Annotated in this window: 100 protein-coding genes (2 of these 100 only partly in view); 47 read left to right on the forward strand and 53 right to left on the reverse strand. The window is 69.9% G+C overall.

Annotated features, from left to right (window positions below; genetic code table 11):
• The 6 genes from JMO03_RS09605 to JMO03_RS09630 all read right to left on the reverse strand — a co-directional run.
• Positions 1-1,042: the 5' portion of a sugar ABC transporter ATP-binding protein gene (locus JMO03_RS09605; RefSeq protein ID WP_337926398.1), read on the reverse strand. 449 nt of this gene lie to the left of the window's left edge; the window shows 1,042 of its 1,491 coding nt (coding positions 1-1,042); its start codon is at positions 1,040-1,042; the stop codon falls past the left edge of the window.
• Between the two features lie 326 nt (positions 1,043-1,368).
• Positions 1,369-2,349, reverse strand: a complete 981-nt coding sequence (locus JMO03_RS09610) for an ABC transporter substrate-binding protein (RefSeq protein ID WP_202842815.1) — start codon at positions 2,347-2,349, stop codon at positions 1,369-1,371.
• 91 nt (positions 2,350-2,440) lie between these two features.
• Positions 2,441-3,880 carry an aldehyde dehydrogenase family protein gene (locus JMO03_RS09615; RefSeq protein ID WP_202842817.1) on the reverse strand — a complete coding sequence of 480 codons (1,440 nt, stop codon included), beginning with the start codon at positions 3,878-3,880 and terminating at the stop codon, positions 2,441-2,443.
• 53 nt (positions 3,881-3,933) lie between these two features.
• Positions 3,934-4,941, reverse strand: coding sequence for an AraD1 family protein (araD1, locus tag JMO03_RS09620; protein ID WP_202842819.1), 1,008 nt, complete (start codon positions 4,939-4,941; stop codon positions 3,934-3,936).
• A gap of 111 nt (positions 4,942-5,052) precedes the next feature.
• Entirely contained in the window at positions 5,053-5,979 is a 927-nt protein-coding gene (locus tag JMO03_RS09625) for a Gfo/Idh/MocA family protein (protein ID WP_425491819.1), read from the reverse strand.
• Positions 5,980-6,214: 235 nt separating this feature from the next.
• On the reverse strand, positions 6,215-7,273 hold the full coding sequence (locus JMO03_RS09630) for an aldose epimerase family protein (RefSeq protein WP_202842823.1): 1,059 nt from the start codon (positions 7,271-7,273) through the stop codon (positions 6,215-6,217).
• A gap of 542 nt (positions 7,274-7,815) precedes the next feature.
• Here JMO03_RS09630 and JMO03_RS09635 point away from each other — a divergent pair.
• From JMO03_RS09635 to JMO03_RS09660, 6 genes are all read left to right on the forward strand, one after another.
• A complete protein-coding gene (locus tag JMO03_RS09635) occupies positions 7,816-10,680 on the forward strand; it encodes a TonB-dependent receptor (RefSeq protein WP_202842825.1) in 2,865 nt (954 codons plus the stop codon).
• An 82-nt stretch (positions 10,681-10,762) separates the two neighbouring features.
• Positions 10,763-12,316: an alpha-N-arabinofuranosidase gene (locus tag JMO03_RS09640; protein WP_202842827.1), complete on the forward strand. Its 1,554-nt coding sequence runs from the start codon at positions 10,763-10,765 to the stop codon at positions 12,314-12,316.
• Between the two features lie 55 nt (positions 12,317-12,371).
• The gene (locus JMO03_RS09645; protein ID WP_202842829.1) at positions 12,372-14,807 is read left to right on the forward strand and encodes a family 43 glycosylhydrolase; all 2,436 of its coding nucleotides are present in this window, start codon (positions 12,372-12,374) and stop codon (positions 14,805-14,807) included.
• Positions 14,808-15,069: 262 nt separating this feature from the next.
• Positions 15,070-16,227, forward strand: coding sequence for a saccharopine dehydrogenase family protein (locus JMO03_RS09650; RefSeq protein WP_202842831.1), 1,158 nt, complete (start codon positions 15,070-15,072; stop codon positions 16,225-16,227).
• Positions 16,224-16,589, forward strand: coding sequence for a DoxX-like family protein (locus JMO03_RS09655; RefSeq protein WP_202842834.1), 366 nt, complete (start codon positions 16,224-16,226; stop codon positions 16,587-16,589). The genes JMO03_RS09650 and JMO03_RS09655 overlap by 4 nt, the downstream gene beginning before the upstream one ends.
• The gene (locus JMO03_RS09660; protein WP_202842835.1) at positions 16,586-17,062 is read left to right on the forward strand and encodes a DUF2269 family protein; all 477 of its coding nucleotides are present in this window, start codon (positions 16,586-16,588) and stop codon (positions 17,060-17,062) included. Before JMO03_RS09655 ends, JMO03_RS09660 begins: the two co-directional genes overlap by 4 nt.
• Before the next feature lie 146 nt (positions 17,063-17,208).
• Here the strand turns inward: JMO03_RS09660 and chrA are convergent, their stop codons facing one another.
• Positions 17,209-18,471 carry a chromate efflux transporter gene (gene chrA, locus JMO03_RS09665; RefSeq protein WP_202842837.1) on the reverse strand — a complete coding sequence of 421 codons (1,263 nt, stop codon included), beginning with the start codon at positions 18,469-18,471 and terminating at the stop codon, positions 17,209-17,211.
• A gap of 419 nt (positions 18,472-18,890) precedes the next feature.
• On the opposite strand from chrA, the gene JMO03_RS21635 reads away from it, so the two are divergent.
• Positions 18,891-19,013: a transposase gene (locus tag JMO03_RS21635; protein WP_425491823.1), complete on the forward strand. Its 123-nt coding sequence runs from the start codon at positions 18,891-18,893 to the stop codon at positions 19,011-19,013.
• 108 nt (positions 19,014-19,121) lie between these two features.
• Here the strand turns inward: JMO03_RS21635 and JMO03_RS09675 are convergent, their stop codons facing one another.
• The 3 genes from JMO03_RS09675 to JMO03_RS09685 are packed head-to-tail and all read right to left on the reverse strand — an operon-like array spanning position 19,122 to position 22,539.
• Entirely contained in the window at positions 19,122-20,204 is a 1,083-nt protein-coding gene (locus tag JMO03_RS09675; RefSeq protein WP_202842842.1) for an arabinan endo-1,5-alpha-L-arabinosidase, read from the reverse strand.
• Positions 20,201-21,166, reverse strand: a complete 966-nt coding sequence (locus JMO03_RS09680; RefSeq protein ID WP_202842844.1) for a glycoside hydrolase family 43 protein — start codon at positions 21,164-21,166, stop codon at positions 20,201-20,203. The genes JMO03_RS09675 and JMO03_RS09680 overlap by 4 nt, the downstream gene beginning before the upstream one ends.
• 23 nt (positions 21,167-21,189) lie before the next feature.
• On the reverse strand, positions 21,190-22,539 hold the full coding sequence (locus tag JMO03_RS09685) for an MFS transporter (protein WP_202842846.1): 1,350 nt from the start codon (positions 22,537-22,539) through the stop codon (positions 21,190-21,192).
• Between the two features lie 192 nt (positions 22,540-22,731).
• On the opposite strand from JMO03_RS09685, the gene JMO03_RS09690 reads away from it, so the two are divergent.
• The 3 genes from JMO03_RS09690 (at position 22,732) to JMO03_RS09700 (ending at position 28,664) form a co-directional block, all read left to right on the forward strand.
• A complete protein-coding gene (locus JMO03_RS09690; RefSeq protein WP_202843035.1) occupies positions 22,732-23,646 on the forward strand; it encodes a LysR family transcriptional regulator in 915 nt (304 codons plus the stop codon).
• 169 nt (positions 23,647-23,815) lie between these two features.
• Positions 23,816-25,540 carry an IlvD/Edd family dehydratase gene (locus JMO03_RS09695; RefSeq protein ID WP_202842848.1) on the forward strand — a complete coding sequence of 575 codons (1,725 nt, stop codon included), beginning with the start codon at positions 23,816-23,818 and terminating at the stop codon, positions 25,538-25,540.
• Positions 25,541-26,231: 691 nt separating this feature from the next.
• Positions 26,232-28,664 (forward strand): glycoside hydrolase family 127 protein, encoded by a 2,433-nt coding sequence (locus tag JMO03_RS09700; protein WP_202842850.1) that lies wholly within the window; start codon positions 26,232-26,234, stop codon positions 28,662-28,664.
• A gap of 367 nt (positions 28,665-29,031) precedes the next feature.
• Here JMO03_RS09700 and hutG read toward each other — a convergent pair whose 3' ends face one another.
• The 6 genes from hutG to JMO03_RS09730 form a co-directional block, all read right to left on the reverse strand.
• Complete coding sequence (gene hutG / locus JMO03_RS09705; RefSeq protein WP_202842852.1) at positions 29,032-29,814, reverse strand: N-formylglutamate deformylase; 783 nt, start codon at positions 29,812-29,814, stop codon at positions 29,032-29,034.
• A 349-nt stretch (positions 29,815-30,163) separates the two neighbouring features.
• Positions 30,164-31,528: a glutathione-disulfide reductase gene (gene gorA, locus JMO03_RS09710; protein WP_202842854.1), complete on the reverse strand. Its 1,365-nt coding sequence runs from the start codon at positions 31,526-31,528 to the stop codon at positions 30,164-30,166.
• Positions 31,525-32,781 carry an NAD(P)/FAD-dependent oxidoreductase gene (locus JMO03_RS09715; RefSeq protein ID WP_202842856.1) on the reverse strand — a complete coding sequence of 419 codons (1,257 nt, stop codon included), beginning with the start codon at positions 32,779-32,781 and terminating at the stop codon, positions 31,525-31,527. The genes gorA and JMO03_RS09715 overlap by 4 nt, the downstream gene beginning before the upstream one ends.
• Positions 32,782-32,827: 46 nt before the next feature.
• Positions 32,828-34,102, reverse strand: a complete 1,275-nt coding sequence (locus JMO03_RS09720; RefSeq protein WP_238346046.1) for a DUF418 domain-containing protein — start codon at positions 34,100-34,102, stop codon at positions 32,828-32,830.
• Positions 34,090-36,093: a serine hydrolase domain-containing protein gene (locus JMO03_RS09725; protein WP_202842859.1), complete on the reverse strand. Its 2,004-nt coding sequence runs from the start codon at positions 36,091-36,093 to the stop codon at positions 34,090-34,092. The genes JMO03_RS09720 and JMO03_RS09725 overlap by 13 nt, the downstream gene beginning before the upstream one ends.
• 101 nt (positions 36,094-36,194) lie before the next feature.
• Positions 36,195-36,677: an FKBP-type peptidyl-prolyl cis-trans isomerase gene (locus tag JMO03_RS09730; RefSeq protein ID WP_202842861.1), complete on the reverse strand. Its 483-nt coding sequence runs from the start codon at positions 36,675-36,677 to the stop codon at positions 36,195-36,197.
• Between the two features lie 69 nt (positions 36,678-36,746).
• On the opposite strand from JMO03_RS09730, the gene JMO03_RS09735 reads away from it, so the two are divergent.
• From JMO03_RS09735 to JMO03_RS09750, 4 genes are all read left to right on the forward strand, one after another.
• Positions 36,747-37,361: a C40 family peptidase gene (locus tag JMO03_RS09735; RefSeq protein WP_202842863.1), complete on the forward strand. Its 615-nt coding sequence runs from the start codon at positions 36,747-36,749 to the stop codon at positions 37,359-37,361.
• Positions 37,362-37,545: 184 nt separating this feature from the next.
• Complete coding sequence (locus JMO03_RS09740) at positions 37,546-38,181, forward strand: C40 family peptidase (protein WP_425491820.1); 636 nt, start codon at positions 37,546-37,548, stop codon at positions 38,179-38,181.
• 271 nt (positions 38,182-38,452) lie between these two features.
• The gene (locus JMO03_RS09745; RefSeq protein WP_202842867.1) at positions 38,453-38,872 is read left to right on the forward strand and encodes a hypothetical protein; all 420 of its coding nucleotides are present in this window, start codon (positions 38,453-38,455) and stop codon (positions 38,870-38,872) included.
• Between the two features lie 21 nt (positions 38,873-38,893).
• On the forward strand, positions 38,894-39,775 hold the full coding sequence (locus tag JMO03_RS09750; protein ID WP_202842869.1) for a bile acid:sodium symporter family protein: 882 nt from the start codon (positions 38,894-38,896) through the stop codon (positions 39,773-39,775).
• On the opposite strand, the gene JMO03_RS09755 is transcribed toward JMO03_RS09750, so the two are convergent.
• The 5 genes from JMO03_RS09755 to JMO03_RS09775 form a co-directional block, all read right to left on the reverse strand.
• A complete protein-coding gene (locus JMO03_RS09755) occupies positions 39,766-40,245 on the reverse strand; it encodes a hypothetical protein (protein WP_202842871.1) in 480 nt (159 codons plus the stop codon). The genes JMO03_RS09750 and JMO03_RS09755 overlap by 10 nt on opposite strands.
• Before the next feature lie 4 nt (positions 40,246-40,249).
• Positions 40,250-40,603: a DUF6152 family protein gene (locus tag JMO03_RS09760; RefSeq protein WP_202842873.1), complete on the reverse strand. Its 354-nt coding sequence runs from the start codon at positions 40,601-40,603 to the stop codon at positions 40,250-40,252.
• A gap of 130 nt (positions 40,604-40,733) precedes the next feature.
• Positions 40,734-42,149 (reverse strand): M16 family metallopeptidase, encoded by a 1,416-nt coding sequence (locus tag JMO03_RS09765; RefSeq protein ID WP_202842875.1) that lies wholly within the window; start codon positions 42,147-42,149, stop codon positions 40,734-40,736.
• A 10-nt stretch (positions 42,150-42,159) separates the two neighbouring features.
• Positions 42,160-43,545: a M16 family metallopeptidase gene (locus tag JMO03_RS09770; protein ID WP_202842877.1), complete on the reverse strand. Its 1,386-nt coding sequence runs from the start codon at positions 43,543-43,545 to the stop codon at positions 42,160-42,162.
• 121 nt (positions 43,546-43,666) lie between these two features.
• Complete coding sequence (locus JMO03_RS09775; RefSeq protein ID WP_202842878.1) at positions 43,667-44,995, reverse strand: dicarboxylate/amino acid:cation symporter; 1,329 nt, start codon at positions 44,993-44,995, stop codon at positions 43,667-43,669.
• A gap of 203 nt (positions 44,996-45,198) precedes the next feature.
• On the opposite strand from JMO03_RS09775, the gene JMO03_RS09780 reads away from it, so the two are divergent.
• The 3 genes from JMO03_RS09780 to JMO03_RS09790 all read left to right on the forward strand — a co-directional run bounded on the left by JMO03_RS09780 (position 45,199) and on the right by JMO03_RS09790 (position 48,993).
• On the forward strand, positions 45,199-46,887 hold the full coding sequence (locus tag JMO03_RS09780; RefSeq protein WP_202842880.1) for an alkaline phosphatase: 1,689 nt from the start codon (positions 45,199-45,201) through the stop codon (positions 46,885-46,887).
• 108 nt (positions 46,888-46,995) lie between these two features.
• Positions 46,996-47,781, forward strand: coding sequence for a 3-hydroxybutyrate dehydrogenase (locus tag JMO03_RS09785; protein ID WP_202842882.1), 786 nt, complete (start codon positions 46,996-46,998; stop codon positions 47,779-47,781).
• Between the two features lie 15 nt (positions 47,782-47,796).
• The gene (locus tag JMO03_RS09790) at positions 47,797-48,993 is read left to right on the forward strand and encodes a patatin-like phospholipase family protein (RefSeq protein ID WP_202842883.1); all 1,197 of its coding nucleotides are present in this window, start codon (positions 47,797-47,799) and stop codon (positions 48,991-48,993) included.
• A 9-nt stretch (positions 48,994-49,002) separates the two neighbouring features.
• Here JMO03_RS09790 and JMO03_RS09795 read toward each other — a convergent pair whose 3' ends face one another.
• On the reverse strand, positions 49,003-49,425 hold the full coding sequence (locus JMO03_RS09795) for a CopD family protein (protein WP_202842885.1): 423 nt from the start codon (positions 49,423-49,425) through the stop codon (positions 49,003-49,005).
• Between the two features lie 88 nt (positions 49,426-49,513).
• On the opposite strand from JMO03_RS09795, the gene JMO03_RS09800 reads away from it, so the two are divergent.
• Positions 49,514-50,122 carry a class I SAM-dependent DNA methyltransferase gene (locus JMO03_RS09800; protein ID WP_202842887.1) on the forward strand — a complete coding sequence of 203 codons (609 nt, stop codon included), beginning with the start codon at positions 49,514-49,516 and terminating at the stop codon, positions 50,120-50,122.
• 238 nt (positions 50,123-50,360) lie between these two features.
• Positions 50,361-51,698, forward strand: a complete 1,338-nt coding sequence (locus tag JMO03_RS09805; RefSeq protein ID WP_202843039.1) for a polyhydroxyalkanoate depolymerase — start codon at positions 50,361-50,363, stop codon at positions 51,696-51,698.
• A gap of 249 nt (positions 51,699-51,947) precedes the next feature.
• Here the strand turns inward: JMO03_RS09805 and JMO03_RS09810 are convergent, their stop codons facing one another.
• The 4 genes from JMO03_RS09810 to JMO03_RS09825 form a co-directional block, all read right to left on the reverse strand.
• Complete coding sequence (locus JMO03_RS09810; protein ID WP_202842889.1) at positions 51,948-53,171, reverse strand: hypothetical protein; 1,224 nt, start codon at positions 53,169-53,171, stop codon at positions 51,948-51,950.
• Positions 53,172-53,248: 77 nt separating this feature from the next.
• Positions 53,249-55,462 (reverse strand): CocE/NonD family hydrolase, encoded by a 2,214-nt coding sequence (locus tag JMO03_RS09815; RefSeq protein WP_202842890.1) that lies wholly within the window; start codon positions 55,460-55,462, stop codon positions 53,249-53,251.
• 500 nt (positions 55,463-55,962) lie between these two features.
• On the reverse strand, positions 55,963-56,898 hold the full coding sequence (locus tag JMO03_RS09820) for a sensor domain-containing protein (protein WP_202842892.1): 936 nt from the start codon (positions 56,896-56,898) through the stop codon (positions 55,963-55,965).
• Entirely contained in the window at positions 56,895-57,272 is a 378-nt protein-coding gene (locus JMO03_RS09825; RefSeq protein ID WP_202842894.1) for a PadR family transcriptional regulator, read from the reverse strand. Before JMO03_RS09825 ends, JMO03_RS09820 begins: the two co-directional genes overlap by 4 nt.
• 118 nt (positions 57,273-57,390) lie before the next feature.
• Between JMO03_RS09825 and JMO03_RS09830 the strand changes: the two genes are divergently transcribed.
• Positions 57,391-58,329, forward strand: a complete 939-nt coding sequence (locus JMO03_RS09830; protein ID WP_202842896.1) for a peptidylprolyl isomerase — start codon at positions 57,391-57,393, stop codon at positions 58,327-58,329.
• An 82-nt stretch (positions 58,330-58,411) separates the two neighbouring features.
• The gene (locus JMO03_RS09835) at positions 58,412-58,708 is read left to right on the forward strand and encodes a hypothetical protein (RefSeq protein ID WP_202842898.1); all 297 of its coding nucleotides are present in this window, start codon (positions 58,412-58,414) and stop codon (positions 58,706-58,708) included.
• Between the two features lie 15 nt (positions 58,709-58,723).
• Here JMO03_RS09835 and JMO03_RS09840 read toward each other — a convergent pair whose 3' ends face one another.
• A complete protein-coding gene (locus JMO03_RS09840) occupies positions 58,724-59,677 on the reverse strand; it encodes an aldo/keto reductase (protein WP_202842900.1) in 954 nt (317 codons plus the stop codon).
• A gap of 284 nt (positions 59,678-59,961) precedes the next feature.
• Between JMO03_RS09840 and JMO03_RS09845 the strand changes: the two genes are divergently transcribed.
• Together JMO03_RS09845 and JMO03_RS09850 are read left to right on the forward strand one after the other, a co-directional pair.
• Complete coding sequence (locus JMO03_RS09845; protein WP_202842901.1) at positions 59,962-60,282, forward strand: metalloregulator ArsR/SmtB family transcription factor; 321 nt, start codon at positions 59,962-59,964, stop codon at positions 60,280-60,282.
• A gap of 15 nt (positions 60,283-60,297) precedes the next feature.
• A complete protein-coding gene (locus JMO03_RS09850) occupies positions 60,298-61,707 on the forward strand; it encodes a DUF2867 domain-containing protein (protein ID WP_202842902.1) in 1,410 nt (469 codons plus the stop codon).
• Between the two features lie 71 nt (positions 61,708-61,778).
• On the opposite strand, the gene JMO03_RS09855 is transcribed toward JMO03_RS09850, so the two are convergent.
• The 11 genes from JMO03_RS09855 to JMO03_RS09905 all read right to left on the reverse strand — a co-directional run bounded on the left by JMO03_RS09855 (position 61,779) and on the right by JMO03_RS09905 (position 76,426).
• Entirely contained in the window at positions 61,779-62,606 is an 828-nt protein-coding gene (locus JMO03_RS09855) for a DUF4349 domain-containing protein (protein WP_238346047.1), read from the reverse strand.
• Positions 62,607-62,670: 64 nt separating this feature from the next.
• Complete coding sequence (locus JMO03_RS09860; protein WP_202842903.1) at positions 62,671-63,021, reverse strand: GFA family protein; 351 nt, start codon at positions 63,019-63,021, stop codon at positions 62,671-62,673.
• Between the two features lie 31 nt (positions 63,022-63,052).
• Positions 63,053-64,927 carry a carboxypeptidase regulatory-like domain-containing protein gene (locus JMO03_RS09865; protein WP_202842904.1) on the reverse strand — a complete coding sequence of 625 codons (1,875 nt, stop codon included), beginning with the start codon at positions 64,925-64,927 and terminating at the stop codon, positions 63,053-63,055.
• Positions 64,924-67,146, reverse strand: a complete 2,223-nt coding sequence (locus JMO03_RS09870; RefSeq protein WP_337926395.1) for a hypothetical protein — start codon at positions 67,144-67,146, stop codon at positions 64,924-64,926. Before JMO03_RS09870 ends, JMO03_RS09865 begins: the two co-directional genes overlap by 4 nt.
• On the reverse strand, positions 67,143-68,306 hold the full coding sequence (locus tag JMO03_RS09875) for a BatA domain-containing protein (protein ID WP_202842905.1): 1,164 nt from the start codon (positions 68,304-68,306) through the stop codon (positions 67,143-67,145). Before JMO03_RS09875 ends, JMO03_RS09870 begins: the two co-directional genes overlap by 4 nt.
• Positions 68,303-69,199: a DUF58 domain-containing protein gene (locus JMO03_RS09880; RefSeq protein ID WP_202842907.1), complete on the reverse strand. Its 897-nt coding sequence runs from the start codon at positions 69,197-69,199 to the stop codon at positions 68,303-68,305. The genes JMO03_RS09875 and JMO03_RS09880 overlap by 4 nt, the downstream gene beginning before the upstream one ends.
• An 11-nt stretch (positions 69,200-69,210) precedes the next feature.
• Positions 69,211-70,209 (reverse strand): AAA family ATPase, encoded by a 999-nt coding sequence (locus JMO03_RS09885; RefSeq protein ID WP_202842909.1) that lies wholly within the window; start codon positions 70,207-70,209, stop codon positions 69,211-69,213.
• Positions 70,210-70,373: 164 nt separating this feature from the next.
• The gene (locus JMO03_RS09890) at positions 70,374-71,072 is read right to left on the reverse strand and encodes a DUF4159 domain-containing protein (protein ID WP_202842911.1); all 699 of its coding nucleotides are present in this window, start codon (positions 71,070-71,072) and stop codon (positions 70,374-70,376) included.
• Positions 71,073-71,644: 572 nt separating this feature from the next.
• On the reverse strand, positions 71,645-72,979 hold the full coding sequence (locus tag JMO03_RS09895; RefSeq protein ID WP_202842912.1) for a TldD/PmbA family protein: 1,335 nt from the start codon (positions 72,977-72,979) through the stop codon (positions 71,645-71,647).
• 22 nt (positions 72,980-73,001) lie between these two features.
• Complete coding sequence (locus tag JMO03_RS09900; protein ID WP_202842913.1) at positions 73,002-74,636, reverse strand: TldD/PmbA family protein; 1,635 nt, start codon at positions 74,634-74,636, stop codon at positions 73,002-73,004.
• Between the two features lie 158 nt (positions 74,637-74,794).
• Entirely contained in the window at positions 74,795-76,426 is a 1,632-nt protein-coding gene (locus tag JMO03_RS09905; RefSeq protein ID WP_202842914.1) for a TldD/PmbA family protein, read from the reverse strand.
• Between the two features lie 210 nt (positions 76,427-76,636).
• Between JMO03_RS09905 and JMO03_RS09910 the strand changes: the two genes are divergently transcribed.
• Positions 76,637-78,460, forward strand: coding sequence for a DUF885 domain-containing protein (locus JMO03_RS09910; protein WP_202843046.1), 1,824 nt, complete (start codon positions 76,637-76,639; stop codon positions 78,458-78,460).
• Between the two features lie 68 nt (positions 78,461-78,528).
• On the opposite strand, the gene JMO03_RS09915 is transcribed toward JMO03_RS09910, so the two are convergent.
• Positions 78,529-79,764: a patatin-like phospholipase family protein gene (locus JMO03_RS09915; protein WP_202842915.1), complete on the reverse strand. Its 1,236-nt coding sequence runs from the start codon at positions 79,762-79,764 to the stop codon at positions 78,529-78,531.
• A 119-nt stretch (positions 79,765-79,883) separates the two neighbouring features.
• On the opposite strand from JMO03_RS09915, the gene JMO03_RS09920 reads away from it, so the two are divergent.
• From JMO03_RS09920 to JMO03_RS09945, 6 genes are all read left to right on the forward strand, one after another.
• On the forward strand, positions 79,884-80,699 hold the full coding sequence (locus JMO03_RS09920) for a helix-turn-helix domain-containing protein (protein ID WP_202842916.1): 816 nt from the start codon (positions 79,884-79,886) through the stop codon (positions 80,697-80,699).
• 82 nt (positions 80,700-80,781) lie between these two features.
• Positions 80,782-81,213 carry a VOC family protein gene (locus JMO03_RS09925; protein WP_202842918.1) on the forward strand — a complete coding sequence of 144 codons (432 nt, stop codon included), beginning with the start codon at positions 80,782-80,784 and terminating at the stop codon, positions 81,211-81,213.
• Positions 81,210-81,572, forward strand: a complete 363-nt coding sequence (locus tag JMO03_RS09930) for an MmcQ/YjbR family DNA-binding protein (protein WP_202842919.1) — start codon at positions 81,210-81,212, stop codon at positions 81,570-81,572. The genes JMO03_RS09925 and JMO03_RS09930 overlap by 4 nt, the downstream gene beginning before the upstream one ends.
• Positions 81,562-82,386, forward strand: a complete 825-nt coding sequence (locus tag JMO03_RS09935) for a DUF72 domain-containing protein (RefSeq protein ID WP_202842920.1) — start codon at positions 81,562-81,564, stop codon at positions 82,384-82,386. Before JMO03_RS09930 ends, JMO03_RS09935 begins: the two co-directional genes overlap by 11 nt.
• 210 nt (positions 82,387-82,596) lie before the next feature.
• The gene (locus tag JMO03_RS09940) at positions 82,597-83,580 is read left to right on the forward strand and encodes an aldo/keto reductase (RefSeq protein ID WP_202842921.1); all 984 of its coding nucleotides are present in this window, start codon (positions 82,597-82,599) and stop codon (positions 83,578-83,580) included.
• A 12-nt stretch (positions 83,581-83,592) separates the two neighbouring features.
• Positions 83,593-84,924, forward strand: a complete 1,332-nt coding sequence (locus JMO03_RS09945; protein WP_202842922.1) for an NTP/NDP exchange transporter — start codon at positions 83,593-83,595, stop codon at positions 84,922-84,924.
• A gap of 52 nt (positions 84,925-84,976) precedes the next feature.
• On the opposite strand, the gene JMO03_RS09950 is transcribed toward JMO03_RS09945, so the two are convergent.
• The 3 genes from JMO03_RS09950 to JMO03_RS09960 form a co-directional block, all read right to left on the reverse strand.
• Entirely contained in the window at positions 84,977-86,236 is a 1,260-nt protein-coding gene (locus JMO03_RS09950) for an amidohydrolase family protein (RefSeq protein WP_202842923.1), read from the reverse strand.
• A 115-nt stretch (positions 86,237-86,351) separates the two neighbouring features.
• Positions 86,352-87,245 carry a cyclase family protein gene (locus JMO03_RS09955; protein WP_202842926.1) on the reverse strand — a complete coding sequence of 298 codons (894 nt, stop codon included), beginning with the start codon at positions 87,243-87,245 and terminating at the stop codon, positions 86,352-86,354.
• Entirely contained in the window at positions 87,242-88,141 is a 900-nt protein-coding gene (locus JMO03_RS09960; RefSeq protein WP_202842928.1) for a DMT family transporter, read from the reverse strand. The genes JMO03_RS09955 and JMO03_RS09960 overlap by 4 nt, the downstream gene beginning before the upstream one ends.
• A gap of 102 nt (positions 88,142-88,243) precedes the next feature.
• On the opposite strand from JMO03_RS09960, the gene JMO03_RS09965 reads away from it, so the two are divergent.
• From JMO03_RS09965 to JMO03_RS09985, 5 genes are all read left to right on the forward strand, one after another.
• Positions 88,244-89,167, forward strand: a complete 924-nt coding sequence (locus JMO03_RS09965; protein ID WP_202842930.1) for a LysR substrate-binding domain-containing protein — start codon at positions 88,244-88,246, stop codon at positions 89,165-89,167.
• A gap of 59 nt (positions 89,168-89,226) precedes the next feature.
• Entirely contained in the window at positions 89,227-90,168 is a 942-nt protein-coding gene (locus tag JMO03_RS09970) for a DMT family transporter (RefSeq protein ID WP_202842932.1), read from the forward strand.
• A 111-nt stretch (positions 90,169-90,279) separates the two neighbouring features.
• Positions 90,280-90,810 carry an RNA polymerase sigma factor gene (locus JMO03_RS09975; RefSeq protein WP_202842934.1) on the forward strand — a complete coding sequence of 177 codons (531 nt, stop codon included), beginning with the start codon at positions 90,280-90,282 and terminating at the stop codon, positions 90,808-90,810.
• 10 nt (positions 90,811-90,820) lie between these two features.
• The gene (locus JMO03_RS09980; RefSeq protein WP_202842936.1) at positions 90,821-91,504 is read left to right on the forward strand and encodes a hypothetical protein; all 684 of its coding nucleotides are present in this window, start codon (positions 90,821-90,823) and stop codon (positions 91,502-91,504) included.
• Between the two features lie 235 nt (positions 91,505-91,739).
• Complete coding sequence (locus JMO03_RS09985; RefSeq protein ID WP_202842937.1) at positions 91,740-92,309, forward strand: hypothetical protein; 570 nt, start codon at positions 91,740-91,742, stop codon at positions 92,307-92,309.
• An 85-nt stretch (positions 92,310-92,394) separates the two neighbouring features.
• Here the strand turns inward: JMO03_RS09985 and JMO03_RS09990 are convergent, their stop codons facing one another.
• The gene (locus tag JMO03_RS09990; protein ID WP_202842938.1) at positions 92,395-92,916 is read right to left on the reverse strand and encodes a DUF4019 domain-containing protein; all 522 of its coding nucleotides are present in this window, start codon (positions 92,914-92,916) and stop codon (positions 92,395-92,397) included.
• A 169-nt stretch (positions 92,917-93,085) separates the two neighbouring features.
• Between JMO03_RS09990 and JMO03_RS09995 the strand changes: the two genes are divergently transcribed.
• Positions 93,086-93,643 carry a LemA family protein gene (locus tag JMO03_RS09995; protein WP_202842939.1) on the forward strand — a complete coding sequence of 186 codons (558 nt, stop codon included), beginning with the start codon at positions 93,086-93,088 and terminating at the stop codon, positions 93,641-93,643.
• Entirely contained in the window at positions 93,640-95,397 is a 1,758-nt protein-coding gene (locus JMO03_RS10000; protein ID WP_202842940.1) for a DUF2207 domain-containing protein, read from the forward strand. The genes JMO03_RS09995 and JMO03_RS10000 overlap by 4 nt, the downstream gene beginning before the upstream one ends.
• A gap of 7 nt (positions 95,398-95,404) precedes the next feature.
• On the opposite strand, the gene soxR is transcribed toward JMO03_RS10000, so the two are convergent.
• A complete protein-coding gene (gene soxR, locus JMO03_RS10005; RefSeq protein WP_202842942.1) occupies positions 95,405-95,878 on the reverse strand; it encodes a redox-sensitive transcriptional activator SoxR in 474 nt (157 codons plus the stop codon).
• Between the two features lie 74 nt (positions 95,879-95,952).
• Between soxR and JMO03_RS10010 the strand changes: the two genes are divergently transcribed.
• Together JMO03_RS10010 and JMO03_RS10015 are read left to right on the forward strand one after the other, a co-directional pair.
• Complete coding sequence (locus JMO03_RS10010; RefSeq protein WP_202842943.1) at positions 95,953-96,942, forward strand: quinone oxidoreductase family protein; 990 nt, start codon at positions 95,953-95,955, stop codon at positions 96,940-96,942.
• A 74-nt stretch (positions 96,943-97,016) separates the two neighbouring features.
• Positions 97,017-98,894, forward strand: a complete 1,878-nt coding sequence (locus JMO03_RS10015; protein ID WP_202842945.1) for an ABC transporter ATP-binding protein — start codon at positions 97,017-97,019, stop codon at positions 98,892-98,894.
• A gap of 4 nt (positions 98,895-98,898) precedes the next feature.
• Here the strand turns inward: JMO03_RS10015 and JMO03_RS10020 are convergent, their stop codons facing one another.
• Both JMO03_RS10020 and JMO03_RS10025 read right to left on the reverse strand, forming a co-directional pair.
• Positions 98,899-100,074 carry a hypothetical protein gene (locus tag JMO03_RS10020; protein ID WP_202842947.1) on the reverse strand — a complete coding sequence of 392 codons (1,176 nt, stop codon included), beginning with the start codon at positions 100,072-100,074 and terminating at the stop codon, positions 98,899-98,901.
• Between the two features lie 153 nt (positions 100,075-100,227).
• A complete protein-coding gene (locus tag JMO03_RS10025) occupies positions 100,228-100,743 on the reverse strand; it encodes a DUF1697 domain-containing protein (RefSeq protein WP_202842948.1) in 516 nt (171 codons plus the stop codon).
• Between the two features lie 345 nt (positions 100,744-101,088).
• Between JMO03_RS10025 and JMO03_RS10030 the strand changes: the two genes are divergently transcribed.
• The 4 genes from JMO03_RS10030 to JMO03_RS10045 all read left to right on the forward strand — a co-directional run bounded on the left by JMO03_RS10030 (position 101,089) and on the right by JMO03_RS10045 (position 103,087).
• Positions 101,089-101,448 carry a DUF1428 domain-containing protein gene (locus tag JMO03_RS10030; RefSeq protein ID WP_202842950.1) on the forward strand — a complete coding sequence of 120 codons (360 nt, stop codon included), beginning with the start codon at positions 101,089-101,091 and terminating at the stop codon, positions 101,446-101,448.
• Between the two features lie 190 nt (positions 101,449-101,638).
• Positions 101,639-102,043: a GFA family protein gene (locus JMO03_RS10035; RefSeq protein WP_202842951.1), complete on the forward strand. Its 405-nt coding sequence runs from the start codon at positions 101,639-101,641 to the stop codon at positions 102,041-102,043.
• A 104-nt stretch (positions 102,044-102,147) separates the two neighbouring features.
• Positions 102,148-102,606: a hypothetical protein gene (locus tag JMO03_RS10040; protein WP_202842952.1), complete on the forward strand. Its 459-nt coding sequence runs from the start codon at positions 102,148-102,150 to the stop codon at positions 102,604-102,606.
• Positions 102,607-102,766: 160 nt separating this feature from the next.
• Positions 102,767-103,087, forward strand: coding sequence for a hypothetical protein (locus tag JMO03_RS10045; RefSeq protein ID WP_202842953.1), 321 nt, complete (start codon positions 102,767-102,769; stop codon positions 103,085-103,087).
• A 52-nt stretch (positions 103,088-103,139) separates the two neighbouring features.
• Here the strand turns inward: JMO03_RS10045 and JMO03_RS10050 are convergent, their stop codons facing one another.
• Positions 103,140-104,576 (reverse strand): MATE family efflux transporter, encoded by a 1,437-nt coding sequence (locus tag JMO03_RS10050; protein WP_202842955.1) that lies wholly within the window; start codon positions 104,574-104,576, stop codon positions 103,140-103,142.
• 233 nt (positions 104,577-104,809) lie between these two features.
• Here JMO03_RS10050 and JMO03_RS10055 point away from each other — a divergent pair, with 233 nt between their 5' ends.
• From JMO03_RS10055 to JMO03_RS10070, 4 genes are all read left to right on the forward strand, one after another.
• Positions 104,810-105,622 (forward strand): CE1 family esterase, encoded by an 813-nt coding sequence (locus tag JMO03_RS10055; protein WP_202842957.1) that lies wholly within the window; start codon positions 104,810-104,812, stop codon positions 105,620-105,622.
• Positions 105,623-105,913: 291 nt separating this feature from the next.
• A complete protein-coding gene (locus JMO03_RS10060; protein WP_202842959.1) occupies positions 105,914-106,333 on the forward strand; it encodes an SRPBCC family protein in 420 nt (139 codons plus the stop codon).
• Between the two features lie 173 nt (positions 106,334-106,506).
• Positions 106,507-107,109, forward strand: a complete 603-nt coding sequence (locus tag JMO03_RS10065; RefSeq protein WP_202842961.1) for a YdeI/OmpD-associated family protein — start codon at positions 106,507-106,509, stop codon at positions 107,107-107,109.
• Between the two features lie 211 nt (positions 107,110-107,320).
• Positions 107,321-107,872: a DnrO protein gene (locus JMO03_RS10070; protein ID WP_202842962.1), complete on the forward strand. Its 552-nt coding sequence runs from the start codon at positions 107,321-107,323 to the stop codon at positions 107,870-107,872.
• A gap of 72 nt (positions 107,873-107,944) precedes the next feature.
• Here the strand turns inward: JMO03_RS10070 and JMO03_RS10075 are convergent, their stop codons facing one another.
• From JMO03_RS10075 to hutU, 6 genes are all read right to left on the reverse strand, one after another.
• Complete coding sequence (locus JMO03_RS10075; protein ID WP_337926396.1) at positions 107,945-108,268, reverse strand: hypothetical protein; 324 nt, start codon at positions 108,266-108,268, stop codon at positions 107,945-107,947.
• Between the two features lie 128 nt (positions 108,269-108,396).
• Complete coding sequence (locus tag JMO03_RS10080; RefSeq protein WP_202842964.1) at positions 108,397-108,870, reverse strand: tetratricopeptide repeat protein; 474 nt, start codon at positions 108,868-108,870, stop codon at positions 108,397-108,399.
• Complete coding sequence (locus JMO03_RS10085; RefSeq protein WP_202842966.1) at positions 108,798-109,571, reverse strand: SEL1-like repeat protein; 774 nt, start codon at positions 109,569-109,571, stop codon at positions 108,798-108,800. Before JMO03_RS10085 ends, JMO03_RS10080 begins: the two co-directional genes overlap by 73 nt.
• 193 nt (positions 109,572-109,764) lie before the next feature.
• Positions 109,765-110,751 carry a hypothetical protein gene (locus JMO03_RS10090; protein WP_202842968.1) on the reverse strand — a complete coding sequence of 329 codons (987 nt, stop codon included), beginning with the start codon at positions 110,749-110,751 and terminating at the stop codon, positions 109,765-109,767.
• A 165-nt stretch (positions 110,752-110,916) separates the two neighbouring features.
• A complete protein-coding gene (locus JMO03_RS10095) occupies positions 110,917-112,077 on the reverse strand; it encodes an AAA family ATPase (RefSeq protein WP_202842971.1) in 1,161 nt (386 codons plus the stop codon).
• Positions 112,078-112,117: 40 nt separating this feature from the next.
• Positions 112,118-113,552, reverse strand: partial view of a urocanate hydratase gene (gene hutU, locus JMO03_RS10100; protein WP_202842973.1) — the 3' portion only. It continues 233 nt past the right edge of the window; 1,435 of the gene's 1,668 nt are visible here — the last part of the coding sequence; the start codon falls outside the window, past its right edge — the gene reads right to left on this strand; it ends in the stop codon at positions 112,118-112,120.

Here is a 113,552-nt window from a genome sequence, read left to right on the forward strand (position 1 = left end):
ACAGGCCGGCGACGATGCCCTCCGTCTTGCGCTCCTCCGGGCACAGTGCCAGCCCACGCGCCACCGCATCGGCGGGATGGTGCAGGTCGGCGGTCTCGCCTGCCACCTGCAGTTCGCCCTTGTCGGCGCGGTCGAGGCCGAACAGCAGCCGCGCCAGTTCCGTCCGACCCGAACCGAGCAGGCCGCCGAGGCCGAGCACCTCGCCCGCGTGCACGCGCACGTCCACCGGCTGCAGGCTGCCACGACGGCCGAGGCCGCGGGCCTCGAGCACCACCTCGCCCTTCGGCAATGCGTCTGCGGACGCACCGCGCGCGCCGGTCAGTTCCACCTCGCGCCCGACCATCGCCTTCACCAGCGCCGCCCGCGGCAGGTCGGCCGGCAGGTATTCGCCGACCAGTCCCCCGTTGCGCAGCACGGTGATACGGTCGGACACCGCGTAGACCTGGTCGAGGAAATGGGTGACGAACAGGATCGCCATCCCGCGATCGCGCAGTCGGCCCATCACCGCGAACAGCTGGCGCACCTCGTCCTCGTCGAGGCTCGAGGTCGGCTCGTCGAGGATCAGCACCCGTGCCGAGACGCCCAGCGCGCGCGCGATCGCCACCATCTGCTGGATCGCGACCGGATAGGACGACAGCGGCCGGTCGACATCGATCTCCAGTTGCAGCTCGGCCAGCAGCTCGCGCGCGCCGGCGCGCACCCGCGCCCAGTCGACCAGGCCGAAGCGCCGCGGATAGCGGCCGGCGAACAGGTTCTCGGCGACCGACAGGTTCGGGCAGAGGTTCACTTCCTGGTAGACGGTACTGATGCCGGCGTGCTGCGCCTCGAGCGGGCTGGCCGGCGCGATCGCGCGGCCGGCGAGCGTCACCGTGCCGGCATCGGGCGTCTCCACACCGGTGAGCAGCTTGATCAGGGTCGACTTGCCCGCGCCGTTCTGGCCCATCAGCGCATGCACCTCGCCGGCGCGCAGGGTCAGACCGGCGCCGTCGAGCGCACGGGTCGCGCCGAACCGCTTGCACAGGCGTTCTGCGTGCAGGATCACGTCGCTCAAGCGGCGGCCCTCATCCGCCCTTCGGGCACCTTCTCCCGAAATCGGGAGAAGGGAAAGAGTGCGCAACACGCGAAGGCGAGGGCCGAGGACTACTAGCCCCTCTCCCGCTTGAGGGAGAGGGAAAGCGCGCACTGCGCGCGAGGGTGAGCGCAGCGACAGCGCTCATCGGCTGCTCCCTTTCCCCCGGCCCTGCGCAGCGCGCAGGGCGCTCATCGGCGCGCGAGCCAGTGGCTCGCAAGCGCGCCTCTTCGCCCCGCTTGCGGGAGAGGGAAAGCGCGCAGCGCGCGAGGGTGAGGGCCGTGATCGCGCGCACCGGCTCAGTACTTGCGGTTCGGCAGTTCGGCCTCGGCCTGGTCCTGGGTGAACACGCCCTCTTCCACCATCACCCGCTTCGGCACCTCGCGGCCCGCGTGCACGTCGCGCACCAGCTGCGCCAGCTGCGGCCCGAGCAGCGGATTGCATTCGACCGTGGCGTTGAGCTTCCCGGCCTTCATCGCCTCGAATGCCCCACGCACACCGTCGATCGAGACGATGCGGATGTCGGTGCCGGGCTTCAGCCCGGCCTCCTCGATCGCCTGGATCGCGCCGATCGCCATGTCGTCGTTGTGCGCGAACAGCACGTCGATGTTCCTGCCCTCGGCCCGGAGGAAGGCCTCCATCACTTCCTTGCCGCGCGCCCGGGTGAAATCGCCGCTCTGCGAGCGCACGATCTGGAATCGCGCATCGGCGTCGATCACTTCCTTGAAGCCGCGCATGCGGTCGTTGGCCGGCGCGGACCCCACCGTGCCCTGCAGTTCGACGATCCGGATCGGCCCAGCCTCGCCTTCGCTGTCTTCCACCAGCCAGCGCGCGGCGCGGCGGCCTTCCTCGACGAAGTCGGACCCGACCAGCGTGGCGTACAGCGACTCGTCGGACACGTTCACCGCGCGGTCGGTCAGCACCACCGGGATGCCCGCGGCCTTCGCTTCGCGCAGCACCGTGTCCCAGCCGGTTTCGACCACTGGCGAGAACGCGATCACGTCCACCCCCTGGGCGATGAACGAGCGCAGCGCCTTGATCTGGTTCTCCTGCTTCTGCTGCGCATCGGAGAAGCGCAGGTCGAACTCCGGCGCGGCCAGCGCCTCGCGCACCGAACGCGTGTTCGCGGTGCGCCATTCGCTCTCCGCGCCTACCTGGCTGAAGCCCACGGTGATCGCGCCTTCGCCGGCGGCAGCCGTGTCCGCGCCGCCATCGCCGCCCGAACACGCTGTCAGCACCGCGGCGCACAGCAGCGCCGCCACACCCATCAGATTCCGCATCGCTCCCTCCCGGTTCGTCTCGTCTGCGCGATCACCATGCCCACATGGTGCACCAGCGCGCGCCCACGTGCGCGCCGGTCGCGTCCTGGCTTCAGGCCGCGGTGTAGGCGGTCTTGACCGTGGTGTAGAACTCCACCGCATAGCGGCCCTGCTCGCGCGGTCCGTAACTCGATGCCTTGCGCCCGCCGAACGGCACGTGCGGATCCACGCCCGCGGTCGGCAGGTTGACCATCACCATCCCGGCCTGCGCGTGGCGCTTGAAGTGGGTCGCATGCTTCAGCGAGGTGGTGCAGATGCCGGCGCACAACCCGAACTCGGTGTCGTTGGCCAGGGCCAGCGCGTGTTCGTAGTCGTCGGCGCGCAGCAGCGCCGCCACCGGCCCGAAGATCTCTTCGCGGGCGATGCGGTCGGATGGCCTGGCCGCGAACAGCGTCGGCGCGAGGAAGTGGCCCTCGGTGCCTCGCTCCACGCGTCCGCCACCGGCCAGCAGCTCGGCGCCGTCGTCGTGGCCGGCCTGGATGTAGGACAGGTCGGTGTCGAGCTGGGCCTGGCTGGCGACCGGACCGATGTGCACGCCGTCTTCCAGCGGATCGCCCACCGTCAGCTTCGCCAGCCGCGCCCGGGTCCGGGCAACGAACTCGTCGTAGACAGCGCTCTCCACGATCAGCCGGCTCGAGGCAGTGCAGCGCTGGCCGGTGGAGAAGTAGGCGCCGTTGACCGCGCATTCCACCGCGGTGTCGAGGTCGGCATCGGCCAGCACCACCAGCGGGTTCTTGCCGCCCATTTCCAGCTGCACCTTGAGCGCACGCGCCGCGGCCTGCTTCAGCAGCGCGTGGCCGGTGGGCACCGAGCCGGTGAAGCTGAGCGCATCGAGCCCCTTGTGCGCCACCAACGCCTGCCCGACCACGCGCCCGCTGCCCAGGACCATGTTGAACACGCCCTCGGGCAGGCCGGCGCGCGAGAGAATCTCGGCGATCGCCCAGGCGCAGCCCGGCACGATCTCCGCCGGCTTGAACACCACGGTGTTGCCGTAAGCCAGCGCCGGCGCGATCTTCCAGGCCGGGATCGCCAGCGGGAAGTTCCACGGCGCGATGATGCCGACCGTGCCGACCGGCTCCCGGGTGATCTCCACATCCACGCCCGGGCGGGTGGAGGCCAGCTTCTCGCCGGGAATGCGCAGCGCCTCGCCGGCGAAGAACTTGAAGATCTGCCCCGCGCGCGCCGCCTCGCCGATGCTCTCGGCCAGGGTCTTGCCCTCCTCGCGCGCGAGCAGGCGGCCGAGTTCGGCCTTGCGGGCCAGGATCTCGCTGCCGACGAAGTCGAGGATGTCGGCGCGCTGCTGCGGGCTGGACAGCGACCACTTCGGGAACGCGGTCGCGGCGGCGTCCACGGCCTGCGCGGTGCGCGCGGCGTCGAGCGTGCCGTAGTGTCCGACCGGCGAGGCCAGGTCGGCCGGGTTCTCGTCGGCGTGGTCGCCGTCACCTTCGACCCACTGGCCGCCGATGTAGCTGCTGAAGCGTTGTTCGCTCATGGTGCGTCTCCTGATGGGGTCCGGGCCCGCCTTCGGCATCGCCGCGGCACGCGCTACAGCGCGCGCACGCCGCCCGGCGCGAAGCCCGAGGGCGCGCAGCGCAGCGCATTGCGCAGCGGCGCGCCCAGCTCCGGCAACTCGATCTCGAACACGTCGCCCGGCTCGGCGCGGATGCCATCGGCGAAGCTCAGCGTGGCGGTGCCGAAGAAATGCAGGTGCACGTCGCCCGGGCGCCGGTGCGCGGCGTACTTGAAGTGGTGGTATTCGAGGTTCTCCAGCGAGTGGCACATGTTGGCCTCGCCGGTGAGGAACGGCTTCTCCCAGACCACGGTGTCGCCGCGGCGCAGGCGGCTGCTGCCGCGCAGGTCGCGCGGCAGCGCGCCGGTGCGCAGTTCGGGGCCGATCGCGCAGCAGCGCAGCTTGGAATGCGCCAGGTACAGGTAGTTCTGGCGTTCGGTGACGTGGTCGGAGAACTCGTTGCCGATCGCGTAGCCCAGCCGGTGCGGGGTCCCGTCCGGACCGATCAGGTACACGCCCACCAGCTCGGGTTCCTCGCCGCCATCGAGCGCGAAGTCCGGCGATTCCAGCGCCACGCCCGGCGCGGCGACGATCGCGCCATCGCCCTTGTAGAACCATTCCGGCTGCGCACCCGGCGTGCCCGGCGCGGGAATGCCGCCCTCCACGCCCCACTGGAACATGCGCATCGAATCGGTGAGCGTGCCTTCCTGCGCCTTCTGCTGCAGGGTCTGGTGCATGGCGTCGCGCGCGGCGGCGCTGCCGAGATGGGTCAGGCCGGTGCCGGTGACCAGGCAATGCGCGGGATCGGGATGGTGCAGCGGGCTCAGCACGCGGCCCTGGCGCAGCAGTTCGGCGTAATCCAGGCGCGCGTCGCCCGGCGTCGCTTCGGCCTGGTCGGCAAGGCTGCGTCCGGCGGCGATCGCGGCGCCGGCGAGCGCGTAGGTGCCGTCGACGCCGTCGAGCACGCGCACCAGCGCGCCGTCGCCATCGACCACGCCCGCGCGGGTGTTCCCGGCCTCGTCCCTCAGCTGGATCAATCGCATCTGCGCGGCCTGCCGTTCCCGTGGATGTGCATCGCGCATTCTGCCGGGTCGACGGATATGCATCCAATTCATTCCGGCGAGAAACACATACCGGTTCCCGTATCCCTTCCCTCAGTCGTGGAACGCCTCCACCACCTTGCGCCTACCCAGCATGAACGCGTCGGCCACGTGCCGCAGCGGCGCCAGGTCCACGTCCGAGCGGCCGGCCCGGATGAGTTCGGCGAAGCGGCGATACAGCATGGGGTACTCCTGCTCGGGCCCGGCGTGCAGCAGCCGGCCATCGACGGACAGCTTCGCGCCGCCCTGCGACAGCAGCATCTCGCCGGCGGCGGTGCCGGCCGCGATATCCCAGCTCTGCGGGCCGGTCTGGCGCCAGTCGAACTCGGCCAGCAGGTCCAGGCCGGCCGCATCCGTGAAGGAGATAGTTGCCGCGATCGGCGCCTCGCGGTTCTCCGGGAATTCCAGCGTCGCGGACGTGGCGAACACCGGCCGCGGCAGGATCCTGCTGACGATCGACAGCGCATTGATGCCCGGGTCGAACACGCCCAGGCCGCCGGGCTGCCAGATCCAGTCCTGCCCGGGATGCCACTGGCGCACGTCCTCCTTCCACGCCACGCGCATGGAATCGATGCGGGTGCCCGTCAGGAAGTCCCGCGCCGCCTCCACCGCCGGGGCGTAGCGCGAATGCCAGCTGGCGAACAGCGACACGCCGTTCGCGGCTGCGCGCGAGGCCAGGTCTTCCACCTCCGAGAGCGTCGCTCCGGGCGGCTTCTCCAAGAACACGTGCTTGCCGGCCTCCAGCGCCTTCACAGCCGCCGCGTAGCGGTACTGCGGCGGCATGCACAGCGAGACCGCCTGGACCGACGGCACCGCCGACAGCATCTCCTCGATCGAGCCGAAGTTGTCGATGCCCTCCACCCGCCCGTTGCGGCTGGCGGCCGCGACCAGCCGGAAGTCCGGGTTGCCGGCCACGGCCGGGAGGTGCTGGTCGCGCACGATCTTGCCGACGCCGACGATCGCGAGGTTGATGGTGGCCAAGGGTGAAGTCTCCATGGAAGGGCAAGGGGCGGCGCGGACGGGAGTCCTGCCTGCGGATGGCGGCCTGTTTGCGACATCGCCTGCCCGCCTGGGGCAATGCCGGAAAAGTCCGGGGATGTCATTCCGAACGCAGTGAGGAATCCCGGAAAATCAAGAGCATGGATTGGCCAGCTTCGCTGTCGTAAAGCGCTTCTCGCTACGCCCGAAATGACAGTATTCCAGCGCCTGCCTGACCTCAGGAGAGTTCCAGCGCTGCCGCCACCTCGTTCCAGGCACGGCCGCGTCCCGGGCAGGCGAAGCGGTACAGGATCTCACGCCGGTACGCCGTGCCCGGCCGCAGGATGGCCAGCGGGAAAGCCGGCTGGTTCGGCGCGTCGGGCAAGTCCTGCGGCTCCAGGCACAGCCCGCGCCCCATTCCCGGGTGCTGGCGGTCGAGCCCCTGCCCGCCATAGAGCTGCAGCGCCGGCGCGTCGCAGTCGATCCGCATCGCCACCCCGCTGTGTGGCGAATACAGCGCTGCGGCGAACGCGTGGCCGGGCCGCTGCACCAGGCAATGGTCGTAGCCGCCGCACCTGCTCAATTGCGCATCGACCCCATCGAAGCGTGCATCGAGCGTCGCCGCCTCGCGGAAGTCGAACGGCGTGCCCGCGACATCGGCGATCGCGCCCAACGGGATCAGGTCATCCGCGACCGGCAGGTAACCCGTGGCCGGCACCTGCAGCCACTGCGCCGACGCCGGCACCGCCGCGTCGCCGGCCAGGTTGAAGTAGGGATGGTGGGTGGGATTGAACGGCGTCGCCGCGTCGCTGCGCGCTTCGAACAGCAGAGCGAGTCCGTCGTCGCGCACGCGATAGGTCGCGACCACATCGAGATTGCCCGGATAGCCCTCCTCGCCATCCGGCGAACGAAGCCGCAGCACCAGCACGTCGCGCGCATGCGATTGCACCTGCCACAGCCGGCGCCCGAACCCCAGGTGGCCGCCATGCAGGTGGTTGCGGCCCTCGTTGGCAGAAAGCACGTGCTCGCAGCCGTCCAGCGTGAATCGCGCCCCGCCGATGCGGTTGCCGTAACGGCCGACAAGGATGCCAAGATACGCCGGATCGGCGAAATACGCGCGCGCATCGGGCAGCCGCAGCACCGCATCGACGCGCCCGCCCTCTCCATGCACCACCAGCCGCGCGAGGATGCCGCCGAGATCGAGGACTTCGACCGATATGCCGTCGTCGTCGCCGAGTCGGTAGGCATGCACGTCGCGGCCGTCGTCGAGCCGGCCGAACAATCGAGTTCTCTCCACGCGCCTTCTTCCGGATGCGACGGTCGCATCGAGCGCGGCAGCATATGCGCGGTCGCACCCGCACAACCATCGCGCTTTTGGAATGGCTGGAAGCGGGAATGGAATACCTGGATCGATATATGAAACCGGATATCGATCATTCCGTTTATTTCATTAGAACGTTATCCATGCCGCGACTAATCTCGACCCGCACCCGCAACAGGCCCGCGCCACGACGCGCCAGCGGATTGCACGGCCGTCGTTCCACGCGCGGCCCACAACTTGGTTGTTCGCGTCCAGACGTAGACCGGGAGGGGTTGAAGTGACGACGCACGAAGCAGGCGGCATGCGTCCATGCCGCGACGCACCGCATCCGTTTCCCGCATCCGTGCCCGTGCCCGTGCGCCGCGCCGGCCGCGTGGTTCGCGCGGGTCGACCCGATACCGGCCCGAACCCCTTTTCCCGAACCCGGCGGTGACATCGCATCACGCGATGTCACTCCGTTCCGCACGTCCCCCGCGGCCTGCCGCGGCATCCCGAACCACGAGTAGAGAGGCTCGCCCATGAACCGTCCGACCCGCTGGACCCCGACCCGTTCGCTGCGCCTGGCCGTGTTGCCCGCGGCGCTGGCCATGGCCCTGTCCGCGCAGCCCGCGGCCGCACAGGAAACCGCGCGCCCCTGCCCCACGGCCGCCGATCCCGACGCGATCTGCGAACCGGCGGATACCACGCCGGCTCGGACTGCCGACGCGACCGAGCTCGACCGGGTCGAGGTGCGCGGCCTGCGCGCCAGCATGATCGACGCGCTGCAGATCAAGCAGGGTTCGATGCAGATCGTCGATGCCATCGTCGCCGAGGACATCGGCAAGTTCCCCGACAACAACCTGGTCGAGGCGCTGCAGCGCGTGACCGGCGTGCAGACCACCGACCGCGGCGCCGGCGAGGTGACCACGGTGTCGATCCGCGGCCTCAACGACGTCACCACCACCATCAACGGCCGCAACATCTTCACCGCATCGGGCCGTTCGGTGGCGCTGGCCGACATCCCGGCCAGCCTGCTGGCCAGCACCGAGATCTACAAGACCCGCTCGGCCAACCTGATCGAGACCGGCATCGCCGGCCAGATCGACATCCATACCCACCGCCCGTTCGACTTCGACGAGGCCACGGTGGTGGTGGCCGCGCGCACGATCCACCAGGAGCAGAACGGGGAAACCGATCCCAACCTCAGCGCGCTCGTCTCCAACGTCTGGGACGTGGGCGGCGGCCGCTTCGGCGCGCTGGCCAACGTGTCCTACGCGGTCACCAACTATCGCGACCAGAGCGTGACCGCCGGCGCGATGGTGCCGTTCTTCACCGATGCGCCGCCCGAGGGCTTCGTGCCCTACGAGCGCATCCCGACCATGATCGACGGCGCGGAAGTCTGGCAGCCGGGCCTGGAAGCGGGCCTGCCCTTCGCACCCGGATCGACCCTGCCGGTACGCGGCCAGCAGTACGAGTACGTGCTCTCGCGCGACGCGATCTTCGCCAGCGACCTGACCGGCAGGCGCGAACGCCCCGCGGCCAACGTCTCGCTGCAGTGGGCACCGAACGACACCTCCGAATACGTGTTCGAGGCGTTCTACAACGGCTACCGCAACGAATCGTTCAACTCGCTGCTGTTCTCGTTCGTCGACTGGTGGGGCGCGCTGGGCGAAAACCCCGCGCAGAACATCACACTCTACGACGGCACCAACATCGTGCGGGCGCGCCAGGGCATCGGCTTCCCGTACAACTTCACCAGCGGCGACCTCGCCACCGGCAAGACCGACAGCTACCTCTACGCCCTCGGCGGCAAGTGGGAGATCGGCGACCGGCTGAAGCTGCAGTCGGAGGTGACCTACCAGGACAGCGAGTTCGAGACCGACTTCTTCGCCATGCGTACCGACCGGGTGACCAACGCGGTCTGGGTCGATTTCAACCGCGGCGGCGGCGTGCCGGCCTTCGGCTTCGAGGACGATCCGGCCACGCCGGGCGTCGACGAGAGCCGCACCGACGATCCCGCGCAGTGGAACGTGGCCCAGCTTTACGACAACGCCAACTATGCGCGCGGCGACGCCACCACCTTCACCTTCGACGGCGACTACGCCGCCGGCTGGGGCCCACTGGACAGGATCACCTTCGGCGCCCGCTACGACAATCGCACCTCCAGCGAAGGCATGCGCGTCGGGCCGGACAACGCCTGCGACCGCGCGCTCCCGGACTGCTCGCTCACCGCCAATCCGGGCCTGATCTCGATCAACAGCGGCTTCTTCGACGGCCGCGCCGACGTGCCGACCTCCTGGGTCGTGCCCAACGGCCGGTACATCCGCGACAACGCCGACTTCTACCGTGCGCTGTACGGCCGCCCGACCAGCGGCCAGCTCTCGATGGTGGAGAACTTCAACGTCGATGAAACCAGCACCGCGCTCTACCTGCAGGGCGATTTCGCCTTCGAACTCGGCGACCAGGTGCTCGACGGCCAGCTCGGCCTGCGCTACGTCGACGTCGACACCGACATGGTGTTCGGCGAGGGCAGCGCCTCCGCCAACGCGTCCAAGCTGCTGCCGAGCGTGATGCTGCGCTACAGCTTCACCCCCAACCTGATGGCGCGCCTGGCCTACGGCGAAACCCTGCGCCGCCCCGCCTTCAACCAGCTCAATCCCAACATCATCTACGTCGAGGACGTGACCAACATCGGCTACGGCACCGCCACCGGCGGCAACCCGGGGCTGGAGCCGACCGAATCGAAGAACTACGACCTCGGCCTGGAGTGGTACTTCTCCCCCGGCAGTGCGGTCTACGCCACGCTGTTCCGGCGCGAGATCGAGGGCATGGTCGCCGATTTCCGCCGCCGCGTGACCTTCGAAGGCTACGACTACATCCTCACCCAGCCCGACAACGCCTCCAACGGCGAGCTCGAGGGCCTGGAGCTGGGCGTGGTGTACTTCCCGGAGTCGCTGCCCGGCCTGCTCGACGGCTTCGGCGTGCAGGCCAGCTACACCGCGCTCGATTCCAGCCAGGACATCCCGGTGACCAACAGCGCCGGCGAGGTGGTCGCCATCCAGACCACGCCGATGTTCGGCATTTCCGACAGCTCCTACAGCGTGGTGCTCGCCTACGAACGCAGCCGCTTCAGCGCGCGGCTGTCGTACGTGTGGCGCGACGACTTCCTGCACCACTACGAGGCCGCGCTGTTCGCCAACCCGCTGGGCGTGTATTTCAACGCCGAGAAGAGCATGGACTTCCAGATCAGCTACAACGCCAGCGACAACCTGACCCTGACCTTCGACGCCACCAACCTGACAGACGAGCTCTACCAGAGCTACTACGAGTACCCGGGCACGCACAACTTCGGCACGGCGCTGTACAGCCGCACCTTCGCGGTCGGCCTGCGCTACCGCTTCTGAGCCCTGCCGCCGGGCGCGCCATCCGCGTCCGGCGGGCCGTTTCCGCACCAACATCCGACCCGCAACATTCGAGGCACACCCGATGCTCAAGACCACCCTGCGCACGCTGGCGCTGACCTCCGCCCTGCTCGCCGGCCTGGCGGCCGCACAGGACACGACCACGGCCACCGCGACCCTGCGTGCCGACCAGCCCGGCGAGACCGTCAGCCGCTACATCTTCGGCCAGTTCGCCGAGCACCTGGGCTACGGCATCTATGGCGGCATCTGGGTGGGCGAAGACTCGAAGATCCCCAACACCCGCGGCTACCGCAACGACGTGGTCGCGGCGCTGAAGGCGCTCGACGTGCCGGTGGTGCGCTGGCCCGGCGGCTGCTTCGCCGACGAGTACTACTGGCGAGACGGCGTCGGCCCGCGCGGCGAGCGCCGGGTCAAGGTCAACACCCACTGGGGCGGCGTGATCGAACCCAACAGCTTCGGCACCCACGAGTTCATGGACTTCACCGAGCTGCTGGGCACCGACGCCTACGTCTCGGGCAACACCGGCAGCGGCTCTCCGCGCGAGATGGCCGAGTGGGTCGAATACATGACCTTCCCGAAGGACTCCTCGCTGGCCGAGGAACGCCGGCGCAACGGCCGCGACCAGCCCTGGGCGGTGCCCTTCTTCGGCATCGGCAACGAGATGTGGGGTTGCGGCGGCAACATGACCGCCGAGCATGCCGCCAACGTGCACCGCCAGTACCAGACCTTCGTCAAGGTGCCCGCCGGGCAGAAGGTCACCAAGGTGGCCGCCGGCGCCAACGTCGACGACTACCACTGGACCGAGACGATGATGCGTATCGCCGGCAAGCACATGGACGCGCTGTCGCTGCACTACTACACCCTACTCGGGGGCTGGCCGCCGCGCGCGCACTCGTTCGAGTTCGACGAGGCCGCCTGGATCGGCACGCTCAAGGCCGCGCTGCGCATGGACGAGCTGATCACGAAGCACTCGGCGATCATGGACAGGCACGACCCGGAGAAGAAGGTCGCGCTCTACGTCGACGAATGGGGCACCTGGTACAAGGGCGTCGAGGGCGTGAACCCCGGCTTCCTGCACCAGCAGAACACCCTGCGCGACGCCCTGGTCACCTCGCTGCACTTCGACATCTTCAGCCGGCATGCCGAGCGGGTGAAGATGGCCAACATCGCGCAGATGGTGAACGTGCTGCAGGCGATGATCCTCACCAAGGATGCGCAGATGCTGCTCACGCCCACCTACCACGTGTTCGAGATGTACAAGCCCTGGCAGGACGCGACCCACCTGCCCTTCGAACTGGAGACGCCCGAATACCGCCACGGCGACATCGCGGTGCCGGCCGTGCACGGCTCGGCGGTACGCGGCAAGGACGGGCATGTCTACGTGGCGCTGACCAATCTCGATCCGGACAAGGCGGCCAACGTGTCGGCATCGATCAGCGGCCTGCAGGCGACGAACGTGTCCGGGCGCGTGCTGACGGGCGGGGCGATCACCTCGCACAACACCTTCGACCAGCCCGAGACGGTGAAGCCGGCGGCGTTCGACGGCGCGCGCCTGGCGGGCGGCACGCTGACGGTGGAGTTGCCGGCGAAGTCGGTGGTGGTGCTGGCGCTGCAGTAGCGACCGCCGTTCCCGGCGGTCGTCCAGGCAAGACCGTCCAACCCGGGAGGAATCGATGAAGCGTTCGTTGATCGCGGCCGTGCTGCTGTGCCTGGCCGCCGCAGCGCCGGCGCCTGCCGCCGATCCTGGCCAGGGCCCGACTCGGCCGACGCCACCGACGACGACGGACGACAGCTTCCACACTCGCGCGAACGCCGCGTGGCTGGGCCCGCGCATGCGCCGGCCCGCCGCCGGCAGCCAGGTGCCGCCCTACTTCGAGGACGTCTCGGTCCACGATCCGGCGATCGTCGAAGCCGACGGCCGCTACTACATCTTCGGCTCGCACCTGTCCGCCGCCCGCAGCGACGACCTGCTGCGCTGGGAATCGATCGCCGATGGCGTGACGCCGCAGAACCCGCTGTTCGACAACGTGCTGGTCGACCTGCAGGAAACACTGGCCTGGGCGGAGAGCGACACGCTGTGGGCGCCGGACGTGATCCGCCTGGGCGACGGCCGCTGGTACATGTACTACAACGCCTGCCGCGGCGATTCCCCGCGATCCGCCCTGGGCCTGGCCGTGGCCGATCGTCCCGAAGGCCCGTACCGCGACCTGGGCATCCTGCTGCGCTCGGGCATGTGGGGCCTGCCCAGCGAGGACGGCACGATCTACGACGCGCGGGTCCATCCCAACACCGTCGACCCCGACGTGTTCTTCGATGCGCAGGGCAACCTGTGGATGGTGTACGGCTCGTACTCGGGCGGGATCTTCATCCTGAAGCTTGACCCGGCTACAGGACGTCAGCTGCCTGGACAGGGCTACGGCAAGCGGCTGACGGGGGGCAACCACGCGCGGATCGAGGGCGCGACCATCGTCCACGACCCGCGTACGCGCTGGTACTACCTGTTCACCTCGTTCAGCGGCCTCGCCGCCGACGGCGGCTACAACGTGCGGGTGGCGCGTTCGCGCGCGCCCGACGGCCCCTACCTCGACGGCAACGGCACCGACATGGCGACGGTCATGGCGGACCCGTCGTTGCCGCTGTTCGACGATGCCAGCATCGCGCCGCACGGCAACAAGCTGATCGGCAACTTCCGCTTCGACCGCAAGCTCGGCGAACCCGGCGACGGCGACGGCCGTGGCTACGTCTCGCCCGGGCACAACAGCGTACATCGCGATCCGGCGACGGGACGCTGGTTCCTGGTCTTCCATACCCGCTTCCCCGGGCGCGGCGAAGCCCACCAGGTGCGCACGCACGAGATGTCCATCAACGCCGATGGCTGGCCGGTGGTCGCACCGCATCGTCACGGCGGCAAGCCGCCCCGCCGGATGCTGCGACCGGAGGTCGCGGGCGACTGGAAGCTGGTCGCGCACGACAAGCCGATCAGCGCCTCGGTTCCCGCCTCGCGCGACCTGACCCTGGGCGCCGACGGACGCATCAGCGGCGCCCTCGATGGCCGTTGGCATCTGTCGAACCACGCCCTCACGCTGGCACTCGACGATGGACGCCGTGCGAGCGGCGTGCTGTCGTGGCAGTGGAACGAGACCGCGCAGGACGAGGTGCCCACGTTCAGCGCCACCGGGCCGGACGGCATCGCGCTCTGGGGCAGCCGCCTGCCGCAGCGCACGACGCAGCAGGCACTGCAGGACATCCTGGCCGACGTGACGCTCCCGCAGAGCACCGGCGTCGACCTGGCCCTGCCGACGCACGCCATGCGCGGCGCCACGCTGTCGTGGCACTCCGACGATCCGCAGTGGATCGACCACGGCGGCGGCGTCACCCGCCCGACCAGCAGCCAGGGCGATCGCACGGTGCGGCTGGCGGCCACTGCGCACCTGCGCGGCCAACGCGCCACGCGCACGTTCGCAGTGACGGTCAAGGCGCAGCGCAGCGATGGTCTGGTGGCGCGCTACCGCTTCGACGGCGACCTCGCGGACGCCAGCGGGCAGCGCCCTGCCGGCAGCGTGGCCGGCGCGCTGATCGACATGGTCGGCGGCAGCATCGCCTTCCCCGCCGGCGTCAGCGGCCAGGCCGCGCGTTTCGATGGCGCCAGCGGCGTGCGGCTGGCGCCGGGCCTGATCCAGGGCCACCGCTACAGCGTCGCGTTCTGGCTCAATCCGGAGGCGTTGTCCGTCTTCACCCCGACCTTCTTCGGCGCGCGCGATCCGGACCACTGGATCAGCTTCCTGCCGATGGGACACGCGGGCGTGGGCGGCCACAGCATGCTGTGGTCCGGCACCGCCTGGTACGACGCAGGCCTGGGCGTGACCACACCGATCGGCGAATGGAGCCACATCGCCTTCACCGTCGATGCCGGCGAGCTGCGCGTGTACGTCGATGGCCAGCTGCGATACGCCGGGGGCGGATTCCCGGATGTCTTCACCGGCAGCGACGGCGTCTTCAGCCTCGGCAGCAACTGGTGGGACATTCCCTACCGCGGCCTGATCGACGAGTTGCACGTGTACGAGACCGTGCTCGACGCGAGGCAGGTGCAGGCGCTGGCGCAGCCCTGAGGCGCAGCGTCGCCCGCGAAGGAAAACCGCCGTCGCCGCAGGTTCGTGGCGATGGCGCGTGGTGACGGAACAGGTCGACATCACGAAATTCAGTGCGGCCCCCGGGTTCATGCGATGGCGCGTGCCATCTCCGGCTGTCACGGACAAGCGAACCTGAGCCCGTTCCTCTCGACGCACGACAAGCCGTTCAAGCCGGGGCGGTGCGCCAGGCAAGCCGGTTCGGCGATACTGCTTCCCGCAGCCAGGGAGGCACCGGGAACGGATGAAGACGCTGGTACTGGGCGGCTACGGAAACTTCGGCGCCCGCATCTGTCGTGCGCTGGCGGGCGACGCCAGCATCGACCTGCAGGTCGCGGGACGCGATGCCGGGCAGGCCCGGCGGTTCGCGGACACCCTGGGCGGGCGGGCCGGCGCCGTCGCGATCGACTGCAATGCCCCCGACTTCGGCCAGGCCCTGGCCGCACTGCACGTCGACCTGGTGATCCACACCGCCGGCCCGTTCCAGGCGCAGTCGTATGCGGTGGCAATTGCGGCCGCGCGCGCCGGCGCGCACTACATCGACCTGGCTGACGGCCGCCGCTTCGTCTGCGATTTTCCACGGGCGCTGCAGGACGCATTCCAGCAGGCTGGAAGAACGGCCATCAGCGGCGCGAGCACGGTGCCGGCGCTGTCCTCGGCCGTCGTCGACCACCTGGCCGCCCGCTGGCGCGCCCTGCATGCGATCGACACCTGCATCGCGCCTGCGCAGACCGCACCGCGCGGCAAGGCGACGCTGGCAGCGGTGCTGAGCTACTGCGGCAAGCCCGTGCGGGTCTGGCGAGGCGGACAGTGGACGCAGGCGCCGGGCTGGGCCGCGCCCGAACGCATCGAGTTCAAGCGCCTGCGCCCCCGCATCGGCGCGCTGTGCGACATCCCCGACCTCGAACTGTTCCCGGCGCGCTATGGCGTGCGCGACCGGGTGATGTTCCGCGCCGCGCTCGAGGTGGCCGCCACGCAGCGCGCCTTCGCCGTGCTGGCGGCGCTGCGCGGCATGGGCCTGCTGAAACGGCCGGAACGCCTGGCCGGATTCCTGGACCGCATCAGTGGCGTGTTCGATCCGCTGGGCACGCCGCTGGGCGGCATGGTCGTGCGCATCGAAGGGCTGGACCCTGCCGGACGCCCCGCACGGCGCGCCTGGCACATCGCAGCCGACAACGACGATGGCCCCGAAATCCCCTGCATGCCCGCGATACTGCTGGCGCGAAAGCTTGCCGCCGGCGATGCCATGGCGACGGGCGCGTTCACGGCCGCCAGCCTGCTGTCGCTGGACGAGTTCGAACCCGAATTCGCCAGGTGGGGAATGGTCACCGACATCGTCGACGAAGCCCCCGACGCCTCACGGGAGCACCCGGCAGCAAACACAACCGTGGCCTTGCGATGAGCCCCCGCGACGAAAAGCTGCTGCGCATGGGCGTGGTGTTCGTGTGGCTGGCGACGGCGGCCGCCAGCCTGTGGGAGTTCAACGGCCAGAGCATGGCGCTCCTGGCGAACGCGGGCATCACCGACCCTCGCCTCGCCACCGTCCTGATCGCCGTGGGCGCGGGCGCCGACTTCCTGGTCGGGATCGCGATGGCGCTGTGGCCGTCGCGACGCGTCTATCTGACCGCGCTGGCGCTCATGCTGGCGATGACCGTGGTGGCCAGCGTGCTCGATCCCTCGCTGTGGCTGCATCCGCTGGGGCCGCTGACGAAGAACGTTCCCATTGCCGCGGCGCTCTGGATCCTGATCAGGCAAGCGAAATGACGGCCTACCTGGTGATGAAGTGGATCCACGTGCTGTCCAGCGTCGTCCTGGTCGGCACCGGCTTCGGCACCGCGTTCTACATGTTCTTCGCCAACCGCAGCGGCAGCCTGGAGGCGCAGGCGGTGGTGTCGCGGCTCGTGGTCCGCGCCGACTGGTGGTTCACCGCACCGGCGGTCGTGGTGCAGCCCGCCAGCGGCCTGTACCTGATGCACCTGGCAGGCTGGCCGCTCGCCACGCCGTGGCTGGCGCTGTCGATCGGACTGTTCGTGGTCACCGGCGCGCTGTGGCTGCCCGTGGTGTGGCTGCAGCTGCGCATGACGGCGCTGGCCTCCGCGGCGCGGGAAGGCTCAGGCGAGCTGCCCGCCAGCTACTGGCGCTATGCGCGCTGGTGGGAAGCACTGGGCTACCCGGCCTTCGTCGCGATGCTGGCGGTGTTCTATCTCATGGTGGCGAAACCGGTGCTGTGGGGTTAGGTGGTGTCATTCCGAGTTTCGGCGAGTGGTGACCGGATAGGAGAATGGCGCAAACGACCTATTCCGTTGAACAAATCGCTGGACAGCACCACCTGGCAGGTACTCGACGGAGGTGGGGAATCGACCCTTTTGCCCGGACGGTCCAGTCAAGCGACCACTACCTGCGATACCCAGCCCCAGAGGGCGGCGCCTGCAATCACTGCAGGAATCAACAGTCGTCGATTCGACGCGAACAGTAGAGCCAGCAAGATGCCGAACAGCACCATCGCCTCCGGGCTGGTCAGGCTCACGCTCATGAGTGCCAGAGTCGTTCCGGCAATCAAACCCACCACGCCTGCAGTGACGCCTTCGAGAAACTGGCGGATGCGGGGCTGGTGAACCAACCGTTCCAACGGGTCATGCGCCAGGAGGGTGAACGCGAATGCCGGCAGGAAGATCCCCACCGTCATTACCACTGCGCCCCACGGCCCGCCGCCGAGATAGCCAACGAAAGTAGAAAATATGATCAGGGGTGCCGGTAGCAGACCTGAGAGCGCGATACCGTCGAGGAACTGAGGGTTGGTCATCCAAGCGCCCTGGGTCACTGCATCGCGTTGGAGGAAAGGGATGACCGTGTAAGCGCCGCCGAACGTCAGCATGCCTGCCTTCAGTCCCGCCCAGAACAGCAGCAGCAACGACACTGTGCCGGGCGTTGTCGCCCCACCCTCGGAACCATCAACACTGAGGGCGTCCAAGCCCGCCAGTCCGCCGTTCCGCAACGAAAGAGCAACGACACCGACGGCGGCCAGGCCAATCACGCCGATTGCCACCGTGTAGAAGCCGCGCCGCGCGACCACGTATACCAACCCGCCGAGGGCCAGGATAAGTACGAAGTGAACGCCTGCGACCTGGGCACAGGCCCCCAAAACGGCGATCGCCCAGAGCCAGCGATTGGTGACAACGTGTCCGCCGATGCGGAAAACCGCCCGGACAATCAAGGCGGCTACAGCCACCTGCACGGCAGCGAAGATCGCTGCGACATTGTCCGTCTCCAGCCCGTAGCGCACGTAAGCCCACGACAGCGCAAACATCAGCAGGAAACCAGGCAGCATGAAACCAAGCCCGGCCAAGATGCCACCCCAGCGCCCGCGCGCGCGCATTCCGAAATAGACGCACAACTCGTGGGCTTCCGGGCCAGGCAACACTTGATACAACGCCAGCACACGGTTGAACTGATCGCTGCTGATCCAGCGCTCCTCGTCCACCAATTCCTGCCGAATCATGGCAATCTGCGCGACAGGGCCGCCCCAGGCAAGCGCGCCGAAACGGAGAAATCGAAGGAAAAGCCGCACCCATGACTCGCGGGGGACGCGGTACTGCGATGGGTCCCCGGCTTCAGCGGATTGCGCAGATGCGTTGTTCACGTCCATCGATTTCGCCAAGGCAGGTCCAACTACTAGCGAGCAATCTGCTGCGACGGCGACAATACGCCCTGCACCAACGCGGTTCCGCAGGTGCCGCCAAGTACGGCGGAGGCTCATCATAGTCCGGAAGCGACGGTCGGAATGCACCGTGTAGTTTTGGGGAGGCAACTGGCCGGGGACTGGGCCACTTGGCTGTCGCGGTAACCGGGTTCAAAGCTGATCCACTGACCACCCATCGGTCCAGCGGAGACCGCAGCGATGATGGCGCGTCAGGAATCCGGGCAAGCGCCCCTGTTCTACGCCTTCAAACTTGAGAACCACGTCCCTGCGTACCACCTGCTCCGCTGCATGGACCAGTTCCCGGGCTTGGGCGAACTGCGCCAACACCTGGCCCCCGCACTACAGCCACACCGGCCCGCCACTCGATTGATCCGGCCCTTCTCGTCCCGATGTGGATCGTCGGCTACTGCTTCGGTATCCATTCGGAGCGCCGGCCGTACGAACAGGTCCACATGGCGTACCGCTGGTTCTGTCGACTTGAGGCTTGAATCGAAAATGCTGGGCTGGATAGTGGATGACGAGAACACGACGCACCGGAAGATCGCCCGGCAGGTGACTGACCGCGCACCAACCGACTTGCGAGCCGCCCAGCGCCCTTAGCGCTGCAGTGCGCCCGCGTCCACCACCGGCCAACCTTCCCCGTCCCACCCCATCGGCAGCACCTTGAGCTTGGGCAGGCCGCCGTCCTGCACGTCGTAGGCGTGGAAGACCAGGTAATCGCTGCCGTCGAACGTATAGGCGCTGTTGTGGCCGGGGCCGGGCCAGCGGGCGGTACCGCGCAGCACTTCGGTGGCGGCGCCCTGGTCCATGCGCTTTCCGTCGCGGTCGCGGTAGGGGCCGGTGAGCGTGCGCGAACGGCCGACCATGATGCGGTAGTCGCTCTTGGCGCCGCGGCAGCAGTGATCCCAGGAGACGAACAGGTAGTACCAGCCGTCCTTCTTGAACACGAACGGCGCTTCGATCGCACCGGGCTCGGGTTCGGCATCGTCGGTGAGGATCGAGCGCGCACGCTTGGCCAGGGTGTGCCATTCCTGCGGCTCGGCCAAGCCGAGGCGGTCTTCGCGCAGCTTCACCAGCTTGAGCCCGCCCCAGAACGAGCCGAAGGCCAGCCAGGGCGTGCCGTCTTCGTCCTCGACGAGGTTGCCGTCGATGGCGTTCCACATGTCGCGATGCGGCACCGAGCGCAGCACGATGCCGTGGTCCACCCACTCGAACGCCGGATCGGCCGGATCGAGCGTGGTGTTGGTGGCCACGCCGATGGCCGAGGTGTTCTTGCCGCCGCTGGAGATCGAGTAGTAGAGATGGTACGTGCCGTCCTGGTGCGAGATGTCCGGCGCCCAGACGTGGCCGTTGAACGTCGGCACGATGTCGTAGGCCCAGGCCGGGATCTGCGCGAACACCTGCGGTTCGGCCTTCCAGGTCTCGAGGTTCTTCGAGCTGTAGACGGTGATGCCCGGGCCGGTGACGAACAGGTACCAGGTATCGCCCTGGCGGATCATCGTGGGGTCGTGCGCCAGCACGTCGGCCCAGTAACCTTCGCGCGGCGCGGCCACCGGCGGGCTTTCCATCATGTCGTCGTTGTTGGGTCGGGCCTCCTGCGCGGCGGCCGGCAGCGCCAGCAGGCGCGCCAGCGCCAGCAGGCCCGCCAGCGCCAGGGCGACGATGCGGCGCGCGCTCATGCCCCTGCCCCCGGGAGGTCGACCTCGCGCAGCGGCCGCCCGAACACCGGCATGCCCTGCGCATCCCATTGCAGCGGCTGCAGGCAGGTGTGGCGATCGGGATTCCACAGCGGATCTCCTTCGATGTCGCGATGGTTGCGTGCGTGGTAGACCAGCAGGTCGGTGCTGTCGTCCTCGGCCACGGTGAAGCTGTTGTGCCCGGGGCCGAACACTTCGCGCTCCGGGTCCGAGACGAACACCGGCTGCGGCGACTTGTGCCAGCTGCCCGGGTCGAGCAGGTCGGCATCGACATCGGCCCACAGCAGGCCCATCGCATAGCGCTCGTCGGTCGCGCTGGCCGAATAGGTGACGAACACGCGGCCGTGGCGGATGAGCACCGAGGGTCCCTCATTGACCAGGAAGCCCTGCACTTCCCAGTCGAACTCGGGCTTCGTCAGCAGCACGGGTTCGCCTTCGATATGCAGGCCATCGCGCATGCGCGCAATGTAGAGGTTGGAGTTGCCGGCGATGTCCGGATGCTTCTGCGCCCACAGGTAGTAGCCCACGCCGCGATGCTCGAAGCGGGTGGCGTCGAGGCAGAAGGCATCGATGCCGCTGTCCACCCGGCCGGCGAATTGCCACTCGCCCTGCATCGGATCGGGCGAAGGATTGCGCAGCGCGTACATGCGGTGCTGGAACAGGTCGTCCCTGATCTCGCGCGAGGGCGCGGCGGCGAAGTAGACGTGCCACACGCCGTCGACGCGGTGCAGTTCGGGTGCCCAGACCAGCGAACTCGCCGGGCCGGTGGGCGGCGCGGTCCACAGCGTCTTCTCCTCCGCCTGCGCCAGTCCGGCCAGCGTCGGCGAACGCCGCAGCACCACGCGGTCGTATTCCGGCACCGAGGCGGTGAAGTGGTAGTGCCGATCGTGCCGCGAGATGTGCGGGTCGGCGCGATTGGGGATGAAGGGGTTGCGGAGTTGCATCGAACGATTCCGTTGGAGGCCGCTCACGCGCCGGGCGCGTCGACCAGGATCTTCTGCTTGATCTGCAGGTAGTAGCCGTCGGTGATGCGGTAGAAGAACATCACCCCGCCCATCAGCGCGTGGAACAGCCCGGGGATGATGGTCAGCATCAGCGCGATGCCGTTGAGCGCCTGCGGCGTCTGCACCTGGTCGGGCACGTAGTGGAACCAGCCCAGCAGCAGGCCCACGATCGCGCCGGCCACGCCCATGCCCGCCTTCTGGCAGAACGAGATGCCGCCCATCGAGAGCCCGGCCACGCGGCGGCCGTCCTTGGCGTGGCCGTAGTCCACCGCCTCCACGATCGCCGACCAGAACACCGGCGCGTGCAGGTCGACCACGAAGCAGATCAGGAAATAGAACACGAAGGCCAGCGCCACGTCGCCCGGCTGCACCAGGAAGTACATCGCCACGCTGAGCACGCCGACCGCCAGCTGGGTCCAGCGGAACATCGCCACCTTGCACCAGCGCTTGGTGATCCAGGTGGACGCCACCATCGCCAGGATCGCCGCGCCCACGCCGGTGGCCAGGAAGGCCGACAGCATCTTCGCGTCGCCTCCCAGGTAGTACTTGGCGTAGTAGGCCGCGACCGAACCGCGGACCACATAGCCGATGGTGCCGATCACGCACACCGCGCACAGCAGCAGCCACTGGTCGTTGCGCAGCAGCAGGCGCAGTTGCTGCGCCAGCGGCGTGCGGTCGACGTGGTGGCGGATGCGCTCGGTGGTGGTGAAGAAGCAGAACAGGAACAGCACGGTCGCCATCAGTCCCATCAGCCCCATCGCCCAGCGGTAGCCTTCGGCCAGGTCACCCCCGCCCCAGGACTCGGCCAGCACCGGCACCAGGATGGTCACCATGAACGCGGCGATCTTGGCGAAGAACAGGCGATAGCCGTTGGCCGACAGCCGCTCCTTGGGATCGGCGGTCAGCACGCCGATCAGCGAGATGTAGGGGATGGTGACCACGGTGAAGCACAGCGTCACCAGGATGTAGGTGGCGTAGGCCCAGGCCAGCTTGGCGCCGTACTCGGCGTCGGGCGTGGTGAAGGTGAGGAACACCGAAATGCCGAACGGCACCGCGAACACGAGGAAGTACGGCCGGTAGCGGCCCCAGCGCGTCTCGATGCGGTCGGTGACCATGCCCATCAGCGGGTCGGTCACCGCGTCGAGCAGACGCACCGCCAGCAGCAGCAGGGCGACGTCGTGCGGGCGCAGCCCGAAGACGTCGGTATAGAAGAAGGTGATGATCAGCATCATCGACGAGATGACGACGTTCACCGCCATGTCGCCGGCGCCGAATCCCACCTTCTCGAGCACCGACAGCTTCTGGTCCTGCATCGCCCCTCCGCGATGGCCCGGCCGACGCCACGGTCGCGTGGCGCCTGGCGGCGGTCCGACCTTATTCTGGTCGGCGCATGGATATGCAACAAATAAGAAAATCGCGATAATCCATATCGAACCCGATATAGGATCCGGTCCGTGCCCAACCCGCCCTGGTTCGTCCGTGCGCGCCTGAAGACGCGGCAATTGATGTTGCTGATCGCGATCGAAGAGCACGGCAACATCCACCGTGCCGCCGAATCGCTGAACATGTCGCAGCCGGCGGCGTCGAAGCTGCTCAAGGACCTCGAGGACCTGATCGGCGTGCCGCTGTTCGAGCGCCTCCCGCGCGGCATGCGCCCGACCTGGTACGGCGAGAGCATGATCCGCCACGCCCGCATCGCCCTGGCCAGCCTCGGCGAGGCCGGCGCGGAGATCGAGGCGCTCAAGGCCGGCCACGCCGGCAACGTCGCCATCGGCGCGATCGCCGGTCCGGCGATGACCCTGCTGCCGCCGGCACTGGCGCGGCTCGACCAGGCCCATCCCGACCTGCGCGTCTCGGTGGTGGTCGAGAGCAGCGACGTGCTGCTCGAACAGTTGACCCAGAACCGGATCGACCTGATGGTCGGCCGCCTGTTCGCACGCCACGACAAGCGCAACCTGCAGTACGAACCGATCGCGGAAGAAGACGTGTGCGCGATCGCGCGTCCCGGGCATCCGCTGCTGTCGCGTCGCAAGCCGGGACTGGCCGAACTGGCCAAGCTGCCCTGGGTGGTGCCGCCCGAAGGCAGCGTGCTGCGCCACCGCTTCGAGCTGATGTTCCAGAACGCGGGGCTGCAGGCGCCGCGCCAGGTGACGGGCACCGCCGCCCTGGTGCTGCTGCCGCGGCTGCTGCAGGACAGCGACCACCTGGCCGTGGTCCCGGTGGACGTGGCCCGGCACTACGCCGCGCACGGGATGGTGAAGATCGTGCCGGTGGAGCTGTCGTGCCGGATGGACTCGTTCGGCTTCATCACCCGCACCGACTGGCTGCTGTCGCCGGGCGCGCGCACGGTGCTGGCGACGCTGAAGATGGCGGCCCGGCAGGTCTATGCGCCGGCGGCACGGGTGTCGCGCAAGGACTGAAGGTGCAGCGCGGCGCCTGAGCCATAGCGGTACACGTATCGCAACCGGCGTTATTGTTATTTTTCGTGCATGGCTCGGCCCGTTAGCATCGCGGCACGGGGCCGGCGCGGATCAGGGATCCGCGGGTTCCGTCGCGACCATCCCTTTCCCGGGCAGGATCCCCGACCGCATGAGCGCAGCACGAAAACCGGCACGCCGCAGCCAGCAGTGGTTCGGCCGCGACGGCAAGCAGGGGTTCTACTACCGCAGCTGGCTCAAGGGCCTGGGCCTGCCACACGAGATGTTCGACGGCCGCCCGGTGATCGGCATCTGCAACACCTGGTCGGAACTCACGCCCTGCAATTCCTCGTTCCGCGAGCTGGCCGAGCACGTCAAGCGCGGCGTGTACGAGGCCGGCGGCTTCCCGCTGGAGTTCCCGGTGATGTCGCTGGGCGAAACCCAGATGCGGCCCACGGCCATGCTGTTCCGCAACCTCGCCTCGATGGACGTGGAAGAATCGATCCGCGCCAATCCCATCGACGGCGTGGTGCTGCTGATGGGCTGCGACAAGACCACGCCCGCGCTGCTGATGGGCGCGGCCAGCGTCGACCTGCCGGCGATCGGGGTTTCGGGCGGGCCTTCGCTGTCCGGCAACTGGCGCGGCAGGCCGGTGGGCTCGGGCACGGGCGTGATCGAGATGTCGGAGATGGTGCGCGCCGGCACGCTGACGCAGGAGGAATTCACCGAGGCCGAGGCCTGCATGCAGCGCTCCAAGGGCAGTTGCATGACCATGGGCACCGCCTCGACGATGGCCAGCATGGTCGAGGCGCTGGGCATGTCGCTGCCGGAGAACGCGGCGATCCCGGCGGTGGATTCCCGCCGCTTTCGCCTGGCCCACCTGTCGGGCCGCCGCATCGTGGAGATGGTGCGCGAGGACCTGCGCATGTCGAAGGTGCTCACGCGCGAGGCGTTCGCCAATGCGATCCGCGCCAATGCCGCGATCGGCGGCTCGACCAATGCGGTGATCCACCTGCTGGCGATCGCCGGGCGCCTGGGCGTGCCGCTGACGCTCGAAGACTGGGACGCGATCGGCTCGCGCCTGCCCTGCCTGGTCAACCTCAAGCCGTCGGGCGAGTACCTGATGGAGGATTTCTACTACGCCGGCGGCCTGCCCGCGGTGCTGCGCGAGATCTCCGCGCACCTCGACCTCGATGCGATGACGGTCAATGGCCGCAGCCTCGGCGAGAACATCGCCGATGCGCCGTGCTGGAACCGCGACGTGATCCGCCCGCTGGACCAGCCGCTACGGCCCGAAGCCGGCATCGCGGTGCTGCGCGGCAACCTGGCGCCCGATGGCGCGGTGGTCAAGCCGTCGGCGGCCTCGCCACACCTGCTGAAGCACCGCGGCCGTGCGGTGGTGTTCGAGGGCATCGGCGATCTCAAGGCGCGCATCGACGACGAATCGCTCGACATCGACGAACACAGCATCATGGTGCTCAAGCACTGCGGCCCGCGCGGCTATCCCGGCATGGCCGAGGTCGGCAACATGCCGCTGCCGCCGAAGCTGCTGCGCCGCGGCGTCACCGACCTGGTGCGGATCTCCGACGCGCGCATGAGCGGCACCGCCTACGGCACCGTGGTGCTGCACGTCTCGCCCGAAGCCGCGGCCGGCGGCCCGCTGGCGCTGGTACGCGAGGGCGACATGATCGAACTCGACGTGCCCGGCCGGCGCCTGCACCTTGACGTGCCGGAGGCCGAACTCGAACGCCGCCGCGCGGAATGGGTGCCGCCGCCCGCACCCGCGCGCGGCTGGAGCAAGCTCTACGTCGACCACGTGCAGCAGGCGCACCTGGGCGCCGACCTCGACTTCCTCGTCGGCGGCAGCGGCGACGACGTCGCCGGGGATTCGCACTGAGGCGCATGGCAGACGTCCCGTCCGCCTGCAGCGAACCTGTCGGGGTGGCGTGCAGCGAACCTGCCCGATCCATTCTCGGCGAACCTGCTCAATCCACTTGCAGCCAACCTGTCATTTCGACCGAAGGGAGAAATCTCCTGACCAGGCGCGCGAAGCCTTCGGTCGCACAACGCCGGGGCCTCGCACGGCGCGAGATTCCTCACCCGCTGCGCGGGTTCGGAATGACAACCTGGCTGCGCGCAGTCGGGATGACAGGCTTTCTCCGGCCCACCTGCAGACAACCTGTCATTTCGACCGAAGGGAGAAATCCCCTGGCCGGGTGCGCGAAGCCTTCAGTCGCACAACGCCGGGGCCTCGCACGGCGCGAGATTCCTCATCCGCTGCGCGGGTTCGGAATGACAGATTGGCTGCGCGCAGTCGGAATGACAGGTTGGCTGCGCGCGTCTGGAATGAAAAGTTGGCTGCGCGGAGTCGGAACGACAGGCTTTGCCCGGCCGACCTGCAGCGAACCTGTCATTTCGACCGAAGGGAGAAATCTGCTGACCAGGCGCGCGAAGCCTTCAGTCGCACAGCGCCGGGGCCTCGCATGGCGCAAGATTCCTCATCCGCTGCGCGGGTTCGGAATGACAGATTGGCTGCGCGGAGTCGGAATGACAGGTCGTGCCCCGCCGCCGTCCCTACGGAGTCACTGATGCCAGGTCCGCTGCCAGGAACATGCCACGATCGCCGCCGCTTCCTCGCCGCGGCGGCATCGACCGCGCTGCTGCCCGCGGCGTCGCTGCTGCCTGGTGTCGCGATGGCGTCGAGCCCGGCACGCGGCGGCAAGCCGTTCGCGCTCGCCGACATCGCGCTGGGCGACGGCCCCTTCGCGCGGTCGCAGGCGCTCAACCTGCGCTACCTCGCCGCGCTCGACGTCGACCGCCTGCTCGCGCCGTACCGGATCGAAGCCGGCCTGCCCTCGCCCGCGCCGAAGTATCCGAATTGGGAATCGATGGGCCTCGACGGCCACACCGCCGGCCACTACCTCACCGCACTGGCGCAGCAGGCGGCGCAGGGCGACGCAGCGATGCGGCAGCGGCTCGACGCCATGGTCGAGGGCCTTGCGCAATGCCAGCAGGCCAACGGCAACGGCTACCTCGGCGGCGTGCCCAACGGGCGCGTGCTGTGGGAGCGCATCGTCTCGGGCGAATTCGAGGCGGAGGCGTTCTCGCTCGAAGGCGCCTGGGTCCCGTTCTACAACCTGCACAAGATGTACGCGGGCCTGCGCGATGCCTGGCTGATGACGGGCAACGCCACCGCGCGCGAGCTGCTGGTGCGCTTCGCCGACTGGTGCGACGCACTGGTGGCGAACCTCGACGACACGCAGCTGCAGCGCATCCTCGACACCGAGCACGGCGGCATGAACGAGGTGCTCGCCGACGTCTACGCCATCACCGGCGAGCGCAAGTACCTGCGCCTGGCGCGCCGCTTCTGCCACCGCGCCATCCTCGACCCGCTGCTGCGCCGCGAGGACGCGCTCGACGGCCTGCACGCCAATACCCAGATCCCGAAGGTGATCGGCTTCGCCCGCATCGGCGAACTCGACGACGAACCGGCGTGGATCGACGCGGCGCGTTTTTTCTGGGAGACAGTGGCGCAGCGGCGCAGCATCGCCTTCGGCGGCAACAGCGTGCGCGAGCATTTCAACCCGGTCGACGACTTCGACACGATGCTGGCCTCGCGCGAGGGCCCGGAGACCTGCAACAGCTACAACATGCTGCGCCTGACCCAACTGCTGCACCGGATCGATCCGCTGCCGCGGTACGCCGATTTCTACGAGCGGACGCTGTACAACCACATCCTCTCCACCCAGCACCCCGACCACGGCGGGCTGGTGTACTTCACCCCGATCCGGCCGCGGCACTACCGCGTGTACTCGCAGCCGACGCAGTGCTTCTGGTGCTGCGTCGGCACCGGCATGGAGAACCACGGCCGCCACGGCGCGTTCGCCTACACCTACGACGACGACACGCTGGACGTGAACCTGTACCTGGCCTCGACGCTCGACTGGCGCGTGCGCGGCCTGTTGCTGCGGCAGGATACGGCGTTCCCGGATGAACCGCGCAGCACCCTGCACCTGCAACTGGCGCAGCCGCAGTCATTCGCGCTGCGACTGCGTCATCCGGGCTGGCTCCACGGCGCACTCGTCGTCACTATCAATGGCGAACGCTGGCCGCTGTCGTCGGCACCCGGCAGCTTCGCCAGCATTGCCCGCACCTGGCGCGATGGCGACCAGGTCGGGATCGAACTGCCGATGCGCACGCGCATCGAGGACCTGCCCGACGGCTCGGACTGGGTCGCGTTGATGCATGGCCCGCTGATGCTTGCCGCGCGTACCGGTGTTGAGGACCTCGACGGCCTGATCGCCGACGACGGCCGCGGCAGCCACATCGCACCCGGCCCCTACCAGCCGCTGGACCGCGCGCCGATGCTGGTCGGCGAACGCGACACGCTGGCCGCGCGGATCGAACCGGTGGAAGGCGAACCGCTCGCCTTCACCGCCGGCGCGCTGATCCGGCCCGGCGAGTTCGCCCGCCTGCGGCTCGAGCCGCTGTCGCGCGTGCACGACGCACGCTACATGGCCTACTGGCGCACCGCGACGGCCGCCGAGTATCCGGCCGTGCTCGCTGCGATCGAGGCCGAGGAGCGCGAGCGACAGGCACTGGAGGCGCGCACCCTCGACCAGGTGCAGCCTGGCGAACAGCAGCCCGAGGTCGAACACGGCTATGCGGGTGAGGACTCGGTCACCGGCCTGCTGCTCGGCCGCCGCTGGCGCGATGCCGGCGGCTGGTTCGAGTACCGCCTGACGGCCAGGCGCTACACCGGCGATACGCCGCTGACGCTGCAGCTCACGCTGCTGGGCAGCGAATGGAACGTGGCGATGGACGTACGGGTCGACGGCCGCACGCTGGAGACGATCGTCTTCGACGGCAAGGGCGCGGACGACCTCGGCGCGCGCGACATCGCGCTGCCCCCGGCGCTGGCACGCGCCGCGCGCGGCGACGGCATCCGCGTGCGCTTCGTCGCCCACGACGGGCGCCGCACGCCGCGCCTCTTCGGCGTGCGGCTGCTCGCGGCCCGCTGACCGCGTTCCCCACCCGCGGGGCCCGTAGCCCGGGTAAGCGCAGCGCACCCGGGACCCCGCGACCCCGCGACCCCGCGCTCCCATGGCAACACGCAGGCCATCTCCCGAGTTGCAAGCCCAACGCTTATCGCGGCGACGGATTCGCCCCGACCAGGGCTTCACGCGGTAGCCCGGGTAAGCGCAGCGCACCCGGGATCACGCAGCCTCACGGCAACGCGCAGGCATCTCCCGAGCTTCACCCCCAGCGCTCACTGCGAGGGCGGATATGCCCTCGGCCGCACGCGCAAGTGCAAGCCAGGAGGCGCAAGGTGAACCGGCGCGCGCCGCGTTTGGCCGGCGACGCGGGGACCGCGCGGCAGCCGCGGCATCACCCGCCGCCCAATGCCTCCGCGAGCAGCGCGCGAATCGTTTCCTGCGCCTGCGTCGCGCGCGCTTCGTCGTACGCGAACGAGTCCTCGTCCATGTAGACGCGCTGGCTGATCTCCAGCTGCACGGCCTGGATGCCGCGCGCAGGCTCGGCGTAATGGCGGGTGATGTAACCACCGCGGAAGCGTCCGTTATGGATCCAGTCATGGCGCGACTGCGCCGACAGCACCGCCTCCAGGCGTCGTTGCAATGCAGGCGTCGCACTGGCCCCGTTGGCGGTGCCCAGGTTGAGATCCGGCAGCCGGCCGTCGAACAGGAACGGCAGCTCGCCCCGGATCGAATGCCCTTCCCACAGCACCACGCGGCCATGCGCGGCGTGCAGGCGTTCGAGCTCGTCGCGCAGGGCGGCATGGTAGGGGCGCCAGTACGTCCCGACCCGCGCACGCACTTCGTCCTCCGACGGCTGCTGTCCGTCGAGGTACACCGGCTCGCCATCGAAGCGGACCACCGGGCACAGGCCGGTGGTGTTCTGCCCGGGGTAGAGCGAGACATCGTCCTCGCCGCGGTTGAGGTCGACGACGTAGCGCGAATGGGTCGGCACGATCATCGAGGCGCCCAGGTCCTTCGCGAAAGCGTACAGCCGGGCGATGTGCCAGTCGGTATCGGGCACGCGGTGCGCTTCGGGCGTCAGCCGCGCGGCGATGTCGTCGGGCACGCGGGTGCCTTCGTGCGGCACGCTGACCAGCAGCGGCGCGGTGCCGCGATGCAGGGTGAAGATGTCCATGGCGGGATTGTACGGCGGGGCGGTGACGCACGATGCTGCGGAATCGTCGCGAGAGCCGGCGTCGAGCTCCGGGGCCGCGGACGCGACGGCAGATCCCTAGCTGCGCTCGGATGACAGGCGATCTGTCTGACAGGTGAGAGGCCGTGTCTGCGGCTGACACGGAAAGCGACTCAGGGATGACTGGGAACGTGCCTGGGGGATCGCGGGGAGGCGTCTGAAGGCTGAGAGGCAACGGCCGAAGGATGGCAGCGACGGGACTCGTGAGACCAGCGGATGCGACTTGGCGTTGCGCCGGCGGATGCCACGCTGCGCCGGCAACGCCAGACCGCGGCGGCGGCATCCCGCGCCGCTATCGCATCAGCACCACTTCTTCCGCACTGGTCGGATGGATCGCCATCGTGTCGTGCAGGTCGGCCAGGGTCAGGCCCTTCTTCAACGCCACTGCGAACCCCTGCAGGATCTCGTCCGCGCCCTCGCCGAGCAGATGGATGCCGACCACGCGGCGCTCTTCGCCCACGCAGACCAGCTTGAACAGGCTGTGCTGCGGCCGGTCGGTCAACGCCTGCAGCATCGGCCGGAACACGCTGCGGAGCACATGCACGTCGTCGCCGTGACGCTCGCGCGCCTGGGCCTCCGTCAGCCCCACCGCGGCCAGCGGCGGGTGCGAGAACACCACGCCGGGGATGTCGTCGTAGTCGATCCTCGCGTCGGCTTGGCCGCCGAACACGCGGTCCATCGCCCGGCGCGCGGCGGCGATCGCGACCGGCGTCAGCGTGACTTGGCCGGTCACGTCGCCCACCGCGACCACGTGAGCCACGCTGCTGCGCTGGAACGCGTCGACCACGACGTTGCCGGCGGCGTCCAGCGCGATGCCGGCCTGCTCCAGCCCGATGCCCGCGGTGTTGGCGACACGGCCCACGGCCAGGATCACCTGCGCGTAGGTGTCGCTGGTATTGCCGTCCTCGTCGCGCAAGCGCAGCCGCCCGGCGTCGCCCTCGATCGCCGCCAGGCGGTAATCGAAATGCATGCCGATGCCCTGGTGCCGGTAGTTGTCCTGCAGGCGCTGCGTGAGCTCGGCATCGGCGTGGCCGAGCAGGCGCGGGCTGCGCGCGTACAGGTCGACGCGGCTGCCCAGCGCCTGCAGCACGCCCGCGAGCTCCACGGCGATGTAGCCACCGCCGACCAGGGCCACCCGCGAAGGCGCTTCGCACAGGTGGAAGAAGTCGTCGGAGATGCCGGCCAGCGCGTCCCCGGGCACGTCCAGCCGGCGCGGGCGCGAGCCGGTGGCGAGCAGGATGTGCGCGGCGCGCAGCAGCGTGCCGTTCTCGCATTGCACCGTGTGCGGGTCGCGCAGGCGGCCACGCGCGGGCATCAGCACGATCCCGGCCTCGTCCAGCCGCCGCAGGTAACTGGCGTGGATGCCGTGGATGTAGCGCTGGCGGCCGGCGATGAGGGTGGGCCAGTCCAGGCGCGGTTCCCGCGGCACCTCGAAGCCGAATTGCGAGGCCAGCGCGACATGGCCCGCCAGTTCCGCCGCCAGCCACATCGCCTTCTTCGGCACGCAGCCGACGTTGACGCAGGTGCCGCCGAGTTCGCCGGGTTCGAGCAGCGCCACGCGCGCGCCATGCTGCGCGGCGCGGAAGGCGCCGGCGAGGCCGCCGCTGCCGCCGCCGAGCACGACGAGGTCGAAATCCAGCGGCGAGCTGTCGCTCATGCGAAGCGCCCAGGCACGTACGGGGCCGGGTCGATGTGCGGCGTTTCGCCGGTGACCAGCTCGGCCAGCAGGCGCCCCGACGCCGGGCTCATGCTGACGCCGAGCATGCCGTGGCCGGTCGCCAGCCACAGGTGCGGCTGGCCCGGCGCGCGGCCGAGGATCGGCAGGTCGTCCCAGGACAGCGGACGCCAGCCGTACCACTCCTCGCGCCGCACCGGCCCGACGGGCTCGTGCAGGTATTCCGCCGCGCCGCGCTCGAGCGCGTCGAGCCTGCGCCGGTTGAGCGTGGTGTCATGGCCCGAGAACTCCATCGTGCTGCCGAGCCGGAAGCCGTCCTCCCACACCGTGACGCAGACCTTGCGCTCGTGCAGGGTCATCGGCCGCTTCGGCACCAGGCCCGGACGCGAGTAGGTGATCGAGTAGCCCTTGCCGGGCTGCATCGCGCGGCGCAGCCAGCCCAGCCGCAGCGATTTCGCCAGCAGCGGCGACCAGGCGCCCGTGGCCAGCACCACGTCGCGCGCGTCGCGATCGCCGCGCGAGGTCGCGACCCGCATGCCGCCGTCCTGCGCTTCGACTCGGGTCGCCTCGCAGTGCTCCTCGATCGCGCCGCCGGCCGCGACCACCACGCGCGCCAGTTCGGCGACGTAGCGATCCGGGCGCAGGTGCGCGTCGCCCGGATAGCGCACCGCACCAGCCACGCCCTCGCGCAACGCCGGCTCCTGCGCCTGGTACGCCGCGCCGTCGATGATCTCCGAGGCGATGCCGAACTCCGCCAGCGCCGGCAGCTGGCGCACGTAGGCGTCCATCTCGGCGGGGTCGCGGAACACGCAGTCGGCGCCGGCTTCAGCGAATTCGCAATCGAGTCCATGCCGGGCCATCCACTGCGGGAAGGCCTCGCGCGAGGCGTTGAGGATCTGCGCGCGGGCGCGCGCCGAGGCGTTCCAGTCGCGCGCATTGCAGCGGCCGGCGAAGCGCAGCATCCACTGCCACAGCACCGGATCGAAGCGCGGGCGTACGTAGAACGGCGCGTCGGGCGTCAGCATCCAGCGCAGCGCCTTCGCGACCATGCCCGGCGCGTGCAGCGGTCCGGCATGGCTGGGCGTCAACGTGCCGCAGTTGCCATGGGAACTGCCGCCACCGACACGGCCGGCATCGATCACGCGCACGCCGCGCCCGCGTTCGAGCAGGCACAACGCGGTGGCGAGGCCGGAGACGCCGGCGCCGATGACGAGAATGTCGCTGCGTTCGCTCATGCAGGAAGTGTAGCGGCGAACGCAGCGCCGCCACACGCCGGATGCGTCACGCGATCCGCATCGGCGGGCGCGTTCCGTAACCGATCCATCGCCACAGCCACTCCATGGGCCCGAAGCGGAAACGCGCCAGCCACCAGTGGCTGGCCGCGACCTGCAGCGCGAACATCGCCAGCACCATCAGCACCTGGCCGGCACGGCCCACCTGTCCCCATAGTCCGAACCCGTAGCCGTAGAAGAGCGTGGAGGCGACCAGCGACTGCAGCAGGTAATGGGTCAGCGCCATGCGCCCGGCCGGCGCCAGCCACGACAGCGGACGCGACAGCACAGGCGTGCCCAGCCCGAGCACCAGCAGCGCCAGGTAGCCCAGCGCCAGCGGCAGGCTGCCGAGCAGCATCAGGCCGTTGGCAAGCATCATCGGTCCGGCCTCGCGCATGCCGTCGAAGCGGGTACCGATGGCGAGGCTCAGCGCCACGAAGACGCCGCCCAGCGGCAGCATCCACAGCGCCAGTCGCGCGAACCATCCGCGCTGCGCCCGCACGTCGTCCATGCGTCCCGCGCGCACCAGCCAGGCGCCGATCAAGAACACGGCCAGCGCCAGCGGCAGCATCATCAGCAGGCCCTGCGCGCTGACCGTGGCGAAATCGCTTGCGCGCTGCGCCGTGGCCTGCCAGTAGCCGCCTTCTGCGAACACGCGCGCGGCGGCGGCCGCGGTCGCGTCCATTTCATCCGCCATCTCGGCGAATCCCGCGCGCGCATCCGCCGGCAACGCGGACAACAACAGGCCGGCGAGCACCACCAGCAGCGCGATGCCGGCGTAAAGCCCCGCGCCCAGCCACAGCCGGACCCGGTTGTCGATCTCGCCGAACGCCAGCAGCAGCACGCCGGCGATCGCATACGCGTGCAGGATGTCGCCGCTCCACAGCAGGATGGCGTGCAGCAGGCCGAAGCCCAGCAGGGCCGCGCAACGGCGCGCGTAGACGCGGCGGAAACGCGGCCCGTGTCCGCCGCGCGTCGACATCACCGCGAAGCCCATGCCGAACAGCAACGAGAACAGTACCCAGAACTTGCCCTGCACGAAGACGTAGACCAGCCAGGCCGCGGCGTGGTCGGCCCCGGTCGCCGCCGGGTCGATGCCCGAGCCCATCTGCTGGATCGGCCGGGTGAACCACTCGATGTTCATCAGGAAGATGCCGAGCAATGCGAATCCGCGCACCACGTCCAGCGCCTGGATCCGCTGCGCGGCATCGATCGGCGCCAGCCCCAACGGCGGCGGCAGCGGCGGGGGCACGTCGCGCAGGGCGTCCATCGTCACAGCTTCCATCCCACCATGTTCCAGCTCCACAGCATGTACGCGGCCAGGACGTAGACCGCCACCACGAACAGGTGCCGGAGCTTGCGCCACAGGTTCCACCCGCGCGCGCGCAGCACCGCCCGCAGGTGCATCACGTCGACCAGCACCAGCACGAACAGCGCCGGCGTCGACCACAGCAGCGCGGTCAGCAGCGTGCCCGGGTAACCGTAGAACGCCGCGGTCTCGTCCGCCATCGCGCCCTGCGCGTAGACCAGCAGCAGCCCGCCGAAGCCCAGCCAGGCCAGCGCCGAGATGTACAGCCAGAACGCCGCGCGCCGCGATGCGGGTGCTGCAGGATCGCGGCGACCGCGCCGCAGCCACGCCCCCACCAGCACCAGCAGAGAGACCGCGCCCGCCAGCGCCATCACCGCGAACAGGGTGTCGCTGCGCTGCAGCGGTCCGACCCGTTCGAACGCATTGTGCCCCGCGGCGTTGTACCAGCCGGCGATGCGGCCGTCGTCGTCCTCGTAGAAGACGATGCGCCCGGGCCCTTCGGCCTCGCGGAACACCAGCCCGTCCTCGGGGATCCAACGGCTCGCATCGTTGCCGGCGTGGATCACCAGGCTGCCGTCCGCGGCCGCCTCGACCTTCGCCGTGAACGACAGCATCGGTTTCTCGGCACTGGTGTAGTTGCTGCGCTTGCTGTTGTAGCTGCCGGCGAAGCGCGAGGCTTCGAACCCCTCGGGGACCGCAGCCGGCGCCGGCGTGCGCGCGCGCTCGAAGTAGCGTTCGAGCACCTGCCCCGGCAGCTGCGCGGCCAGGCGCCGGCCGGTGTCGGTATTGGTCGAGACGAACACGCCGACGCCGGCCTCCGGCGCCACCGCCATCATCGAATGGAACCAGCTGGTCGCGCCGCCATGACCGAGCACCCGCAGGTCGCCCACGCGGGTGTCGAAGAAGCCGTAGGCGAAGCCGCCGACCTGCGGCGCGTTGCGGAACAGGGGTTCGCCGACGAGCCGCGCGTGGACCGACGGCGACAGCACGTCGGTGCCGTCGAGCTCGCCGCCGCGCAGCAGCATGCGCATGTAGCGACCCATGTCGGCGGCCGTGCTCGACGCCCCGCCCGCTGGCCCGGCATGGGCGACGTGTTCGAACGCCTGCGGCGCGAACGCCCCGCCGCTGCGGCGGAAGCCCTGCGACCAGCGTCCCGTGAAGGCGGCGCCGGCGTGGCGCGGATCGCCCTCGCGCAGCGGCTCGCGGAAGGTGGTCAGGCGCATGCCCATCGGTCGGAACAGGCGGCGCTCGGCGAGCGTGTCGAACGGTTCGCCGGACACGTGCGCCACCAGCGCGCCGAGCAGCGCGACCGAATAGTTCGAGTACACCGCGTACGTGCCCGGCGCACGCACGCGGCGCGGACGATGGCGCTGCAGGTACTCGACCGAGGGCAGCACCCGGTCCGCGCGGTCGGCGAACAGGTGGCCCATCGCCGAGTCCTCGTAGCCGGCGGTGTGGGTGAACAGGTGCCGCACCAGCACCGGCGGATAGCCGTCGGCGGGAAGCTTCAGCGCGTCGGGCAGGTACTCGTTGGCGGGCGCGTCGAGGTCGAGCCTGCCCTCGTCGACCAGTTGCAGGCCGAGCAGATAGGTGAAGGTCTTGGAGATCGACGCGATCCGGAACAGGGTGCCGTGCGGGTCGACCTCGCGCCGCGGCTCCGTCGCCGCGATCCCGTAGCCGCGCAGCAGCAGCGGCCCCTCGCGGTCGACCACCGCGATGGTGACGCCGGCGATGCCGTCGCGCTCCATCGCCGAGTCGACCAGGCCGTCGACATAGGCCGACAGGTCGGCCGGATCGATCGCACGCGCGACCGCGGCGGGTGCGTCCGGATCCCCGGCGTCCGCAGGCGGCAACGGATGGGCGGCGGCCTGCCCCCCTTCGGCCCCGGACTCGACGTCCTGCGCTGCGGCGACGGACAGCAACGACAGCAGCACGGCCGCGAACGCGGCCCGCAGGATGCGCGACATTGGGACTCCCCCCGGGGACGATCCTGCGGATTACAGCACAGCGCGCGCGCAGCGTCGCGCACGCACGGCGGACCGCGCGGCGTGGCCGCTGCCGTCGCGAATCAGTGGTGGTGGCCGCCCTCGCCGTGCACGTGACCGTGCTGGACTTCCTCGGGGCTGGCCTCGCGCACCTCGACGATCTCGATCTCGAAGTGCAGGTCCTTGCCGGCCATCGGGTGGTTGAGGTCGACGTCGACCACGCTCATCCCGACCTTCTCCACCGTCACCGCGCGCGGGCCGAAGTTGGTGTTGAGCACCACCTGCTGCCCGGGCGCCAGCTTCTGCGCGCCGAAGTGTTTCTTCGCCACGCGCTGGGTGAGGTTGTCGCGACGTTCGCCGTAGGCCTCGGCCGCCGGCACGTCGACACCGAAACTGTCGCCGGACTCGTGGCCGTCCAGCGCCTTCTCCAGGCCCGGGATGATGTTGCCGTGCCCGACCAGGATCGCCAGCGGCTCGCCGCCCTCCTTCGACGACTCCAGCGGCGCCTGGCCGACCTCGGAGACGGTGTAGTGGAAACGGACGACGCGGTCTTTCTCGATCTTCATGGACGGCTCGCTGTACGCCGCGCGGGCCGCGGCTTGTCTGGAGGGGACGGCCCGGGCAGGATGCCGCGCATGGAACCGCATCGCGCCCGCACCCCGGCCCCGGACAACGGGGCCGCGCATTATCCGGCCTCCGCCGCGGCAACGCCAACCGCCCGCCGCCGGCCACGCACCCTGCCCGCCGGCGTGGCCCTGGTCGTACTGGCGATCCTGCTGGCCGGCTGCGGTCGCGACGACGTGCGCCCCACGCCGCGCGCGGGGGCCACGGTGCCGGCACGCGAGTGGCCTGTGGTGGCGCCCCGGGATCCGGCGGCGGCCAATTCCGTACTGATGCGCGCGATCAGCCTGGTCGGCACGCCCTACCTCTACGGCGGCAACACCCCGGAAGGCGGCTTCGACTGCAGCGGCCTGGTCAACTACGTCTACCGCGACATGCTCGACCTGAAGCTGCCCCGCACCTCGCGCGACCTGGCGGCCTACCAGGGGCCGAAGATCGAGCCGCAGCGCCTGGCAGCCGCGGACCTGGTGTTCTTCGGCAGCGGCTCGCAGGTCACCCACGTCGGCATCTACGTCGGCGAGGGCCGGTTCGTACATGCGCCGAGCACCGGCGGCACGGTGCGCCTGGACCATCTGGACGGCAGCTACTGGCGCCGCAACTACTCCGGCGCCAAGCGCGTCCTGCGCTGAAACTGAACGCGAAATGTGAGCAGAATCACGGACTTGGACAGGTTTGTCTAACTCCGATTTAACATCACGCCGCTTTCACTCGGGCACACTCCGCGCCAGCCCCGCAACCTGTGAAGCCCGCGTGACGACAATGACCGCCCCGTCCGGCCGACCCGTCCTTCGTTCCACTCCGGCCAGACAGGGCATGCTCGTCGCCCTCTGCGGCAGCGTACTGGGCCTCGCCTCGCTGCCCGCATTCGCCGGTCCCGGCCTCGCCGGAGACTCCGCCGACGCCCTCGCCGCGCCCGCCTCCGTGACCGGCAGCCTGGTCGCCGGCCCGCTGCGTGCGACGGAGCGCGACGTGATGTTCGCCAGCGACGTCGACCAGCAGATCGAGGCCGCCGCGGCGGCGCTGCAGGCCGCGCAGGCGGCCGAACACAAGGAGGAGGGTCGCGCCCAATCCCTGCTCAAGCGCGGACTGGCCCTGCTCGGCACCCCCTACCGCTGGGGCGGCACCTCGCCCGAGGGCGGTTTCGACTGCAGCGGCCTGGTCGGCTACGTGTTCCGGACCGCGCTGGCCATCGAACTGCCGCGCGTCTCGCGCGACATGGCGCGCGATGGCGAGAAGGTCGAACGCACCGCGCTGGTGCCAGGCGACCTGGTGTTCTTCGGCCGTCGCGGCAAGCGCGTCGACCATGTCGGCATCTACATCGGCGAAGGCCGCTTCCTGCACGCGCCGCGCACCGGCCGCGACGTCACCGTGTCGGAACTCGACAGCGGCTACTGGAGCCGCAAGTTCCTGCAGGCGCGCCGCGTGGCGGGGCTCGGCACCGAGAGCTGAGCCGGCGCGTCCCGCCAGCGCACGTACGAAGGCCGCCGCAGGGCGGCCTTTTTCGTTGCGCGGTTGCCTTGCGCATGCGGCCGCACATGCGATCGACGCATCGGCGGATCGCGCCTGAAGGCGCTCCTACGGGCAGGATCGACTTCCGTAGGAGCGCCTTCAGCCGCGATCGACCGACAGATGCCTAGGGCGACCCACCGCCCGGGTAGCGCGCGGCGCGATGCTAGTATCCCGACGCCCGCGCGCATCGCCCGGGTACCGGGGAGGAAGGATGATCCGTTCGACGCTTGCCGTGCTGCTGGGCCTGATCGTCGCGCTCGCGGCGATGCTGCTGCTCGAGTACCTCGGGATGTCGCTGTTCCCGCTGCCGCCCGGCATCGACCTGGACAACGAACAGGACCTCGCCCGTCTCGTCGCGTCAGCCTCGATCGGCAAGAAACTCTGGGTGCTGGCGGGCTGGACGCTCGCGGCCTTCGCCGGCGGCTGGATCGCCGCGAGGACCAGTCGCCTGCATCGCACGGGCGCCGCGCTGGGCGTCGGCGTGCTGATCGTGGGCGGCGTGCTGCTCAACGCCGCGCTGCTGCCGCATCCGGCCTGGATGACCGTCGCCGGGGTGCTGTTGCCGATCCCCGTCGCATGGTTCGCCGCACGACTGGCGACGCCCCGGCCGCCACGTCAATCCACTCCCTGACCCCGAATACGGAGCGTCCCGATGCAGGCTTCCCTGCTGACCACCCTGCTGCTGCCGCTCGCCCTGGGCGTGATCATGCTCGGCCTCGGCCTGGGCCTGACCCCGGACGACTTCAAGCGGGTGGCACGCTACCCGCGCGCGGTGCTGCTGGGGTTGTTCCTGCAGACAGGGGTGCTGCCGTGGGTGGCGTTCGGACTCGCGCTGGCGTTCCGGCTGTCGCCGGAACTGGCGGTGGGCCTGATGCTGCTGGCGGCTTCGCCCGGCGGCGCCACCGCCAACATCTACAGCCACCTGGCCCACGGCGACGTGGCGCTCAACATCACCCTCACCGCGATCAACAGCCTGTTGTGCCTGCTGACGCTGCCGGTGATCCTCAATCTCTCGCTGGAGTACTTTCTCGGCGCCGGGCAGTACGTGCCGCCGCCGGTGCGCAAGATCGTCGAGGTCGCGCTGATCATCGTGCTGCCGGTGGCGATCGGCATGCTGGTGCGCCGCTTCGCGCCCGGTTTCGCGGCGCGCATGGAAAAGCCGATCCGGCTGCTGTCGGTGCTGGTGCTGGCGCTGCTGATCGTCGCCGCGGTGGCCAAGGAATGGAGCACGCTGCTGGCCTCGTTCGCCACCGTCGGCCTGGCCTGCCTGCTGTTCAACCTCGCCAGCATGGGCACGGGCTACGCCGCGCCACTCGCGATCCGCCTGCCCCGCAGGCAGGCGATCGCGATCGCGATGGAGATCGGCATCCACAACGGCACCCTGGCGATCTTCATCGCGCTCAACGTGCTCGGCAACGCCGCGATGTCGATCCCGGCAGCCGTGTACAGCCTGCTGATGTTCCTCACCGCGGCGCTGTTCGGATGGCGGATGGCGCGTCGCGCGAATGCGCCGGCCTCCCCGGGTCAGACGTAGGCGATCATCCGCCCCGCCACGACGATCGCCGGCCACGCCAGCAACGACACTGCGGCGCTGACGCGCGCGGCCATCGGCACCTCCGCCGTCCATGCGCTGCGGCCACGGCCGGCCCATGCATAAAACAGCGCCACGTTGGTCAGCGCCACCAGCACCAGCGCCAGTTTGGTCCGCATCACCGGATGGCTCCACAGCGCCACCGCATCCGCCGCGAACAAGGCAACGCCGCTGCACACCGCGATCGCCACGCCGGCCGCGGCGATCCGGCTCAGGGTACGCACCGTTTCGACCAGCGGAAACGCCCGGCCCGCGCCCAGCAGGCGCAGGTCGAGCAGCAGCGTCGGCCCCACCAACAGGGCGAGGCCAAGCAGGTGCAGCACGTTCACCAGGGCATAGGACAGCCCGCCGCCGCGCATCCAGTCGCCGAGCGCGGACGATTCGAGCGCGACCGCGGCCGACGCGATCGCCATCGGCTCAGCGCAGCTCGATCGTCTTCCCGTCGACGACGATGCGCTCGGCGCGCAGCTCCGGGCTGCCGTCGTTGCGCGGATAACCCTCGATGGTGACGGTCTTGCCCTCGATGAGGGCACCGTCCACCAGCCCGCGCGCGGTCATGCGCGCCACCGGCGCCAGGATGACCTCCCAGCGCTTGCCCTCGTGCTCCACCACCACCTCCGCATGCGGGTTGGCGATGCGCACCTGCGCGAGCGCGGCGTCGAAGCGCATCACCCGATCGGCGTCGTAGGCGCCCCATCCGTGGTGCGCGAGCACCGGCACCGCGCACAGGGCGGCGGCGAGCGCGAGACAGCGGATCGTCGTGTGGCGCATGGCGGCGTCTCCTGGGACGGTGTCCGGGAGGGCATCCATATCACAACGGGCGTGAACGCGAAATCGTATGCGCCGCGGAAGCGGGCGACGCTGCGGCGCCTGCTCCAGGCGCCATCCGTCGCGACGGCCCCTACTCCGCTGCCTTGAACTCGCCGTAGGGCTCGAGCTGTTCCGCGATCGCCGGGCCGTCGCCGACCACGACGATCGACTGGTCCTTCGGATTGAAGTATTTGCGTGCGATCGCCTGCACCTGCTCGGCCTTCACCTCGCGGATCCTGGGGACGTAGCTGGCGAGGAAGTCCGAGGGCAGGCCGACCAGCCAGTTGGAGGCCAGCGTGGCCGCGACCGCGCCCTGCAGCTGGTTGCTGATCAGGTAGCCGCCAGCGACGTAGCGCTTGGTGTCGAGCAGCTCCTGCTCCGGCACCGGTTCGTTGGCCAGCCGTTCGAACTCGGAGAAGAATTCCTTCAGCGACGCGCCGGTGACCTCGTTGCGCACGTCCGCGCCGGCCTGCACGCGCCCACCGGCGCGCGATGGCGCGAAGCCCGCGCTGGCGCCGTAGGTGTAGCCCTTGTCCTCGCGCAGGTTCTGGTTGACGCGGCTGCTGAAGCCACCGCCGAGCACGGTGCCGGCCAGGATCGCCGGCACGTAATCGGGATCGGTGGCGGGGATCGCGGGCCTGCCGATCCGCAAGGTCGACTGCACGCTGCCGTCGCGCTGGATCAGCACCCGGCTGGGGGCGGCGTTGCGCGGCGCAGCCGGGGTGTCCGGCGCCTCGGCGCCGCCCGCCTTCCAGTCGCCGAACGCGGCTTCGGCGAGGCGGAAGGCCTCCGCCGGCGCGATGCGCCCGGTGACCACCAGCAGCGCGCGGTCGGGGTGGAATCGCAGCGCGTGCGCTTCGCGCAGCGCCGCCGGCGTGACGCCGGTGATCGAGGCTTCGGTCTGCTGCACGCGGGCGTAGGGATGGTCGCCGTAGGTCGCCGCGAGCAGGGCGCGGGTGGCCTTGAACGATGGCTGCGCCTCGGCCGCCTTGAGCGCCTGCAGCGCGTTGGCCTGGGCCAGCCTGACCTCGCTGCCGGGGAACGACGGCGTGCGCACGATCTCGGCCATCAGCGCCAGCATCGGCGCGGCATGACTGGTGAGCGCGTCGGCATACACCATCACCCCGTCGTTGCTGGCGCTGGCGCCGACGCTGCCGCCGAACGACTGCGCGGTTTCCGCGATCGCGCGCGAATCGCGCTGCGCGGTGCCTTCGGCGAGCAGGCCCGCGAACAGGCTGGCGAAGCCGGGCGAGTCCGCCGCATCGGCGGCGAACCCGGCGTTTCGCACCGCCAGCACGTAGTCCACGCGCGGCATGCCGTCGCGCGGTACCACCCACACCTCGAGCCCGTTGCCGAGAGTCCTCTTCTCGATCTGCGCGATCGGCAGCGGCTTGTCCGCGCCGTAGGGCGGCAGGTCCTTCGGCAGGTCCGCGGCGGGAGCGGCGAACAGCGCGCCCGACAGCGCGGAGCACAGGGCCAGGGCGAGCAGTTTCATCGACGTCTTCATGGTCGTCTCCTTACTCGTTCGCCTGCGGCGCGGCGTCGCGCGCGGCGAGCATGGCCTCGGGCACGCGGTCGATCACGGTGCGGTTGGCGGCGGTCAGGTAGGTACTCGCGGCGCGTTGCACGTCCTGCGAGGTCACCGCGTCGATCCAGCCGGGGATCGCGTTGGCGACGTTGGCGTCGCCCCACAGCAGTTGCAGCTTGGCCAGGGTGTCGGCGCGAGAGAGGAACGATTCCATGCCGTTGTACCAGTCGGCCAGCAGCTGGGTCTTGATCCGCGCCAGGGTGGCGTCGTCGACGCCCTCCACGACGATCTTCGCCACTTCCTCGTCCACCGCTGCGACCACGGCATCCGCATCGGCGGTCGGCTTGTACAGTGCGAACACGGTGAACAGGGTCGGCCCGTTGTATTCCCACTCGCTGGTCAGGCCGTAGAGCGAATCGACGTTGAGCGCCAGTTCGCGGCCCTTCACCAGGCCCTGGTACAGGCGCGAGGCATCGCCGTTGGCCAGCAGCGCGCCGAGCACCGACATCGCCGGCTGGTCGCGGCTGCCGCGGTCCGGCATCTTCCACGACATCGCGATCGCCGGCACCTGCGCGAGCTTGTCGGACTGCTGGATGCGCTTTTCCTTCGTGTTCAGGCCCTCGCTGAAGTCCGGGCCCTCCGGCACCGGGCGCGCGGGGATGTCGCCGAAGTACTTCTCCGCCAGCGCGAAACCCTGCTCCGGCGTGATGTCGCCGGCCAGGCCGAGCACCGCGTTATTGGGACCGTAGTAGTCGCGGTGGAAGGCCTTGACGTCGTCGAGGGTGGCCGATTCGAGGTCCTCGAAGCTGCCGTAGCCATCGTGGTTGTTCTCCCACTTCTCGAAGGCGTTGAAGCCCACGTCCAGCCACATGAAGCCGCCATACGGCTGGTTCTGCACGTTGACCCGGATCTCCTCCTTCACCACGTCCTGCTGGTTCTTCAGCGTGGTCGGGTTGAAGTCGAGCATCTTCATGCGGTCGGCCTCGAGCCACAGGATCGGCTCGATCGCGGACGAGGGCGCGATCTCGATGTAGTTGGTGAAATCCGGGCGGGTCGAGCCGTTGTTGCGCCCGCCGCCACCGGTGATGACGCGGTCGAAGACGCCCTCGGGCGCGTTCTCCGATCCCTCGAACATCAGGTGCTCGAACAGGTGGGCGAAGCCGGTGCGGTTGCGCGGCTCCAGGCGCATGCCGATGCCGTAGACCACGCTGACACCGATCACCGGCGAACTGCGGTCCTCGGACACCACCACGGTCAGCCCGTTGTCCAGCTTCTTCACCGCCACCGGGATATCCCAGCGGTCGGCATCGGCCGCGAACGCGGGCGCCACGCACAGCACCATCGACAACAGCCAAGCGGCTCGAAACGGCTTCATGGGCGCCCTCCTGGCCCGATGCACAGGCAGCTACCCTATCCCGGCCGCAACCGTCCCGTGTAGCCCGGAAGTCATGTTCGCCGCGCCCGGCCGCGAGGCCGGCCGAGAGCGCTGAAGCTGATCAGGAAGGGGCGGAGTCCTCGATGCCCACATTGCTCGACGCGCGCTCGTACACCTGACGGTCCAGCAGACCGGTCTGTTTCGCCACCAGCACCGGCACCAGCACCTGCCCGGTGACGTTGGTCATCGTGCGCATCATGTCCAGCACCCGATCGATCGCGTAGAGGATGCCGATCGCCTCCAGCGGCAGGCCTGCGGCACTGAGCACCACGGTCGCCATGATCACTGCGGTTCCTGGCACGCCGGCGGTCCCGAAGCTGCCCAGCACCGAGGCCAGGGCGATGACGAGGTACTGCCCGGTGGACAATTCCAGGCCCATGTACTGGGCGATGAACACCGCCGCCAGCGCCGGATAGATCGCGCCGCAGCCGTCCATCTTGATGCTCGCCCCGAGCGGCACCGCGAAGCTGGCGTAGTCGCGGTCCACGCCGAGGTTGTGGGTGGCCGAGGTGAGCGACAACGGCAGCGCGGCGAAGCTGCTCGACGCGACGAAGCCGATCTGCATCGCCGGCGCCGCGCCGCGGAAGAACTTCAGCGGATTGAGGCCGTGCGCCAGCAGCAATCCGCCGTACACCACGACGATGTGGAAGGCGCAGGCCGCGTACAGGGCGACGACGAACTTGCCCAGCGGCACCAGTTGTCCGAAACCGTAGCTGCCCACCAGCGCCGCGATCAGGCCGAAGGTGCCGATCGGCGTGGCCTCCAGCACGAAGCGGGTGACCTGGATCATCAGTTCGCGCGACTGGTCCATCAGCCCGCGCAGACCGGCGGTCTTCGCGCCCAGCTTCACCAGCGCGAACCCGACCAGCCCGGCGAAGAAGATCACCTGCAGGATGGTGAAGTTGCTGGGCACGATGACGTTCTGGCCCTCGCCGGTGCGGCCGGCGCCGAGCGCGGCCAGCGCGCGGAACGGGTTCTCCGGCACGATGTTGAGCAGCACGTCCAGCGGGCCGGGCACGTCGCGCTGGCGATAGTTCTCGGCCACCGGCAGGCTGGCCAGGTCCACGCCCGCACCCGGCTGGAAGCCCCAGCCGAACGCGAGGCCGACCCCCACCGCCAGCACCGCGGTGATGGCGAACCACAACAGGGTGCGCCCGCCGAGCGCGGCGATCGAACGCTGGCCCGACAGCGCCCCGACCGCGCTCACCACCGCGAAGAACACCAGCGGGATCGCGATCATCTTGATCAGGTTGACGTAGACCGTGCCCAGGGGCCCGAACCACGTCTGCGCCGCCGGCCCCATCACCCAGCCGGCGAACGCGCCCAGCACGAACGCCGCGGCGACGCGCTGCCAGAACGGGATCTTCAGCCAGGCGTGGACGAGGCGCATGCGGGCTCCGCGGGACGGCAGGACACCTTAGCCGACCGCGCTCCTGCTGGCGACGCTTCGGCTGGAACGCCGCGCTGTCATGGGCGGGACACCCTGGCCCGACATAATCGCGCGCTTTGGCCACGCCCCCCGCGCCCGACTGTTGTTCTCGACAGGCGGGAATGGCGGATTCGAACCCATTTTTCTCCACGGACCCCACGCCGATGCCACGCCCGCTTCCCCTCGCCTCCATCCTGCTCGCCATCCTGCTCAACGGCTGCGTGGCAGCGCCGCCACGCGACACCGGACCGCAGGCGTGGACCGTGGAGGTTCCCGAGGTCGCGCATCCCGCGGGCGAAACCCCGCAATGGTGGTACCGCAGCGGTGCCGCGCGCGCGGCCGGCAACGGCGCGATGGCCGGGCGCGCGAAGAACGTGATCGTGTTCCTCGGCGACGGCATGAGCCTGGCCACGGTCGCGGCGGCGCGCATCCTCGAAGGCCAGCGCGACGGACGTCCAGGCGAGGAGCATGTGCTGTCCTGGGAACGCTTTCCGCACACCGCGTTCGCCAAGACCTACAACACCGATTCGCAGACCCCCGACTCGGCCGGCACGATGACCGCGATCGGGACCGGGGTGAAATCGCACATGGGCGCGATCGGGGTGTCCGCCGGCCACCGCGCCGACTGCGCCGGCAGCCAGGGCAGGCACCTGCTGTCCTGGCTGCGCCTGGCCGACGCCGCCGGCCTCGCCACCGGCATCGTCACCACCACCCGTCTCACCCACGCCACGCCCGCGGCCCTGTATGCGCACGCGCCGGACCGCAACTGGGAGGTCGACGCCGACCTGCCGGACGCCGCCCGCACCGCCGGCTGCCGCGACATCGCGCAGCAGTTGCTGGACTTCGCGCCCGGGCGCGGCCCCACCGTCCTGCTGGGCGGCGGACGCGGCCAGTTCCTGCCCGCGACCGAGCGCGATCCCGAGTACGACGACAAGGTCGGCCTGCGCCTCGACGGCCGCCACCTGCCGCGCGAATGGCTGCAACGCAATCCCGGGAGCGCCTTCGTCTGGAACAATGCGCAACTGCGCGAGGCGACCGGCGCCGGCGCGGTGCTCGGCCTGTTCGAGTTCGACCACATGCAGTACGAGCACGACCGGCGCAGGGACGATGCCGGCGAGCCGGACCTGGAAACGATGACCCGCTTCGCGATCGACAGACTCTCGCGCCGGGACGACGGCTACGTGCTGCTGGTCGAGAGCGGCCGCATCGACCACGCCAACCACGAGGGCAACGCCTACCGCGCGCTCGACGAAACCGTGGCGTTGTCGCGTGCGGTCCGCGCCGCCGTGGAGCTGACCTCGGCGCAGGACACCCTGATCGTGGTCACCGCCGACCATTCGCACACGCTCGGGTTCGTCGGCTACCCCAGGCGCGGCAACCCGATCCTCGGCAAGGTCCGTGGCCGCGTCAGCGAGGACGACGACCCCAACGAGTACGCGCGCGACATGCTCGGCCTGCCCTACACCACCCTGGTCTACGCCAACGGCCCCGGTTACACCGGCGCCAGCGCGCGCCAGCCGGCTGGGCCCAAGCGGCACCTGCACCACCCGGACACGTTCGAGCCGGCGCACGGCCGCCCCGACCTGCGCGAGGTCGATACCGAACACCCTGACTTCATGCAGGAAGCGCTGGTGCCGCTGAAATCCGAATCGCACGGCGGCGACGACGTCGGCATCTGGGCGCGCGGCCCGGGCAGCGAGGCCTTCCGCGGCACGCTGGAACAGCACGTGATCCACCACGTGATCGTCCAGGCCACGCCGCGGCTGCGCGAGCGGCTGTGCGCCGCCGACACCTGCAACGCCGACGGCGTGCCGGTGGAACTGCCCGATCCGGCGGAATTCCGCGAGCGCTGAGCCGCCACGGCTTCGCCGCGATCGCGCGGCCGGTGCTTGCCCGAAGGTGCAGTCGCGACCCATGCGGCTGCGGCGCTATCCTGTCCTTCCCCCTCCAGGAGTGCGTGCATGAACCGTCTCGACGGCAAGGTCTGCGTCGTCACCGGCGCCGCCAGCGGCATCGGCAAGCGTATCGCCGAGGTGTATGCCGCGGCCGGCGGCCGGGTCGCGATCGCCGACCTCAAGCTCGACGCGGCGGAGGCCGCCGCGCAGGCCATCCGCGACGCAGGCGGCGACGCGCTCGCCGTGGCGATGGACGTCACCGACGAAGCGCAGGTGGTCGACGGGATCGCCAGGGTCGTCTCGCACTACGGCCGGGTCGACGTGCTGGTCTCCAATGCCGGCATCCAGATCGTCAACAGGCTCACCGATTTCAGCCTGGCGGACTGGAAGAAGATGCTCGCCATCCACCTCGACGGCGCGTTCCTGACCACCCGCGAATGCCTGCGCGACATGGAAAGGCGCAAGCAGGGCGGCGCGATCCTGTACATGGGCTCGGTGCACTCGCACCTGGCCTCGAAGCTCAAGGCCCCCTATGTCACCGCCAAGCACGGCCTGCTGGGCCTCGCGCGCACCGTCGCCAAGGAGGCGGCGGAGTACGGCGTGCGCGCCAACGTGATCTGTCCCGGCTTCGTGCGCACGCCGCTGGTGGAGAAGCAGATCCCGGAGCAGGCGAAGGAACTCGGCATCAGCGAGGACGAGGTGGTGAAGAACGTCATGCTCAAGGACACCGTGGACGGCGAGTTCACCACGGTCGACGATGTCGCCAACGTCGCGCTGGCGCTGGCCGCGTTCGAGACCAACGCGCTGACCGGGCAGAGCATCGTGGTCAGCCACGGCTGGTTCATGCAGTAGCCCCGCGCGACGGCCATGCCCAGCCCGATCGACGACGCCTGCGGGCACCTCCGCCGCTACCCCACCGTCGCGCTCGTACTGCAGGGCGGCGGCGCGCTCGGCGGATACCAGTGCGGGGTCTACGAGCGGCTGCACGAGGCGGGCATCGCGCCGAACTGGATCGCCGGCATCTCGATCGGCGCGATCAACGCCGCGATCATCGCCGGCAACGCGCCGGAAGACCGCATCGCGCAGCTGCGCGGCTTCTGGGACCACATTTCCGAACCCGCCGGCCCGCTGGCGCTGGCCGCGCTGGGCGTACGCACCCTGGTCGCCGCCCTGCCGGAACAGGAAGGCCTGCTGTCCTGGGCGCGCAACCTGAGCGCGATGGGCGCGCTGGCGCAGGGGCAACGCGGCTTCTTCCAGTCGCGGCCGCTGTCGCCGTTGCTGTTCTCCGACGGCAGCGACGCCGCCACCAGCTTCTACGACACCTCGGCGCTGCGCGAGACCCTGCTGCGCTTCGTCGACTTCGACCGCATCAACCGCGACCGCGGCATGCGCCTCACCGTCGGCGCCACCAATGTGATGCGCGGCAATTTCCGCTACTTCGACAGCGCCCTGGAACCGATCCGGGTCGAGCACGTGCTGGCCTCGGGCGCGCTGCCGCCCGCATTTCCCGCGGTGGAGATCGACGGCGAACCGTACTGGGACGGCGGCATCGTCTCCAATACGCCGCTGGAATACATCCTCGGCTGCCGCCCGCACGAGGACACCCTCGCCTTCCAGGTCGACCTGTGGAGCGCGCGCGGCGCGCGGCCGCGGACGATCATGGACGTGCTGGAACGGATCAAGGACATCCGCTACTCCAGCCGCACCCGCCACGGCACGCAGATGGTCGAGATGGCGCAGACGCTGCGTACTTCGCTGCGCGAGCTGATCGACCTGCTGCCCGACCGCAGGCTGCCGCCGCACCTGGACGCAGCGCTGTCGCCGTGGCTCGACGACCGCGTGTTCAACATCATCCACCTGATCTACCAGGCCACGCCGCACGAGCAGGAAAGCAAGGACTACGCCTTCGGCACCATCCCGCTGCGCGAGCACTGGGAAAGCGGCCGTCGCGACATGGACCTCACCCTGCAGCGTCCGGAATACTTCGCACTACCCGATCGCTCGGTGGGCGTGGCGACCCACGACGTGCACCGCGACACGGACGCGCGCGCGGACCAGACCTGAGCACGAAGCTCAGAACGGCTTGGCCAGCACCAGCCAGATCACCGCCAGCAGCCCGAACACCGGCACCTCGTTGAAGATCCGCAGCGTTCTGGTCGACGGCAGCGCCTGCCCCGCCGCGCTGCGCTTGAGCCAGCGCCCGGCGACGATGAAATGGGCCAGCAACAGCGCCACCAGCGCGAGCTTGGCGTGCAGCCAGCCGCCGGCGACGCCGAAGTGCAGCCACAACGCCAGGCCGGGCAGCACCGCAAGCCCGAACATCACGTGGCCGAAGCGGTACAGCCGCCGACCCATCAGCAGCAGGCGTGCGCGCACCGCGGGTTCTTCGCCGGCTTCCACCAGGTTGATCAGGATCCGCGGCAGGTAGAACGCGGCCGCCACCCAGGCCATCACGAACAGCAGGTGCGCGGACTTGGTCCACAGGTAGGCGTGCATGCGGATCTCCGGCGGTCGCGGCCGCGGGGACGGCCACGCTGGCGAGTGGGCGCGCTATTGTAGCCGCCGCTTCCGGGACCGACCGCCGATGGCCAAGCGCTACGACCAACGCTACTTCGATACCTGGTACCGCAACCGCGGCATCGGCGGTGCGCAGCGGCTGGCGCGCAAGGTCGCGCTCGCGGTGGCGGCGGCCGAGTACCACCTCGAACGGCCGCTGCGCAGCGTGCTCGACATCGGCTGCGGCGAAGGCGCGTGGCGCGCGCCGTTGCTGCGGCTGCGGCCGAAGCTGCGCTACCTCGGCTTCGACGGCAGCGAGTACGCGGTGCGCCGCTACGGACCACGTCGCAACCTGCACCTGGCGCGGTTCGCCGACTTCGCCACGCTGCGGCCCTGCCCGCCGGTCGACCTGCTGGTGTGCAGCGACGTGATGCACTACCTGCCGTTGAAGGAGCTCGACCGCGGCCTGCCGGGACTGGCCGAGCTGTGCGGCGGCGTGGCCTTCCTCGAGACCTTCACGCGCGAGGACCGGACCGTGGGCGACGAGGTCGACTTCCAGGCCCGCTCCGCCGCGTTCTACCGTGGCCGCTTCGAGGCGCTGGGCTTCCGCCAGCTCGGCTCGCACTGCTGGCTCTCGCCGGCGCTGGCCGGCAATGTCGCGGCACTCGAGCTTGCTACGCGCGTCCCTGGCGGCTGAACCGGCGTTGCCGGTATGCCCCTGGACGCGGCGCGGACGGGGACAAGGCCTGCAACGATGCCCGCCTCCATGTCCACGCCCGCCTGCCGTTATCGACCAGGTGGACGCTTCCTCCCTCGATCATGCCGACCCCCCGGAAACCCCGCGGCTCCGGGCGCGGGCCGGCGCTCGGCCCCTTGACTCCCGGTTTCCGTCGATGCGGTATGCTGCGCCGCAGCAGCCGCTGCCCGTGACGCCGATGCTCCTGTACCAGTTCCACGAACTCACCCGCTCCTGGATGGCGCCGCTCACCTACTGGGCGGAAGCCAACGCCAAGGCCTACTCCGCCTCGGGGAGCTGGCTGTCGGCCATGCCCGGCGCGGAACGCATCGCCGCGGCCAACGAACTTCTGTACCGGGTCGGCAAGGACTACGAGAAGCCCGCCTTCGACATCCACTCGATCGAGTGGGAGGGCGAGGTCTACCCGGTGGTCGAGAAGACCGTGCGCAGCACGCCGTTCTGCAACTTGCTGCGCTTCAAGCGCTACACCGACGATGCCGACACCATCGGCGAGATGCGCGGGCAGCCGCCGGTGCTGATCGTCGCCCCACTGTCGGGACACCACGCCACCCTGCTGCGCGACACCGTGCGCACCATGCTGCGCGACCACAAGGTCTACATCACCGACTGGGTCGACGCGCGCATGGTGCCCAAGGCCGCCGGGCCGTTCACGCTCGACGACTACGTGCGCACGATCGAGGACTTCATCCGCCACATCGGCGCCAGCGACCTGCACGTGATGAGCGTCTGCCAGCCGACGGTGCCGGTGCTGGCCGCAGTCTCGCTGATGGCCGCGCGCGGCGAGCCGGTGCCGCGTTCGCTGGTGATGATGGGCGGGCCGATCGACACCCGCGAATCGCCGACGTCGGTCAACAACCTCGCCACCCAGAAGCCGCTGTGGTGGTTCGAGAACAACGTCATCCACCCGGTGCCGCAGAACTATCCCGGCGCCGGCCGCCGGGTCTATCCCGGTTTCCTGCAGCACACCGGCTTCGTGGCGATGAATCCCGAACGCCACTTCGTCTCGCACTGGGACTTCTACCAGGACCTGCTCAAGGGCGATCTCGAGGACGCCCAGTCGCACCGCAAGTTCTACGACGAGTACAACGCCGTGCTCGACATGCCCGCCGAGTACTACCTCGACACCATCCGCGTGGTGTTCCAGGAGCACCTGCTGCCGCGCGGGCTGTGGGACGTCGGCAAGGAGCGGGTGAAGCCGTCGGCGATCCGCGGCACCGCGCTGCTGACCATCGAAGGCGAACTCGACGACATCTCGGGCCTGGGCCAGACCCGCGCGGCGCACGGCCTGTGCACCGGCATCGCCGCGCAGGATCGCCACCACCTGACCGTCGAGGGCGCAGGCCACTACGGCATCTTCAGTGGCCGTCGCTGGCGCGAGCAGGTCTACCCGCAGGTACGCGATTTCATCGCCGCCAACGTCGCGGGCACGCCGGCCAGGACCCGTCCCGGAACGCCGAAGAAGAAGGCGGCGGCGAAGAAGAAGGCCGCGGGCAAGAAGGCGCGTCGCGCCGGGTGAATCACTTCTCCCGACGGGAGAACGCGTCGCGGCAGTCGGATTCCTTCTCCCTCCGGGAGAAACGCGTCGCGCCGAGTGGATCCCTTCTCCCTCCGGGAGAAGGTGGCGCGAAGCGCCGGTTGAAGGCCCGGCGGAGCGGGACCGGCTCGGACCACACGCGAGTCGGGGCCGACGATTCGTTTTGCGGCTCGACTCCAGCACCGTCCTCCCGTCTCCCGCTGCACGTGGCGGGATCGGCCGCGGAGACGTTCAGTCCCCGCAAGCTGCGGGCGGCCCCTCGCCGACGCGCCACTCGCCGCCGTCGCGTTCCAGTCGCCAGCCTGCCGACAGCGCGAGGGTCCAGCCCGGGCCGGTCCATTTAGCGCCACAGCCGTCGATGTCCTGCGCACCCACGGTGATCGCCGACCAGTCGCGCGCAACCAGTGCACCGTCTTTCGCGACCAGTTCGCCCCAGGCCGCGCGCGCGGTCAGCGTGCCGTAGACCGTACCGGCATCGCCCAGCGGGAACAGGGTGCGGGGATCGAACGACATCGACGGATTCTGCAACGGCAGCCGCAGCGTCGCGCCCCCGACGAAACGGTCGCGATACGCCGCTGCGCGCTGCGCGCGCAACGCGGCGCGCTCGCGTTCCGACATGCGGACGTCATCGATGCCGTACTGCTGCCCGGCCCTGTCCGCATCGACAGCTGCGGCGCCGAGGGCTTCCGACAGCAACGTCGGCAGGTCGGTGTCCGCGCTCACCCCGGACCGCCATCCATCGCGCCAGCGATCCAGCAGCAGCCCGTAGGCCGGTCCGGTCGCGTAGGCCATCGAACGCACGAAACCGTCGTTGCCGTCGGCGCGGCGCAGTGCGTCGAGCAGCGCCGGCACCGGATCGCCCGCCGCAGACGCGACGATGCGGCCGGTGTACTCGGCCAGGCCTTCGTTGCGTTCGAGCTTCGCCTCCTGCAGCAGCGTACCGGTCGCCAGTTCGCCCTGGGCCGAACGGCGCGCGCGGAAGGCGAGTGCGGCCCGGGCATGGGCGCGGGCATCGGCGTCGCCCCCGGGGGCGGCGAGCGCCTGCGCCAGCGCGCGCAGTTCGAGCCGCAACCACGTACGGCCCGCTTCTCCGTCCAGGTGCCCGTTGTCGCCCTCCACCGCCGGCAGTCCCAATCCGCCTTGCACGCAGTGCCAGCGTTCGTGCCACAGCAACCTGGCAAGCGCATCGCGATCATCCGACAACGGCAGCATCAGCATCACCGTCGGCACGCCATTGACCTCGACGCAGGTATTCGCCGGCAACTGGTCCGCGCGCAGCGCGGCCGGCACCGGCTCGTCCGACGCCGGATCCATGCGCCAGGACGCACGCGTGGCCGGATCGATCAGGACGATCGGCGCATCCAGGGCGACGTTCCACAACGCCGTCGCCCGTTGCATCGAAACCGGGTCGTCGGCGATCGCTGCGGCGCGCCGCAGCGCCTGCTCCGTTTCCACAGGCGCTGGTTCCGTGCAAACGGCGGACACCGGCAGCACGATCGCCAACGCGCCGCAACACCATCGCGCGTATCGGTTCACTGCGCATCCTCCGTTCGCAAGGGCACGCGGACCACGCTGTCCGGGTGCCACTCCACGGTCAGCGGCACGGTGGCGTCGGCCAGCGACTCGTCGCTGACGTCGCGGCCGGTGCCATGGTTGACCTGGTGGTGCGCGTCCTTGAGCACGTCGACCACCACCAGCAGGCGGTTGCCCGGCTCCATCCTGCGAGCGGTCATGCGGCTGCGTTCGAACGGGATGCGCGTCCATTCTCCGGGGACCAGCAGTTCGCGACGCGTCATGTCGCGCGCGTGGCTGGCCCGGCCGACGAAGTACGACAACTGCATCGCGCTGCCGTCCGGACGCAGTTCGTACAGAACGACCATGAAGTCGAAGTCGCGCTTGTCGATGCGCACCTTCAGCTCACCCGAGAACGTGCCGACGACGGACGTCGGGCGCTCGAACGGTTCGCTGACGAATGCGAACCCGCTGTCGACCTCGATCGCATCGCGGACGATTGGGCTTGGATAGTAGCCATGGCCCCGGGTCGTACGGTCGGCGAAATCCACGGTCTGGCGCAAGGGCCGCGCCGCCGGCGGCGCCTCGGGCGACAGGCTTCGATACGCGCCGGATCGGCTGTCGACCAGATGGAACGCCACCGGTGTCGCTGCCGCCGCCAGCGATGGTGCGTGGCGCCACGCATCGCCACCCATCCACTGGTAGTTGACCTTGTCGCGCACCAGCGCCGGGCGCTGCGCGCCGCGCAACACGTGGTCCAGCCACTGGAACGTGATCTCCCGGGTGTCGAACTGCGCGGAAGGATCGATCGCGTAACCGCGCAACACACGCTGCTTGACCGGCGCCTGCGCGCCGAAATGGTCGTAGGGCCCGATCAGCAGGTAGTGTTCCGCACCCGGCCGATGGCGATGGTGCTCCTTGAAGTACTGCAGGGCCGAGATCTGTCCGTCGTCGTAATAGCCGGTGATGCTCAACACCGGGATGTCGATGCGCGCGAACTCGTCGCCGTACGGCACCATCGCCTGCCAGTACGCGTCGTAGGCCGGATGCGACAGCCAGCGCTGCAGCCAGGGGTTCGGCGTTCCGTCCACATCGTCGATCTCGCGATACGGCCGGCCACTCGCGAACCAGTTCTCCGTCAATGCATTCCAGCGCTCGCGCTGGCCGTAGGTCTCGTGGTCGAGCAAGCGGTTGTTGGCGACGTAGAACGGCCAGGCGTAGTTCGCGCTGAGGAACACGTTGTTCTCCATCGGCAGGCCGAGGCCCGGGATCGCCGCCACGTACGGCACGATGGTCTTCAGCGCCGGATGCATGCGCCGGGTGGCCGCCCATGCGGCGAACCCGGAGTAGCTCCCGCCGTACATCGCGACCCGCCCATCGCTCCACGGTTGCCGGCTGATCCAGTCGATGGCCGCGTGCGCATCGTCGGCCTCGCGCTCGTAGGGAGCGATCCGGTCCTCGCTCAGGCGCTTGCCGCGCGCATCGACCACCACTCCGGCGTAGCCACGCGAGGCCGCCTCGACCGCGGTCGCGCGATTCGCCTCCGGCGCGGTGTAGATGGTGAACAGCATCGCCGTGGGCAGGGGCCCGTCGGCGTTGCGGCTGCGCGCCACCGTCGCCGACAGCGTCGCGCCCTGCGGCGTGCGGATCAGCACCTGGTCGTCGACCAGGTAGCGCCTTTCCTCGTCCTCGCGCACGAGGGCGGGCGCCAGCCTGGCGGCCGAACGGTAGACGTCGACGAACGATTGCCGCCGCGCCAGCTCGAGTGCGCCGGCGAGTGGGATGCCCGATGCTCCCACGCCCGGCTCGAGGCGCTGTCGCAGTTCGGCCTGCGCGCGCTCGGCGTCGCCGACGAACCAGTAGGCCGTGCGCTGCGCATCGAGATCGTCGAGTCCGGACAAATGCCCGCGCAGCGCGCGCGCATAGCCGGCGTCGAACCCGGCCGGTTCGCTGCGCGCACGTGCGTACGCCAGGTAGGGCGCCCAACGCTGCGCCTTCGCGGCCTCCCCCTCGGCCTGCAGCCGGCGCATCAGCGCGACGACGGCGGCCACGGCGGTGTCCTGCCCTGCAGCGATCCGCAGGTGCGCGAGGTCCTCCTCCGACGTCTCGACCCCGCCGCTGTCGCGGGAGGCGAGCATCGCCTGCGCCATCGCCGCGATGGACGAGGCGATCTCGCCGTCGCTCGCGGTGGCGTCGATGTCGAGTTCGAACGTCGGTTCCGCCGCCCATGCCATGGACGATGCCGCGAGCAGCACCAGCCACGCACAGATCGCTCGGCATCGGCTGGGGAACCTGCAGTGCGTCCTTCCCGGCATCGTCTCGATCCTCCTCATGGAACACAGGATGCAGCGCGTCGTTGGTTCCACGCCGGCGCGGATGCGTGGCCTATGCCGCCGCGACGATCGCCGGCGACGCGGCCTGGTGGCGGGCCGCCGGCATGACGCGCGATACGCCTTCGCTGGCCGGACGCCGGGAACCGTAGGCTATACGGTCGGCGCTGGCCATTCCCGCCGTCTACGACCGCAAGCACACGCGTTCCATTCTCATAGCGCACCGATCGAGTCGAGGTCCGGCGCATCGGGCAGCCGCCGTGCAGGCGGGATCCCCGGGGACCGCCGGCCTGCAGCGACCGCAACCGGGCCTGCCGCAGACGGGCCGGCGACTGCATGGTCATCGACGGCTCCCATTCTTCTGGATGCCTCCGGGGCGGAATCGGTCGCACCGCGACGCCCGTTCACGCGTGCTGCGAGGTCTTCACCAGCAGGTGCTTGGCCATCAGCCCGTGGAGCCGGCCGATGCCGCGGGCGATGTGCATGGTCGCGAACAGCAGCACGATACCGGCCGCGAATACCGCGGGCAGGCCCCATTCCGGCAGCGACGTGCCGACCACATGGCCATGGACGTTGAGCAGCTGCCATCCATCGATGGAGACGTTCGCATCGGCGATGCCTAACCACACCAGCAGCGGCGCCGCGATGAACGACAGCGAGGTGGCGATCAGCACGATCGCCAGCGTGAAGTACGCCACGCCCAGCGGCAGCATCAGCAGGAAGTACAGCAGCGTGCTCCAGGTGCGGGCATCGGTGAACATGTCGCCGATCCGCTGCCAGATCGTGCGGCCCCGCACCGTGTACAGCGGCCGCCGCGGCATGCGCTCGCCGAGCATCACCTCGACGATCCGGCCCTCGACCAGCGACAGCACCCGCACCGAGCCGAAGAACAGGATCAGCAGCGGGATGCCGATGATGGTGATCGACAGGCCCAGCGAGACCGAGAAGCCGGCCACCACCCAGGTGAAGTAGAAGATGCCGGTCGCCAGCGACAGCAGCATGTAGAACAGCGAGGCGTACGCGCGCGGATCGGCGAACACGCCGAAGAAGCGCCCCAGCGCGGACTTGCGCGGCGGCGGCGCGGGCGGACGCAGCGCGGTCTGCACCGTGACCTCGGTGTCGCGGTAGATTTCGGCGACCTCGTCCGGCGCGCCGTAGCTCGAGGCCACCGCGGCGATCACCTCGGCCTCGCTGCGGCCCGGGTTCTCGGCCAGTTCCGAGCGCAGGTACTCCTCCGCGTCGTACAGCGCGTCCTGGATCAGCGCCGGATCCGCGCCCGCGAGCGAGCGCCGCAGGTGTTCGAGGTATTCCGGGATCGTGGTCGGCAGCTTGCTGTTCATTCGCGTGTCCCCTCCAGGACGGCATCGACGGAGTCGCGGGTCGCGCGCCACGCGCCGGCCCAGTCGCGCAGGGCGGCATGCCCGGCGTCGGTGATGCGGTAGTAGCGCCGCGGCGGGCCGGCGTCGGACGGCTCGACGAAGCTGTCCAGCAGCCCCGCCGCCTGCAGGTTGCGCAGCACCGGGTACAGCGCGCTCTGCTTGCCGCTGAGCACGCCGTCGCCAAGGCGTTCGAGCGTCTTGGCGATCTGGTAGCCGTACATCGGCTCGCCGGCCGAGCCGAGCACCGCCAGCAGCGCCAGCGACACGGTCCCGGCGCTGAGTTCCTTCTGGAACTTGCGCAGGTGCACGTCGCCCTGGTCTTCGCTGCCGCCCATGCCGATCCTCCTCGACGACAAGCATACTATTACGGACTTCTCTATAGCGGATGTGCCATTAGTCTCGCCGGGCCGGTCTCGTCCACAATCGGCCCTCGCACCGAACCCGGACCACCCCATGTCCCGCCAGCCTGCCTTCACCGCCCTCCTCGTTGCCCTCGCTGCCGCTCTCGCCCTGCCCCTGGCAGCGGCCGAGCCGGACGTGGCCCCTGCGCCCCGCACCACCCAGCAGGTGCTCGACGCCTCCAGGCCGTCCGACTGGCGCACCCCCGACCCCGAGCGCACGCTGTACATGGACCTGGAGGCCGGGCGCGTGGTGATCGAGCTGGCCCCGGCATTCGCGCCGGAGCACGTGGCCAACATCTTGGTGCTGGCGCGCGAGGGCTTCTGGGACGGCACCAGCATCTATCGCTCGCACGACAACTTCGTGGTCCAGTTCGGCGATGCCGACGCCGACGATCCGGCGAAAGCCAGGCCCTTCGGCAACGCGAGGACACAGTTGCCGGCCGAGTTCGAACGCAGCGCGCAGGGCCTGGCCTTCCATGCTCTGCCCGACCGCGACGGCTGGGCTCCCGAAACCGGCTTCGCGGAGGGCTTCGCCGCGGGGCGCGAGGGTCCCGACGGGCAGGCGTGGATGGCGCATTGCTATGGCGCGCTCGGCGCCGGCCGCAACCTCGAGGCCGACAGCAGCATCGGCGCAGAACTCTACGTGGTCACGGGGCAATCGCCGCGGCAGCTCGACCGCAACATCACCCTGGTCGGGCGCGTGATCCGCGGCATGGACCTGCTCGCCGCGACCCCGCGCGGACCGGAGCCGATGGGGATCTACGATAAGCCCGCGCAGCGCACGCCGATCCGCGCGATCACCCTGGCTGCGACGCTGCCGGAAGCGCGGCGCGAACGCATCGAGGTGCTGCGCACCGACACCGCCACCTTCGATGCCTTCGTCGAGTCGCGCCGCAACCGCCGCGACGCGTTCTACAAGCGCCCCGCGGGCCACATCGACCTGTGCAACATCGCCATCCCCACGCGCACGCCCGACGACGGCGAAGACTGAACACAACATACGCGCGATCGTCACGCGACGTTTGCCGACGCGAGCCTAGTCTGCGGCTGCCCCCACCCAAGGCGAGAACGCAATGGCCCTGCTCCGCTTCCGCATCGCCGGCGAGGACGACCACGTCCGCGCCATCATGAACCTGCTGCAGAGCCTCGACGGCATCGAGCACGTCGAGGAGGTCGCGGACCTGATGCCGCACATGGACGATCCCGACTCCAGCTCCGCCGGCCTGCACGACGTGCGCGGCGCGGACACGCACGAGGTCGAGGTGGAGGTTCCCAATCCCTCCACCGCGCGCAAGGTGCGCGAAGCGGTGGAGGCGCTGGCGTTCGACCTCGACGCGCTGGTCGAGATCGAGGAGGACGAGGCGCGGTAGCGCGGCTCGCCGGCGTCAGCCGGTCGCCGCCGGCAGGGCGTCGATGTACTCCGCCATGCGCCGGCGCTGCGCCTCGTCGGGAAGGCGTCCGCGCGCGGCGCCGAGGTTGTCGGCCATGTTGCGCGCCTTGCTGGTCGCCGGGGTCACGCAGGTGACCGCCGGGTGCGCGGCCACGAACTTGAGCATGAACTGCGCCCAGGAACGGGCATCGAATTCCGCCGCCCATTCCGGCAGAGGGCGATCGCCGATCCGGCTCCACAGCCGGGTGCGTCCGAACGGAAGGTAGACCAGCACGGCGATCTTCTTCTCCTGTGCCAGCGGCAGGATCGTCTCCTCGACATCCCGGTTGTCGACCGCATAGTCGACGCCGATGAAGTCGATCCTCTCGTTGCGCATCGCCTCGATCAGTTGCGGATAGGCCGGCTTGCTGGTCGAGGTGACGCCGACGTAGCGCACGCGGCCCTGCGCCTTGTACTCCTCGAGGATCGCCAGCTGGGTCGGGATGTCGGCCAGGTTGTGGACCTGGATCAGGTCCACCTTGTCCTTGCCGATGAGCCTGAACGAATTCTCGATCTGCTCGCGCGCCTTCGCCGGATCGGCCTTGTCCCCGCCCCGCGGCACCACGTTGACCTTGGTCGCCCAGAACAGCCGCTCGGTGATGCCCAGCTCGCGCGCGAGCTCACCGGCGACCTGTTCCGACGCGCCATACGAAGGCGCGGTGTCGAATACCGTGCCGCCGCCATCGACCAGCGCCTGCAACACCTCGCGCAATGCCGATGCGTCCTCGCTGCGCGCCACCTGCGAAAAGGTGGCCGAACTGCCCAGCCCGACCAGCGGCAGGCGCTCTCCCGAGGAGGGAATCGCGCGCGTGAGCAGCGGCGCGGCATCGGAGGCCAGCAGGCGATGCGGCAGTGCGGCCGCCATCGCGGCGGCAATCGAGAACTTCAGGCAGTCGCGGCGCGTGGTCATGTCCCACTCCAGGGGCGAGTCGAGGGCAGTGGCCCGAGTCTGGCCGTTCCGGCGGGCGACTTCAAACCGTGCCGCAACACGGCGGCGGGCATCGGGTGGTCGGCGCCTGGGGACGACGTCCAAGCACCTGGGGCCCGACGCGTGGCCGGCAGGATGCGCCGAATGCTCCCGCGGCTCGGACCCGGCGTGAACCCGCGCCCCAGCCTCCGCCCCATCCATCGGGGCGCTTGACAGCTGCCACCAGGGTCGAATAACTTAACTAATAAGTTAATTGATTAATTCCTATGTCCGTCGACAAGGTCTTCGAGGCGCTCGCCTCCCGCCCCCGCCGAGAAATCCTCGCCTACCTCTCGGCGCAGGAACTCACCGCGGGCGAGATCGCCGGCCGGTTCGCGATGAGCGCGCCCGCGATCTCCCGCCACCTGTCCGTGCTCGAGGCCGCCGGGCTCGTGGTCAGCGAGCGTCGTGGCCAGTTCGTGCACTACCGGCTCAAGCCCGACAACCTGGTCAACTCGCTGACCGGATTCGCGTTCGAGATCTGTCCCACCGCGGGTCCGCTGAAGCGGGAGTCGCGCAAGCTGGCCAAGGCTTCGCCAAAACGCTGAAAAAAAGGATCGCCCATGCACGCCCTGATCCAGCCGACACGCGGCTTCCCGATGGTCCGCATCCCGTCACGCAACGGCGGCCAGCCGGTGGAAGTCTGCCTCGTCGCGCAGCTCTCGCCCGGCGGTGGCGACCAGTTGTTCGCGGGCGCGAGCGGGCACCAGCGCGGGCATGCATCGTTCGTCGATGCGCTGGACGAACCCTCGGCGAAACTGTTCGGCGTGGATGCCGAGCACGACGACCGCAGTTCGGTGTATTCGTTCGCGGTCGACGCCGGCGGACATCCCTTCCATCGCCATGCCGGGCATCGCGTATTCACCGCGGTCAGTGGCAGCGGTGGCGCGCAGCTGCGCTTCTCGACGATCGACGACGACGCGCTGCAGCGCGACCCGCAGGCCTTCCTCGACGCGCTGCACGTGGTCGACGTGCCACCGGACAGCCTGTTCACCGTGCGCTTCGGCGGCGGCACTTGGCACCAGTTCGCACCGCGCCGCGCCGGCAGCCCGCACCCGGTGTTCTTCGCGCTGTCGTGCCATACCAACGAACTCGGCGGCATCCGCGACCCCGCGCTGGCGGACACGATCCGCCGCGACGGCGCCGACATCCCCACCCTGACCGAACTCCTGCCGCCGGCAGTGCAGCAGGTGCTGGCGGCGCAACCGTTCCACCACCTGCGCGTGGCCACCACGACGCTGTCGCTGCACGCGGCACCGGACACCGTCGCCCTGCGCGCCTGCGCGCACATCCGGGCGCGGGTCGGCCGGTTGAGGCGACGCCTCGCCGCCGCGCGGGCGCCGGCCGGCTTCATCGGCCGCCGCTACCGCCATGCCGCGGTCGAGCTCGCGGCCGTACCCGAGGGCTCGCTCCTGTCGGAGCAGTTCGACGCCGGCTTCCACCACCAGGACATGTTCGCGCTGACATTGCCCCATCCGCAGACCGGTTCCTCCGCGCAGGCATTGCTGGCAGACGTGCTCGAGGGATTCCTCGCCAACCGTCCGCTCGGCGTTTCCTGGCTGATGCGCCTGCGCAACGTGCTGGTGCGCCCGCTGCGGTTGCGCAGGTCGCCGCTCGGATGCCCCGTGTCGTCGCTGCTGTCGGACGATCGCAGCCGGCTGTTCGCGGGAAGGTATCCGGTGCTGGACCAGCGCGTTTCCGACGACCGGCGCCATGTGGAGGTGCTGCTCGGCGCGGACGATCGCCATCTCGCCTTCCGCGCCTGCGTGGGGGTCGAGTACTCCGGCGACGGCCTTCGCATCACCCTGGGGACGCGCGTGCGCTGCCGCAACGCCTTCGGCCGCGCCTACATGGCGGTCATCGAGCACACCCATCGCCGCTACATCGCGCCGACCATGCTGGAAATGGCGGTCGCGCATGCGCTGCAGCAGCGCGACGCCCCGGCGCCGGCCCGTGCGGTGGCGGTCGCCTGAGCGCTCCGGAAGCCGGACCGAGCAGGCGACGACGGCAAAGGCCCGGGCAGCCGGCGTCGCGAGCGGATGACCTAGCCGGCGCGGCGCCGACGCCAGCGGCGCAACACGGCCACCAGGACCAGGACGAGCACCAGCACCGGCAGCAGGAACGCCAGCGCGCGGATGGTCCATGCGATGCCGTGCGACAGGGTCTCGCCCGAGTCGCGGATCGCCAGCCAGATCTCGTTGCGGTTCGCCTGCGACGGGGTCGGCCGGAACTCGAGCGTCAGCAGTTGCGTCTCGATGCGACGTCGATGCCCCGCGGCGGCCTGCTCCGCGGCTTCCAGCAGCGCCTCCGTCTCCGCGAGCTGCTTCGACAGCGCGATCATGTCGGCGACGGTGAGGTCGCGTCGCGCCTGGAATTCGAGCAGGCGCTCGCGCTCCTTGCGCAGTCGCTGTTGCACCAGCGCATTGTCGCGCACCACCACCGCCAGATCCTCGGCGCGGGTGCCGCGGCTGCCGAGCTGGGCACCTTCGCTCGCCAGCGCGATCATCGGCTCGACGCCCCCGGGCACGATCCGGATGCCGAGCGTGGCCGACGGCCAGTCGCCGCCCTGCTGGCGCACGGTCAACACCACGCATTCGCCGAACTTCGCCGCGGTACAGGCGTCCTGCGCCTGGCGCAGGCGCGCCTGGATGCGGTCCGCCGGAAGCGTCACGCTGGCATCGTGTTCGTACGCGAGGAACGAAGCCTCGCGCGCGCCATCCGCGCCGCCGGCATCCGCCGCGGCGGCAGCGGTGGGGCCGGCGCCACCGTAGGCCAGCGCCGCCTCGTTCGTCTTCTCCCCGCTGCAGGCCGCGAGCAGCCCCAAGAAGCCGACACCGAGCAGCTTCCGCGCCAGTACCATCGCATCCTTCATGCAGTCGCTCCCGTTCGGCCCGTCATGCCTGCCGCATCGACTGCGTGCCGCGATCAATACGCGATCAATAACTGGCGCCATCGAAGCTCGTGACCTTCAGCCCGGCCAGGTCGACATCCGGCAGGCAACGCACGTTGACCATGGTCATCGTCGCGCCATCCGCCCCCTTGCCCTCGCTGAAGGGCGAGATGCCGCAGGCCGGACAGAAATGGTGGTCGATCGCGTGTTTGTTGAAGCGATAGGTGCCGAGGTCGGATTCGGGCGTCTTCAGGCTCAGGGCGGTGCGCGGGAACGCGGCCAGCAGGCCGCCGCGACGCCGGCACATCGAGCAGTTGCAGTCGATCACCTCGTCGACCTCGCCTTCGACCTCGAACGCGATGCGGCCGCAATGGCAACTGCCCTGGTAGGTGGTCATCGTGGCGCTCCGCGGGAAGACGCGGGCAAGGTTAGCGCAGGTCGCGCGGCGGGTCTTGCTGCGAAACAGCAGCGGCCAGGCCCAGGCGCGAGCGTTCGAACCACCAGGCGAACGCGGCCAGCAGCAGCCATGCCAGGAACCACGGCCAGGCGCGCCCCGGTTCGGTGTTGCGCGGCGCCACCGTGGCGTCCGCGCCGGACACCGGCGGCGCGGCGGCAAGCAGCAGCGTGGCCTCGCGCAGTTCCGCGAGCCGCTGCGTGGGGTCCGCATCCGCCGCCGCGACATGGAACGGCCGCACCGCGTCGCCCATGCGCAACCGGTGCCAGCCGGCCACCGATGGCCAGTAGCCCGCGCAGCGGCGCGCACCGCTCGCCGGATCGACGATCGGCTGCGCGCGCTGGCCGTCGGGCGCTTCGATGTGCGCGCCTTCCGGCCATGCGCAGATCGCGAGGCGCTGGCCCACGCGCGCACCCGCCTCGATCCCGGGCATCGCACTCGAGCGCGCGCGCGCCAGCGTGGCCACCGCCGGGCTCCAGAGATCGGCGTACAGGTCGGCCCGGCCATGCAGCGGCAGCCGGTAGCTGTCCGACACCCCCCACAGGCCGATGCGGCCGCGGCCTTCGGCGCGCCACCAGCCCGGTGCCTCGGCGGCGTCGCCCGTGTCCGCCCCTGGCTCGAGCGCGACCGCGTCGATGCCCTGCACCCGCCAGGCGCGGCGCGACAGCGGCGGCACCTCTTCCTCCACCTGCGCGGGATCGAACGGCGCGTCGCGGCTGCCGCTGCCCATGCGGCCGCGCAGGGCTTCTTCCCCGTCCAGACGCGGACCGGGGACATGCCACGGCCGCACCCCCGCACCGCCTTCGATCGTGAAACCGGGAGCCCGCAGCCCGCGCAGCATGTCGGCGGGCAATGCGTCGTCCCCGCGCAACAGCAGGCCCAGGCCGCGTCGCACCGCGGCGAGCACGCGTGTCCGCCCTGCCTCGCCCAGTTCCGACCAGGCGCGTGCGTCGACGATCAGCAGGTCGGCCTCGTCGAGCGCCGTGTCGGTGAGCGGCGCGCTCCCCAGTTGCACGCCGCCGCCGAGCGCGATCCGCCCCTGCACTTGCGCCCCGGCGTCCACGAGCCAGCGCCGCAACGCGCGCGTGTCCGGGTTGGGCGCGCCCGCGAGCAGCAGCACGCGCGGCACGACCGCCGCATCGATCCACAGCGGCACCGACGCGGTGGCGACCTGCTGCCCCTTCGCATCGCGCACGCGCACGGCGAACGTCGCGGTGCCCGCTTCCAGTGCAACGCTTCGCAACGCGAAGCCGCCGTCTTCCGGCAGCATGGTCGCATCGACGCGACGTCCCGCCGGATCGAGCAGTTCGGCCTGCCCGCCCGGCACGCCCTCGACGCGACCTTCCAGCATGAAGGCCGATCCGCGCGTGATCGCGCGAGGTGGCGACAGGCGCACGATGCCGGGCGGCAGCGGGGGTGGATCGAATGCGAGCGCGACCGTGCCTGCCGCGTCGCGGTCGCGGGAGACCAGACCGGCACCGATCACGCGCAGTTGCGTGGTCCCCGGATGTTGGCGCAGGGCGGTGGCGAGATCGGGCACGCGCAAGGCCTCGCCGGCGTCGCGCGCTTCCGGCAGCGCGAGCAGCACGCCGCGCACTGCAGCCGGACCGGTCTCGGCAAGCGTGGCGCCTTCGGTCAGCACGGCAAGCGTGGCCGGCGCGACCGGGTGACGTGGCGGGAACAGCACCAGGTAGAGCGCGGCGGCAAGCAGCGGTTGCAGCGCCAGCAGCAGGCACAGGCGCCATGGGCGCGGCGTGCGCGGATCGCGCCGGTGCGCGCGCGGCAGCCGCACCCACGCGACCAGCACCGCGAGCGCCAGCAGCAGCGCGACCGCTTGCGCCATCGTCATCGCTCCGCTCCGGGTGCGTCCAACGCATCGAGGTAGCGGCGCGCGACCGGATCGTCTCCGGCGCGACGCGCGATGCCGCCTGCCGGGCGTGGCATGCCGCTCCACACCAGGGCGCGCAGGGCGGCGCGACAGTCGTGGCAGCGCGGATCCTGGCGCGCCTCGTCGATGCGCGCGATCCATGCCAGCGGATCGGCGACGCGGTCGCGGTTGCCATCGACCCATGCCTGCAACGCATCGAGCGACGCGACCAGGCGTTCCGCATCGCCCGCGTCGAGCGAACGCCACGCCTCGGCCAGAGCCTCGTCGCCGCGCGCGACCGGCAGTGTCGGCAGCGACCGGTTGGCGATGCCCTCGCGCTTGCCGCCGAGCCGGCGCGTCGCATCGATCGGTGGAAGTTGCGTCCCCACGCGCTGCAGGTAGATGCGGTCGGCCTGCTGCACCTGCTTGATCAGCTCCAGCGCACGGTAGGCGTACGGCAGCGCCTGGTCGGGCGCGGCCTGGCGCAGGTGCAGTTCCGACTGCCACATCTCGCGCAGCGCGGCGCGCAGGGTTTCCCGGGTCTGCGGATCGAGCAGGGTCGCGGCTTCGGGGATGTCGTGAGTGTGGCCGAAGGCCTCGAGCACGTCGTCCATCTCGCCGAAGCCGGCGGCGGCAGGCGCCCCGGCTTCGCCCGCATGGTCGTGGTCGTGCGTGTCGGGCGACGGCGTGGCCGGCGCGTGGCTGTCGTCCTGGTCGTCGTCATGGTCATCATGCGCATGCGCTCCCCCGGGATCGCCGGCCGGCAGATCGCTGGTGGGCAGGTCGCTGGTCGGCGGCGCGCGACCGCCTTCGCTTTCCTCGCCAAGGAACTGGCCGTAGCGCAGGCGCAGCAGGCGCTGGTCGACCCCGGTCGAATCCGAGCGACGTTCGAACTCCTCCGCCGCCAGCCGTGGCCGCTCGGCGATCAGCGCCTCGGCGTCGATGATGATCTGGCGCTGGCTGCGGAAGTACGCGGGCAGGACCTGGCGCGCGAGGCCGTCGAGTCCGTCCGCGCCGACCACCGGCTCCGCCGGCCAGCGCAGGATCACGCTGGCGCTGCGCGAGCGCTGCGGCTGCGGCGCGCGGTTGTCGAGCACTTCCAGGCGCGCGACCAGGTCTTCGCCACGTTGCAGACCGAAGTCCGACGGCACCAGTCGCACCTCGAAGCGCCTGCTGCGCCGGTCCCCGCGGCCTTCGAGCACCCGCACGTGGTCTTGGAAGGAGATGTTCTCGCCGGTGCCCTCGGTGCGCGTGACCAGCAGCCGCGCCCGCGCGGCGACGCCGTGGTCGTCGTCGACCTCGAACTGCAGGCGCCAGTCGCGCTGTCCCGCCGCCATCAGAGTCAGGCTCCGCTCGGGCACGAGCACGCGCACGCGCGGCGGCTGGTCGGGCACGGCATCGAGGCGATGCAGCCTGGATTGCGCGGCGCCGGTCACGCCCCGCGGCACCACCCGGTAGAGGGTGGATTCCTGCAGCGGCAGGCTCGCCGTCCAGTCCTCGCCCTCGCGTTGCAATGCGAGGCGACGGCCATCATGGAACACCAGCTCGACCGCCCCGGGCTGCGGCGCATACCGCAGCGTCCAGCGGAGCGTGCTGGCAACCGGTGCCTTCGCATCCAGCGATTCCGCGCGGCTGGCCGCGATGCCGGTATAGGTCGGCGGCCGCGCTTCCAGCATGGCTTCGAGCAACCGCGGCTCGCCTGCGACCGCCTGCGCGGATGCCGGGATCGAAGGACCGGTGGACTGCAGGCGTGGCGCGGGCCACAGCATGGCGGCGAGCACGCACAGCGCGGAAAGCGACCATGCGACGGCGATCGCGCGCTTCGACCATGCCGGGCGCAGGTCCGGCGGTGCCCTCCCTGTCAGCCGCTGCCCGACACGCGTGCGTTGCAGGCGTTGCAGTGGTCCGAGAGATGCCTGGTCGGCGAAGACCAGCCCGCTGCTGTCGTCCAGGTCGCGCCGCGCGGCGTCAAGTCGCACGATCAGCCAGCCGCGATCGAAGCGCCGGAGCCGGATCGGGACGGCTGCAGCGCAGACCACGATCGCCAGTGCCGCCAGCACCAGGGCCGGCGTCGGGCCAGCGATGCGCCATGCCACCGCGCAAAGCGCGACCGTAGCGGGCAGCAGCACCAGCAGCGTGTCGAGCGCCACCCGCAGGTGCACGCCCCTCCGCATCCCCGCGATGACGTCCCGCGCATTCACGCGGCGACACTCCGTCGTGGCGAGGTGGCCAGCCAGCGCTCGAGCAGCGCCAGCAACGCGATCGCCAACGCGAGCCACGGGCTCAGTTCGCGCGGCGGGGCCGGCAGGGCGACGGCGCCGGATGCGGGCGCGTAATCGCTGGCGACCACCAGCGTGGGCGGAACGACCGGCTGCAGCACGTCCCGCAGTCGCGCCGGAAAGCCCGGATCGAGCAGTTCCGGCATCGCGTCCGGCTGCAGCGGACGCGTGAATCTCAGCACGCGTCCCTTTTCCAGCGCGGCGGCGGTCAGCAGGGGCCGGCCCGCCGCATCGCGCCAGACGACGGTCGCGGAAGGCCGCACCGGCGTCTGCGCATCGTCCGCAACCAGCACCCGCCCGCCCTGCCCGACCCAGGCGCGGAGTGCGGCCGGCAGCGGGTCGGAACGCAGCCATGCCAGCACCTGCGCGTCGTCCGGCAATGGACCGGCCACATCGGCGGAAACCGCCACGTCGGTGCGGGCATCGGCGTCCTGCCAGGCGAGCGTGGCCGCGCGCAGGTAGCGCACGGCTTCGCGATGCGCCTCGTCGTGGCGGATCGCGAGCACCGGTGGCGCTGAAGGCGCGACATCGACGCGCGCGTCATCCGCCGGCATGACTCGCCAGTCCACGGCGCGGGCCAGTCGCAGCCGCGCGGCATCCGCGCCCCGCAACCGCTCCGGCACCAGCACCGTCAGCGGCGCCGCGGCGGGCAGCGTGGCGTCGAACTCGCGCAGCAGGCTGGCAATCGCGAACCTGCCCTGCGGCGTCGGCCGGTCGACGGGCGGGAAGCCCGGCGCCAGCCATCGCGCATCGGACTCGCCGGCTTGCGCGGTCGCGTCCGCGATCGCGGATGGCGCGACGCCGGGCACCACCAGCAGGCGCGGCGTTTCATCCTCCACACCGAGCAGCGCCGGCCGCGCGAGCAGCAAGGCCAACGCCGCCACCAGCAGCAATCGCACCAGCAGCAGCCACCATTCGTCGAAACGGATCCGCCGTCGCGGCTTCGGGTTCGCCTGCAACCAGCGCAGCGCGGCGAATGCCGTGGGCCTCTGCTGCTGGCGGCGCGCAAGGTGCAGCAGCAACGGCAGCGCCAGGGCGGCAAGCGCGGCAAGCGCGGCCGGCAGCAGCAGGACCAGGTTCATGCGCCACCCGCGCCCGGCGTATCGGCGAACAGGGCGCGCAGCGGCGCGGTCAGCGGTTCGTCCAGCACGAAGCGCACGTGGCGGATGCCGGCCTGGTCGAGCCGCGCGTCCAGTGCCCGCTGCGCCTCGGCGAAACGCGACAGGAAGCCGTTGCGCAGCGCGCGGCCGTCGCCGGGCAGTTCCGCGCCGGTTTCCGGGTCGCGGAAGCGACGCCCGTCGTCGAAGGGAAAATCGCGTTCGGCTACGGTCAGCAGCTGGATCGTCAGCAGCTCGCGACGCGCGCCTGCCAGGCGCGTCGCGAGCTCGACCGTGGCCTGGTCGAGGAAATCGCCCAGCACCACCACCAGGTCGTCGGCACCGATGCGCTCCCACACCGGTCGCAGCCGGGACTCCGCAGGCACGCCGCCGGACGCGTCCAGGCGCTGCAGTTCGAACAGCAGCCGCTCGCGCTGGCGCGATCCGGAGGCCGCCGGGACGAACGCCACCGCATCGTCGCGCAACGCGAGCAGGCCGACGCGATCCCCCTGGCGCAGCGCGACCTCGGCGATGCATGCCGCCAATGCCTTGCCCGCGTCCAGCCGCGACCAGTCCGGGCGCGGCTCGTCGGCCTGCGTCATCGATGCGCTGGCATCGAGCAGCAGCCACACCGCCAGCGGGCTGTCGCGCTCGGCCTCGCGTACGAAGAAACGGTCGCTGCGGGCGTAGAGTTTCCAGTCGATGCGGCGCGGCTCGTCGCCCGGCTCGTAGCCGCGGTACTGGGAGAACTCGAGCCCTGCACCCTTGTCGCGACTGCGATGCTGGCCACCGCCGCGCAGCGCGCTGGCGCGACGCGAGGCGATGCGCAGGCCGCGCAGCTGCGCGCGCAGTCCGGGCGTGACCGGATCCCAGGCCATCGTCGTCGCGCTCAGGCGCCCGGAGGCGGCGTGTCGCGCAGCAGGGCGGCGATCACCTCGTCGGGCCGCTTGCCTTCGGCCTCGGCTGAGAACGACAGCAGCAGGCGATGGCGCAGCACCGGCGCGGCCAGCGCCATCACGTCCTCGCGCGTGGCGGCCAGGCGCCCGTGCAGCAACGCGCGCGCCTTCGACGCCAGCACCAGCGACTGCCCCGCGCGTGGTCCCGCGCCCCACTTCACGTAGTCGCGCACCACCTGGGGCGCGGCTGCGCCCGGCCGGGTCGCGCGCACGATCCGCGTGATCCAGGCCAGCAATTCCTCGCCCACGTGCACCTCGCGCACCAGTGCCTGCAGTGCCAGCACTTCCTCCCCGTCCATGACCCGCGGCACCTCCGCCACGTGGCTGGACGTGGTCTGGGCGATGATCGCGCGCTCCTCCTGTTCGTCCGGATACCCGAGCGCGATGTGCAGCAGGAACCGGTCGAGCTGCGCTTCCGGCAACGGATAGGTGCCCGCCTGTTCGATCGGGTTCTGCGTGGCCAGCACGAAGAACGGCGCCGGCAGCGGATGGGTGACGCCGGCGAAACTGACGGTGTGCTCCTGCATCGCCTCGAGCAGCGCGGCCTGGGTCTTGGGCGGCGTGCGGTTGAGTTCGTCGGCCAGCAGCAGGTTGGTGAACACCGGTCCCTGCTGGAAGCGGAAGTGACGGTGTCCGGTGCCGTGGTCCTCCTCCAGCAGCTCGGTGCCGAGCAGGTCGCTCGGCATCAGGTCCGGGGTGAACTGCACCCTGCGGAACTGCAGCGCGAGCGCCTGGCCCAGGGTGCGCACCAACAGGGTCTTGCCGAGCCCGGGCACGCCCTCGAGCAGGCAGTGCCCGCCTGCGAGCAGGCCGGTGAGTAACTGCTCGACGACCTCGTGCTGGCCGACGATGGCGGTGGCGATGGCGGCTCGCAGGTCGGCCAGGCGGCCCACGCGGAACTGGATATCGGATTCGGTGAGGGAGGCAGTCATGGGCAGGGCTGAGTGAGGCGGGAGCGATTGCGAGGTTTAATCGCGCGTTTGTCATTTCGACCGGAGGGAGAAATCCGCATTCTCGAGACCGGTAGCAGATTTCCTTTGGTCGAAATGACAGGTTCGGTCGAAATGATCGGGACAGCAAGTGCGAAACATCCCTCTCATGCCGTCAGCGCATAGATCACGATGTTGACTGCGAACTTCGTGTTGTCCTCGGCGAGGAAGCGCTTGTTGCGCCAGTCGTAGTCCCACTCGCAGCCGTAGTCCTTGTTGCTGTAGAGCACGCCCAGCCGGCCGTCGATCTCGATGCCCTTGAGATAGTCGTGGACGAGGTCGTCGCCCCAGCCGTTGAGCTCGAAACTGGTCGCAGGCGGTCCGTCCGGGAACCGGAAGAAGCTGCTGTAGATCGGGTGGCTGTTGGGCAGCTTCTTCAGCGCCCTGGCGCCGAAGATCGACGCCATCTGCGCCTCGAACGACTTCGCGAACAGCCCGTCGATGTCGTGGTTGCAGTCGTCGACGAACACGAACCCGCCGTTGCGCACGTAACGCTCGAAGTTGCGCCGCTCGGCCGGGTTGAACTCGACCAGCTTGTGTCCGGACAGGTAGCAGAACGGCGCCGCCAGCATCTTCGGATCGGCCAGGTCGACCACGTGCTCCTCCGGATCCACCCGCAGGCCGGTGTAGTCGATCAGCGATGTGACCAGGTTCGACGGCATCCGTGCATCGACATCCCAGTCGCCGGAGTCGTAGCGCAGCCGCGTGAACCAGAAATCGTAGGTCGCCGACTGCGCCCGCAAGGGTGGCAGCGCCAGCGTGGCCGCGGCACCGAGCATCATGCGCAGGAACGCGGCGCGGTTCATGACTCTATATGACCCGACTACGTCGAGCCGCCAGACCTGCCAACTCGCGGCCGACCGGAAGCTGATCTTCAACGAGAACAGAGCAGCGATCGACCCTCCACACCCGGAGGGCGGCGGGCATGGATGCCCGCCGTTTTCCGACCGAGGCAGGACGCCGAGTCGGAAAATGCCGATCCACGGTCAGGCATGAGCTTGTGCACTTGCGGGGAAAGCGCTTTTCTTTGGTTCGTTTCTTTTGGCGCTTTCCAAAAGAAATGAACCCGTCCGCTTCAGCGGACGGAAGCTCTTGCCCTTGACTCGAGCTGTCGTGTTTATAAGGAAAAAGACGAACGCAAGAGCTTCCGCTCGCCACGAGCGAGCGGGTAACTTTTCTTTGCTGGCCCAAAGAAAAGTCACCAAAAGAAATGGCCTTCCCCGCAAGTGCACAAGCTCGAGACTGATAGACGATCGGGATTTTCCGACTCGGCATCCTGCCTCGGTCGGAAAACGCCGCCCATCCATGGGCGGCGCCCTTCGGGTCTAGACCTATCTGGACGGCGTCGAGTGAGATCAAGGGCATCCTGCCAGAGCCGTCACACCGCGTCTGACAACGAAGTGAACGTGAAGTCCCGCAACCGCATCGGCGGGATCATCATCGCGAAGCGGGATTCGTCGCCGCTCACGCGCACCGGCTTGCCCAGCTCGTCGATGTTGTTGAGCATGATCACCGGCGATTCGTTGAAGCGGAAGTTCTTCACCGGGTGCTTCACCTGCCCGTTCTCGATGTAGAACGTGCCGTCGCGGGTCAGGCCGGTGAGCAGCACCGTCTGCGGGTCGACCATGCGGATGTACCAGGTGCGGGTGACCAGTATGCCGCGATCGGTCTCGCGCACCAGGTCGGCGGTGGACTTGGTACCGCCGGACATGATCAGGTTGCCCGGCATCGCCACGGCTTGCTTGCCCTGCTGCTGCGCCCAGTAGCGCGAGTACAGCAGGTTCGCGACCTTGCCGTCCTGGATGACCGGCATGCGCTTGCGCGGCTGGCCTTCGTCGTCCCAGGGCAGAACGGCCACGTCGGCGTCGCCGGGATCCGCCCAGATGTTCACCCGCGGGTCGTAGACCTGCTCGCCGATCTTGTTGCCGCCGCCCTTCTTCGACAGGAAGCTGCGGCCCTCGTCGGCCTGGCGCGCGTCGAAGAAGAACATCATGAACGAGATCAGGCCCGCGGCGGCATGCGGCTCCAGGATCACCGTGTACTTGCCCGGTTCCAGCGCCTTGGCATCGGCCGAATCGCGCGCCTTGCGGATGGCGATGGCGACGTCGCGACCCGCGTCCAGGCCTCCGATGTCGGTGACGTTGCGGCCGACCCAGCCCGAACCGCGCCCATCCTCGGTACGCACCGTGCACGTGTAGTCGGCGCTGGTCGAAGTCTGGTAGGCGAAGTTGCCGTTGCTGTTGGCGATCGCGGTGAAGGACTGGCTGTCCTCGAGGAAGCCGGCCGCGACCAGTCCCGACGAGCGACAGGGTGCGATCGAATCCACCGCCACCTGGGCGCGCTGCTCGGGGGTGATCGCCGCGGTGGCGGCGCTGAAGGTGCTGGTGGGCGTGTAGGACTGCTTGCCGATCGCCGGCATGAACTCCGGATTTTCCGGGGCCAGCCGCGCCAGGTCCTCCGCGCGGCGCACCACGCGCTCGAGCGAGGCGTCGTCGAACTCGTTGATGGTCGCGGTGCCGACGCGCTTGCCGAACGCCACGCTCACGCCGAGTTCGACATCGTCGACGATGCCGCTGGTGGAGACATTGTTCAGCGCGAAACGGATGTTGCCGCTGGTGCCGCCGCCGAGGGTGGCCGTGCACTCGTCCGCAGTGGACAGCGCGATGACCTTGTCGAGGATCGCCTTGGCTTCGGCTTCGGTAAAGATGCTCATGGATTCGTGTCTCCTGTGCCGGTCAGCCGAGCGAACGCGCGGTGTTGATGACGTTGATGCCGTTGAAGCGCGCCGTACTCGAGCCGTGCGAGACCGCAGACACCTGCCCCGGCTGGCCCTTGCCGTCGAAGAACGAGCCGCCCAGGCGGTAATCGCTCTCGTCGCAGATCGCCGAGCACGCGTTCCAGAACTCCGGCGTGCGGATCTGGTAGGCCACGTCCTCGATCATCCCGGTGATCGCGCCGTCCTTGATCTCGTAGAACAGCTGGCCGCCGAACTGGGCGTTGTAGCGCTGCTGGTCGATCGAGAACGAGCCGTCGCCGATGATGTAGATGCCGTTCTCCACGTCCTTCACCATGTCGGCCACCGAGAGCTTCTCCGTGCCGGCCGCGAGCGAGACGTTGGCCATGCGCTGGAACTGCACGCTCGACCACGAGTCGGCATAGCAGCAGCCGTCGGACTCGTCCTTGCCGACGATGTGGGCCTGGTCGCGGATGGTCTGGTAGTCGACCAGGACGCCGTCCTTCACCAGGTCCCAGCGCTTGCACTTCACGCCTTCGTCGTCGTAGCCGACCGCGCCGAGGCTGCCCGGCTGGGTCTTGTCGGCGAACAGGGTGACCAGTTCGCTGCCGTACTGGAAGCGCTCCTCGCGCTTGTCCAGGGTGGCGAAGCTGGTGCCGGCGTAGTTGGCCTCGTAGCCGAGCACGCGATCGAGCTCCAGCGGATGCCCGACCGATTCGTGGATCGTCAGCCAGGTGTGCGAGGGATCGAGCACCAGGTCGTACTTGCCCGGCTTGACCGAAGGCGCCCTGAGCTTCTCCTGGGCCTGCTTCGCCGCGGCCACCGCGTCCTCGAGCATGTCGTAGGACTGGCCGTAGTTGACCACGCCGTTGGGCGAGACGAACTTCTGGCTGCGGTCGCCGTCGAGGTACTCGTAGCCCAGGCCCATCGGTGCCGACAACCCTTCGCGGGTACGGAACTTGCCGCTGGCCTTGTCGATCGCCGTCACCGTCATCGGCGCCCAGATCCTGTGCACGTCCTGGTCGATGTAGGAGCCGTCGGTGGAGGCGAAGTACTTCTGCTCGTTCACCAGGAACAGGGTGGAGTTGATGAAACTGGCGCCGGCATTGGTCGCAGCGGCGTTGACCGACAGCAGCAGGTCGACCTTGTCCTTCACCGGCACTTCCATCGCGTTCCTGCGGATCGGCGTCTTCCAGGCGACCTCGCCGTACCCCGGCGCGGGCGCCAGCTGCACCGGCGCGGTCTGCACCTTCGCGTTGGCCTTGGCGATCGCGGTCGCACGGCGCGCCGCCTCGGCCACCGAATCGGTGGTGAGGCCGTTGGTCGCGGCGAAGCCCCAGGCGCCGTCGGCGATCACGCGCACGCCCACGCCGGTGGATTCGGTGTTGACCACGTTCTGCACCTTGTCTTCGCGGGTCATCACGAACTGGCGCAGGTAGCGGCCGATGCGCACGTCGCAGTAGCTGGCGCCGGATCCGCGGGCGGCCTGCAGCGCCGCGTCGGCGAGCTGCTTCTTGACCGGGAGTTCCAGCGTGGTGAGGAGCTGGTCGGCGGCGATCGCCTTGCCCAGCCATGCCGGCAGCGCGAGGCTGCCCATGCCGAGGCCGCCAAGGGCCAGGAAGTCGCGTCGTTGCAAGGGGGCATCTCCGTCGTCGTGGCCGCGGCATCGGCGCCGCGGCATCGGCCCGGAGCCAGGTGCACGGCACCCGGCCCGGAGGGTGTTCCGATTCTGGGCGGCCCGGGTGCGCCGGCGCAAATGACTTTTGGCACGGTCGGGGACGCCCGCCGCGCGGCTCAGCCCAGCGAGCGCGCCGTATTGATGACGTTCTGGCCGTCGAAGCGCGTGGTCGCCGCGCCGTGCGAGACCGCCGAGACCTGGCTCGGCTGGCCCTTGCCGTCGAAGAACGAGCCGCCGAGGCGGAAATCGCGTTCGTCGCAGATCGCCGAGCAGGCGTTCCAGAACTCCGGAGTGCGGATCTGGTAGGCGCCGTCCTCCACCAGCTCCTGTACCTGGCCGTCGCGGATGGCGAACATCAGCTGCGCGCCGAACTGGGCGTTGTAGCGCTGCTGGTCGATCGAGTACGAGCCGCGGCCGTGGATGTACAGGCCGTTCTCCACGCCGGCGATCATCTCGGCCACGTCGAGCGGCGACTTGCCGGGCGCCAGCGACACGTTGGGCATGCGCTGGAACTGCACGCTCGACCAGGAATCGGCATAGCAGCAGCCATCGGATGCGGTCTTGCCGAGGATGTGGGCCTGGTCGCGGACCGACTGGTAGTCGACCAGCACACCGTCCTTTACCAGGTCCCAGCGCTTGCACCTCACGCCTTCGTCGTCGTAGCCGACCGCACCGAGGCTGCCGGGCTCGGTGCGGTCGGCGTACAGGTTCACCCGCTCGCTACCCCAGCGGAAGCTGCCGCGCTTGTCGAGCGTGGCGAAGCTGGTGCCGGCGTAGTTGGCCTCGTAGCCGAGCACGCGGTCGAGTTCCAGCGGATGGCCGACGTTTTCGTGGATGGTCAGGAACAGGTTGCTCGGGTCGATCACCAGGTCGTACTTGCCGGGCTTGACCGAGGGCGCCTTCAGCTTCGCCTGCGCCTGCTTCGCGGCGGCGACCGCATCGGCGCGCATGTCGTAGGAACGGCCATAGGCGACCACGCCGCCCGGCAGCTCGAAGCGCTGCGACGGATCCGCGTCCAGGTACTCGTAGCCCAGGCCCATCGGCGCGGACAGCCCGTCGCGCGTGCGGAACCTGCCGCTGGCCTTGTCGATCGCGGTCACCGTGAACGGCGCCCAGATCCGGTGCACGTCCTGGTCGATGTAGGAACCGTCGGTGCAGGCGAAGAATTTCTGCTCGTTGACCAGGAACATGCGCGACGCGGCGAAACTCGCGCCCGCCTCCATCGCGGCCGCATTGACCGACAGCAGCAGATCGAGCTTGTCGCGGATCGGCACTTCCATGCCGTTGATCGCGATCGGCGTCTTCCACGACACCTCGCCCACCCCGGGCGCGTCGGCCAGTTGCACCGGCTGCGTCTGGATCCGCGCATTGGCTTTGGCGATCGCCGCGGCCTGGCGCGCCGCGGCGGCCACCGAGCCGGGATCGAGCCGGCTGGTGGCCGCGAAGCCCCATGCATGGTCTGCGATCACCCGGACGCCGACGCCGACCGATTCCTCGTTGGCCACGTTGAGCACCAGCGCCTCGCGCGTGATCAGCGACTGTCGCAGATAGCGGCCGACGCGTACGTCGCAATACGACGCGCCGGCGGACGTCGCCGCCTGCAGTGCCGCATCGGCAAGGCGTCGCTTCAGAGCGACGTCCATCGTCTCCAGCAGTTGCTCGGCGGCGATCGCCCTGCCGAGGAACGCCGGCAGCACCAGACTGCCGGCGCCGAGGCCTCCGAGGGCCAGGAAATCGCGTCGCTGCATGTGCATTCCTCCGCATGCCTGCCTCGGCGAGGCGGCTCCTGCGCGTCTTTCCAGCATAACGCGCGTGCCCTGGCATCCGCTGCGCACCAGGCGTGACTTTCGGCACATCCGCGCCGGCGCCGCGCGTTGCGCGCGCACCGCCGCTGCGGCACGGGCACGACCATGCAGCGGGCGCTATCCTGTCGCGCATCCTCTTCCCGCGTGAACGCCATGTCCCAGCGCCTGCCCGCCATCGCCTTCCTCGCCCTCGCGCTCGCCGCTTGCAATGCCGAGACGACGACGCCCGCCGCACCCGCGGGGACCGCCAGCGCCAGTCCCGACGCGAGCGCCGTGGCGTCGCAGGCCGACGCTGCCTTCGCCGACCTGTCGAAGCGCTATCTCGACGAGGCGATGGCGCTCTCGCCGGTGTCCGCCACCCAGATCGGCGACCATCGTTTCGACAGCGAGATCGACGACCTGTCGGCGGCCGGACGCGGCCGGTCGGACGAATTCAACAAGCGCATGCTCGCCGAACTCGACGCGATCGACCTCGCCACGCTCTCGCGCGACAACCAGGTCGACGCGAAGATCCTGCGCAACCAGCTCGAGTACGCGCTGTGGGATGCGCAGACGATGCAGAGCTGGGCCTGGGATCCGCAGCTCTACAGCGGCCTGGCCGGCGGTGCGATCTACGGCCTGATGGCGCGGGAATTCGCACCGATGCCGCAGCGGCTGGACTCGGCCATCGCGCGCATGGAGAAGATCCCGGCCCTGCTCGCACAGGCGCGCGAGAACCTCGACCCGGCGCGCGTCCCCAGGGCCCATGCCGACACGGTGGCGAAACAGAACAAGGGCGTGCTGACCCTGATCGACACCTTCATCACCCCGAACGCAGACCAGCTTCAGGGTGAGCAGCGTGCACGTCTGGATGCGGCGGTGGCCAACCTGCGCGAAGCGGTGGAACAGCACCAGCAGTGGCTCGACGGCACCCTGGTGCCGAACGCGAAGGGCGAGTTCCGGATCGGCGCCGAGCGGTACGACGCGAAACTGAAGTTCGCGCTCAATTCCTCGCTGACGCGGCAGCAGATCCGCCAGCGCGCCGAGGCCGAGCTGGCGCGCATCCGCGAGGAGATGTACGCGGTGGCCAGGACCGTGCTGCGCGATCGTCCCGGTGCGCCGGAGACCCCCGACTCGCCCAGCGAGGAGCAGCGGCAGGCGGCGATCGAGGCGGCGATGGAACTGGCCTACGAAGACCGGCCCGGGCGCGAGGAAGTGGTGGATTTCGCGAAGCACACGCTCGAGGTGGCGACCGCGTTCGTGCGCGGGAAGGACCTGGTGACGGTGCCGGACGACCCGGTGCAGATCATCCTGATGCCGGAATTCCAGCGCGGTTTCTCCGTGGCGTACGCCGATTCGCCCGGGCCGCTCGACAAGGGCCTCGACACCTACTACGCGATCTCCCCGATCCCCGAGGACTGGAACGACGAACAGGTCGACTCGTTCCTGCGCGAGTACAACAAGCGCCTGATCCACGTGCTGACCATCCACGAGGCGATGCCCGGGCATTATCTCGAGGGCGCGCACTCGGCACGCTTTCCCTCGACGCTGCGCGCGGTGTTCCGCTCCGGCCCGTTCGCCGAAGGCTGGGCGGTGTACACCGAGCGGATGATGGCCGACGCCGGCTACCTCGACAACGACCCGCTGTTCCGGCTGATGCAGCTCAAGTTCTACGCGCGCGCGGTCGCCAACGCGATCCTCGACCAGGGCCTGCACGTCGACGGCTGGACGAAGGAACAGGCGATGGACCTGATGGTGCGCCAGACCTTCCAGCAGCAGAGCGAGGCCGACGGCAAGTGGATCCGCGCGCAGCTGTCGTCCACCCAGCTGGCAACCTACTTCGTCGGCGCGCAGGAGCACTTCGACGCGCGCAAGGCGGCGGAGGCCAAGCTCGGCGACGCGTTCGACCTCAAGGCCTACCACGACGGCATGCTGTCCTACGGTGCGCCTCCGGTGCGGTTCGCGCGCCAGCTGTTGCTGGACGAACCGGTCGAGTAGGCACCGGGGACTGCCGGTGTGCGCCTGCCGCGCACCGGCGGAACCTCATCCGCAGGCAACGCCGGCGCTCAAGCGTCCGGCCGGGCTTCTTCCTCCGCCTGCGCCTCGTCTCCCGCCGGCGAATGGCTCGAACGCTGCCCGATCGCGTCGCCATGCGCCTCCAGGAATTGCGCGACCGCCGCCTGTCCCAGGCCGTGCAGGCGCTCGACGAAGGCGGGGTCGACCCGCATCCGGCTGGAGGCCGGCAGGGTGGCGAGATCGACGTCGTCGGCGATCACGTGCAGCCGGCACTGCGCCGGGCGCGCACCGCGCGCGGCCAGCCGCCGTTGCAGCCGGTTGAGCTGCGCGATCATCCGCAGCTCGCCGATCAGGCTGGCGTTGAAGGTGATCTCGCCGATCCGATCCATGATCTGCGTGCTGCGCCGGGGCACGCCTTCGCGATGCGCGGGATTGACCCGCACCACGACGATGTCGCACTCCTCGCCCGGGTCGATCAGGGGATGGATCGAGGGATTGCCGCTGTAGCCGCCGTCCCAGTACGGCTCGCCGTCGATCTCGACGGCCTGGAACAGGAACGGCAGGCAGGCCGAGGCCAGCAGCGCATCCACCCCCAGCGCGTCGCCATGGAACACCTGCGCCTCGCCGCTGCGCACCGCGGTGGCGGTGACGAACACGCGCACCGGCCCCTCCCGGAGCGCGTCGACGTCGATGTGCCGCAACAGCACGTCGCGCAGCGGGTTGAGGTTGAGCGGGTTGTAGTCGTAGGGGCTGAGCGTGCGCAGGAAGCGGCTGGCCCAGTCGTAGCCCGGCACCGACGCCAGGTCGAACGGCGGACCGAACGCGGAGGCCTGCAGCGGCAGCAGGCTGGCGCCGCCGGCCGCGCCCACGTCGCGCCAGAACGCCTGCAGCGCAGCCCGCGCGCCCTCGCGCCCGTCCTTCGCCCACCCGCATGCGAGCACCGCCGCGTTCAGAGCGCCCGCACTGGCGCCCGAGGCCGCTTCGACGACGATGTCGTCGCGCTGCAGCAGGCCGTCGAGCACGCCCCATGTGAAGGCGCCGTGCGAGCCACCGCCCTGCAACGCCAGCCGGATCGGACGCGCTGCGGCGGCGGCGCGCGGCGAAACCTCCTGTCCCGCCGTGGCCGTCGCCTTTCTCCCGCCACGGCCGGCAGCCGCCCGCCCGGGCAACGCGCGAGCCGCATCCTGCGGCGCCTGCTCCGCGTCCGCTTCGACGAGCACGGGTTTCGCGCGCCGTCCGCGCGCAAGGCCGCGCCACCATGCCTTCAACCGTTCGACCAGGGACATCGCATTCGCTCCTGTCCCCCCACGCTCGCAGCTTACCGGTTGCCCGTGCACGATCGATGACCGCCGTGGCCCGGCCGCCCTGTTAACCTTCCGCGGGACACACCCCCCGGAGCCACGCCATGGGCCTGCTGGTCGTCCAGCCCGCCGCGCCGCTGTCGTCGCTGGTCGAATCGATCTGGGACTGCGTCCAGGCGCAGCCCGCGCATCGATTCGACCGCATGCTGCCGACCGCGAAGCCGCAACTGGTGATCAACCTCGCGCAGGACGAGACCCGGGTCTACGACGAGGGCCTGCGCTGCACGCGCAATGCGGGCGCGTCGCTCGACGCGCCCGCGCACCGCGGCTTCACGATCGACACCGCGGAGCAGACCGCGGTGGTCGGCGTGGTGTTCCGCACCGGCGCTGCCGCCCCGTTCTTCCGCGAGCGGATGGATGCGATCGCCAACCGCCAGGTCGACCTCGATGCGCTGGCCGCAGGCGCCGCGCGCACGCTGCGCGAGCGGCTGCTCACGGCGCCCGATGCGCATGCGCGCGTGGACCTCGTCGGTCGCTGGCTCGCGGCGCATGCGCGCGCGGCCGGGGCCGCGATGCATCCGGCGATCGTGCACGCGTTGCGGTTGATCGATGCCGCTCCCGGCATCCAGCGCATCGCGGCGATCCCGGCGCATTGCCGCCTGTCCCCGCGCCGGTTCGGCCAACTGTTCCGCGAGCAGGTGGGCATGTCGCCCAAGCGTTACGCGCGCCTCCAGCGTTTCCACGGGGTGGTGGCGCAGGCGCGACGCGAATCGCGCATCGACTGGGCGGGGATCGCCGCCGACGGCGGTTACCACGACCAGGCCCACCTGGCGCACGAGTTCCGCGCCTTCTCCGGCATGACCCCCACCGACTGGATGGCGCGGCGCAGTCCATGGCACCACCACGTGCCGCTGGCCTGAGTGCCGGAATCTACAAGACGCCGGCCGCATGCCGCGGCAGGATCTCCCAGCGCCACGCCGGCGCCCTTCACCGGAGACGCACATGAGCAATGCCGCCGACACCACCAGCACCATCATCCCCTGCCTGCGCTACCGCGACGCCCCGGCGGCGATCGAGTGGCTGTGCGGCGCATTCGATTTCGAGAAGCGTGCGGTCTATGCCGACGGCGACACCGTCCACCACGCGGAACTGACCTTCGGCAACGGCATGGTCATGCTCGGCTCCGTGCATGCCGGGTCGGAATGGGGCGGGCAGATCGTGCAACCGGACGAGATCGGAGGCCGCCAGACGCAGAGTCCGTGCGTGATCGTGCGCGACGTCGACGCGCACTATCGCCGCGCGAAAGCCGCGGGCGCGACGATCGTGATCGACATCGCCGACCAGGACTACGGCGGCCGCGGCTACGCCTGTCGCGATCCGGAGGGCCACCTGTGGTGGTTCGGCAGCTACGATCCGTGGAAGGCGGGCCGGTGAAACCCGTCACCATCGCCGAGGTCCGCGCGATCGCGCTGTCGCTGCCCGGCGCGACCGAGGCGCCGCACTTCGACTACGCCTCGTTCCGGGTGGGTGGCGGGATCTTCGCCACCCTGCCTCCCGACACGCGCCACCTGCACGCCTTCGTCGACGAGGAGGAACGCCAACGCATGCTGGCGCTGCATCCTGGCAGCGTCGAGGCCTTGCATTGGGGTCGTCGCGTCCTGGGGCTGCGCGTGGATCTGCAGACGGTGGATGAGACGCTCGCGGAACGCCTGCTGGTGCAGGCCTGGTCGCGCAAGGCGCCGAAGCGGCTGTTGCCAAAGCTGCAGCCGCAGTGGGCTCGTCATGTCGGCTGACGGCGTGCCCGCGGTCGACGGGATCCGCGTCGGCATCGGCGGCTGGACGTATGCGCCCTGGCGCGACAACTTCTACCCGAAGGGGCTGGTGCAGCGGCGCGAGCTGGAACACGCCAGCCGGCAACTCTCCGCGATCGAGATCAACGGCACCTACTACGGCACGCAGAAGCCGGCAACCTACGCCAAATGGCGGGAGCAGACGCCGGAAGGCTTCCTGTTCTCGGCCAAGGCGCCGAAGCGGATCATGCAATCGAAGGCCCTGGCCAAGGTCGGACCGCAGGTGGAGGACTTCATCGACGGCATCGTCGAGCTCGGCGACCGGCTCGGGCCGCTGGTGTGGCAGTTCGACGCCGGCACCCGCATCGACCGCGACGGGTTCGCCGCCTTCCTCGAGCTGCTGCCGCGCGACGCCGGTGGCCTGCGCCTGCGCCACGTGCTGGACGTGCGCGATCCGGGCTTCGTCGATGCCGGCTTCGTCGCCCTCGCCCGCCGCCATGGCATGGCGACGGTGTTCACCGACTCGGAAGAGCATCCGAGCTTCGCCGACGCGACGGCCGACTTCGTCTACGCGCGGTTGATGCGCGCGCAGGCCGGCCTCGCGACCGGCTACCCGCCGGCGCAGCTGCAGGCATGGGCGGGGCGGGTGCGGACCTGGGCCGAAGGCGGCACGCCGGAGGATCTCCCGGTACTGACCGGCGACGCGGCGCCTCGCCGCAAGCGCGACGTGTTCGTGTTCTTCATTGCCGCGGCCAAGGAGCGCAATCCCGCCGCGGCGATGGCGCTGCTGCGACTGCTGGGCGCGCGCGGCGGATAGTGCCCGCCGCCGGGGAGGGACCGGCGGCGGCATGCGAATCGCGAATGACCATGGCGGCCGACGCGCGGTTGGTCACGGGGTGACCCGGATGCGGCCTGCGGCCTTGTCCGGGCTACGGTCACTTCCGGCACTGGATTCTCACGGATGCTTACGGCAGCCTCGGGCAGGCTCGGGCCTACCGACGCTTCGACCGATCCGAGGAGATCCGCCATGACCAGCCGCCGCGATTTCATCGCCACTGCCAGCCTGGCCGCCACCGGCTTCGCACTCGCGCCGCTTGCGGCCTGCAGCCAGGAACGCCCGAACGGCGCGACACCGGAGCCGCGCGAAAAACCCGCCGGGTCGATCGCCGATATCGCACCGCTCGGTGGCGCCCTGCTCATGCGCACGATTCCCTCCAGCGGCGAGACGATTCCGGCGATCGGCGTCGGCACGTCGGGCAGCTACGAGGTACCGCTGGATTCGGCGGAATTCGCCTCGCTCAAGGCTGTGTTGAAGGTGTTCTTCGAGGGCGGTGGCAGCGTGATCGATACCTCGCCCAACTATTCGAACGCGGAGGACGTGGTCGGCGCGCTGCTCGCCGACGGCGGCTGGCGCGAGCGCTGCTTCCTCGCCACCAAGCTCGCGGCCGACAGCCGCGCCGCGCTCGAGGCGCAGTGGGCCGATTCGCTGCGCCGGCTGCGCACCGACAAGGTGGAGCTGCTGCAGGTGCACAACCTGCGCAACATGGCCGAGGCGATGCCCTACGCGCGCGAACTCAAGGCGCAGGGCAAGGCGAAGTACATCGGCATCACCCACTATCTGGAAAGCGGCCATGCCGAGACCGAGCGGCTGATGCGCACGGAGAAGCCGGATTTCGTCCAGATCAACTATTCGGTCAATGCGCCGCAGGCGGCGCGGTCGCTGTTCCCCGCCGCGCAGGAACTGGGCATCGCGGTGATGGTCAACCGCGCCTTCGACGACGGCAAGCTGTTCGCGACCGCCCGCGGCAAGGACCTGCCGGGCTGGGCCGCCGACGCGGGCGTGACCTCGTGGGCGCAGATGTTCCTGAAGTTCGTGCTCAGCCACCCGGCGGTGACGGTGGTGATCCCGGCCACCGGCAAGCCCGAGCGCCAGGCCGACAACCTCAAGGGTGGGGTCGGACCGTTGCTGGACGAGGCGCAACAGGCCGAGCTGGTCGCGATGTTCGGCTGAGCGCACGCCGCGATGCGCGAGCGCCTGTCCGACCTGTTCAACCTCCGGCGCGGCGAGCTCGCGCCGGTGCTGATCGCCGGCCTGTTCTTCTTCTGCATCCTGAGCGCGCTGATGATGCTGCGGCCTGCGCGCGATGCGCTGGGCATGGAACGCGGCATCGACAGCGTGCGCTGGCTGTTCATCGGCACGGCAGTGGTCACGCTCGCGGTCAACCCGCTGTTCGGCTGGCTGGTCAGCCGCTTCCGGCGCCTGCACTTCATTTCGGCGACCTATGCGTTCTTCGCGCTGAGCCTGGTCGGGTTCTGGTCGCTGCTGGTGTTCGCGCCGGGCGCGGTGGGCGCGCGCAGCGGCCAGGTGTTCTACGTCTGGTTCAGCGTGTTCAACCTGTTCGTGACCATGGTGTTCTGGGCGCTGCTGGCCGACCGCTTCTCCAGCGAACAGGGCAAGCGGCTGTTCGCGCTGATCGCGGTGGGCGGCACGCTCGGTGCGATCTTCGGCCCCTGGCTGGCCTCGCAGCTGGCCGAACCGCTGGGCACGCCGGCGCTGCTGCTGGTGGCGGCCGGCTTCCTCGGGTTCGCGATCGCACTGGCGTGGTGGCTGGTGTGGACGCGGCCGGATCGCGCTCCGGGAGCGACCGATGAGGTGCTGCCCGCCGTGGAGGAAGCGACCCTCATCGGCGGCAGCGCCTGGGCCGGTTTCCGCGCGGTGTTCTCCTCGCCCTACCTGCTGGGCATCGCCGGCTACGTGCTGACGATGACGGTGGTTGCGACCTTCATCTACTTCACCCGCCTGCAGATGGTGGCGGGCGCCGAGAGCGAGCTCGATGCGCGAACCGGCCTGCTCGGCAACATCGACATGTGGACCCAGGTCGCGGTGCTGGTGCTGCAGCTCACGCTCACCGGCCAGATCATCCGCCGCTTCGGTCTGGCGGTGGCGCTGGCGGCGCTGCCGTTGGCCACCGCGCTGGGCTTCATCGGGCTGGCGATCTACGGCTCGTTCGCGATGCTGATCGCGCTCGAGGCGATGAACAAGGCGGTGCAGCGCGGCCTCACCCGTCCGGCGCGCGAAGCCCTGTTCACCGTGATCAGCCGCGAGGACAAGTACAAGGCCAAGGCCTTCATCGACACCTTCGTCTACCGCGCCGGCGACGTGGTGGGTGCGCAGACCGAAGGCCTGCTGGGCCGGATCGGCCTCGCGCTCGGCGGGCTGGTGACCGTGGTGGTGCCGCTGGCGCTGTTCTGGGCGATGCTGGGCCTGTGGCTGGGGCGCGCGCAGCAGCGGCGCGCCGATGCGGCACGGACGCTCCCGCCGCGTGATGCACCGGAGCATCCGCAAGCACGCTAGACCAGCGCGGCGATCTCCGCGCCACCCCCAGATACCGCCACCACCTGCGTGCTCAGTCTTCCGTCTCCGCGCGGTACACGAGCCTGCCGCCGCGCAGCGTGTAGCGCACGTCGGCGAATGCAGCGACGTCTTCCGCCGGATCGCCGCGCAGCACCACCAGGTCGGCATCCAGCCCCTCGGCGATCCGTCCCTTGCGCTGCGCATGGCCGAAGTAGGCCGCCGGGGCCGCGGTCATGCTGTCGAGGATGCGGCGCCAGTCCATCCCGGCCGCGTGCATCAGCCGCAGCTCGACGCTCGTGTCGTAGGCGTCGACATAGCCCGCGTCGGTGCCGAACAGCACCGCACCGCCCGCCGCGGCGAACGCGGCCACCTGCTGTTTGGTAATGCCGACCTCACGCTGGATGATCGCCTCGGGCACGCCTTCCTTGCGCATCTCGACCTCGAACAGCGACAGCGTCGGCACCAGCGCCATGTCGTCCTCCACCATGCGCCGCAGTAGCGCCTCCGGCCACGGCCCGGCCTGCGGCGCGGTGTGCGCGAGCACGTCGGCGCCGCTGTCGATCGCGACTGCGATGCCTTCGGCATTGGTCGGATGCACGAACACGCGCTTGCCGGCGACATGCGCGACTTCGACCACCGCACGAGCGACGTCCAAATCCATCGGCAGCACGCCGACCTCGCCGCCGACGATGGCGCCACCGAACAGCTTCAGGCCATCGGCACCCTCGTCCAGTTGCCGCCGCGCCCGCGCCGCCGCTTCCGCCGGCGTGGCGACTTCAGCCAGCCGCGGCGCCCATCCACCCAGTTCGTCGGGAACATAGACCGGCTTGCCGTCCTTGGGAAAGAACGGCGCATCGACGGTCAGGATATGCGGGCCGTCGACCTCGCCTGCGGCAATGCGCTCGCGCAACGCGATCGCATTGCCCGGCGCCGAAGCGATGTCGAAGATCGTGGTGAATCCCCAGCGCAGGTACGCGGACGTCAGCGTCTGTGACAGCACGTCGCCGGCATGCGCGCTGGCGCGGTCGAGCGGCGGCGCCATCAGGTGCACGTGGCTGTTCCAGAAGCCGGCGACGACGGTGCCGCCTTGCGCATCGACGATCTCCGCGTCCCCGGGCACGTCCACCTCCGCGGCGTCACCGATCGCCGCGATGCGCCCATCGCGCACCAGCACCGTGCCGCGTGCGATCGGGCTGGCGTCCGGTGCAGAGACGATGCGGGCGTTGACCACCGCCAGGTCGCGGGCTGAAGCGGTCTGCGCGCTGATGCAGACGAGGGCAAGCGACAGATATAGCCACAGGGCACGGATCATCGATATGCACATTGTTCGGGGTGGATCCCGGATGGTAAGCGTGCACGCCGTTGGGGCCAATGCCGAAGGTCCACTCCGAAGCGGCCACCCGCATGCGCCGGGTGGGAACCCCGGATCAGGGTTCGCCCAGGATCGCGATAGCACGCACCGGGAAGGTGCCGACCCCGGCGAAGCGCGGCGGCAGCGCGGTGAAGCGGAAGCCGTCGCGCGGCAGCGCCGAGAGGTTGCACAGGTGCTCGACGATCGGGATCTCCGCACTCAGCAGGATCGTGTGCACGGGCCGCGCGCCACCACGGGTGTCGTCGATGTTCATCGAGTCGATGCCGACCAGCGCGACGCCGCAGTCGCGCAGGTAGCGCGCGCCGGCTTCGGTGAGGAACGGGTGCCCGAGCGCGTACTCCGGGGTTTCCCAGTACGCATCCCAGCCCGTCCGGAGCAGCACCGCGCGACCGCGCACCTCGATCTCGCGCAGCTGCGCGACGTCGATCGCGCGCCCCTGCCGGTGGTCGGCATCGATCATCACCGCGTCGAGGTCGGCGAACGCCGAGGCCGGCATCTGCGCCAGGTCCTTGCCGTCGGCGTAGCGATGGAAAGGGCAGTCGACGTAGGTGCCGGTGTTGGCGACCATGTCGATCCGTGCGATCTGGAACTCGGTCCCTGCCTCGTAGTGCGCACGGGACTGTTCCCGGCTCAGGTAGTCGCAGATCCTCGGCGCCGGCAGCCCCGGATAGGTCATGGTGCCGTCGCCGACGACGTGGCTCAGTTCCACGATCCCGCGCAGCCGTGGCTGCGGCTCGCGGTTGCGCTTGTGCGGCTCGTCGATGACCGACTTGTTCATGATCCGCACCGGGCCGGCCATCAGCAGGCGCAGGTCGCGCACGATGTAGTCGGCCAGGTCCCCGTCGTCGATCGTATCGCCGTCGATGTCCAGGCGGAAGCCCTGCCCCTGCAGCCCGCCGCCGTTGGTGAACTCCAGTTCGAAATCGAACTGCACCCGCTTCTGCGTCATCGCGGCGTCCTCTGGCTGAAGGCCACGCTGCCCAGGATCAGCGCGCCGGCGAGCACCATGGTCAACGTGACCGGCTCGCCGAGCAGCCACCAGGCCCAGCCGACGCCGAACAGCGGCACCAGGTAGGTGACGGTCGAGGCGCGACTGGCGCCGATGCGTCCGATCAGGCGGTAATACATCACGAAGGCGGCGCCGGTGCACAGTACCCCGAGCGCCGCGGCGGACAGCCACGACGCGGCCGGGATCGGCTGCACCGGCCACCAGGCGATGGCCAGCGGCAGGGTGAGCACCGCCGCGACGCCCAGGGTCGCCGAGGCGACCGCGGCCGGCGGCAGGCCGGTGAGATGGCGGCGCACCAGGTTGATGCCGAGTCCATACAACAACGAGGCGGCGGCGCCTGCGAGCGCGGCCGCGCCCACGCTCATGCCCGCGATCTTGCCGCTGGCCAGCACCACGACGCCGACGAACCCGATCAGCAGCGCCAGCGAGCGGCGCGTGCCGATGCGCTCGCCGAAGAACAGGAAACCCACCAGCGCGGTGAACAGCACCGTCATCGCGTTGGCGATCGCGCCGATGCCGGCCGGTGCGCGCTGCGCGGCCCAGGCGAACAGCAGGAACGGCACCGCGGAATTGATCGCACCGATCAGCGCCAGCTTCGGCCACAGCCGCAACGGGAACCGCGCCCGCGCGCGCCACAGGAACGGTAGCAGCACCAGCGATCCCAGCGCCAGCCGGACCTCGACCAGGGGCGCCGGGCCGAAGTCGTTGGCGGCGATGCGCATGAACAGGAACGACGCCCCCCAGATCGCACCCAGCACGCATAGTTCCAGCGGCGTCAGCCAGCCGCGGGCTTCCTCGCCCGGGGCCTGTGCCACTGCGACGTCCGGGAATGACATGGGCAAAGTCTCGTGAGGGCCGACCCGGTGATTCTGCTTGTTCGCACGCGGCGCACAAGCGCATACTTTTCGACCAAGACACGAGCAGGATTTGTGGCTCGCATGGCACTGCGTTCCGACTGGCTTCCCGCCCTCGCCGCGTTCGAGTCCGCGGCCCGCCACCAGAACTTCGCCCACGCCGCGGAGGAGCTGCACCTCACGGCGAGCGCGGTCAGCCACCACGTCCGCAAGCTGGAAGCGCGGCTGGGCGTGGCCCTGTTCCAGCGCCATGCGCGCGGCGTCTCGCTCACCGCCGAGGGCCGCCACCTGGCCGATGTCGCCGGCAACGCGATCCACGACATCGACGGCGCGATGCAGGACCTGCGCAGCCGCCGCGACGATGCCCACACCGTGCGCATCACCACCCTGCATTCGTTCGCTTACACCTGGCTGATCCCGAAGCTGCCGGCGTTCGCGGCGGCGCACCCGGACATCCGGATGCGCGTGGATACCGAGATCTCGCTGACCCGGTTCGACGACGTCGGCCCCGACCTCGGCATCCGCCATGGCCCGGGCCGCTGGCCGGGCCTGAACGCGCTGCCGCTGATGGACGAATCGCTGTTCCCGGTGGCGGCGCCGACCCTTCCCGGACTCGGGGACGTGCGCGCGGCCGCCGACATCCTGCGCCTGCCGCTGGTGGCCGACCTGTCCCACCAGGGCTGGCACGACTGGTTCCGCGCCAATTCCGTGCACGGCGCGCGCATCGACGAGCGTTTCGTGTTCAGCGACAGCACCGACATGCTGCGCGCGGCGGCGATCGGCCTCGGCGCGGCGCTGGCGCGAGAGCGCATCGTCGCGCCCTGGCTCTCGAGCGGACAACTGCTGCGGCTGCCGGGAGAGGCGATGACGGGCCGCTACGCCTATTACATCGTCTACCCCGCCCACCGCCGGCCACGCCCTGCGGTGCGGCGGGTAATCGACTGGCTGGCGTCGCAACCGGCCGGCCCGACGCCCGACACCGCGTCCGTCCGCAAGCCGCGCCGCTGAGAGATGACGCATCGGCCGCGCCCGTGCATGCTGCCGCCTCCCTGCCACCCCGATCCGCGATGACTCCCGCCGCCAAGGCCCACTGGCAAATCCACCTGTGCGTGCTGCTGTGGGGCTTCACCGCCATCCTCGGCAAGCTGATCACGCTGCCGGCGCTGCCGCTGGTGTGGTGGCGCATGGGGCTGGTGGTGCTGGCCCTGCTGCTGGTGCCGCGGGTGTGGCGCGGCCTGCGCGCGATGCCGCCGCGGCTGCTGCTGGCCTACGCCGGCGTCGGCGTGCTGGTGGCGCTGCACTGGCTCACCTTCTACGGCGCGATCAAGCTGGCCAACGCTTCGGTCGCCGCCACCTGCATGGCCTTCGCCACGGTGTTCATCGCGCTGATCGAACCGAAGCTCGCGGGCCGGCGCTTTTCCATGCGCGAGGTCGCGCTGGGCCTGGCGGTGCTGCCCGGCGTGGCCCTGGTGGTGGGCGGGGTCTCGGCCGACATGCGCGCCGGCATCGCGGTCGGTACGCTGTCGGCCTTGTTCGTGGCGGTCTTCGGCTCGCTCAACAAGCGCCTGGTCGAACACGCCGATCCGCTCACGGTCACCGCGGTCGAGCTCGGCGCCGGCACCCTGGCGCTGACCGCGCTCGCGCCGCTGATGCCTGCGCTCTTCCCGGCCCTGGCCGGCCCGCTGCTGGTGCTGCCCTCGGCGACCGACGCGCTGTGGCTGCTGCTGCTCGCCGGCGCCTGCACCCTGTTCCCGTTCGCCCTGTCGCTGGTCGCGCTGCGCCAGATGAGCGCGTTCTCGGCGCAGATGGCGCTGAATCTCGAGCCGGTCTACGCGATCGTGCTGGCGATGCTGCTGCTGGCCGAACAGCGCGAGCTGACGCCGTTGTTCTATGGCGGCGTGGCGATCATCCTGGCCGCGGTGTTCGCGCATCCGCTGATGCACCGGCCGCGACGGATCGATCACCCGGAGGTGCTCGGCACGTCGGAGGCCAAGGGCATCGTCGAGTGATGCACGGGTCGGGCCCCGGCTCTGCACGTGGTCCGGGCGTGTGACAAACCACCCGCTGCCGCGTATCACCCCGGCATGACAGGCACGATTTCCACTTTCCGCGGACATGCGATGGACCACGCGACCCCGACGTCCGACGCCACCCACGCCGCATTCGCCGAACTGCTGCAGCGCCACCGCGGCATCGTGCTGAAGGTGGCGAACAGCTACGCCAACGGCGCCGAGGACCGCGCCGATCTCGCCCAGGAGATCGCCGCCCAGCTCTGGCGCGCGTGGCCCGGCTACGATCCGTCGCGCAGCTTCTCGACCTGGATGTACCGGATCGCGCTCAACACCGGCATCTCGTTCCTGCGCGGCGAGCGCCAGCGCAGGCGCCATGCGGTGCCGCTGGACGAACGCCTGCACGACCTCGCCGACGAGCGCGCGGTCGACCACGAAGGCGCGGACCGGCTGCGGCTGCTGTGGCGCTTCATGGGCACGCTCGGCGCGCTCGACCGGGCGCTGCTGGTGCTCTATCTGGAGGAACGCGCCACCCGCGAGATCGCCGAGGTCCTGGGCCTGGGCGAGAGCAACGTCACCACCAAGATCAGCCGCCTCAAACAGCGCATCCGCGACTACGCGGCCCCTTCCGCAACGAGCTGAAAACACGCAGATGGACACGACCATGGAACTCGACGAACTCAAGCTCGCCTGGCGCTCGCTGGGCGAACAGCTGGAACGCCAGCAGGACATCCAGTGGCAGTTGCTGCGCGAGCGCAAGCTCGACCGGGTCCGCGGGCACCTGCGCCCGCTGCTGTGGGGGCAAACCGCGCAGATGCTGCTGGGCATCGGCCTGATCGTGCTCGGCGTATCCTGCTGGACGCGCAACCTCGACGTCCCCGGACTGCTCGCCGCGGGATTGCTGCTGCACGCATTCGGCATCGTCACCGCGGTGATGGCGGCGCTGACGATCGTGTTCGCGGCGAACATCGACACCTCCGCGCCGGTGCTGGCGATCCAGAAGCAGATGGCGCGGCTACTGCGGCTGTTCGTGCTCAACGCCAACGTCTGCGGAGCGCCCTGGTGGATCATGTGGCTGCCGATGGTGGTGGGGTTCGCCGGGCTCGGCGAGGTCGATCCCGCGGCGGGTACCCCGGCCTGGATCTCGCTCAGCCTGGGCATCGGCGTGGTCGGTCTGCTCGGCACCTGGGCCTGGGCCGGGCGTTCGATGCGACGCCAGCGCAGGTTGCCGCCGCCCGCGGAGGACGGGGGCGGCCGCTGCGTCGTCGACGGTGGCGATGGCATCCGCCGCGCGCAGCGCATGCTCGACGAGATCGCGCAGTTCGAGCGCGACTGAAAACCTGCGCACCACGCGCGACACCGGGCCCGGGTATCCTCGGCACCCGCCCGTCGTTTCCAGGCAACGCATGCCCCATGCCCCTCCCGTCGGCCCAGGCCGGCGCGTCGTCCTCCTGCTGGCCACCTGGGCCGTCTTCACCGCCGCTTGCAGCGGGCCTTCCCCGCAGGCCGGGCCGACTGCGCCGACCTCGCCGCTCGAGGCGACCGCACCACAGTCGGATGCGCTGCACTGCATGCCCACCGCCCTGGTCTCCCTGCGCCTGCCGCTCGACGAAGGACTCGCACTGGCACACGACCAGGTACCGACCAGCCCTGCGGTGGTGGACTGCGTATTCTCGCTGTTCGGCGACAGGCCGCTGAAGTCGCCTGCCGCGTTCGATCGCGCCTACGGCCGCGTGTTCGCCTATCACGAGGAGGATGGCACCCTGGCGCTGTCGGCGCTCCCGCGCGACCGCGTGCAGCTGTTCCGTCTCGGCGCGACGGACGATGCGAACGTCTGGCTGTTGCGCGTCGACAGCGGCTTCGAGATGGACGGCGTGCGCCACGACGTGCTGTTCAGCACCGACAGGGCCGGCGGTGCGCTGGTCGACCAGTTGCTGGTCGGCGCGATGGGCATGCTGTATCGCCGCGACTACGATATCGACGCCGTCGACGCGTTTGCGATCCGCGAGGACACCGGCCGCGGCGAGGAGGCCGGGCCCGGCTACCGCGCGCGCTACCGGGTCGAAGCCGATGGCCGGTACGCGCTGGTGTCGTCGGACGTAGCGAAGGCGTCTCCCGGGAACATGCTCGGGCCGGAATGAGCCGACGGCTCCGCGGCAGCCACGCCGGCGGCGGCCGCAGCCACGGCTGCGACGGCCGGATCAGGATCGGGAATCGCGACCGGGATCAGCGCAGGCTGTAGCCCGAGACGCGCCAGACGCGATCCTCGTCGAGCCGGAACGACACGAGCTCGCGCACCGGCTGCGCCTGGTTGGCGAACTTCGTCGCCGAACGCACGTTGATGTACAGGCCTTCGGGCACCTGCTGGCCTGCGCGGAACAGCGAACGGCTGACTTCCGGGTTGGCGCGCGTGGACACCGCGCCCAGGCGATTGCGGTCGATCGTGACCTGCTTGATGAACTCGTCGCGGGTCACCGCCTGCTTCATCGCCGCGGACGCGCCATCCCACACCTCGCCGATGCGGTTGCCATCCACCAGTTGCATCACCTGCAGCGCCGCCTGACTCATGTCGGCGTCCTGCTTCGCCAGCGCGGCGCGCTGTTCGGGACTGAGCTGCTCCATCGCCGGCTGGGCGGCGGCGGGCTGCGCCGCGGGACGCGGCTGCGGCTGGGCGGCAGGCTGCTGGGCGAACGCCCCGGAGCACAGGACCAGGGCGGCGAGGGTCGAAAGCAGGCGTGATCTGTTCATATGGGACGAACGCTCCGTGGAATCCGGCGGTCGAGTGTACGACACAGCCCCGGGCCGTCCAGTCGACGGACGGGGCCGGTTCCGGCCCGGCGCGTCCGGTACCCTGATGTCACGCCGCGCCACCCTGGTGCGTCGTGGTGGACATGCCTTCCCGCCGGGGACCCGAACGATGAGCCTGCCCGTCCTGCTGCTGTCGAGCCTGGTGGCCGCCCTGCTGGTCTGGGCGATCATGGTGTTCAACCGCCTGGTCCGCCTGCGCAACCAGGTGCGGACCGCCTGGGCCGACATCGACGTGCAACTGATCCGCCGCCACGACCTCGTTCCCTCCCTGGTCTCGGCGGTGCGGGCCTACGCCGGGCACGAACGCGCGGTGCTCGAAGCGGTGACCGAGCTGCGGGCCCGGGCGCTGGCGCAGCAGAGCCGGTCGCAGCTGGCGCAGGTGGAGCAGGCGCTGGAACAGGCCATCGGCCGGCTGTTCGTGCTGCAGGAGGCCTATCCGGAGCTCAAGGCCAGCGACAACTTCGCGCAGTTGCAGCGCGACCTGGTCGAGGTCGAGGAGCACCTGCAGTACGCACGCCGCTTCTACAACGGCGCGGTGCGCGACTACAACGACGCCACCCAGCGCGTGCCCGACCTGCTGGTGGCGCGGCTGGCGGGTTTCGGCGCCGAGGACTTCTTCGAGGCCGGCAACGCCGGGCGCACGGCCGTGCGCGTGGAGTTGCCATGAGCGCCCCGGTGTTGCGCAGCTTCGCGCTGGCCTGCCTGGCGCTGTTCGCCTTCGCGTCGCCGCTGGTGGCGCAGGAGCGCATCGAGTCCTACGACAGCCGGATCGTGCTGAACGCGGACGGCAGCCTCGACGTCACCGAGCGGATCCGCGTGCGCGCCGAAGGGCAGCAGATCCGCCGCGGCATCTACCGCGACTTCCCGACCCGCTACCGCGACCGCCACGGCAACCGCGTAGTGGTGGACTTCGACGTGGTCGAGGTGCTGCGCGACGGCCGCAGCGAACCCTGGTTCACCGAAACCCGCGGCAACGGCGTCCGCGTGAACACCGGCAACGACGACTTCCTGCCGACGCCCGGCACCTTCACCTACACCCTGCGCTACCGCACCACCCGCCAGCTCGGTTTCTTCGATGGGCACGACGAACTGTACTGGAACGCGATCGGCACCGGCTGGGCCTTCCCGATCGAATCCGGCAGCGCCGAGGTCCGGCTGCCGCAACCGGTGCCGGTGGCGGAGCTCGCGGCCGAAGGCTACACCGGCGTGCAGGGCGCGCGGGGCCAGGCCTACGTGGCCGAAACGCCGGAGCCGGGTCTCGCCCGCTGGCGGCTGACCGCGCCGCTCGCGCCCGGCGAGGGCCTGACGATCGTGCTCTCGTTCCCGAAGGGACTGGTTCCCGAGCCTACCACCGCGCAGAAGCTGCGCTGGCTGCTCGCCGACAACCGCGCGGTGCTGGTCGCCCTGGTCGGCCTGCTCGCCTTGCTGGCGTGGTGCTTCCTGCGCTGGCGCCAGGTGGGTCGCGACCCGGCGCCGGGCACCGTGATCGTGCGCTACACGCCGCCCGAAGGCATCTCGCCCGCCGGCCTGCGCTACATCGGCAGGATGGGCTACGACACGCGCTGCTTCACCGCCGACGTGCTCGCGCTCGCGGTCGGGCGCTCGCTGCGGATCGAGCGCGACAAGGGCCTGCTCAAGGACCACTGGCGGCTGGAGAAGACCGGCGCGGGACCCACGGGGACCGCGAAGGAGCAGGACGCCCTGCTCGCCGGACTGTTCCCGCGCGAGGCCACGCTCGAGCTCGACAAGGACAACGCCCCGCTGCTGCAGGCGGCGATCCGCGCCCACACGAAGGCGCTCGACCAGCGCTTCAAGGGAACCATGTTCAACCACAACGGCGGCAGTTCGCTGATCGCACTGCTGATCGCGCTGGTGTTCTCGGGCGCCGCGATCGCGCTCGGTGCCGGCACCGGCGCCGGACTGCTGTTCGCCTTCATCCCGATCGCGCTGATGGGGGCGACCCTGGTCGTGTTCGCCTTCCTGGTGCGCGCCCCGACCGGCGAGGGGCGCAGGATGCTGGACCAGATCGAAGGCCTGCGCCGCTATCTCGGCGTCGCCGAACGACAGGACCTGCAGCGGCTGCAGGGCCCGGACGAGTCCGAGCCGGCGCTCGATGCGCAGCGCTTCGAATCGCTGCTGCCCTACGCCGTGGCGCTGGACGTGGAAGAGGCGTGGACGAAGAAGTTCACGCTGGCCGTGGGCGCGGCGGCGGCCGCGGCGGCCACATCGGCGATGGCCTGGTACCACGGCAGCAACGGCACCGGGTCGATCGGCGACATCGGCGGGTTCACCAAGGCCATCGGCAACAGCCTGACCTCGCAGATCGCCTCCTCGTCGACGCCACCGGGCAGTTCCTCGGGTGGCGGTGGCGGCGGCTTTTCGGGCGGCGGCGGGGGCGGCGGCGGCGGCGGCGGACGCTGAGCGGGCGTCAGTCGCGGTCGAGCGTATTCGCACCGGGACCGAGGCGCGCCATCCGGTCCTCGGGGTTGCGCAGCGGGCATTGCTTCAGCGACAGGCAACCGCAGCCGATGCAGCCGTCGAGATCGTCGCGCAGGTGGGTCAAGCGCGCGATCCGCGCATCGAGTTCCGTACGCCAGCGGCGCGACAGCCGGGCCCAGTCGGCGGCGGTGGGCGTGCGCGCGTCCGGCAGCGACGACAGCGCCTCGCGGATCGAGGCGAGCGGCAGGCCGGTGCGCTGGGCGACCCGGATGACCGCGATCCGCCGCAGCACGTCGCGCGCGTAGCGGCGCTGGTTGCCGGCGGTACGCGTGCTGTGGATCAGGCCCTTGGCCTCGTAGAAGTGCAGGGTCGAGACCGCCACCCCGCTGCGCGCGGCGACCTCGCCGATCGTCATCTCGCGCGCGGGCGCTGCCTCCTTGCCCACCGGCACCGCTGTCGCCATCCGCATGCTCCTTGACCTCGATATTGCTTGAGGTTTTACCCTGATCCGGCCTTCCACTCAAGACCGGACTCCGCATGCACCTCGCCACCCGAGCCCTCCTCGAAGCCGAACCCGAGACCATGCGCGCGATGGCCTTCGCGCGCCCTGGCGCGGGTGAACGCCCCATGCCCTGCGCCCTGCCGATCCCGACGCCCGGGCCGACCCAGTTGCTGGTGCGCGTGCACGCAGCGGGCGTGGGCCGGTGGGATCTGCTCGAACGCGACGGCGCGTTCGCCCGCCTGCCGCGGTTTCCGCACGTCGGCGGATCGGAAGGCGCCGGCGTGGTGGTGGAAGCCGGCCGGGAAACCCGCGGGTTCCGCGAGGGCGACCGCGTCTATGGACTCGTGGCGCAGCGCGATCCGAAGGGCGGCTGCCACGCCCAGTTCGCCCTGTTCGATGCCGGACTCGCCTGGCCGGTGCCGCCGCGACTGGCGCTGGACCAGGCCGCGGTCCTGCCGGTCGACGGTGCGCTTGCGGCGCAGGGCGTGCACGCCATCCTGCAGGCGCGGGACGACGACGCGCTGATGGTGTTCGGCGCCAGCGGGGGCGTCGGCCACTTCGCGCTGCAACTGGCCCGCAACGCCGGCGTGCGCACGCTGGCGATCGCTTCGGGCAGGGACGGCATGCGGCTGGCCGAGCGACTCGGCGCCGATGTCGCCGTCGACGGGCGCAGGCCGGGCTTCGAGCGCGAGGTCGCCCACTTCGCCGACGGTGCCAAACGCACGCTCGCCCTGCTCACCGCTGGCGGCGGTGCCGCCGCACGCCTGGTCGCGGCGTTGCCCACGGGCAGCCGGATCGCATGGCCTCACGGCGTCGCGATGCCCGCGATCGCGCGCGACGATGTGGTCGCGGCGGGCTTCGGGGTCCGTTACGAACCCGACGCGATGGGGGCCTTCCACGCGCTGGCCGAACGCGGCCCGCTGGTGCCGCATGTCTCGCGGCGATTCGCGCTGGAACGACTGCCGCAGGCGCTGGAGGCGATAGCGGCACACCATCTCGGCCGCATCGCGGTGCTGGCGGCATGAGCCGCAGCGACCCTACCGCAGCGACCGCGGACGATCGGCGACAATGCCCGCCTTCCCCGCAGGACGCGCATTCCATGTACCGATGGTTCGAATCCCGGCTCGATCCGTTCCCGCCGGATCCCCCCGCGCAGCCACCGCGCACGCTGTACGCGTTCTGCCGCCACTACACCCGCGGGGCGGGCAAGTGGCTGGCGCTGCTGGCGCTGACCACCGCCGGCATCACCATCGCCGAACTGGTCCTGTACGCCTACGTCGGTTCGCTGGTCGACAGCCTGGGCAACACCACGCCCGCGACCTTCCTCGCCAGCGAGGGCCCGCGCCTGCTGTGGATGGGCGTGCTGGTGGTGGTGGCGCTGCCGGCGATCGTGCTGCTGAACTCGTTGGTGCAGCACCAGACCCTGCTCGGCAACTTCCCGATGCGCATCCGCTGGAACGTGCATCGCTATCTGCTGCGGCAGTCGATGGGCTACTTCCAGGACGAGTTCGCCGGGCGCATCGCCACCAAGCTGATGCAGACCTCGCTGGCGGTGCGCGAGACGGTGATCAAGCTGCTCGACATCGGCATCTACATCCTGGTGTTCTTCGTCGGCACCCTGGCCGTAGCCGGCGCCTCGGACTGGCGGATGATGCTGCCGTTCCTGGCCTGGATCGGCGCCTACGGCCTGCTCATGCGCCACTTCGTGCCGCGCATGGAGCGCGTGTCGCGCGCGCAGGCCGATGCGCGTTCGGTGATGACCGGCCGCATCGTCGACAGCTACACCAACATCGCCACGGTCAAGCTGTTCTCGCACTCGCGCCGCGAGCAGGCCTACGCGCGCGAGGCGATGGACGGCTTCCTCGCCACCGTGCACCCGCAGATGCGGCTGGCGACCACGGTGTGGAGCGTGCTCTACGCGTTGAACATGGCGCTGCTGTTCGCGGTGGTGGCGCTGGGGCTGTGGCTTTGGCACCAGGGCGCGGCGAGCGCCGGCGCCATCGCGGTGGCGATCGCGCTGGCGTTGCGCATCCTCGGCATGTCGCAGTGGATCATGTGGGAGCTGTCGTCGCTGTTCGAGAACATCGGCACGGTCCACGACGGCATCAATTCGATCTCGCTGCCGCCGACCGTCGACGACGCCTCGGGCGCCCCCGCGCTGGACCGGGTCCAGGGCGAGATCCGCTTCGAGGGCGTCGGCTTCCATTACGGCAAGGCCGGCGGCGTGATCGAGCGCCTCGACCTGCACGTGCGGCCGGGCGAGAAGATCGGCGTGGTCGGGCGTTCGGGTGCCGGCAAGTCGACCCTGGTGAACCTGTTGCTGCGCTTCCACGACCGCGAGCGCGGCCGGATCCTGATCGACGGTATCGACATCGCCGACGTGCAGCAGGATTCGCTGCGCGCCCGGATCGGCGTGGTCACCCAGGACACCTCGCTGCTGCACCGCTCGGTGCGCGAGAACATCCTCTACGGGCGCCCGGACGCCGGCGACGGGGAAATGATCGAGGCCGCGAAGCAGGCGCGCGCGCACGATTTCATCCTGGAACTGGCCGACAGCCAGGGCCGCCGCGGCTACGACGCGCACGTCGGCGAGCGCGGGGTGAAACTCTCCGGCGGCCAGCGCCAGCGCATCGCGATCGCGCGGGTACTTCTCAAGAACGCGCCGATCCTGGTGCTGGACGAGGCGACCTCGGCGCTCGACTCGGAAGTCGAAGCAGCGATCCAGGACAACCTCTACCGGCTGATGGAGGGCAAGACCGTGATCGCCATCGCCCATCGGCTCTCCACCATCGCGGCGATGGACCGGCTGATCGTGATGGAGCGTGGCGAGATCGTCGAACAGGGCACGCACGAGGCGCTCGTCGCGGCCGGCGGCCTCTACGCGCAGCTGTGGGCGCGACAGTCCGGGGGATTCCTGGACTGCCCCGGCGAGGACGGCCCCGGCGGGGAGCCGGCGGAGGCCGTGGCTGCGGACTGAGCGCTCAGGAACCGCCGGCGTCGCCGCGGGCCGGCGCGTCGCGGCGACGCGCCTGTTCCTGTCCTTCCTCACGCTCCTCCGCCGGGCTCCGCTTGCCCGCCTGTTCCGGCTTCTCGGCCGCCAGCAGCGCGTCGAATTCCGACAGCGGGCTCTCCGAAGGACAGGTGGCGTCCGGGAAATCGTAGCGCTTGCGCAGTTCCAGTCCGCAGGCATTGAGTCCGTCCAGATCGGTGCCCGGCGACTTGCAGCGCGTGTCGAACGAACGGGCGAAGGCGTCGCGGCGCACCACGAAGTCTTCACCGCACTTGCGCATCAGCCGCAGCCGGTCGAGGTCGTCCTGCGCCGGGTTGATGCCGTCCAGCCCGTACAGGCTCAACTCGTCGGCGGCGAGCAAGCGCAGGTTGCGGTTGGGTACGGCCATCATCATGTCCGCGACCGCGGTGGCAGCGCCGTTGCGCTCGAGGTAGTCGCGCACGCGTTCGTACACCACGCGCAGTTCGCGGTTGAGCTCGGCGCGCGTGGTCGCGGTGGAGCTCATGCGGATGATGCGGTGGATGCCTACCCGGCCGCTGATCATGCGCACGTCGCCCGCGGCGAGCAGGAACACGCAGGCGCTGTGGCAGACCGCGCCCTCGCGCACCCAGAGCGTCCAGCGCGCGTCGGCGATGCGGTCGCCGGCCCGGATCGCGTCCTCCACCATGCCGCCACTGGAGTCGAGGTCGAGCACCCGCTTGCCGATCTCCAGCTCGTCGGCCACGTGGGTCACGCGTTGCATCAGCTGGGCGAACCCGGCGTTGATCTTGCCGGTGTAGCGCAGGCGCAGCACCCCGCGCGCGGCGCAGGGCTCCAGCGCGGCGGCGATGGCGTCGCGGTCGAGCTCGGCCAGCGGCACGCCGTCGCCCTGGCTCGCGTAGTCCAGCTCGCAGCTGATCGACGCCGTGCCCGACGCGAGGTCCATCGGCGACCAGTCGATGCCTTCCGGCTCGTCGGGGACCGGCTCGGGGACCGGTTCGGACGTGGGCGCGTCCTCGTCGGCCACCTGCACCGGCGCAGTGCTGACCGCACCGCCTTCCTCCGGGCTGGCGACGGGTACCGTGGTGCCCGCCTCGCCCGCGTCCTGCGCGCGACAGCCCGCCAACAGCACGGCTGCGAGACAGAGGATCGTGAACGGCTTGGACATGTGCGGAAATCCGGGAATCGGCTGCGATCGCAGGTCGCCGACGATGGATGGACGGTAGTCCAGTGTAGGGCGGACGCGTTTTCACGGTCGAACGGGCGATGAACCGGATTCGGCCAGCTCGGAGCGCCCGTACTCCGGTCGCGGCCGCCGCGTTCAACCGCCCGCCATCTCCAGCAGCCGGGCCACGGTGTTCATGTTGCGCGCCGTTCCGCTCGCGCCGGCGGGAAGCGACAGTTTCGAGGAGCGCATCGTCTCCGCATCGCGATAGTCGATGTAGATCTCGCGCGCGCCCAAGGCGAGGCGCTCATCGCCGACGCGACGCGCGTCCGCCAGCGCGCCGGCCCGCGGCGGATCGTCGAGGAACACCGCCACCACGCGGTTGCCCGGAGAACCGGGGAACGGGTTGCCGGCGTGCACGGCGCGCAGCCCGGCCGCGGTGCGCACGAGCACGCCGACCGGCTTGCCCATGTGCGCCGCCAGCGCCGCCTCCAGCCTCGCCTTCACCTGGCGCTCGGTGCCGGGACCGCGGAGCACGACGTTGCCGCTGGCGATGTAGGTGCGCACGTCGGAAAAGCCGGCCCGCTCGCACAGCGTGCGGAGCTCGGCCATCGGCAGCTTGCCGGTACCGCCGACGTTCACCGCGCGCAGCAGCGCGACCCATGTCTTCATTCGGGCACCTCGCCAGAGTGCGGACAATGATCGCACGCGGCCGTCGCCGATACGCCCGGCGTGGTCCAACCGGCGGCGCCGTTCCGGGCGGTCGTAGGACGCTGCGGAACCGGCCACGCGGGGGCGTCGCCACAGGGCCATGGGTCCGTGGCACGGTCCTAACGGTCGCGGGCGCAGGCTGCCGAACGGCGACGGACTGCCGGGCCGCGTCCACGCCAGCGGATGTCGATTCCGCGGCCGTCCGTTCGTCGATTCCACACGTCCGCATGCAGGCGACGTTCCGCCGGACCGCGGAGAGACGCCTGCCGCGGGCCCGCGCCACCCAGACCCTCCAAGGAGATCCACATGCCCTATATCGACGGTTTCGTCCTCGCAGTCCCCAGCGCCAACCGCGAGAAGTTCATCGAACATGCGCGCAAGTTCGACCCGGTGTTCATCGAGTTCGGCGCCACCCGCGTCATCGAAGCTTGGGGAGACGACGTGCCCGAAGGCAAGGTCACCGACTTCCGCCGCGCGGTGCAGGCCACGGCCGACGAGACGGTGGCGTTCTCGTGGGTCGAATGGCCCGACAAGGCCACCCGCGACGCCGGCATGAAGAAGATGATGGAGGATCCGCGCATGGATCCGGCCGCCAACCCGATGCCCTTCGACGGCAAGCGCATGATCTTCGGTGGATTCGAGAGCGTCGTCGAGCTCGGTGGATAGTCGCACCGCGCCGTCACAACGGGCGAACGGGCCCCTCGCCCCTCGCCCCTCGCCCCTCGCCCCTCGTCCCTCGCCCTTCACCCCTCGCCCATCGCGGCAACCACCGTGCCGGGAGCGCGATCGATATCCGGACCCCGATACGACGTGCCACGATAGGCACCGACGCGGGGGACCGGATGGAGGCGGGGCGATGCGCAGGACTGGAGGCTGCCGATGCGGCGCGATCCGCTACACGCTGTCGGCGGCGCCGGTGGCGACGCGCCTGTGCTGGTGCCGCGACTGCCAGTACTGGGCCAGCGGCAATGCCGCGGTCAACATCATCGTGCTGCGCGCGGCGGTGACGGTCGAGGGCACGCCGCGCGCATGGGAGAGCCGGGCCGACAGCGGCCACCACATGCGCCGCGCGTTCTGCGGCGACTGCGGGACCCAGGTGTTCAGCGAAGCGCTGGAGAACAGGGAGTTCATGGTGATCCGCGTGGGCACGCTGGACGATGCTTCCGGCATCGCGCCGGACATCGTGATCTGGACCGACTCCGCGCCGGCATGGGCGCACATCGACCCCAGCATGATCGCCTGCCCGCGCCAGCCCGGCTAGGCCGGGCGCGGCGACCGGTTCCATGTGCAGCGGATGACGAGGCAGACGAGCAGACGATGAAGTACGCAAGCCATGCGAACCCGAAGCCAAGGGCCCGGGACGGGATGTCGAAATGGTTCGTCTACCCGTTCTTCGGCTTCCACATGCTGATGTTCGGATTCTCCGGCTTCCTCATGGCCTATGCGAGCGACGGCCCCGATCTGGTGTTCCTGTACATGCACGGCGGCATCGCCATCGTGGTGTACATGGTGTTCTACCGGGTCATCTTCGGCCACGACCGGGTGAAATGGATGCTGATCAACGCCGCACTCGGCATCCTCGGCATCTACGCCCAGGTCGGCTGGATCCTGGAACGCTTCGGAAAGCGCATCGACGACTACCCCTGGCAGGTGCACGTCATCCCGTTCCTCTACTACGTGCTGTACACCTTCCTGCTGCGCCAGTTCCTGATCGACGTGACCGGCAGCCGCAACGACCCGCGGCGACGCGCGGTGGTCGACACGCTCTACGTGATCCTGTCGGTCGTGGCCTACGGCTTGCTGCTGTTGCGCACGCGGGGCTGAGCACGCGCCCGCCCCGGCGATGCCCGGCCGCTCGCGCCCCCTCGTCGCTGCGGGGATGCGCCTGGGCGGGAGTATCCCCGCGTCCCGCCCGCGCACCGCGCCGCTTGCCCACGACGCGGCGTTGCGGAACACTTGACCCGTTGCGCCAGTGGAGTCCGCCATGTCGTCAGCGACCGAAGAGTTCCGCCGCGTCTTCCTGCCCTACTGCATCGAACGCGTCGAAGGCCATGGGCACGTGGTGCTCAACCGGCTTTACAAGCCCCTGGGCATGCGCACGACCGAGCATGTCGACTACGCGCCCCACGCCGTCAGGATCATCGGGCTGACCCCGGCCAAGGCCGAACAGCTGAGCCATGCGCACAGCGCCAGTACCGACCGCATCCATCTTTACGCGGACGCCAGCGCGCCGACCAAGGGCGCGGACGACTGGGACGCCTACCAGCGCAAGCTCGCGATCCTCGCCGCGCTCGAGATCGGCTAGGCGCCTGCCCGGACAGCCCTTGCGGCGATTCCAGCCGGGCGCGTGTGCCCGCTCACACCGCGGCCGTCTTCCACCTGCCGCGGGTGAACAGCCACAGCGTGAACAGGCCAACCGAGGTCTCGGACACGAACACGCCCCAGAACACGCCCGTGTGCTGCCAGTCCAGCGACACGGCCAGCCACCAGCACAGCGGGATCTGGATCAGCCAGAAGAACACGATGTTGATTCGGGTCGGCGTGACCGTGTCGCCGGCGCCGTTGAACGCCTGGACCGCCACCATCCACCAGCCGTAGACGAAGCACGAGTACGACAGGATCCGCAGCCACTCCCCGCCGACCGCCACGACGCCCGCATCCGGGCTGAACACACCCACCAGCGCATCGTGGAACAGGAAGAACGCCAACGACACCACGACGGTGTAGGCCATGTTGTACCAGCCGGTGCGCCACACCGCGGCCTCGGCACGGTCCGGCTGGCCGGCGCCCAGATTCTGCCCGACCAGGGTGGCTGCGGCGTTGGACATGCCCCACGCCGGCATCAGCGCGAACATCAGGATGCGCAGTGCGATCGTGGCGCCGGCCACCGCCTCGCTGCCGAGGCTGGCGAGGATGCGCATGAGGAAGATCCACGAGGTCATGGCCACGATCATCTGGCCGATGCCGCCGAGCGAGGTGCGCACGATGTTCCACAACACGGTGCCGCGCAGCACCAGTTGCGCCGTGGTCACCCGGATGTGCTCGCCGCCGCGGAACAGGATCCACAGCTGCATCAGCACGCCGGCGCCACGGCCGATGTTGGTCGCGATCGCGGCGCCCTCCAGTCCCAGCGCCGGCACCGGGCCGAGGCCGAAGATCAGGATCGGATCGAGCACGATGTTCAGGCCGTTGGCGACCCACAGCACGCGCATCGCGATTGCCGCGTCGCCGGCGCCGCGGAAGATCGCGTTGATCACGAACAACAGCATGATCACCGCGTTTCCACCCAGCATCCACTGCATGTAGCGGTAGCCGTGCTCGAGCGTCCAGTCGTCCGCGCCCATCAGCCGCAGCAGGTCCTGCGCCCAGACGATTCCGGCGACGGCGAACGGCGCCGACACCAGCATCGCGATCCAGATCGCCTGGACCGCGGTCACCGACGCCTCCTCGCGCCGGCCTTCGCCCACCCGGCGCGCGACCACCGCGGTCACCGCCATCGCCAGCCCCATCGCGATCGAGTACAGCAGGAACAGGTAGGTCTCGGTGAGTCCCACCGTCGCCACCGCCGACGCGCCGAGCCTGGCCACGAAGAAGATGTCGACCACGGCGAACGTCGACTCCAGCACCAGCTCCAGCACCATCGGCACCGCCAGCAGGAACACCGCGCGGCGCAGCGGGATGCGGGTGTAGTCCGCGTTGGTGCCGCGGATCGCGTCGCGCAGCGCCGACCAGGTGGAGCCGGCGGGTACGGCCGCGGTTGCGGTGCCGTCGTTGGCGGGGGTCTCGGGATTCATTCGGTTTCCTTGCCGGATGCGGGCGGGATGGTAGCAGCGGCGTACGTCACGGCCACTACCCCGAGTGCGACGAAGAACCGGAGTGCGTTTCGACAACGCCAGGGCGCGTCCTGCCGCCTGCGGGAGCCCGGGCGCTGGCGATGGGCCGTTTCGTCGCGCGGAGCCTTCCCGGCAGGGCATACGCAGGTGCATTTGCGCTACGCTGGCTGCCCCGAGGTTTCCGCTCGTTCCCGATGACCACCACCAGGAAAGGCTTGGCGTGGACGCTCAGGCTGGTACTGGCCACGCTGCTGCTCTGGCAGGGCGCGAACGCCCGCGCCGCTGTGGAGTCCATGCGCTTCGAGATCGACGGACAGACGCGCCGAGTCCTACTGCACGTGCCCGATGGCGGCGGCGAACGGCCCAGGCCGCTGGTGCTGGTGTTCCACGGCCTGGGCGACACCAACACCGTGTTCGCCGACGCGGTGCAACTTCACCGGGCGTGGCCGGATGCCATCGTGGCCTATCCCAACGGTGAGATCCGGCCGGATCGCTCTTCGCAACGTGGCTGGCAGACGCAAATCGGGCAGTACCAGGATCGGGATCTGCAACTTGTCGACATGCTGATCGAGGAAGCATCGAGCCGTTACGGCACTCGTCCGGAGCAGACGTACGCGGTGGGATTCTCGAATGGGGGACATCTCGTCTTCCTGCTGATGGCTCATCGCCCCGATGCATTCGCCTCCTTCGCGGTGGTCGGCTCCATCCGTCCCGACCTCGCGGGCGCTACGAAGCCGAAGCCTTTCATGCACCTGTTCGGCAAAGGCGAGAACCGAGCCTACAAGGATCAGTGGGCACAGACCATCGAAGCGATGACGCGCCTCAACCGCACGCGCGGCCCGCTCACGGATTTCGCCGGCTGCTGCAAGCTGCATGCGCCTGCGCCGGGCGGTGCGCCCTTCGTTTTCGGGGCATACAACGCGGGGCATGTCTGGCCTTACCGGGGCGCCGAATGGTTGAAGACGTTCTTCACCCAACAATGGGCCCTGCCCGCCGACAACCCGTAGCCGACACGCAATGGGGGCGTAGGCGCGATGCGACCGCCGCTTCGACTGCATTCGCTCCCGGCGCCGTCAGCACCGGCGATGGCGTTGCAGGCTTCATGGCAAGCCGCTGACTTCCCGCCTTCCTGGGATGGTGGAACGGAGTCGGGTATACAGACGTGGCATGTCGCGAGTACTGCCTCCGTCCGGCCACCGCGTCGGGACCCTGGAAAGTCCGGGTCGATCCGCTGCCCGTTCGTTCGTCGTCCAGCCGAGAGTACGCGAACACACCCCACGCAATCGGAAACTCGAACCATGAAGATCAGCATCGAAACCCTCGCCCGCACCGACCTCGCCACCGCCTGGAAGGTGTACTACACGCCGGAGCACATCACCCGCTGGAACGCGGCCTCCGACGACTGGCACTCCCCCCGCAGCCGCGTCGACCTGCGCGAGGGCGGCAGCTTCAGTACGCGGATGGAGGCGAAGGACGGCGGCATGGGCTTCGACTTCGAAGGTGCCTACACGCGGGTCGTGCCCCATGCGCTGATCGAGTACCGCATGGGCGACGGCCGCGAGGTCTCGGTGCGGTTCGAGCACACCGATGGCGGCGTGCGCGTGCGCACCGTGTTCGATGCCGAAGCCGAGAACCCCGCGGAGATGCAACGCGAGGGCTGGCAGGCGATCCTCGACAGCTTCGCGCGCCATGCGGAAGCCGAATCCGGCAACCCTTGAGCGAGCGCCCTTCGAAACCGCACCGGCCAGATTGGACCTTGGCCATCGGTCCGGAACGACGCCCGTCGCGCAGGCCGGGCTCCGGCCCGCCACCCCGATCCACGACCCGGCGCCGCCGCCCGCTGCGCCCCGTTTTTCTGGAATCAGCGACACCGACACCTTGGAGGATGCCCATGCCCGCCCACGACGCCCGGATCGACGCCTACATCGCCAAGGCCGCACCGTTCGCGCGGCCGATCCTCGAGCACCTGCGCGCCGTCGTGCACGAGGCCTGCCCCACCGCCGAGGAAACGCTGAAATGGAGCGCACCGCACTTCACCCATGGCGGCAGGATCCTCGCCGGCATGGCGGCGTTCAAACAGCACGCCGCGTTCGCCGTGCCGATGCTCGACGCCAGCGAGGGCGATGCGGCCAGGCGCAACGAAGCCATGGGCCAGTACGGCCGGATCACATCGCTCGCCGACCTGCCTGCGAAACGCACGCTGGTCGCGCAACTCGGGAAAGCGGTCAAGGCCATCGACGCTGGGGCCACGCTTGCCCGAGCCAGGGAAACTCCGAAGCCTGCGCTCGCGATGCCGGACGATTTCGCCCGGGCGCTGGCGAAGACGGCAGGTGCCAGGAAGCAGTTCGCCGCATTCGCGCCCGGCAAGCAGCGCGACTACGTGGAATGGGTGGTGGAAGCGAAGCAGGCAGCCACACGCGAGCGCCGCATCGCGCAGGCAGCGGAGTGGATCGCCGAAGGCAAGGCGCGCAACTGGAAATACCAGAAGCGCTGATACGCCAGCCCTGGCGCGCAGGTGACGCGGCCGCGATCCGGTCGCGTCCGATCGCCGCCCGGGCGCGCGGCATCCTGCCTGACCCAGGTCAAGGCGGCCGGAACCGGTCCGCGCGAGCATGACACGGCCGCGGCTGCCGCCATGGCGGGCCCGGTCGTGCGGGCGTGCACGGCTGCGCGCTACTACACACCAATCCCCACCGGAGCTTTCCATGACCGTCAAACAGATTCCGCTGGCACTGGTGCTCGCGGCAGCGTTTGCTGGACTGCCGACCGGGTGTGCCCGGGGTCCCGCTCCCGCCGAAGCCGCGGGCGCAGACGCCGCCGCGCAGGTCGCAACGGACGACCATGCCGGGGCCGCGGAGCATGCCGATGCCACCGCGATCGCGGGCGGGGATGTGCCGGTCGCCGACCACCATGGGCCCTGGACGCCGGATGCGCCCCTCATCGAGGGCATGTCGCGCGTACGCACCGCACTCGCCGGGCTGGAGCATGCCGGCCCGGCGCCGCCCGAGAAGGCCGTCGTGACGGCCCGCGCCGCCGATGTCGACGCCGCGATCAGCTACATGTTCGAGAACTGCGTCCTGGCGCCCGAGCCGGACGCCGCCCTGCACGCGATCCTTGCCCGCCTGATGGCGGGCACCGGTGCCCTGCGCAAAGATCCTGCCGACCTCGCGCCCGTGTTCGACATGGAAGCGGCAGTCGAGAATTACGAACAGTTGTTCGCCGAACCGAACGCCGGCGACGACAACGGCGGGTCATAGTCATGGGACGACGACACGGACGAGCAGGTGCCTGCCGGCACGTCCAGCGTCAGCCCGCTCGATCAAGCTCCCTCAACGTACGCTGACGACGCCTTCGGCGCCTTCGGCAGGCCGCCGGGAAAGCGCGGCGTTGATGCACGCGAATACGCTCACGACGAACCATCCGAACGGAAACAGCGTCAGCGTCAGGATCCAGATCACCGCCCCTGCGATGCACGCGGCCACGAACCACAGGATCGCCGACATCACCCGCCCCTGTACCAGCTGACCGAGGCCGGGAACGAAGAAACTGCAGATGGCGGCGATGACGTTGCCGGCCGAACCCTGTTCGTTGCCCATTGGGGACGACTCCATATGTGTCGGCATGTCGCCGAGGATGATGCCGCCAGTGTTCATGTTGGTGTGAAAGCCTGCTCCGGCTCGCCCATCCGGAGAGAGGGTTTATCGGATGTGCGTAGCGTGCGGAGACTCGGCATGTCCGTGGGCCTACAACGCAAAGAAACTAGGCCGACCTCCGTTCCCGATCAGGGAGCTGTCTTGCGGTTGGCCTTCCATTGTTCATGCAGCCGATCAGCTTCCGCGACCTGATCGGAGCTCATCGACGAGCTCATCGCACTCTCCAGCGCATGGTCCACGGGATCGCCCTCGGCCACGGCTTGCAGGTACAGGACCCGGGCCCGCACCAGATCGAGCTCCACTCCTTCCCCTTGCATGTGCATGATGGCCATTCCACGCAAGGCGTGCGGGTTTCCGGCATCCGCAGCTCGCTGGTAGAGCGAATAAGCCTTCGCCTCATCCTGTGGAACGCCATCGCCGGTCGCATACATGACCGCAAGGGACGTCATGCCATTGGCATCGCCACCTTCCGCTGCTTTCCTGAAGTGATCCACGGCGATGGTCGAATCGCGCGACCTGCCTTGACCCGTCACGTGCGCCATCCCCAGGTGCCAGTGAGCACCCGGATGCCCGTGGCTGGCGGCCCGCTCGAACCACCGCATCGCTTCGACAGGATCGGGCTCGCCCGCCACGCATGCTGCAGCGCTTGGGCGAAATCGAACTCTGCAGCGACGATTTCCCGTTCCGCCGCCACCCGCAGCATTTCTACGCCACCCGCTGGATCCGCCTGCCGGCCGCACTCGCCCCTGATCATGATCAGTCCGAGCGTGTGCGCGGCGATGGCGCCGACCTGTTCGTCGCCGGCGAGTTCGATGGCCAGCGGACACGCCGCTTCGCGATCGGTCGCGAACAACGGGCTGCCGTGATACAGCGCATGCATGTAGTTCAGTTTCGAGCCCGTATCGCCGGCGTCCACACCCTGTTTCAGATAGCCGGCTGCCAGCGCGCGGCTTTCCGGGTCCTCCACGTCGTTGGCGTGGATCATGTACAGCAGGTTGTACCCGTCGACGCGACCCAGAGCGACCGCACGCCTGGCATGCTCCGCTGCCCGCCCGGCCAGTACCGGATCGACCTCGTCCGGCTGCCTGCCCTGGGTCGCCGCCATCCAGGTGGCGTAGGCCACCGCGTAGGCCACCTCCCCGTCCTGCAGGTCGGCGTAGGGACGCAGGACGTCCAGCGCCTCGTCCACGTTCCCGGCTTCGAGGTACTGCTCCGACAGCGTCACTGCCAGCCCGGCTTCGGGCGGGGCTGCAGCGGCCAGCCCGGCCAGCACCAACAGAACGCCAAGCACTGTCGCGCGCATCGCACCCCTCCCCTGGATCCCGGCTATTGCAACACCGTTGGATGTGGTGGGCAATGCGAACCGGAGGCGTCGCGACCCCAGGTCACCACCCCGCGCCGCTCCTGGCGGCATTCCCCGATCGATCCGTTCGTCGCGTCACCGGGCGCATCCGGAAAAGTCGACTCTGACCCCGGTTCTGCTGCCCCTGTTCTCCTCACGCCAGTGGCAGCGCTTCCCCCGCGCGGGTCATCGCATCGTGCAGTTCCTGCACCCGCCGCGCCTTGGGATCGAGACGGGAATCGTCGCCCAGCGTGCCGATGTAGCGACACGCCGCGAAGCCCGCTGCCTTGCGCTCGTAATCGGCGATCCACGCCAGGCGTTCGGGCAGGTGGGCCTGCTCCGGGGACCAGGCCGCGACCGGCGGTCGGATGCGCCGCCCCATGCCGATCCGCCACGGCTTGGCCGTCAGCCGCGCGCGGAAGCAGTGCTGCACCTGGCACATCGTGGAATACAGCGGATCGGCGCCGAGGGCAGCGAACAATCGCCCGACGGCTTCGTCGCGCGGCTCGAAGGCTTGGTGCATCGCCAGCACGCGCAGGCCCGCCGGCGTGCGATAAAGCCGCAGATGCCACTCGGGATGTTGCGTAGCGAACGCCTCCACCCGTGCCATCGCGCGACGCTCCGCCCCGCCATCCCGGTCGAACCGTCGGCGCTTGCGCAGCAACACCAGCCTGTTCGTCGCCACCAGCACCACCACTGCGGCCGCCAATCCCCACATCACCGCGCCGCCAAGCGCCCGGCCTGCGACGAAACCGGCCAGCAAGGCCACGATGCTTGCTGCGAACGGCAGCACCCAGCCCGACGGCCGAAGCTCGAAATCCATGTCCGCGAACAGCACGTCCGGCGTGTTCAGGCACAACGCGCCGTAGCTGTTGCGGGTGACGATGACATCATCGTGGCGTTCGACGATCTGCTCGCGGATCGGCACGCCGTGGGTACCGTAGTTGCTGCGCAGCTCGCGCCGCGGCACGTCGTCCCGACCGGCGAGGATCGCGTCCAGCGCTTCCTGCGTCCGCTGCTCCGCATGCGCCTGCGCCGCCTGCTGGCTGTCGTCCGACCAGCCGAAACGTCGCACTGTGACCTGCCGCCCCTTTCGACGCACCTGCTGCCGGGCTTCGGCCCAGTATTCCGGAACGATCATGGAGTCCCTGTCGATACGTTGACGCGTCCCGCCTCCTCGCCCGCATACGGAGCAGGTCGACTGCAGGGTCGGGCATTCTCGCCGAACGAGGACACTGCGGCCAGAACCCGGGAGCGGTGAGTCCGCTCCCTACTGCTTCTTGATTCCTTCCGTCCCGTTCATTCCCTAGCGTTCCGGCCAGTGCCAGACCGGTGCGTTCAGCATCCCCTGGCCGTCGATCCTGGTCTGGCTGTCCTGCTTCACCAGCCCGATCGGATTGCAATCCGGAATTTCCTCCAGCGCGGCAATAAGGCGGCTGGCGTGCGACACCACCCACACCTGCGTCCGACGCGATGCGAGGCCGATCAATCGCGCCAGCGCCGGCAGCAGGTCGGGGTGCAGGCTGGTCTCCGGCTCGTTGAGCACCATCAGCGGCGGGGGCCGCGGAGTCAGCAGGGCGGCGATCCATAGCAGATAGCGCAGTGTGCCGTCGGAAAGTTCCGCCGCCGACAGTGGCCGCAGCAGGCCGTGCTGGCGGAACTCGAGCGAAAGGCGGCCGCCCTCGACGACCACCGCCACGCGCGCGCCCGGGAAGGCGTCCGCCACGGCCGCGTCGAGTGCCGCGCCATCCCCGATCTCTCGGATCGTCGCCCAAGCCGCGGCGAGGTCGTGCCCGTCATGGCTGAGCACCGGCGTGCGCGTGCCGAGCTGCGGCAGCCGTGCAGGCGCGTCCGCGTCGGCGCGAAAGTGGTCGTAGAAGCGCCATCCGCGGATCGTCTCGCGCAGTTGCAGCACTTCGGGAGCATTGTGCGGGTCGGCCAGTTGGGCGAAGAGCGTCTCGTATGCACCCAGGTGCTCACCGGCTACTCGCCAGCCTTCGCCCTCGCGCACGCGCACCAGCGGACCGCGGCGGTCGACGAGGAGGTTTCCCTGGCGCAGGAACGGACCGCTCCAGATCGCTTCCCGCTTGATCTCCGGATCCCGCGCGAACAACGATTGCGATGGCGTGGGCAGCCCGAGATCGATGGCGTAGCCGAAGTCGTCGCCCGCGAACCCCAGCTTCAGAGAGACCGGTTTCCTTCGGGGCCCGTCTTCAATGGGCACCTCGCCACGCCGCATGCGGTCGCTGATCGCCTCCGGGCCTGCCCAGAGCGTCGAGTCCAGGCCGCCCTCCCGCACCAGCGCCGGGACGACGCCTTCCTGTGCAGTCTCGGCAAGCAGGCGAAGCGCGCGGTAGAGGCTCGATTTGCCGCTGCCGTTGGCGCCAGTGACCACGTTGAGCTGCGCCAATGGCACGACCAGCTCGTGCAACGATCGGTAATGGGCGACGGCGAGCGTGGCAAGCATGGGGCCTCGGACGGGTGGCTGCGAAGGAAACTCGGAATTGCTACGCCATCGGCAACTTCACCCCCTGCTCGAGCGCACATTCCTTCGCAATGCCGTAACCCGCATCCGCGTGCCGCATTACCCCGGTCCCCGGATCGTTCCACAGCACCCGCGCAATCCGCCTGTCAGCTTCCGACGTACCGTCGCAAACTATCACCACGCCGCTGTGCTGGCTGTAGCCCATCCCCACCCCACCGCCGTGGTGTAACGACACCCAGGTCGCGCCGCCGGCCACATTCAACATCGCGTTGAGCAGCGGCCAGTCGCTGACCGCATCGCTTCCGTCCATCATCGCTTCGGTTTCGCGGTTGGGTGAGGCGACGCTGCCGCTGTCGAGGTGGTCGCGGCCGATCACCACCGGCGCCTTGAGCTCGCCGGTGCGCACCATTTCGTTGAACGCCAGGCCCAGCTTGTGGCGCAGGCCCAGGCCGACCCAGCAGATGCGTGCGGGCAGGCCCTGGAAGCTGATGCGTTCGCGCGCCATGTCCAGCCAGTTGTGCAGGTGGGCGTCGTCGGGGATCAGTTCCTTGACCTTGGCGTCGGTCCTGTAGATGTCCTCGGGATCGCCGCTCAGCGCGACCCAGCGAAACGGCCCGATGCCGCGGCAGAACAGCGGCCGCACGTAGGCCGGGACGAAACCGGGAAAGTCGAACGCGTTCGCGCAGCCTTCGTCCTTCGCCATCTGGCGGATGTTGTTGCCGTAATCCACGGTGGGAATGCCCTGCGCGTGGAACTTCAGCATCGCCTCGACGTGCACGCGCATGGATTTCTTCGCCGCGTCCCGCACCTTGTCCGGGTTCGCTTTCTGTTCGGCCAGCCACTGCTCCACGGTCCAGCCGATCGGCAGGTAGCCGTGTACTGGGTCGTGCGCGCTGGTCTGGTCGGTCACCGCATCCGGCCGCACACCACGTTCGACGAGCTGCGGCAGGATTTCGCCGGCATTTCCCAGCAGTGCGATGGATTTGGCTTCGCCCGCCTTGGTGTACTTGTCGATGCGTGCGAGCGCGTCGTCGAGATCGGTCGCCTGCTCGTCGACGTAACGCGTCTTCAAGCGGAAATCGATGCTGGTCTGACGGCATTCGATGTTGAGGCTGCAGGCGCCGGCCAGCGACGCGGCCAGCGGTTGCGCGCCGCCCATGCCGCCGAGACCCGCGGTGAGGATCCATTTGCCTTTCAGGCTGCCGCCGTAATGCTGGCGACCCATCTCGACGAAGGTTTCATAGGTGCCCTGCACGATCCCCTGCGAGCCGATGTAGATCCACGAGCCGGCCGTCATCTGGCCGTACATCATCAGGCCCTTGCGATCGAGCTCGTTGAAGTGCTCCCACGTCGCCCAGTGCGGCACCAGGTTGGAATTGGCGATCAGCACACGCGGCGCGTCGGCGTGCGTGGGAAACACGCCCACCGGCTTTCCGGATTGCACCAGCAGGGTTTCG

Origin of the sequence: Luteimonas saliphila, assembly GCF_016774335.1 — a bacterium.
Taxonomy (GTDB): domain Bacteria; phylum Pseudomonadota; class Gammaproteobacteria; order Xanthomonadales; family Xanthomonadaceae; genus Luteimonas; species Luteimonas saliphila.

What these genes read in the sequence shown, in the direction of transcription:
- JMO03_RS10000 (WP_202842940.1), top strand. Translation starts at nt 93,640, where the DNA reads ATGAGCGCCCCGGTGTTGCGCAGCTTCGCGCTGGCCTGCCTGGCGCTG.
- JMO03_RS09935 (WP_202842920.1), top strand. Translation starts at nt 81,562, where the DNA reads ATGTCGGCTGACGGCGTGCCCGCGGTCGACGGGATCCGCGTCGGCATC.
- JMO03_RS09945 (WP_202842922.1), top strand. Translation starts at nt 83,593, where the DNA reads ATGCGCGAGCGCCTGTCCGACCTGTTCAACCTCCGGCGCGGCGAGCTC.
- JMO03_RS09735 (WP_202842863.1), top strand. Translation starts at nt 36,747, where the DNA reads ATGGAACCGCATCGCGCCCGCACCCCGGCCCCGGACAACGGGGCCGCG.
- JMO03_RS09955 (WP_202842926.1), bottom strand. Translation starts at nt 87,245, where the DNA reads ATGACGCAGAAGCGGGTGCAGTTCGATTTCGAACTGGAGTTCACCAAC.
- JMO03_RS09795 (WP_202842885.1), bottom strand. Translation starts at nt 49,425, where the DNA reads ATGCACGCCTACCTGTGGACCAAGTCCGCGCACCTGCTGTTCGTGATG.
- JMO03_RS09615 (WP_202842817.1), bottom strand. Translation starts at nt 3,880, where the DNA reads ATGAGCGAACAACGCTTCAGCAGCTACATCGGCGGCCAGTGGGTCGAA.
- JMO03_RS09690 (WP_202843035.1), top strand. Translation starts at nt 22,732, where the DNA reads ATGTTGCTGATCGCGATCGAAGAGCACGGCAACATCCACCGTGCCGCC.
- JMO03_RS09845 (WP_202842901.1), top strand. Translation starts at nt 59,962, where the DNA reads ATGTCCGTCGACAAGGTCTTCGAGGCGCTCGCCTCCCGCCCCCGCCGA.
- JMO03_RS09975 (WP_202842934.1), top strand. Translation starts at nt 90,280, where the DNA reads ATGGACCACGCGACCCCGACGTCCGACGCCACCCACGCCGCATTCGCC.
- JMO03_RS09760 (WP_202842873.1), bottom strand. Translation starts at nt 40,603, where the DNA reads ATGCGCCACACGACGATCCGCTGTCTCGCGCTCGCCGCCGCCCTGTGC.
- JMO03_RS09915 (WP_202842915.1), bottom strand. Translation starts at nt 79,764, where the DNA reads ATGTCCCTGGTCGAACGGTTGAAGGCATGGTGGCGCGGCCTTGCGCGC.
- JMO03_RS09840 (WP_202842900.1), bottom strand. Translation starts at nt 59,677, where the DNA reads ATGACCACGCGCCGCGACTGCCTGAAGTTCTCGATTGCCGCCGCGATG.
- hutG (WP_202842852.1), bottom strand. Translation starts at nt 29,814, where the DNA reads ATGGACATCTTCACCCTGCATCGCGGCACCGCGCCGCTGCTGGTCAGC.
- JMO03_RS09925 (WP_202842918.1), top strand. Translation starts at nt 80,782, where the DNA reads ATGAGCAATGCCGCCGACACCACCAGCACCATCATCCCCTGCCTGCGC.
- JMO03_RS09995 (WP_202842939.1), top strand. Translation starts at nt 93,086, where the DNA reads ATGAGCCTGCCCGTCCTGCTGCTGTCGAGCCTGGTGGCCGCCCTGCTG.
- JMO03_RS09640 (WP_202842827.1), top strand. Translation starts at nt 10,763, where the DNA reads ATGCTCAAGACCACCCTGCGCACGCTGGCGCTGACCTCCGCCCTGCTC.
- JMO03_RS09890 (WP_202842911.1), bottom strand. Translation starts at nt 71,072, where the DNA reads ATGAACCGCGCCGCGTTCCTGCGCATGATGCTCGGTGCCGCGGCCACG.
- JMO03_RS09720 (WP_238346046.1), bottom strand. Translation starts at nt 34,102, where the DNA reads ATGGAAGCTGTGACGATGGACGCCCTGCGCGACGTGCCCCCGCCGCTG.
- JMO03_RS09660 (WP_202842835.1), top strand. Translation starts at nt 16,586, where the DNA reads ATGACGGCCTACCTGGTGATGAAGTGGATCCACGTGCTGTCCAGCGTC.
- JMO03_RS09990 (WP_202842938.1), bottom strand. Translation starts at nt 92,916, where the DNA reads ATGAACAGATCACGCCTGCTTTCGACCCTCGCCGCCCTGGTCCTGTGC.
- JMO03_RS10020 (WP_202842947.1), bottom strand. Translation starts at nt 100,074, where the DNA reads ATGTCCAAGCCGTTCACGATCCTCTGTCTCGCAGCCGTGCTGTTGGCG.
- JMO03_RS09650 (WP_202842831.1), top strand. Translation starts at nt 15,070, where the DNA reads ATGAAGACGCTGGTACTGGGCGGCTACGGAAACTTCGGCGCCCGCATC.
- JMO03_RS10085 (WP_202842966.1), bottom strand. Translation starts at nt 109,571, where the DNA reads ATGCGCGCGACAGTGCTTGGCGTTCTGTTGGTGCTGGCCGGGCTGGCC.
- JMO03_RS09725 (WP_202842859.1), bottom strand. Translation starts at nt 36,093, where the DNA reads ATGTCGCGCATCCTGCGGGCCGCGTTCGCGGCCGTGCTGCTGTCGTTG.
- JMO03_RS10070 (WP_202842962.1), top strand. Translation starts at nt 107,321, where the DNA reads ATGACCGTCAAACAGATTCCGCTGGCACTGGTGCTCGCGGCAGCGTTT.
- JMO03_RS10080 (WP_202842964.1), bottom strand. Translation starts at nt 108,870, where the DNA reads ATGCGGTGGTTCGAGCGGGCCGCCAGCCACGGGCATCCGGGTGCTCAC.
- JMO03_RS10095 (WP_202842971.1), bottom strand. Translation starts at nt 112,077, where the DNA reads ATGCTTGCCACGCTCGCCGTCGCCCATTACCGATCGTTGCACGAGCTG.
- JMO03_RS10025 (WP_202842948.1), bottom strand. Translation starts at nt 100,743, where the DNA reads ATGAAGACATGGGTCGCGCTGCTGCGCGCGGTGAACGTCGGCGGTACC.
- JMO03_RS10035 (WP_202842951.1), top strand. Translation starts at nt 101,639, where the DNA reads ATGCGCAGGACTGGAGGCTGCCGATGCGGCGCGATCCGCTACACGCTG.
- JMO03_RS09860 (WP_202842903.1), bottom strand. Translation starts at nt 63,021, where the DNA reads ATGACCACCTACCAGGGCAGTTGCCATTGCGGCCGCATCGCGTTCGAG.
- JMO03_RS09730 (WP_202842861.1), bottom strand. Translation starts at nt 36,677, where the DNA reads ATGAAGATCGAGAAAGACCGCGTCGTCCGTTTCCACTACACCGTCTCC.
- JMO03_RS09745 (WP_202842867.1), top strand. Translation starts at nt 38,453, where the DNA reads ATGATCCGTTCGACGCTTGCCGTGCTGCTGGGCCTGATCGTCGCGCTC.
- JMO03_RS09895 (WP_202842912.1), bottom strand. Translation starts at nt 72,979, where the DNA reads ATGAGCATCTTTACCGAAGCCGAAGCCAAGGCGATCCTCGACAAGGTC.
- JMO03_RS09770 (WP_202842877.1), bottom strand. Translation starts at nt 43,545, where the DNA reads ATGAAGCCGTTTCGAGCCGCTTGGCTGTTGTCGATGGTGCTGTGCGTG.
- JMO03_RS09785 (WP_202842882.1), top strand. Translation starts at nt 46,996, where the DNA reads ATGAACCGTCTCGACGGCAAGGTCTGCGTCGTCACCGGCGCCGCCAGC.
- JMO03_RS09985 (WP_202842937.1), top strand. Translation starts at nt 91,740, where the DNA reads ATGCCCACCGCCCTGGTCTCCCTGCGCCTGCCGCTCGACGAAGGACTC.
- JMO03_RS09950 (WP_202842923.1), bottom strand. Translation starts at nt 86,236, where the DNA reads ATGATCCGTGCCCTGTGGCTATATCTGTCGCTTGCCCTCGTCTGCATC.
- JMO03_RS09755 (WP_202842871.1), bottom strand. Translation starts at nt 40,245, where the DNA reads ATGGCGATCGCGTCGGCCGCGGTCGCGCTCGAATCGTCCGCGCTCGGC.
- JMO03_RS09965 (WP_202842930.1), top strand. Translation starts at nt 88,244, where the DNA reads ATGGCACTGCGTTCCGACTGGCTTCCCGCCCTCGCCGCGTTCGAGTCC.
- JMO03_RS09970 (WP_202842932.1), top strand. Translation starts at nt 89,227, where the DNA reads ATGACTCCCGCCGCCAAGGCCCACTGGCAAATCCACCTGTGCGTGCTG.
- JMO03_RS09780 (WP_202842880.1), top strand. Translation starts at nt 45,199, where the DNA reads ATGCCACGCCCGCTTCCCCTCGCCTCCATCCTGCTCGCCATCCTGCTC.
- JMO03_RS10040 (WP_202842952.1), top strand. Translation starts at nt 102,148, where the DNA reads ATGTCGAAATGGTTCGTCTACCCGTTCTTCGGCTTCCACATGCTGATG.
- JMO03_RS09685 (WP_202842846.1), bottom strand. Translation starts at nt 22,539, where the DNA reads ATGCAGGACCAGAAGCTGTCGGTGCTCGAGAAGGTGGGATTCGGCGCC.
- JMO03_RS09980 (WP_202842936.1), top strand. Translation starts at nt 90,821, where the DNA reads ATGGACACGACCATGGAACTCGACGAACTCAAGCTCGCCTGGCGCTCG.
- JMO03_RS09880 (WP_202842907.1), bottom strand. Translation starts at nt 69,199, where the DNA reads ATGGCCTGGGATCCGGTCACGCCCGGACTGCGCGCGCAGCTGCGCGGC.
- JMO03_RS10090 (WP_202842968.1), bottom strand. Translation starts at nt 110,751, where the DNA reads ATGATCGTTCCGGAATACTGGGCCGAAGCCCGGCAGCAGGTGCGTCGA.
- JMO03_RS10060 (WP_202842959.1), top strand. Translation starts at nt 105,914, where the DNA reads ATGAAGATCAGCATCGAAACCCTCGCCCGCACCGACCTCGCCACCGCC.
- JMO03_RS09905 (WP_202842914.1), bottom strand. Translation starts at nt 76,426, where the DNA reads ATGCAGCGACGCGATTTCCTGGCCCTCGGAGGCCTCGGCGCCGGCAGT.
- soxR (WP_202842942.1), bottom strand. Translation starts at nt 95,878, where the DNA reads ATGGCGACAGCGGTGCCGGTGGGCAAGGAGGCAGCGCCCGCGCGCGAG.
- JMO03_RS09910 (WP_202843046.1), top strand. Translation starts at nt 76,637, where the DNA reads ATGTCCCAGCGCCTGCCCGCCATCGCCTTCCTCGCCCTCGCGCTCGCC.
- JMO03_RS09920 (WP_202842916.1), top strand. Translation starts at nt 79,884, where the DNA reads ATGGGCCTGCTGGTCGTCCAGCCCGCCGCGCCGCTGTCGTCGCTGGTC.
- JMO03_RS09700 (WP_202842850.1), top strand. Translation starts at nt 26,232, where the DNA reads ATGCCAGGTCCGCTGCCAGGAACATGCCACGATCGCCGCCGCTTCCTC.
- JMO03_RS09855 (WP_238346047.1), bottom strand. Translation starts at nt 62,606, where the DNA reads ATGAAGGATGCGATGGTACTGGCGCGGAAGCTGCTCGGTGTCGGCTTC.
- JMO03_RS10030 (WP_202842950.1), top strand. Translation starts at nt 101,089, where the DNA reads ATGCCCTATATCGACGGTTTCGTCCTCGCAGTCCCCAGCGCCAACCGC.
- JMO03_RS09695 (WP_202842848.1), top strand. Translation starts at nt 23,816, where the DNA reads ATGAGCGCAGCACGAAAACCGGCACGCCGCAGCCAGCAGTGGTTCGGC.
- JMO03_RS09850 (WP_202842902.1), top strand. Translation starts at nt 60,298, where the DNA reads ATGCACGCCCTGATCCAGCCGACACGCGGCTTCCCGATGGTCCGCATC.
- JMO03_RS10055 (WP_202842957.1), top strand. Translation starts at nt 104,810, where the DNA reads ATGACCACCACCAGGAAAGGCTTGGCGTGGACGCTCAGGCTGGTACTG.
- JMO03_RS09820 (WP_202842892.1), bottom strand. Translation starts at nt 56,898, where the DNA reads ATGAACAGCAAGCTGCCGACCACGATCCCGGAATACCTCGAACACCTG.
- araD1 (WP_202842819.1), bottom strand. Translation starts at nt 4,941, where the DNA reads ATGCGATTGATCCAGCTGAGGGACGAGGCCGGGAACACCCGCGCGGGC.
- JMO03_RS09805 (WP_202843039.1), top strand. Translation starts at nt 50,361, where the DNA reads ATGCTCCTGTACCAGTTCCACGAACTCACCCGCTCCTGGATGGCGCCG.
- JMO03_RS09775 (WP_202842878.1), bottom strand. Translation starts at nt 44,995, where the DNA reads ATGCGCCTCGTCCACGCCTGGCTGAAGATCCCGTTCTGGCAGCGCGTC.
- JMO03_RS09800 (WP_202842887.1), top strand. Translation starts at nt 49,514, where the DNA reads ATGGCCAAGCGCTACGACCAACGCTACTTCGATACCTGGTACCGCAAC.
- JMO03_RS09645 (WP_202842829.1), top strand. Translation starts at nt 12,372, where the DNA reads ATGAAGCGTTCGTTGATCGCGGCCGTGCTGCTGTGCCTGGCCGCCGCA.
- JMO03_RS10015 (WP_202842945.1), top strand. Translation starts at nt 97,017, where the DNA reads ATGTACCGATGGTTCGAATCCCGGCTCGATCCGTTCCCGCCGGATCCC.
- JMO03_RS09940 (WP_202842921.1), top strand. Translation starts at nt 82,597, where the DNA reads ATGACCAGCCGCCGCGATTTCATCGCCACTGCCAGCCTGGCCGCCACC.
- JMO03_RS09865 (WP_202842904.1), bottom strand. Translation starts at nt 64,927, where the DNA reads ATGACGATGGCGCAAGCGGTCGCGCTGCTGCTGGCGCTCGCGGTGCTG.
- JMO03_RS10075 (WP_337926396.1), bottom strand. Translation starts at nt 108,268, where the DNA reads ATGAACACTGGCGGCATCATCCTCGGCGACATGCCGACACATATGGAG.
- JMO03_RS09960 (WP_202842928.1), bottom strand. Translation starts at nt 88,141, where the DNA reads ATGTCATTCCCGGACGTCGCAGTGGCACAGGCCCCGGGCGAGGAAGCC.
- JMO03_RS09830 (WP_202842896.1), top strand. Translation starts at nt 57,391, where the DNA reads ATGTCCCGCCAGCCTGCCTTCACCGCCCTCCTCGTTGCCCTCGCTGCC.
- JMO03_RS09825 (WP_202842894.1), bottom strand. Translation starts at nt 57,272, where the DNA reads ATGGGCGGCAGCGAAGACCAGGGCGACGTGCACCTGCGCAAGTTCCAG.
- JMO03_RS09750 (WP_202842869.1), top strand. Translation starts at nt 38,894, where the DNA reads ATGCAGGCTTCCCTGCTGACCACCCTGCTGCTGCCGCTCGCCCTGGGC.
- JMO03_RS10065 (WP_202842961.1), top strand. Translation starts at nt 106,507, where the DNA reads ATGCCCGCCCACGACGCCCGGATCGACGCCTACATCGCCAAGGCCGCA.
- JMO03_RS09675 (WP_202842842.1), bottom strand. Translation starts at nt 20,204, where the DNA reads ATGAGCGCGCGCCGCATCGTCGCCCTGGCGCTGGCGGGCCTGCTGGCG.
- JMO03_RS09835 (WP_202842898.1), top strand. Translation starts at nt 58,412, where the DNA reads ATGGCCCTGCTCCGCTTCCGCATCGCCGGCGAGGACGACCACGTCCGC.
- JMO03_RS10045 (WP_202842953.1), top strand. Translation starts at nt 102,767, where the DNA reads ATGTCGTCAGCGACCGAAGAGTTCCGCCGCGTCTTCCTGCCCTACTGC.
- JMO03_RS09680 (WP_202842844.1), bottom strand. Translation starts at nt 21,166, where the DNA reads ATGCAACTCCGCAACCCCTTCATCCCCAATCGCGCCGACCCGCACATC.
- JMO03_RS09740 (WP_425491820.1), top strand. Translation starts at nt 37,546, where the DNA reads ATGCTCGTCGCCCTCTGCGGCAGCGTACTGGGCCTCGCCTCGCTGCCC.
- JMO03_RS09875 (WP_202842905.1), bottom strand. Translation starts at nt 68,306, where the DNA reads ATGAACCTGGTCCTGCTGCTGCCGGCCGCGCTTGCCGCGCTTGCCGCC.
- JMO03_RS09765 (WP_202842875.1), bottom strand. Translation starts at nt 42,149, where the DNA reads ATGAAGACGTCGATGAAACTGCTCGCCCTGGCCCTGTGCTCCGCGCTG.
- JMO03_RS10050 (WP_202842955.1), bottom strand. Translation starts at nt 104,576, where the DNA reads ATGAATCCCGAGACCCCCGCCAACGACGGCACCGCAACCGCGGCCGTA.
- JMO03_RS09815 (WP_202842890.1), bottom strand. Translation starts at nt 55,462, where the DNA reads ATGGCATGGGCGGCGGAACCGACGTTCGAACTCGACATCGACGCCACC.
- JMO03_RS09635 (WP_202842825.1), top strand. Translation starts at nt 7,816, where the DNA reads ATGAACCGTCCGACCCGCTGGACCCCGACCCGTTCGCTGCGCCTGGCC.
- JMO03_RS09715 (WP_202842856.1), bottom strand. Translation starts at nt 32,781, where the DNA reads ATGAGCGAACGCAGCGACATTCTCGTCATCGGCGCCGGCGTCTCCGGC.
- JMO03_RS09655 (WP_202842834.1), top strand. Translation starts at nt 16,224, where the DNA reads ATGAGCCCCCGCGACGAAAAGCTGCTGCGCATGGGCGTGGTGTTCGTG.
- chrA (WP_202842837.1), bottom strand. Translation starts at nt 18,471, where the DNA reads ATGGACGTGAACAACGCATCTGCGCAATCCGCTGAAGCCGGGGACCCA.
- gorA (WP_202842854.1), bottom strand. Translation starts at nt 31,528, where the DNA reads ATGAGCGACAGCTCGCCGCTGGATTTCGACCTCGTCGTGCTCGGCGGC.
- JMO03_RS10010 (WP_202842943.1), top strand. Translation starts at nt 95,953, where the DNA reads ATGCACCTCGCCACCCGAGCCCTCCTCGAAGCCGAACCCGAGACCATG.
- JMO03_RS09885 (WP_202842909.1), bottom strand. Translation starts at nt 70,209, where the DNA reads ATGACTGCCTCCCTCACCGAATCCGATATCCAGTTCCGCGTGGGCCGC.
- JMO03_RS09610 (WP_202842815.1), bottom strand. Translation starts at nt 2,349, where the DNA reads ATGCGGAATCTGATGGGTGTGGCGGCGCTGCTGTGCGCCGCGGTGCTG.
- JMO03_RS09790 (WP_202842883.1), top strand. Translation starts at nt 47,797, where the DNA reads ATGCCCAGCCCGATCGACGACGCCTGCGGGCACCTCCGCCGCTACCCC.